We start from the raw sequence: 86,727 nt of genomic DNA, 5'->3' as shown, positions 1-86,727 counted from the left end.
GCCCCCCCGCGGTCAGCGCGATGATCGGTCGGGGGGCGTCTGGCGCTGGATGGACAGGCGCAGCGCTTCGGTCAGGGCCTCCTGCGGAATGCCGGTTTCATGGGACAGGCGCATGACGCCGAAATGGACGCGGGCCAGTTCCTGATAGTAGCGGGCAAAGGTATAGTTGATGGACGCGCCGACCACCGCGCCGAAAACCGGCGCCGCCTGCGCCGCCATCTTCTGCCCAAGCGAGACGGACAGGCGCGGGGCGACCTTGCTGACCATGCTCTGCACCGTCTGGCCGGTCACCGACAAGCGTGCCGCAAGCATGCCCAGGTCGGTCTGATCGTCATCGGCCATCGGACCCGCGGCGGCGAAGATGCGCAGGCATTCCAAGCGCACTTCTTCGCTTTCGGGATCAAGGCCGTGTTCGGCGGCGATGTCCAGCATGGCGCGCAGCAGCAGCGTGACCGTGAACGGCAGTTCGACCAGCGCGCCCGCGAAACCGCCGACCCCGCCCGCCGCACCGCTAACGGTCGAGGCCATGCGGTTGAACCAATCGCCCCGGTCCCGCACCACCTTGCGCGACTGGCTGGCGGCACCAAACGCCCGCGTCAGCGCGGCCCGCGTGACGCTGTCGAGCCGCGACCGCACGAAGCCCGGCAGACGTTCGATCAGCCCTTCGGCGCCGTTACCGATGCGGGACATGATCTGCATGCCCAGACCTCCGGCCTCCAGATAGCGCAACGCCAGACGATCGATCTGGGCGTGCAGCGCCGGATCAGTGATGGGGGGAAGGACGAGAGGTTTCGGTTCTGTCATCAGCGGGCCTTTTCGGAGGGTCGACCTGGGTGCAAGCCGTGGGGTCCGGCGCGGGCGGGTCTGCGGGGGGCCGGGTCTCTCGCTGGACGGGGCCTGCCACGTTAACCCATGCATCCGGCCGAAGTTCCAGCCCAAGCACCCGGTCGGGGTTCGTGGGCGGCGGCATCACCACATCGTCAAGGCGCTGAAAGCCGAAACGGCTGTAATAGGGCGCGTCGCCCACCAGCAGGACCCGGTCGAACCCCATCCGGCGCGCGCGCGTCAGGCTGTCGCGCATCAGTAGCCCGCCCAGACCCTCTCCCTGCGCGGTGGGGTGCACGGCGATGGGCCCCAGCAGCAGCACGGGCCGGTCGTCCACGCGCACCGGCCAGAACCGGATCGCGGCCATCAGCGTGCCGCCCGGATCGCGCAGCACAAGGCACAGTTCGGCCACCCGCGGCACCCCGTCGCGCAGGCGATAGGACGACAGCGCAGTGCGACCCGGCGCAAAGCACAGATCGTACAGGCCCTCGACCTCGGGTTCGTCGGCGGGCGTCTCGGGGCAGATCTCGTACATCGCGCCTCCTTGCTGTCGGGCGGGCGTTTAGCACGGGCGCAAGGCGGGCGAAACATTGCGTCGCGCGAAAAAGCGGGGCAGGTTGGCGCCCGAACCCACAAGGAGGCCGCCCATGTTCTATCGCCCCGAAGCCGGACACGGCCTGCCGCACAATCCCTTCAACGCGATCATCGCCCCCCGCCCGATCGGCTGGATCTCGACCCGCGGGTCGCAGGGCGACAACCTGGCGCCCTACTCCTTCTTCAACGCCGTGGCCTATGTCCCGCCGCAGGTGATGTTCGCCTCTACCGGTGCCAAGGGCGACCGACCCGGCACCAAGGACAGCGTGGCCCAGATCATCGAGACCGGCGTCTTCTGCGTGAACATCGCCACGGGCGATCTGCGCGACGCGGTCAACGCGACCTCGGCCTCCCTTCCCGCCGGGACCAGCGAATTCGCCGCAGCCGGGATCGAGGCCGCCGATTGCACCACCATCGACTGTCCGCGCGTGGCGGGCGCCGCGGCGGCGCTGGAATGCCGCATGACCCAGATCGTGCCGCTGGCCGGTCAGGCGAACTTCGCCGTCTTCGGCGTGGTGACGGGCATCCACATGCGCGACGATTGCGTCGTGGACGGGCGGTTCGATCCGCGTGCCGCGGGGGGCTGGATTGCGCGCCTCGGCTACAAGGACTATGCCGCGGTGACCGATCTTTTCGAAATGGACCGCCCTGCATGAGCCGCACCGTCAAGGACTATGTCCGCTCCATCCATGATTTCCCGCATGAGGGGATCATCTTCCGCGACGTGACCACGCTGTTCGCGGATGCACGCGGATTCCGTATGGCGGTGGACCAGATCCTGCACGCCTATGCCGGGACCCGTATCGACAAGGTCGTGGGGCTGGAGGCGCGCGGCTTCATCCTGGGCGGCGCGGTGGCGCATCAGCTGTCGACCGGCTTCGTGCCGATCCGAAAGAAGGGCAAGCTGCCCGGCACCGTCATCTCCGAGGCCTATCAGCTGGAATATGGCGAGGCGATCATGGAGATCCATGACGACGCGCTGAAGCCCGGCGAAAAGGTCCTGATCGTGGACGACCTGCTGGCCACCGGCGGGACGGCGGCGGCGGCGATCACGCTGTGCCGTCGTCTTGGCGCCGAGGTCATCGGCTGCGCCTTCGTTATCGACCTGCCCGAACTGGGCGGGCGCAAGGTGCTGGAGGGCATGGACATGCCGGTCCACGCACTCTGCGACTTCGAAGGTGCCTAGGCCAGCACCGCGCCGGGGTTCATGATGCCAAGGGGGTCCAGCGCCCCCTTGATCGCCCGCATCGCCGCCAGCCGCGCCGGATCGCCCCACCGCGCCAGATCGGCGGCCTTGAGCCGCCCCACGCCATGTTCGGCCGAGAACGACCCGCCACGCGCCACGACCATTTCGTGCAGCCTGCGCGAAAGGTCGCGGCGGATGGTTTCGTAGTCGTCGCGGGTTCGGCCCGCCGCCGGAAACAGGTTGTAATGCAGGTTGCCGTCGCCCAGATGGCCGAAGCAGTTGACGCGCATGTCCCCCTGCCCCGCCAGCCAGGCCCCGGCATCGTCGATGAAGCGGGCGACCTCGGACAGAGGCAGGCTGATGTCATGGCTGGCGATGGCGCCGATGTGCCGGTTGGCCAGCGGGATATGCTCGCGCAGTGCCCACAGGTCCGCGCCCTGCTGGCCCGATTGCGCGATGACGCCGTCATGGACCAGACCGGCCTCGGTCCCCGCGGTGAACAGCCCCTCCAGCGCCGCGTCGGCCGACAGGCCCGCGGGCAGGCCGACCTCGATCAGAACCAGCCAGTCGGGCCGCGTGTCGAACGGCTGGCGCATGTCAGGAAAGGCCGCGTCCAGGAAATGAAGGCTCTGGCCCGAGATCAGTTCGAAGGCCGTTGCGCCGCCCGCCATGCGGGCCTGCGCCAGTGACAGCAGCGACAGGGCGGTGGCGGGGCTGTCCACCACCAGCATCGCGACCCCGGTCTCTGCAGGCACTGGGGCCAGGATCAGCGACGCGGCGGTGATGATGCCCAACGTCCCCTCGGCCCCGATCAGCAGGTCGCGCAGATTGTATCCGGTATTGTCCTTCCGCAGGCGCTTCAGGTCGTGCATCACCGACCCGTCGGGCAGCACTGCCTCCAGCCCCAGGCACAGCGCGCGGGCGTTGCCGTATCGCAGGACGTTCACGCCCCCCGCATTGGTCGACAGCACGCCACCGATCTGGGCCGAGCCCTGCGAGGCCAGCGACAGCGGGAACTGCCGCCCCACGCCCGCCGCTGCCTGCCGCGCCGCCTGCAGCGTCACGCCCGATTCGGCGATCATCACCCCTTCCTCGGCAAAGGTGTCGCGAATCGCTGTCATCCGCTCCATCGACAGGATCAGGGGCGCGGGGCCGTCCGTCATCACCTGCCCCCCGACCAGCCCGGTGCCCCCACCGCGCGGCACCACCGGGACGCGCGCCGCGGCACAGGCGCGGATGATCGCGGCGCATTCCTGCGTGTCTCGGGGCGCGGCGACCAAGCCCGCCTGCCCGTGATACCGGCCCCGTGGTTCCTCGGTATAGGCGGGGGACGGGTCGCGCAGCACGCCCGCGGGCAGGGCCGCGGCCAGGGTCTTGTCGGCGGGGATCAGCATCAGCGCACCTCGGTCTTTCCGCGCCGGTCGCTGCGCAGGTTGGCGTAGAGCACATGGTTGCGCCAGCGACCGTCGATCTGCAGATAGCTCTGGGCCACGCCCTCGTACTTGAAGCCCGACCGTTCCAGCACGCCCCGCGATGCGGCATTCTCGGGCAGGCAGGCGGCCTCGATCCGGCTCAGGTCCAACGCGGTGAAGGCGTGATGCACCAGCGCCCCGATCGCCTCGCGCATATAGCCATGTCGGGCATGCTCCTGCCCGATCCAGTATCCGATGGTGCCCGACTGCGCGGGGCCGCGGCGGATGTTGTCCAGCGTGATCGCGCCCAGCAACGTGCCGTCGCGATGGACCAGGAACAGCGGATAGGCCGTCCCCGCCCGGGCAGAGCGGGCCGCCCAATAGACGCGGTTGGTAAAGCTCTTGCGTGACAGATGGTCGGGGGACCAGACCGGCTCCCACGGGGTCAGAAAGGCGCGGCTGTCATTGCGCAGCGTCCGCCACGCGCTGAAATCGGAATGCAATGGCAGGCGCAGCGCGATGCGTTCGGTATCCAGCCGAAAGGCACGGCGCCGCGCCAGGATCATGCGGCCAGCCGTTCAGCCAGGGCCTCGCGCGACGGCGCACCGTCCACCGGACCATAAAGCGCCAGCGCCGGGCGGGCATTGGCCAGCAGCGCCTCGGCATGCGCGCGCACGTCCGCGGCGGTGACCGCGGCGATGCGTTCGGCAACCTCGGCCGGGTCCGGGACGCGGCCCCAGATCGCCAGGCTGCGCGCCATGCGTTCGGCCTGGCCCGACGGGCTTTCCAGCCCCATCAACAGTCCCGCCCGCAGCTGCGCCTTGGCGCGGGCGATCTCGGCCTCGGACATGTCGTCGGCCGCACGACGGACCTCGTCGATGGTCAGGGTCGCCAGATCGCCCAGATCCTCGGCGCCGGTACCGGCATAAATGGTCAGCATGCCCGTGTCATCATGGAAACCCGACTGCGCGAAGATCGTATAGCACAGCCCGCGCTCCTCGCGGATCTTCTGGAACAGCCGCGACGACATCCCCCCGCCAAGCGCCGAGGAGAAGATCTGGGCGGCATAGAAATCGGGCGCCAGGTAACCCGGCCCCTCCAGCGCCAGCGCGAAATGCGCCTGCTCCAGCGGCTTGACGGTCCGGCTCTCCAGCCCCTGCCAGCGGGCCTGTTCGCGCGGACCCTGAGGACGCGGCACGATATGGCCCAGCACCTTTTCGGCCAACCGCACGATGCGGTCGTGATCGACCGATCCCGCGGCGGCCACGACCATCTGGCCGGGGCCGTAATTCTCGGTCACGAAACCGGCCAGATCGGCGCGGCCAAAGCTGCTGACGCGTTCAGCGGGGCCCAGGATGGTGCGGCCCATCGGCTGGTCCGGATAGGCGGCCTCCTGAAGCCAGTCGAAGATGATATCGTCGGGCGTGTCCAGCGACTGCCCGATCTCCTGCAGGATCACGCCGCGCTCGACCTCGATCTCGCGTTCGTCGAAGACGGGGTTCAGGACGATATCGCTGATCACGTCGAAGGCCAGATCGACGTCATCCTCCAGCACGCGGACGTAATAGGCCGTCGCATCGCGCGAGGTATAGGCGTTGATATACCCGCCCACATCCTCGATCGCCTCGGCGATCTGCAGCGCGCTGCGGGTCGCGGTGCCCTTGAAGGCCATGTGCTCCAGGAAATGTGCGATGCCGTTCTGGTCGGCGCGTTCATTGCGCCCGCCCGCGCTGACCCAGATGCCCAGGGCCGCCGAATGCAGGCCGGGCATCTGCCGGGTCACGATGCGCAGCCCGTTGGGCAGCGTTGTCAGGCGCGGGGTGGGGTCTTGGCTCACGCGGTCCTCCGTTCAAGGATCAGGGACTTAAGCGCGTCCACGTCGTTTTCAACCCGGGTCAGGCGCTCGGGCAGGTCGAACAGGTCCGCCATATGCGGCGGCAGGCCGGGGCGGACCCCGATGGCGCGTTCCACCGCGTCGGGGAACTTGGCCGGATGCGCGGTGGCCAGCGTGACCATCGGCACGCCAGGCTCCAGATGGCGCTCGGCCACGGCGACGCCCACGGCGCTGTGCGGGCAGAGGATCTCTCCGGCCCGCTCGCGCATGGCGCGAATCGTGTCCAGCGTCTCCTCCTCGGACACGCGGCCCGAGACATATTGCTCGCGCAGGGTCTCCAGCGCGCCCTGGCTGATCGCGAAGCCGCCCTGTTTCAGCTCCTCCATCAGCTGCCGGATCGCGCCCGCGTCCTGGCCGTAGGCCAGATACAGCGCGCGTTCGAAGTTGGAGCTGACCTGGATGTCCATCGACGGGCTGATCGAGGGCTCGACCTCGCCCATGCGGTATTCGCCGCTGGTCAGCGCGCGGTGCAGGATGTCGTTCTGGTTCGTGGCGACGATCAGGCGGCGGATCGGCAGGCCCATCTGGCGCGCGATGGAGCCCGCGAAGATGTCGCCGAAATTGCCTGTCGGCACGCAGAAATCGGTGGGCCGCATGCCAAGCGACGCGGTCGCGGTGAAGTAATAGACGATCTGCGCCACGACGCGGGCCCAGTTGATGCTGTTCACGCCCGCAAGCCCCACCCCGTCGCGGAAGGCATGGTCGTTGAACAGGTCCTTGAGCCGCGCCTGGCAGTCGTCGAAATGCCCGGTCACGGCCAGCGCATGGACGTTGGCGGCGGGGGGCGTGGTCATCTGGCGGCGCTGGACCTCGGATACGCGGCCATGCGGATACATGATGAACACGTCCACGTTGTCGATGCCGCGGAAGGCCTCGATCGCGGCCGATCCGGTGTCGCCGGAGGTGGCGCCCACGATGGTGATCCGCTGGCCCGAACGCGTCAGGGCGATCTGGAACAGCTGCGCGATCAATTGCATCGCGAAATCCTTGAAGGCCAGCGTGGGCCCGTGGAACAGCTCCAGCAGGTGATGGCCGGGGGCCAGCTGGACCAGCGGCGCGCGGGCATCGTGGCTGATGCGCGCATAGGCGCGGTCGATGGCGCCGCGCAGTTCATCATCGCTGAAGCTGTCGCCGGTGAAGGGGCGCACCACGCGGAAGGCGACCTCCTCGTATGACAGGCCGTCCAGCTGCTCCAGCCCCTCGAAGGCCGGGATCGTCTCGGGCAGGTACAGGCCCCCGTCGCGCGCCAGCCCCGACAGCATGGCCTGTTCGAAATTCAGCACCGGGGCCTGGCCCCGCGTCGAGACGTAACGCATCGGAAATCCTTCAGTAGCTGCGCTGCCTGATACGCCAGATCAGCGCCAGTGTCATCACCGCCCAGGTGGCCGCGATCAGGAACCACTGCACCGCATAGGACAGGTGGTTGTTGGGAATCCCCTCGATGGCCACCGGCAGGGGACGGGCGCCCTGATTGTCGCCCTCGACGGCGCTGGCCACGACCAGCACGGGCAACGTGTCCAAGGTCAAGGCCATCGCGTCCACGTCGCGGGCGAACCAGATGTTCTCGTCCATGTTCGGCGCCGGGGTCGAGCTGCTGGCATCCTGCGGCCAGTGCAGGTTTCCCGTCACCTGCAAGCGGACGGGGGGCCGGTCGATGCGACGCGCCTCCTGCGGGACGAAGCCCCGGTCCAGCAGGATCGCGCGCCCGTCATCGGTGACGAAGCGCGACACGATCTGATAGCCGGCGCCCTGTTCGCGGGTGTGGGACAGCACGTCGATCTCGGCCCCGGTGGTGGTGCCGCTGACCGCCACCGGCAGGTATTTCATCGACGGGTCGATCGCGTCCGGCAAGGGCACGGGGTCGGCCTGAATGCCCGCGGTGATGTCTGCCAGCATGTCCTCCTTCCAGGCGCGGCGGTCCAGCTGCCACAGCCCCAGGTAGATCAGGACGGCACAGCCGACGACGCCGAGGATCAGGGGAAACAGATAGCGGCGCATGCGGCGCTCCGGGGGGCAAGGTCAACGAAAAACGCGCGGGACGATCGCCCCGCGCGCCTTGAACGGTCACCGTCGGGGATCAGCTGCCCCAGACATAGATGACGGCGAACAGCACCAGCCAGATCACGTCGACGAAGTGCCAGTACCAGGCGGCGGCCTCGAACCCCAGATGCTGGTCCTTGGTCATCTGGCCCTTCTGGAAGCGCAGCAGGCAGACGGCCAGGAAGATCGTCCCGATGATCACGTGCAGGCCGTGGAAACCCGTCGCGATGTAGAAGGCCGCCGCATAGGCCGTGTCGGCCAGACCGAAGGCCGCGTGGCTGTATTCGTAGGCCTGCAGGCCGGTGAAGACCAGGCCCAGGACCACGGCGATCGCCAGGCCGTTGATGGTGGTGCGGCGGTCACCCTCATGCGCCCAGGCATGGTGCGCCCAAGTCACGGCCACGCCCGACAGAAGCAGGATCAGCGTGTTGATGAACGGCAGGTGCCAGGGGTCGAAGGTCTCGATGCCCTGCGGCGGCCAGACGCCGTCGGTGATGGGGCTGTTCTCGCCCATCGGGTACATCGCGTGCTTGATGAAGTTCCAGAACAGCGACACGAACAGCATCGCCTCGGACATCACGAACAGGATGAAGCCGTATTGCAGGCCGATGCGGACCACCGGGGTGTGGTCGCCCTGCTCGGCCTCGCGCACCATGTCGGCCCACCAGGCGAAGGCCACGTAGAAGGTGCCGACAAGGCCGATCGCGAACATCCAGGGGCCGGTCACCGGCACGCCCATGACGGTCACCTCTCCGGACATCCAGGCCACGGCGCCGAACAGCATGACGAAGACCGCGATCGCGGTCAGGAACGGCCAGACCGAGGCCGGTAGGATGTGATAGTCGTGGTTCTTTGCGTGCGCCATGTCGGATCCCCGTCGGCTCCCTCGTGTATTCGTCTTAGTTGATGGTGTCGGCCGCGCCGCTGTCAAGCGCAGCGCTGCGCGGCTCGGTCCGATGGAAGGTATAGGACAGCGTGATGTCGCGGACATGACCGGCGTCGCGGTCGTCCACCAACTCGGGGTCCACGTAGAAGCTGACCGGCATCTCGACCCGTTCACCCGGCTGCAGCGTCTGCTCGGTGAAGCAGAAGCACTCGACCTTGATGAAGTAATAGCCCGAGACCTCGGGGGCGACGTTGTAGCTGGCCGTTCCGGTCAGCGGCACGTCGGAATTGTTCACGGCCTCGTAGAAGGCCAGTCCGCTTTCGCCGATCTTCAAGTCCATGCGGGCCTGCATCGGGCGGAAGGTCCATTCCAGGTTGGAATCGGTGTTGGCGTCGAACCGGACGCGCACGACCTCGTCCAGGATCTGGTCCGATGCGGTCTCGGACACCTGCGTGGTGCCGCCGAACCCGGTCACCCGGCAGAACCAGTCATAGAAGGGCACGGCGGCCCAGGCCAGCGCGCCCATCGTGACGACGACGCCCAGCAGCATCGCGACGGTGCGGCCCTCGGGGCTCAGACGCTTCATTCGGTCACCTCCTGCACGGGGGCCTGGCCCTGGGCCGGGGCCTGCGGTTCCATCGGGGTCAGCGACACACGCGGCTGGTGATCGAAACCCTCGACCAGGCCGCCCTCCTGGACCTTGACCACCGTCAGGCCAAAGACCAGCGCGACAAAGCCCAGCAGCACGATGCCCAGCCCCACGTTGCGGGACCGGCGGCGGCGGTGGATCTCGTGTTCGGTGCGCAGGGCCATCACCAGCCTCCCATCCAGCTCTGCACCAGCAGGGCCAGGAAATGCAGGAACAGGTAATAGAGCGACAGCTTGAAGACGCGCCGTTCGACCAGATAGCCGTCGGCGATCGCGGCGTCCTCGTCGCGGCGCAGAACCTGCCAGCCGCCGCGGATGAAGGCCGCGTTCAGCACGACCGCGACCGCCATGTAGAGCGGCCCGCCGACCGAGGTCACGCCCAGCCACAGCGCGAAGGGCGCCAGGACCAGCGTATAGGCGAAGATGTGGCGACGCGCGGCGCGGCGACCGTGGGTCACGGTCAGCATCGGGACGCCCGCGTTGTGATAGTCCTCCTTCATGAACAGCGCCAGCGCCCAGAAATGGGGCGGCGTCCAGAAGAAGACCAGAGCGAACATCAGAAGCGATTCGATGCTGATCCCGCCGGTCGCGCAGGCCCATCCGATCATCGGGGGAAAGGCGCCCGCGGCGCCGCCGATGACGATGTTCTGGGGCGTCCAGCGCTTCAGCCAGACCGTATAGACGACGGCATAGAAGAAGATGGTGAAGGCCAGGAACCCGGCCGCGAACCAGTTCGCCACCAGGCCCAGCATCATGACCGAGATGATCGACAGGACCAGCCCCAGGCCCAGGGCCGCGCTGTGCTCGACCCGGCCCGACGGGATGGGGCGGCTTTGCGTGCGGTTCATGATCGCGTCGATGTCGCGGTCGTACCACATGTTCAGCGCGCCCGAGGCGCCGCCGCCCAAAGCGATGAACAGCACCGAACAGAAGGCGATGAAGGGATGCACGTCGACGGGGGCGACGAACAGACCGACAAAGGCGGTGAACACGACCAGCGACATCACACGCGGCTTCAGCAGCGCGACGTAATCGCGGAACTCGCCCTCGGGGGCGGCGTCATATGCGTTGATATCGGTCATCGCGCCTGCAATCTCTGTTCCTTGGCCGTGCCGGCAGGATGCCGCCACGGGCCTGGGTGGGTCCGACCTCAGTCGGCGCGGGCCAGGTCGACCTTGGCCGCGCCGTCCAGGCTGGCGGTCGGTGCGGGTTCGTCGCCCATGGTGCCGCCCTGCTCGGCGACCCAGGCCGCATAGACCTCGGGGCTGACGGCCTTGACGACGATCGGCATGTAGGCGTGGTTGATGCCGCACAGCTCGCTGCACTGGCCGAAATAGGTGCCTTCCTGCTCGACGTTGAACCAGGCCTGGGCGATGCGGCCCGGAACGGCGTCCTGCTTTACGGCAAAGGCCGGGATGGTCCAGGAATGGATCACGTCGCTGGCGGTCACCTGCAGCAGCACGGTCTGGCCGACGGGCACGACCACCGTGGTATCGGTCGCCAGCAGATATTCGTCGGGGGCATAGCCGTTCTCGGCCAGCTCCTCCTCGGGCAGCATCAGCGAATCGAATGCGATGCCGTTGTCGGGATATTCATAGGACCAGTACCACTGGTGGCCGGTGGCCTTGATCACGACATCGGGATTTTCCGGCATCTCCTGGCTGCGGAACAGGATCGGCAGGGAGAAGGCGCCGATGGCCACCAGGATCAGCACCGGGACCAGGGTCCAGCCGATCTCCAGCGGGGTGTTGTGGGTGTATTTCGCGGGCACCGGGTTCGCCTTGGCGTTGAACCGGAAGATCACGAACAGCAGCAGCAGGCAGACGAAGACCGTCACGACCGTGATGATGATCAGCACGAAATGGTCCAGCCATTGCTGATCGCGCGCCAGTTCCGTGGACGCCGGCTGAAAGCCCATGCCCCTTGCGACCGGCTTGCCGATCGTGGGCAGATCGCCCAGCACGTCCTGTGCCATCGCAGTCCCGGCCAACATGCCCGCCGTCGCGAACCCTGTCGCTGCCGCGAATGCACGGCCCATCATCGCTTTTGCCATCATTCCATCCCGTTGCAGTGGCCCGGCCCCAATGACCGCAGGGGCTGCCGGGAGGCTGCCCCTTTTCCTTTCACAGTGACCGTTCTATGACCATATCTCGCCCTTACGGGCAAGACATACCTACAGCATTTCCCCGCCCGAAGGAAACGCGACCCCCTGCCGCGCCCGTCCAAAGGCCCGTCCCCGCCCGCCAACCGCCAGGAGATCCGCCATGACCCGTCCGTCCTTCGACCCGTTCTCGACCGATCTGGACCGGGACGGCGCGCTGCGGATCCTGCGCGATGCCGTGGCCGGCGCCGATGACGGAGAGCTGTTCCTGGAACGCAGCCAGCAGGAATCGCTGGTCTTCGACGATGGCCGGCTGCGCAATTCCAGCTTCATGGCCGGGCGCGGCTTCGGCCTGCGCGCAGTGCTGGGCGAGGTCACGGGCTATGCCCATTCGACCGACATCTCCGAGGCCGCGCTGCGCCGCGCGGCCGAGACCGCGCGCTTGGCCGTGGGCCGCGGCGGCGGAACGGCCGCGATGCGCCCCGCGATGGAGCCGGTGAACCTCTATCCTGCGATCGACCCGGCCGAGGGCATCTCGACCGCCCGCCGCATCGCTCTGCTGCGCGAGATCGACGCCTTTGCCCGTGCGCTGGACCCGCGGGTGGTGCAGGTGACCATCTCCATGGGCAGCAGCCTGCAGGAGATCGCCATCCTGCGCCCCGAGGGCGGACTTGCCACCGACATCCGCCCCATGGCGCGCCTGAACGTCGCGGTGATCGTCGAGAACAACGACCGCCGCGAAAGCGGCAGCGCGGGCGGCGGCGGACGTCACGGGCTGGAACAGCTGATGGCCCCCGACCATTGGCAGGGCCTGGTCCACGAGGCGCTGCGCATCGCCCTGGTCAACCTGCGGTCGGTCCCCGCGCCGGCGGGGGTGATGGACGTCGTGCTGGGGCCGGGCTGGCCCGGCATCCTGCTGCACGAGGCCGTGGGCCACGGGCTGGAGGGTGACTTCAACCGCAAGAAGGCCTCTGCCTTTGCGGGCCTGATGGGCCAGCGCGTCGCGGCCCCCGGCGTGACCGTGGTCGATGACGGCACCATCGCGGGCCGCCGCGGCAGCATCAACATCGACGACGAGGGCACGCCCCCCGCCCGCAACGTGCTGATCGATGACGGCATCCTGACCGGGTACATGCAGGACCGCCAGAACGCGCGGCTGATGGGCGTGGCGCCCACCGGCAACGGCCGGCGCGAAAGCTTCGCGAATGTTCCGATGCCGCGAATGACCAACACCTTCATGCCGGGCGGCGACGCGGACCCCGCGGCGATCCTGGCCGACCTGCGCGACGGCATCTATGCGGTGGGTTTCGGCGGCGGCCAGGTGGACATCACCAACGGCAAGTTCGTCTTCAGCTGCACCGAGGCCTATCGCGTCAGGAACGGTGTCGTCGGCGACCCGATTCGCGGCGCGACGCTGATCGGCGACGGGGCGACCGCGCTGCAGCAGGTGCGCGCCATCGGAAACGACATGGCGCTGGACCCCGGCATCGGCAATTGCGGCAAGCAGGGGCAATGGGTGCCCGTCGGCGTGGGCCAGCCCACGCTGATGATCGGCGGCCTGACGGTCGGCGGCTCGGCCGCCTGAGGGCGCGCGCTAACCGATTGTTAACCACCACGGGGCTATCCTGGGGCTGTCCTGCAGAAGGTGCCCCATGACCATCGGCCTTGCCCCTGCCCGTTTCGGCCTCCCCGTCTCGGCCGTCGACGACGACCTGTCCGTGCTGCGGCTGATCCGGTCGCGCCGCGTGGGCCCCACCACGTTCCACCGCCTGATCGCCGAACATGGCAGCGCCCGCGCCGCGCTGGAGGCGCTGCCCGGGATCGCCGCCCAGTCCGGCATTGCCGACTATGCCGTCTGCCCCGAAGGCGTCGCCGCGGCCGAACTGGCCGCCGGTCGGCGGGCGGGCGCGCGCCTGATCCGCCATGACAGCGCCGATTATCCCGACAGCCTGCGCCAGATCGACGGCGCCCCCGCGATCCTGTGGGTCCGGGGCGATCCGGCCTGGCTGTCGCGCGACGTGATGGCGGTGATCGGGGCGCGCAACGCATCGTCCCTGGGGCTGCGCATGGCGCGCGGCATGGCCGCCGGGCTGGGAGAGGCCGGGTTCACCGTGGCCGCCGGGCTGGCGCGCGGCGTCGATACCGCCGCCCATGCCGCGGCCCTGCCCACCGGGACCATCGCCGTGATGGCCGGGGGCGTCGACGTCATCTATCCGGCCGAAAATGCCGATCTGGCCGCGCGGATCGCCGAATGCGGCGTGCTGGTGTCCGAACAGCCGCCCGGCACGGAACCGGCGGCGCGACATTTCCCGACCCGCAACCGCATCGTGTCAGGCCTGTCACAGGGCGTCGTGGTGATCGAGGCCGCGCAACGGTCCGGCACCCTGATCACCGCCCGGAACGCGCTGGACCAGGGACGAGAGGTCATGGCCGTGCCCGGACATCCGATGGATGCACGGGCGGCGGGCTGCAACGCGCTGATCCGCGACGGGGCGACGCTGGTGCGCAGCGCCGCGGATGTGGCCGACGCGCTGGCGCAGACCCGGCCCCTGCCCGCGCCCGTCGTCATGGCCGCGCCCGACCCCCTGCCGCCGCCAGCGCGTGACCAGGGCGGTCCGATCCAGCTGGAAAGCCGCATCCTGCAGCGCCTGTCCCCCTCTCCGACCGAGGAGAACGACCTGATCCGCGACCTGGGCGTGCCGGCGGCGACGGCCAGTGCGGTGATCCTGTCGCTGGAACTGCAGGGCCGCGTCACGCGACTGGCCGGGGGGCGTCTGGCGCTGTCCTGACCCCCCGTCTTGCGGTCTTGTGCTGTCACCCCCCGTTGACACTGCCCCGCCCGGCACCCATCTTGCCGCCCCATTGCAGTTGTCCGAGGTCATCATGCCCGTCGTCGTCGTCGAATCCCCGGCCAAGGCCAAGACCATCGAGAAATACCTGGGTTCCGACTATCGGGTTCTGGCCAGCTTCGGCCATGTCCGCGACCTGCCGCCCAAGGACGGCAGCGTCGACACCGACCATGATTTCGACATGAAATGGGAGGTCGCGGCCGACAGCCGCAAGCACCTCAAGGCGATCAAGGATGCGCTGAAGGACGACCAGACGCTGATTCTGGCCACCGACCCCGACCGCGAGGGCGAGGCGATCAGCTGGCACCTGCTGGAGGCGCTGGCCCCGGCCCTGAAGAAGGGCAGCGCGGTCAGCCGCGTGACCTTCAACGCCATCACCAAGACCGCCGTGACCGAGGCGATGGCCAAGCCGCGCCAGATCGACCAGCCGCTGGTCGACGCCTATCTGGCGCGCCGCGCGCTGGATTATCTGGTGGGGTTCAAGCTGTCGCCGGTCCTGTGGCGCAAGCTGCCGGGCGCAAAGTCGGCGGGCCGCGTCCAGTCCGTCTGCCTGCGCCTGATCGTCGACCGCGAGATGGAGATCGAGGCCTTCAAGGCGCGCGAGTACTGGTCCGTCCATGCCCGCCTGGCGACCCCGGGCGGCGACGAATACGACGCCACGCTGGTGTCGCTGGCCGGCAAGAAGCTGGACCGGTTCGACCTGGCCGCCGCCGATCAGGCCGCGATGGCGCTGAGCGCGGTGGCAAGCCGCGACCTGAAGGTCGCGTCGGTCGCAGCCAAGCCCGCCAGCCGCAACCCTTGGCCGCCCTTCATGACCTCGACCCTGCAGCAGGAGGCGAGCCGCAAGATGGGCATGGGCGCCAAGGCCTGCATGTCGGCGGCGCAGCGCCTGTACGAGGCCGGGCTGATCACCTACATGCGGACCGACGGCATCGACATGGCCCCCGAGGCCGTGATGGCCGCCCGCGACGCGATCAAGGCCAAGTTCGGCGACAAGTACCTGCCGAAATCGCCGCGCATGTACAAGAACAAGGCCAAGAACGCGCAGGAAGCGCATGAGTGCATCCGGCCGACCGACATGATGCTGTCGCCGGACAAGCTGAAGATCACCGCCGACGATCAGCGCAAGCTGTACGACCTGATCTGGAAGCGGACCATCGCCAGCCAGATGGAGGCCGCCCGGATGGAGCGGACCACGGTCGAGATCGCCAGCCCCGACGACCAGGTCGGCCTGCGCGCCACCGGCCAGGTGATGCTGTTCGACGGCTTCCTGCGCGTCTATGACCAGGGTCGCGACGACGACGACGGAGAGGACAGCGCCCGCCTGCCTGCGATCACGGAGGGCGAGGCCGCGCGTCTGGTCGCCGACGCGTTCGACGACGAACTGGCCAAGGCCCGCGAGAAGGGCGGCGACGCGGTCGCGGCCCCCGCGGGGCTGAAGGCCGGGCCGGGCCTCTTGGTCAGCGACAAGGCCCAGGCCGCAGCGCGCCAGCATTTCACCCAGCCCCCGCCGCGCTATACCGAGGCCACGCTGGTCAAGCGGATGGAGGAGCTGGGCATCGGACGCCCATCGACCTATGCAAGCATCGTCACCACGATCCAGGACCGCGAATATGTCCGCAAGGACAAGAACCGCCTGATCGCCGAGGACAAGGGCCGGTTGGTGACGATCTTCCTGCTGAAGTATTTCCCGCGTTACGTCAGCTATGACTTCACCGCCGATCTGGAGAACGAGCTGGACGAGATCAGCGCTGGCGACCGCCTGTGGCGCGAGGTTCTGAGCCGCTTCTGGAAGGACTTCTCCAAAGCTCTGGAAGGCACGTCCGAGCTGCGCATCACCGAGGTTCTGGAGGCGATCGACGACGCTCTGGCCCCGCATCTCTATCCGCCGCGGGCGGATGGGGGCGATCCGCGCGAATGCCCACTGTGCGGTCAGGGCCGCCTGAACCTCAAGACCGCGCGGTCGGGCGGGGCCTTCATCGGCTGCACCAACTATCCGGAATGCCGCTATACCCGCCCCCTGTCCGCCCCGGACGGAGAGGCGCCCATCGGCGACCGCGTGCTTGGAGAGGATGCGGGCGATCAGATCAGCCTCAAGACTGGGCGGTTCGGCCCCTATGTCCAGCGCGGCGAGGCGACCGAGGAGGCCCCCAAGCCCCCCCGCGCGTCGATCCCGAAGGGATGGGAGGTCGCGACACTGGACGTGGACCAGGCCGTGCAGCTGCTGGCCCTGCCCCGCCCCGTCGGTCCCCACCCCGAGGACGGGGTGCTGATCGAGGCCGGGATCGGCCGCTTTGGCCCCTATGTGAAGCACGGGTCGAAATACGCCAATATCGCCGATGTCGACGAGGTCTTCACCATCGGCATGAACCGCGCGGTCGAGGTGCTGGCCGCCAAGCAGACCCGCGGCCGCGCCGCAGCGGCCGCACCGCTGCGCGAGCTGGGAGAGCATCCGGACGGTGGTCCGATCCAGATCCTGGGCGGCAAGTACGGCCCCTATGTCAAATGGGCCAAGGTCAACGCGACCCTGCCCCGCGATGTCACCCCCGAGGATCTGACCGTCGAACAGGCGCTGGAGCTGATCGCGGCCAAGGCTGCGAAATCGCCGTCCAAGGCCAAGAAACCGGCCGCCAAGAAGGCTGCGCCCAAGGCAGCCGCCAAGAAGCCCGCCGCCAAGAAACCGGCGGCAAAGAAGCCCGCGGCCAAGAAGCCTGCCGCGAAAAAGGCCGCGGCCAAGCCCGAGGCCGAGTAGGACCGGGTGGCGGCGCTAACACGCCGCCCCCGCGATTGACACTTGCGCCAGCGCACGCAACAACTTGGGCCGATAACGGGATCAAGGACGGGAGGACCGATGAAAAAGGTCTATGCCACTGCGGGCGAGGCTCTGGACGGGCTTTTGCATGACGGGATGTTCATCGCGGCAGGGGGGTTCGGCCTGTGCGGCATCCCCGAGCTGCTGATCGACGCCCTGGTCGAATCCAAGGTCAAGGATCTGACCATCGCCAGCAACAATTGCGGCGTGGACGGGTTCGGCCTTGGCAAGCTGCTGGACACGCGTCAGATCAAGAAGATGATCAGCAGCTATGTCGGCGAGAACGCCGAGTTCATGCGCCAGTACCTGTCCGGAGAGCTTGAACTGGAGTTCAACCCGCAGGGCACCCTGGCCGAACGCATGCGTGCGGGCGGCGCCGGCATCCCGGGCTTCTATACCAAGACCGGCGTCGGCACCGTCATCGCCGAGGGCAAGGAGGTCAAGAATTTCGACGGCCAGGACTACATCCTGGAACGCGGGATCGTGGCCGACCTGTCCATCGTCAAGGCCTGGAAGGCCGACGACACCGGCAACCTGGTGTTCCGCAAGACCGCGCGCAACTTCAACCCGCCCGCCGCGATGTGCGGCCGCGTCTGCGTCGCCGAGGTCGAGGAGATCGTCCCGCGCGGCAGCCTGGACCCCGACCTGATCCACCTGCCCGGCATCTATGTCCACCGGATCATCCAGGGGTCGCACGAAAAGCGCATCGAACAGCGCACCACCCGCAAGAAGGAGGCCGTGTGATGACCGAGGCAGCAAAAGGCTGGGACCGCAACCAGATGGCCGCCCGCGCGGCCGAGGAGCTGGAAGACGGCTGGTACGTCAATCTGGGGATCGGCATCCCGACCCTGGTCGCGAACTATGTCGGCGACAAGGACATCACGCTCCAGTCCGAGAACGGAATGCTGGGCATGGGCCCCTTTCCGTTCGAGGGCGACGAGGATCCCGACCTGATCAACGCCGGCAAGCAGACCATCACCGAACTGTCGCGCACCAGCTATTTCGACAGCGCCACCAGCTTTGGCATGATCCGCGGCGGCAAGATCGCCGCGGCGATCCTGGGCGCGATGGAGGTCTCGGAGGAGGGCGATCTGGCCAACTGGATGATCCCCGGCAAGCTGGTCAAGGGCATGGGCGGCGCGATGGACCTGGTCGCGGGCGTGGGCCGCGTGATCGTGGTCATGGACCACACCAACAAGGCAGGCGAGTCCAAGGTGCTGAAATCGTGCACCCTGCCGCTGACCGGCAAGGCCGTGGTCGACCGGATCATCACCAACATGGGCGTCCTGGACGTGGTGCCCGGCGGGCTGCGCATCGTCCAGCTGGCCGACGGCATCACCGAGGACGAGATCCGCGCCGCGACTCAGGCCACGCTGGTCTGACCTATTCGCACCGACCACCGACCGGGGGGCATTCGCCCCCCGTTCTCATGCCCAAGAAAGACGCCATGGACCCCGCCGCGATAGAGACCCTGTTCACCCGCCCCGACGGCAGCTTCCTGTGCGCGCGGTGGGGCCGCCCGGTGGCGCCCGTGGTGTTCGGTCTGGCCGATGACAGCCTGGACATCTTTCGCGGCGCGATCCGTGCGGGCTTTGCGCATGCGCGCCACCCGGTGGTCGACACCGACCCCGAAACCGGCGCGAACCTGATGCTGTTCTTCGTGCGGGACTGGTCCGAACTGGCCGGGGTGCCCGATCTGGACCGGCTGACGGGTCTTCCCGGCCTGCCGGACCGTCTGGCGGGCCAGGGCGCCGACCAGTACCGGCTGTTCCGCTTTGACGAGGCGGGCGGCATCCGCGCCTGCCTGACCTTCGTCAGGATGGGGCGCGCGCTGGCCGACGCGCATCCAGCGGCCCTTGCGGAACGCATCACGATGCAATCCGCGCTGACCTTTTCCACCGAGGTGACGCCATCCGTCGCGCTGGCGGCGCTGATCCGGGTCGCCTATGACCCGGTGCTGCCGGTGGCCGCGACACAGCCGGCCCATGCGCTTCGGCTGTCGGCGCGGATGGCCGCTTAGGGGGTCAGCCCCTCGGGGTCGGGCAGGCCGTGGCTGCGCGCGGTCGCGGTCAGCGTATTGGCCAACAGGCAGGCGATGGTCATCGGCCCTACGCCACCGGGAACCGGGGTGATCGCACCGGCCACCTGCACTGCCGCGGCAAAGTCGACATCGCCCACCAGCCCGTCATCGGTCCGGTTGATGCCCACGTCGATGACGGTGGCGCCCGGCTTGATCCAGTCGCCCTGCACGAAATGCGGCCGCCCGACGGCGGCGACCAGGATGTCGGCCTGACGGCACAGCGCGGCCAGATCGGTCGTGCGCGAATGCGCCACCGTCACGGTCGCGCTGTCGCGCAGCAGCAGCTGCGCCATGGGCTTGCCCACGATATTGCTGCGCCCGATGACCACCGCATTGCGGCCGGCCAGCGACCCCAGATGGTCGCGCAGCAGCATCAGACAGCCAAGCGGCGTGCAAGGCACCATCGCCTTCTGCCCGGTGGCCAAGCGCCCGACGTTCAGGATGTGGAACCCGTCCACGTCCTTCTCGGGCAGGATGGCGTTGATGACCGCCGCCTCGTCCATGCCCTTGGGCAGGGGCAGCTGGACCAGGATGCCGTTCACGGCCGGATCGGCGTTCAGCTTGGCGATCAGCGCCATCAGCGTGGCCCGATCCGTCGACGCCGGCAGCCGGTGTTCGAACGATGTCATGCCGACCTCTCGCGTCATGCGCCCCTTGGACCGGACATAAACCTGGCTGGCCGGATCCTCGCCCACCAGGACGACGGCCAAGCCGGGCACGATGCCCTGCCCTGCAAGATCGGCGACCTGCGTGGCGATCCGGGCGCGCAGGCGGGCGGCAAAGGCCTTGCCGTCAAGGGTCTGGGCGGTCATGGGCGGTCCTTGTTCAGCTGGCGTTCTTCCTGGGCGATGGCGGCCTCGATCAGCTGCCGCCACAGGCGGTCGTACAGCTGGGGGTCCAGGCCGTGACCCTCGGCGTGGCGGCGGACATTCGCCACGACCTCCTCGACGCGGGCGTCGATGCGCGCGGGCATGCCGTTGCCGGCCTTGATCTGCGCGGCGCGGTCGATCAGCGCATGGCGTCGCGCCAGCAACGCCATCAGCTGTTCGTCCAGCTGGTCGATCTGGGCCCGCAGCGCGGGCATGTCGGGAATGTCACAGGTCCGGGTCATGTTGTCCGTCCCATGCACCGTCGCGCGCAAAATCGCAAGGCCCAGCCTAGCCCTGCGGGCTCTGCTGCAGCTGATGTCGCAGGCGGCGCAGCTGTTCGCGCAGTGCCTGGGCGGTCCGGTCATCTAGCCCGGTATTGCCGGTCACGCAGGCGATGACGCGTTCGGACTGGCTTTGCAGGTCGGCGCCCTGCGGGGACAGCGACACGATCACCCGGCGTTCGTCGCGCGAATCCCGCTGTCGGGTGACCAGGTTCGCCGCCTCCAGCCGCTTGATCAGCGGGGTCAGGGTGCTGCTGTCCAGCCCAAGGCTGTCGCCGATGCCGCCGACGGACTGATGATCGTTGGCCCACAACGCCATCATCACCAGAAACTGCGGATAGGTCAGCCCAAGCGGGTCCAGCAACGGCTTGTAGATCCGCCCAAAGGCAAGATTGACGGCATAGACGTCAAAGCACAGCATCTGTTCGAAAGGCGACAGGCTGGACAAGGCGGGATCATCGCTCATGCACATGGTGTAATTGCACAAAGCGCAGTCCGCAACTGTTGCAATTTCGAAGGGTTAATTTATATAGCGTGCTATCTATTATCGAAGAAAGGAAATGCCATGCCGGAAAAGATCCTCTATCGGACCGCCGCGACGGCCACCGGGGGCGGCCGTGACGGCAAAACCGCCTTAAATGACGGCACTTCGGCCATCGACCTGGTCGTTCCGAAGGAATTGGGCGGTCCCGGCGGCGACGGGCTGAACCCGGAAAAGCTGTTCGCGCTCGGCTATGCCGCCTGCTTCATGGGCGCGATGCGCCATTACGCTGCGTCGCAAAAGGTCAAGGTGCCGGATGATGCGGCGGTCAATGTCAGCGTGGGCATCGGCCCCCGCAGCGATCCGGGCTTCGGACTGGACGTCCAGATCGCCGTGTCCCTGCCCGGACTGGACCCCGCCGTGGCGCAGGATTTGATCGAGGGCGGTCACAAGGTCTGTCCCTATTCGCATGCCACGGCCGGCACGCTGACCATCACGCCGACCCTGGTGTGATCCAAGAAGAAACCCCGGTCCATCGGACCGGGGTTTTGTCGTCTCAGGCAGGGGCGGGGTCGCCACCCGGTGCGGGCTTTGTCCGCGGGATGGCCGTGACCGAGGGGATCACGCTGGCCGGGGTGTCGTCGTCATCCCCGCCGATCGCATCACCGCGCAGGATGCGGGCGATTTCCTCTCCGGTCAGGGTCTCGTATTCCAGCAGGCCCTTGGCCATGCGCTCGAACTCGACCTCCTTCTCCAGCAGGATGCGGCGGGCTTCCTGATAGCCCTCCTCGATCAGGTCGCGAACCTCCTGCTCGATCAGTTCCTTGGTCGAGGCCGACACCGAAAAGCCACCGGTGCTGCCGTTGTAGCCCTCATGCGCCTCGGCATAATCAACCGCGCCGACCTTGTCAGACATGCCCCACCGCATCACCATCGCCCGGGCCAGCGCGCTGGCCTGCTGGATGTCGCCAGCGGGGCCGTTCGAGACGCCCTCCTCGCCGTACTTGATGATCTCGGCGGCCTTGCCGGCCATGGTCATCGCGATCTTCTGCTTGGCCTCGTCCTTGTGGAAGTTCAGGCGGTCCATCTCGGGCAAGCTGACGACCATACCCAAGGCGCCACCGCGCGGGATGATCGTGGCCTTGTAGACCGGATCGCACTTTGGCAGCGACAGGCCGACAACAGCGTGGCCGGCTTCGTGATAGGCGGTCTTTTCCTTCTGCTCGGGCGTCAGGACCAGGCTGCGACGCTCGACACCCAGCATCACCTTGTCCTTGGCATTCTCGAAATCAGCCATGCTGACGAACCGACGACCGATCCGCGCCGCACCAAGGGCAGCCTCGTTCACGAGGTTCATCAGGTCCGCGCCCGAAAAGCCGGGCGTACCGCGCGCGATCAGGCGCAGGTCGACATCCGGTCCGACCGGGACCTTGCGCGCATGGACCGACAGGATCCGCTCGCGGCCCTTGATGTCGGGGTTCGGCACGTGGATCGTGCGGTCGAACCGGCCCGGACGCAGCAGCGCGGGGTCCAGGACGTCCTTGCGGTTGGTCGCGGCGATGATGATGATGCCTTCGTTCGCCTCGAAGCCGTCCATCTCGACCAGCAGCTGGTTCAGTGTCTGTTCGCGCTCATCGTTGCCGCCGCCGATGCCCACGCCACGGGCGCGACCCACGGCGTCGATCTCGTCGATGAACAGAATGCAGGGGGCCGATTTCTTGGCCTGCTCGAACATGTCGCGCACGCGGCTGGCACCGACGCCCACGAACATCTCGACGAAGTCCGACCCCGAAATGGTGAAGAACGGCACGCCCGCCTCGCCCGCGATGGCCCGCGCCAGCAGCGTCTTACCGGTGCCCGGAGGGCCCACCAGCAGCGCGCCCTTGGGGATCTTGCCGCCAAGGCGGCTGAACTTCTGCGGGTTGCGCAGGAACTCGACGATCTCCTCAAGCTCCTCCTTGGCTTCGTCGATGCCCGCGACGTCGTCAAAGGTCACGCGACCGTGCTTTTCGGTCAGCAGCTTAGCCTTGGACTTGCCAAAGCCCATCGCGCCGCCCTTGCCGCCGCCCTGCATGCGATTCATGAAGAAGATCCACACCCCGATCAGCAGGATGAACGGCAGCCAGACGCCCAGCATCGACATGAAGCCGCTGCTTTGCTGCTTGACCACGCGCACGTCCACGCCCTGCTGGATCAGCCGGTCGCTGATATCCTCGCCCATCGGGCGCACGGTCGCGTACTGCTCGCCGTTGGTGCCGGTGATGGCCACGTCCTCTCCGTCGATCGTGACGGCGCTGACCTGGTCGTTCTGCACCCGTTCGATGAAGTCGGAATAGCTGATCTGGCGGCTGTTCATGGTGCCCGACCCGTCGCTGAACAGATTGAACAGCGCGAGGATCATCAGGAACAGAACCACCCAGAAGGCGAAGTTGCGAGCATTGCCCAATACGGGTCCTCCGACGGAATGCGGTTTGACTTGAAAATAGGGATTATCGCGACAGGTTCAATGCGCCTTCACCAACCTGCGGAAATCTGCCGCGCCCCGGACCGGAATCAGGGTGATTCCGGGATGGTCGCGCAGCAGCGGCGCGGCGATCAGCCGTCCGTCCTGCCAGATGCCGGGGCTGGCCGCAGCCTCGTCACGCAGCAGGCCCGAATCGCGCCACGGCAGGCGGGCCAGCGGCTCGGTCCCCAATGCCGCGATCGTCTGGCCGGGGGCAAGGCCGCGCACCCGCCAGCGGCGGTCCCAGACCTGGTCGGGCGTTGGGCCGGCGCGCAGCGCGGCCGCGGCCTCACGCGTGACCCGCAGCCCCCCGCCCGTCGGAGAGATCATCGCCCCGTCCAGCGTCACCCGCCCCTGCGCCAGCATCGCCTCCAGCGCATGGACCAGCGTCGCGCGGCGCGGCGGATAGTCGGCGCCCGTTACCCACCGGCATGCGGCGACCAGAATGCGGCGCCGGATCTCTGGCGGCGCGTCGCGCAGGGGGCCGCGCGACAGGATCAGGCTGCCGCGATCGACCTTGGCATCGGCGCTCAGCAGGGCCGCGTAATCGGCCAGCGCGTCGCGCGCGTCGGCGATATGGGCGGCGGATCGGGCCAGACCCGACACCTCCAGGCCCAGGGCCGCGATGGCCTGGCGCGCCCTGATGCGGTCATAGTCGGCATTGTCGTTCGTCGGATCATCGATCCAGGTGATGTCGCGCGCCGTCAGCCAGTCGCGCAGCTCCGCCCGCCCGGTGCCCAGCATCGGCCGCAGCCAGCGCATGTCGAACGCGTCGCGCCATTCCGCCATCGCCGACAGCCCGTCCACGCCGGACCCGCGCGCCAGGCGCATCAGCAGGGTCTCGGCCAGATCGTCGGCCGTGTGGCCAAGCGCCACCGCCGGCAGGTCGTTGCGACGCGCCCAGCCCGACAGCAGCCGCAGCCGCGCATCGCGGGCCTGCGCCATCAGGTTGCCGACCTGCGTGTCGCGCCGCCACAGCAGCACCGCATGCGACAGGCCCAGGGCACGCGCGGCGCGGGCGACCTCGTCGGCCTCGGCCGCGCTGCCCTCGCGCAGGCCGTGATCGACGGTGGCGACCATGACGCGCCGCCCCTGCGCCCATTCGGCGGCCACCTGCATCAGGGCGATGGAATCACCGCCCCCCGACACCGCCAGTCCAAGCGCCGGCAGGTCCCCCGCCAGCCGGTCCAGAACAGACCTGATGCGGGCGCCGGGGTCGCGGATCACGGATATTCGGCCAGATCGGCCGCCGCTTCGGGGTCCATCGACGGATCGAGCAGCGGGTCCAGAACGCCCAGGTCGCTGACGCCGCAGCCAAGGCGGGTCACGTGGCCCTCGGCCTCGACGGCCTGCGGGCTGCCGGGAAAGCGCGCGGGAATCTCTGCCAGGTACAGGCAGGCGGCGGTCGCGTCACCCTGCGCCTCGATCACGCGAGCGATGCCCAGCAGGCTCTCGCCCGCCCGTGCGCCGTCCGGATCGGCGGCGAACCCCTCCAGCCAGGCGGCGGCGGCCTCGCGCGGCTGGCCGGCCAGATCCAGCGCCTGCCCGCGCAGGAACAGCGCCTCGGCGGTCAGCGGACCGCCGGCATGGGTTTCCGCGACATCGGCGAACATCTGCGCCGCGCGGGCGTGATCGCCGGCGTCCATCGCGGCGCGGGCCGCGTCGAAATCGGTCTGCTCGGCCGCGGTCGAGGCCGGCTGCCCCGCCCCGCCATCCGCCGGGGCCGAGGGCGCCAGCTGCGGGCTGAGCCCCGCCTGCGCCTGCGGCACGGTCAGCGCCGACAGATCGCAGCCGGGTTCGGCCTCGCACAGGCGGAATTCCAGGTCGGACAGGCGTCGTTCGCTGTCCCCCGCGATGCGGTTGATGCGATTTTGCAGCTGTTCGGCCTGGTTCGTCAGGCGCATCAGCTGCGCCTCCATCGCGTTCATGCGGTCGATGGCGCTGGCCCCGCCCGCCGCCTGGAACCCGGCGGCGCCCGACGCGACCAGTTCGCCCCGCAATCCCTGCAGCTGACTGCGCAGCTGCGTGACCTGCTGACGCATGTCGGCCAGCGTCGCGGCGTCGGGGGCGGCCTGAACAGGCGCCCCAAGCGTCAGGGCCAGGATCAGCGCGGGGATCAGCCGCATCACATGCCTGCCCCGACAACGCCCCCGGCAGGGGCGGCGCTTGCCACGGGGGCCATCGCCACGGCGGGGGGTGCGGCTTCGGTCACGACGGTGACGGCACGGCGGTTCTGGGCATAGCAGCCCTCGTCCGAACAGGTCGCTGCGGGACGCTCCTTGCCGAAGGACAGCGTACGGATGCGGCCCGGGGCCACGCCCTGCGCGACCAGGTATTCCTGCACCGCACTGGCCCGCCGTGCGCCAAGCGCAAGGTTGTATTCGCGGGTGCCCGTCTCCTCGGCATGGCCCTGGACCACGGCGGTAAAGGCGGTGTGGCGCGTCAGCCAGGCGGCCTGCGCCGCCAGGATGGTCCGCGCCTCGGGGGTCAGGGTCGTCTGGTCGGCGGGGAACAGGACCGTGTCGCCGACCGTGCCGCGGAAATACTGGGCCGTCGCCTCGGCGCCCAGGACGCCGCCGGCCAGATCGCCCTGAAACACCGCGCCCCCACCCGTGCTGGCATAGGGGTCGACCACGGGCGGCGCCACCGTCGGCGCGGGCTGGGCACAGGCCGCCAGCCCCAGAAGGGCGGCCAGCAGGACAGGCTTGGTCGCGGCGTTCATCATCTCATCCTCATGGCAACAGGGGACCCCAGGACGGGTCCGAGGCGGCAAAGTCAAGATTCATCGGTCGCATGTTGCGCCCGGTGATGTCCACCGAATGCAGACGCGGCTGGCCGTTTCCGCCGGGGGTGGCGCGCGTGAACATCACCACCCGACCGTTCGGGGCCCAGGTCGGGCCCTCGTCCAGGAAGCTTTCGGTCAGCATGCGTTCGGACGATCCGTCGGTGCGCATGGTGCCGATGTGAAAGCGTTCGCCGATCTGCTTGGTGAACGCGATCAGGTCCCCCTTGGGCGACCAGGTGGGCGTGCCGTAACGCCCGTCCCCAAAGCTGATGCGCGACGGCTCGGCCCCGTCCAGCCCCATGATGTACAGCTGCGGCGCGCCGGACCGGTCGCTTTCGAACACGATGCGCTGCCCGTCCGGGCTGAACCCCGGAGAGGTGTCGATGGCCGGCGAATTGGTCAGCGCGCGTTGGGCGCCGGTGGCCACGTCCATCAGCCAGATGTCGGTATTGCCGCCCTGTTCGCGAGAATACGCGACCCACCGCCCGTCCGGGCTGAAGGTCGGCGCAAAGGCCATCGTGCTGGCATCGCGGGTCAGCGGCCGGGCGCTGACGGTCGCCACGTCCATCAGCTGGATCTGGGGAAAGCCGCTGTCATAGCTGGTGAACAGCAGCCGCCGCCCGTCGGGCGAGAATTTCGGCGCCAGCACCAGGGACGAGCTGTCGGTCATCCACAGGATGTTCGCGCCGTCGTAATCCATCACGCCGATCCGCTTGATCCGTGCGCTTTTGGGGCCGGTTTCCTGGACGAAGGCCACGCGGCTGTCGAAATAGGGCTTTTCGCCGGTCAGCCGGGAATAGATCTGGTCGGCGATCTTGTGGGCCGCGCGGCGCCAGTCGGCGGCGCGGGCGTCGAACTGCATCCCGTCGCCCTGCGGCTGGCCCGACACGACGTCGAACAGCCGAAAGCCCACGCTGATGTTGTCGCCCATCTGCCGCACCTCGGCCGAGACCAGCGCCTGCGCGTTCACCGCCCGCCAGTCGTCATAGCTGACGGCCTCGGTAAAGCTGGCGGGGCGGGCGACATGCGTCTCGACAGGGATCTCGCTGAACAGGCCGGTGCCGGTCAGGTCGTCCGCCACGACCTGACGGATGCGGGCCGCGATCTCGGCATCGCCGTGAAAGGCCGGAATGGCGATCGACATCGGCTCTATCACGCCGTCGGTGATCTCGATGCGCAGGGGGGTGTCCTGCGCCAACACGGGCCCGGCCGGCAGCAACGCTGCGGCCAGCAGGAAGGCAGGGGCAAGGATCAATCTGCGGAACATGGCGTCATCACTACCTTTTTTCGGCGAACAGCGGAAGGTGGCCCCCGCCGGTCAGTCATTGGAACGCGACGCCGTCGGGGCGGAAGTCCACCACGACATCGCGCCAGCGTCCGTATTTCGATGCGGGCAGATCGAACCCGGCGCGTCCGCACATCAGGATGGCGCGGCGCGCGACCTCGAACCCCTGCTGGGCTGCGGATTCGCTGCCGCCCTGATAGCCGGCGATGCGCATGCTGTTGTGGTCGGGGACCCCGTCCGGCGACAGCGTGAACCCGACAGAGACGGTCATCTGCGACGCCTCGACCGACAGCGCGCCCAGGTTCCAGCAGTCCTGGATCGCAAAGCGCAGCCCGTCGCGTTCCGACAGCGTCAGCGGGTCGCCCAAAGGCAGGCCCTGCGCCGCATCGGGCAGGGGCGTCGCCTGGATCGGGCTGGGGGTCAGCTGCATCATGTCGGCAGGCGGGCCCGAAGGGTCGTTCGCCGGATCCGCCGCGGCCCCGGTCCCCGCCATGGCCCCCGCCAGCGCGGCGGCCAGCGGGTCCAGCCCGGCCGAGGCGCCGCTGCCGCCCTCGATGGTCTGCGACGGGCTGCCGGCCGTGTCGGAGCCCGAGGCGGCGTCCTGCCCCCCTGCCCCGCCCTGCGCATCGCGCAGCGCGTCCTCCAGCGCCTGCCGATCCGCCGCCTCGCGCGCGGCCTGTTCGGCAGCGGCCTGACGCTCGGCCTCGGCTTGGCGCTCTGCCTCGGCGGCGGCTTCGGCGGCGGCACGGCGCTCTTCCTCGGCCGCTGCAGCGGCGCGGCGTTCCGCCTCCGCGGCGGCCTGGCGCTCCGCTTCTTCGCCCTGGCGTGCGGCTTCGGCGCGACGTTCTGCCTCGGCCTCTGCGGCAGCGCGGCGTTCCGCCTCCTCAGCGGCCTGGCGCTCGGCCTCCGCGGCCTGACGTGCGGCTTCGGCGCGGCGCTCCTCCTCGGCCGCGGCCTCTGCGGCGGCACGACGCGCCTCTTCCGCTTCGGCCGCGGCGCGGCGTTCGGCCTCTGCGGCGGCGTCGGCTGCCTGCCGTTCCTCCTCCGCAGCTTGGCGCGCGGCTTCCGCGCGGCGCTCTTCCGCGGCCTCTGCCGCTGCGCGCCGTTCCTGCTCCGCCTCTGCCGCGGCCTGACGTTCGGCTTCCGCGGCAGCGTCCGCCGCGGCCTGGCGCTCACGTTCGGCGGCGGCTTGGCGGTCTGCCTCGGCGGCAGCCTGGCGTTCCGCCTCGGCTGCGGCTTCGGCGGCCGCGTCGGCTGTGGCCTGACGCGCGGCGGCGGCAGCCGCGTCTGCGGCCGCCTGACGCGCAGCCTCGGCCGCAGCCGCCTCTGCCACGCGGCGGTTGAAGGATTCGACCAGGTCGGCCGGCCGGTCCTCGGGGCGGCGCGAGGCGTCAAGCGCTAGCGCCGATCGCGGGGCGACCGGAACGGCTGCGGCGTCGGGCGTCGGCAGCGCCGGGCGGTTAGGCTGGGCTTCCGCCACGGGGGCCGGGGGGGTGTCCGGAACCTGCGGGGCGGTCTCGGCCCCATCGGTCTGGTTCGGGCGCGACGCGGGCAGATCGGTCGCGACCTCGACCGGCGCGGCGGGCGCGAAATCGCTGAGGTCGGGCACGGATTCGGCCGTATCGGGCTGTTCCAGCGCCGCGGCCTGCCCCGATTGCGGGGGGATCGCATCGACGGGCCGCGCCGCACCGTCCTCGGCCGGGTCGACGGGGTCGGGCAAGGTGGCCACCGCGGTCGAATCGGCACCCACCGGCCCCGCCCCGCGGGCGGCGGCGGCCATCGCCTCGAACTCGGCGCCGCTGATGGTCGAGACCTGGGTCGTGCGCACCATCGGGCTGGGCTGCGGACGAAACAGCGCCCCGCCCAGGATCGCCCACAGGATCAGAGAGCCGTGCGCGACCCCCGAGACCCAGTAACCGATGCGCCCTTCGCGTTCGTCCATGGTTCAGCCGTCCATCCGCGGTCCGCCGGTCTCGGTGACCAGCACGATGTCGGTGATCCCCGCGGCGTTCAGCGCGCCCATGATCTGGACCACGCGGGCATAGGGGATGGTTCCGTCGGCACGCAGGAACACCCGGCCCGACTGCCGTTCCGCCAGGATCGTGCGCAGCGTCGTCACGACCTGCTCGTCCGCCACCGGCTGGTCCATGATCGTCAGCGACCCCTCGACCGGGATCGACACCATCAACGGCTCCTCGTCCTCGTTGGGGACGGCGTTGGCGGCGGTTTCGGGCAGGTTCAGCGGAACGCCCGCCGTCATCAGCGGCGCCGCGACCATGAAGATGATCAGCAGCACCAGCATCACGTCCACGAAGGGCGTGACGTTGATCTCGGACATCGGCAGGTTGCGCCGACGGCCCTTGCTGCGGACGCGCTTGACGACCCCGGATGCCATGTCAGGCCTCGTCCATCTGACGCGACAGAAGCGTCGAGAACTCGTCCGAGAATGCCTCCCATCCGCCAGTGATGCGTTCCGCATCGCCCGACAGCTTGTTGTAGAAGACGACGGCCGGGATGGCCGCGACCAGGCCCAGGGCGGTCGCCAGCAGGGCCTCGGCGATGCCCGGCGCCACGACGGCCAGGCTGGTGTCCTGGGTCAGGGCGATACCCTCGAATGCGGACTTGATGCCCCAGACGGTGCCGAACAGGCCGATGAAGGGCGCGGTCGACCCCACGGTCGCCAGGAAGGACAGGCCGCGGAACAGGCGCTGTTCCTCGCGCTGGATGGCCACGTTCATGGCCCGGTCGATGCGCCCGATGCCGCCCGCGATCAGCCGCCCGTCATCGCGGTGGCTGCGGCGCCATTCGGTCATGCCCGCGGAAAAGATCCGTTCGGACGGCCCCTTGGGACGGTCGCCAAGCCGGTCATAAAGATCGTCCAAGGGCTCTCCGGACCAGAAGGCGCGGTCAAAGCGGGCGGCCTCCTTGCGCGCCTGCGCAAAGGTCAGGAACTTCTGCACGATGATCGCCCAGGACCAGAACGAGGCCGCGATCAGCATGATCATGACCACCTGCACCGTCAGCGAGGATCGCCAGAACAAAGCCACGGCCGAAAAGTCGATGGCCTCGGCGGCCTGAATGGGTTCCATGGTCTACTGCCTCATCATCAGGGGCCGCAACTGCCCCCTGGCAGCCCGGCGTTGCGGCCTGTTACCCTGTAATTGCCACGGGTTTCAGCCCCCGCGGCAACACAATGGCGTCAATTTTCATCAACCTGCGTCCGTGTTGCCGCATCCGCGCGGCAGAGGCCACGGGTTCAGCCCTCCGGCAGCGCCCGCGACAGGGCGGCGGGCAGGCGCACGGGGCGTCCCCGCCCGTCCAGGCTGACGATCGTCACCCGCGCCGAAAACAGCACCTCATCGCCGCGCAGCACCTGCTGGTCGACCACGATCCGCGCGGCCGTGGCGTGCGACAGGTCGGTGACCACGGTGAGCAGGTCGTCGAAGCGCGCGGGGCGCAGATAGTCGGCCTCGATATGGCGGACGGCGAAGACATGGCCCGACGTCTCCTTCATGCGCATCTGGTCGATGCCGGTGGCGCGCATCCATTCGGACCGCCCCCGCTCGATGTATTTCAGATAGTTCGCATAATAGACGATCCCGGCCAGGTCGGTGTCTTCGTAATAGACGCGCAATGTCAGGTGATGGCTCATGGGGGCCAAAATACGCGCGATCGGTCCCGTCCGCAATCAGACGTCGAACAGCGTCGCCTGACCGGTGGGGACCGGCATGTCCAGGCCCAGATGGCGCCAGGCCCCCTGGGTCAGCATGCGCCCGCGTGGGGTGCGCGCGACCAGGCCCTGCTGCAGCAGATAGGGCTCGATCACTTCCTCGATGGCGTCGCGGCTCTCGGACAGGGCGGCGGATAGCGTCTCGACCCCCACGGGTCCGCCCGCGTAATGCTGCGCCATCTGCGTCAGGTACCGCCGGTCGGCCCCGTCCAGGCCCAGATCGTCCACCCCCAGCCGGTTCAGCGCGATGTCGGCGATCTCGCGCGTCAGGCGGCCGTTCCCCTCCACCAGCGCGAAATCGACCACGCGGCGCAGCAGCCGGCCCGCGATGCGGGGCGTGCCGCGGGCGCGGCGCGCGATCTCCAGCGTGCCTTCGGGATCGGCGCTGATCCCCATCAGCCGCGCGCCGCGCTGCACGATCAGGTCCAGTTCCGCGATCTCATAGAACTGCAGCCGGGTCGGAATGCCGAACCGGTCGCGCAGCGGCGTGGTCAGCAGGCCAAGCCGCGTGGTCGCCCCCACCAGCGTGAAGGGCTGCAGCTCGATCCGCACGGTGCGTGCGGCCGGGCCCTCGCCGATCACAAGATCCAGCTCGAAATCCTCCATCGCGGGGTACAGGATCTCCTCGACCGCGGGGTTCATGCGGTGGATCTCGTCGATGAACAGGACGTCGCGCGCCTCGAGGTTGGTCAGGATCGCGGCCAAGTCCCCCGCCCGCGCGATGACCGGCCCGGATGTCATGCGGAAATTCACCCCCAGTTCGCGTGACATGATCTGCGCCAGCGTGGTCTTGCCCAGTCCCGGGGGGCCGAAGAACAGCGTGTGGTCCATCGCCTTGCCGCGCATCTTGGCGCTTTCGATGAACACCTTCAGGTTTGCGCGCGCCTCGGCCTGGCCCACGAATTCGGACAGGTTCTGCGGGCGCAGCGCGCGATCCTCGACATCGCTGTCCAGCTTTTCGGGGCGCAGGTCAGGGTCCGGCCCGGTCATCCCCGGCCCCACGGCGTGCGCGGCGCGGCGCCGGTGCGGGGGATGCGGCTTGGTCCGGCGGCGGGGGCCGGGTCACGCGGGGCCGTGCCATCCATCGCCATCAGCCGGGCGATCCGTTCCTCGGTCGGGGGGTGGGTGGTGAAAAGCCGGTCGGCCCGCATCGCATGCAGCGGGTTGATGATGAACATAGCCGCCGCGGCGGGGTTCTTCTCGGCCGGCAGGTTCACGCTGCGCCCCGCCGCCTGCGCGATCCGGCTCAGCGCCGAGGCCAGCGCCCGCGGCTTGCCGCTGATCTGCGCGCCGGTCGCATCCGCCTCGTATTCCCGCGCACGAGAGATCGCCATCTGCACCATCATCGCGGCCATCGGCGCCAGGATCATCGCCAGGATGCCGCCGATCATGCCGCCCCGCCCCTCGCGGTTGCCCGCGAACAGCATTATGTTCCCCATCATCGCGATGGCGCCGGCCATGGTCGCGGTGACGGTCATGGTCAGCGTGTCGCGGTGCCGGATATGGGCCAGCTCATGGGCGATCACGCCCTCGATTTCGTCGGCGGACAGGTGGTTCAGCAGCCCCTGCGTCACCGCCACGGCGGAGTTCTGCGGATTGCGCCCTGTGGCAAAGGCATTGGGCTGCAGGGTCGGCAGCAGGTACAGCTTGGGCATGGGCATCTGCGCGCGCTCGGCCAGCCGCGCGGTCATCGCGTGCAGTTCGGCCCCCTGCTGGGGCGACAACTCGACCGCCCCCTGCTGGCGCAGGACCATCTTGTCGCTGTTCCAGTAGCTGAAGAAGTTCATGCCCCCCGCGATCACCAGCGCCATCACCGCACCGCCCGATCCGCCCAGCATCCAGCCCAAGGCCATGACCAGCGCGGTCAGCGCCGCCATCAGCATGAAGACCTTGACGTTTCCTGCCATGTTCAGACCTCCGGTTCAGTCCTTGGGCGCCAGCAGACGCAGCGCCGCGCGGATCAACGCGGGCATGGCCGCCGCCGGTTCCCGCGCCTGCGCCTCGGCCACGGCGGATGCCGCCTCGGACGGACCATAGCCCAGATTGGTCAGCGCCGACAGCGCATCCGCCATCGCCTGACCCTGATGCGCGCCGGTCGCGGGGGCGGGGGCATCGGCGCGACCGCGCGCGGATGCCGCGGAGGGGCCGGGCTCGACGCCCGGTTCCTCCGCATGACCGCCCGCGGCAACGTCCCCCGCATCAATGGTCAGTGCGCCACCCAGGGCCATGACCGACGGCGCCTTGTCCTTCAATTCCAGCACGATCCGCTGCGCCAGCTTGGGACCGACCCCGTTCGCCTTGCGCACCGACGCCCAGTCCCCCAGCGCGATCGCCCGGCCCAGCCCCTCGGGGCCCAGCGTGCTCAGGATCGCCAGCGACACCTTGGCACCGACCCCCTGGACCGACGTCAGCAGCCGGTGCCACTCCTTGTCCAGCATGGTCGGGAATCCGAACAGCTGCAAAAGATCCTCGCGCACCACCAGCTCGGTATACAGCGCGGCCGCCTGCCCCACCGGCGGCAGCCCCGCCGCCGTCCGTTCGCTGACATGCACGATGTATCCCACGCCCCGCACGTCGATCAGCACGTGATCGCGCGCCCGGTGCAGGATGACCCCCGCGATCCGCCCGATCATGCCGCGCCCCGCTTGGGCGTGGCGACCCGCAGCGACCGTCCCTGCAGATGACGGGCGTGACAGATGGCGATGGCCAGCGCATCCGCCGCGTCCGCGCTGTCGAAGACAGCCCCGGGCAACTGGATGCGCACCATGTGCTGGACCTGCTCCTTGCCCGCGTGACCCACGCCTACGACGGTCTTCTTGACGGCGTTGGGCGCGTATTCCCCGACCGATATCCCGGCCTCGGCTGGCGCCAGCAGGGCCACGCCCCGCGCCTGCCCCAACTTCAGCGTCCCGGTCGCGTCCTTGTTGACGAAGGTCTGCTCGACCGCGGCCTCGTCGGGGGCATGGGTCGCGATGACCGCGCACAGGCCTCGGAACAGGACCGACAGCCGCGCGCCCAGATCCTGCGCGCCGTCCGAATGGATGGTGCCGTTGGCGATGTGACGGATGCGCGATCCATCCACCTCGATCATCCCCCAGCCCATGTTCCGCAAACCGGGATCGATACCCAAGACCTTCATGCTGCCCTCTTTTTTCCGATTGCTAGCACGAAGCGCGAACATCTGGCTAGGGGCATGCCGCGGCGGGCCACGGGTATTCGACCGACAAAGACGCCCGGCTCACTCCTCGACCACGTCCAGCACGCCGGGCACCGCGCGCAGCGCCTGGCGCGCGGGGGTGGTCAGGGGGGCGTCGTTGGCAACCTCGATCTCGATGATCTCGTCGCCCTCGCGGATGCGCAGGCGGATCGGGCCGCGCGACCGGGGCGGCACGATGATGTCGGTGCGGATGCGGGTCAGCACCTCGACCAGGCGCGGGATCGTGTCGGCGCCCTGCATCTCGACCGCAAGGCAGCCTGCGCCCGCGTCGGCCACGGCGTCCTCCAGCGCGGTGACCGAATTGGCCAGCATCTTGACCTGATCGCCCGACGGCTCGACCTTGACCTGCAGCACGACGCTGGCGCCCGGTTCCAGCTTGTCGCGGCTGGCGGTCAGCAGGTCCGAGAACACCGTGACCTCATACAGCCCCGTGGGGTCCGACAGGCTGACGAAGGCATAGGCGGTGCCCTTGGCGGACTTACGCTCCATCCGCGCGGCGACCGTGCCCGCGATCTGGGCGACCAGCGGGCCGTTCAGCGCGTCCTGGCTGATCTCGGCCAAGGTCATCACCTTCTTGCGGCGCAGGGCTGGCAGATAGTCGTCCAGCGGATGCCCGGACAGATAGAATCCGACGGCCTTGTGCTCCTGTCCCAGCTTCTCAGTCGGCAGCCAGATGCCCGACAGGGGAGCACGCGGCGGCGGCAGATCCTCTCCGCCCCCGAACAGCGACGTCTGGCTGGAGGCGGCCTGGCTCTGGACCGCCGCCGACCAGGCGACCAGCCCGTCCAGCGACTTCATCACCCGTGCACGGTTGTCGTCCAGCCCGTCGAAGGCGCCGGCGCGGGCCAGCATCTCCAGCGGGCGCTTGCCCACCCGCTTCATGTCGGTGCGCCGTGCCAGGTCGTGGATGTCGCGGAACGGCTGGTCCGCGCGCGCATCGTGGATCAGGCGCATCGCCTCCAGGCCCACGCCCTTCAGCGCGCCCAGGGCATAGTAGATGCGCCCCGGCCCCACGGTGAAGGTCGGCGCCGAGCGGTTGACGCAGGGCGGCACGATCTCGATCCCCATCCGATCGCATTCGCGTTTGTAGACGGCCAGCTTGTCGGTCAGGTGGATGTCGCAGTTCATCACCGCGGCCATGAACTCGACCGGGTGGTTCGCCTTCAGCCACGCGGTCTGATAGCTGACCACGGCATAGGCGGCCGCGTGCGACTTGTTGAAGCCATAGTTAGCGAACTTTTCCAGCAGGTCGAAGACCTCTCCGGCCTTCTTGTCGGGCACGCCGTTGGCGACCGCGCCCTTGACGAACTTGGGCCGCTCCTTGGCCATTTCGGCCGCGATCTTTTTGCCCATCGCCCGGCGCAGCAGGTCGGCGCCGCCAAGCGAATATCCCGCCATGACCTGCGCGATCTGCATCACCTGTTCCTGATAGACGATGATGCCCTGGGTCTCGGCCAGGATGTCGTCGATGGTCGGGTGGATCGATTCCAGGTCGCGCAGGCCGTTCTTGACCTCGCAATAGGTCGGGATGTTCTCCATCGGGCCGGGACGGTACAGCGCCACCAGCGCCACGACGTCCTCGATGCAGGTGGGTTTCATGCGGCGCAGCGCGTCCATCATGCCGCTGGATTCCACCTGGAACACCGCGACCGTGCGCGCGCTGGCGAACAGGTCATAGCTGGCCTTGTCGTCCAGCGGGATCAGGTTGATCTGGTTTTCCGTCCCCGGCGCGGGGTCGTACAACTGCCGCCCGTCGGCGGCGATGTGCAGCGGACGGCCCTGACCGTTGATCAGGTCGACCGCATTCTGGATCACTGTCAGCGTCTTGAGGCCCAGGAAGTCGAACTTGACCAGGCCGGCCTGCTCCACCCATTTCATGTTGAACTGGGTCGCCGGCATGTCGGATGCCGGATCGCGGTACAGCGGCACCAGCTGGTCCAGCGGCCGGTCCCCGATCACCACCCCCGCCGCGTGGGTGGAGGCGTTGCGATAAAGCCCCTCCAGCTGTTCGGCGTAATCCAGCAGGCGGGCCACCACCTCCTCGCGCGCGGCCTCGCGCAGGCGCGGCTCGTCGGCGCGGGCCTTTGCGATGCTGACGGGTTTCACGCCCTCGACCGGGATCATCTTGGACAGGCGGTCCACCTGGCCGAAGGGCAGCTGCAGGACGCGGCCCACGTCGCGCACCGCAGCCTTGGACAGAAGCGCGCCGAAGGTGATGATCTGGCCCACCTTGTCGGCCCCGTACTTGCCCTGCACGTAACGGATCACCTCCTCGCGGCGGTCCATGCAGAAGTCGATGTCGAAATCCGGCATGCTGACCCGTTCGGGGTTCAGGAACCGCTCGAACAGCAGGTTGTAGCGCAGCGGATCAAGGTCGGTGATGGTCAGCGCATAGGCGACCAGCGACCCGGCCCCCGACCCGCGACCCGGACCGACCGGGATGCCCTGTTCCTTGGCCCAATGGATGAAATCGGCCACGATCAGGAAATAGCCGGGAAAGCCCATCTGTTCGATGATGCCCAGCTCGAAATCCAGCCGCGCGGTGTATTCCTCGACCGTGACCGCATGGGGAATCACCTTCAGGCGCTCGGCCAGACCCGCATGGGCCTGACGGCGCAGCTCGGTCACCTCGTCATCGGCGAACTTGGGCAGGATCGGCGCGTGCTTGGACACCGCAAAGGCGCAGCGGCGGGCGATCTCGACGGTGTTCTCGATCGCCTCGGGCAGGTCGGCGAACAGGACCGCCATCTCTTCGGCGGACTTGAAATAATGCTGGGGCGTCAGGCGGCGACGGGGTTGGGACTGGTCGACATAGGCCTTCTCGGCGATGCAGATCAGCGCGTCATGCGCCTCGTACATGGTGGTCTTGGGAAAATAGACATCGTTTGTCGCCACCAGCGGCAGACCCTTGGCATAGGCCAGATCGACCAGACCGCCCTCGGACGCGGCCTCGGCGGCCATCAGTTGGCCGTTCTCGCCGGGATGGCGCTGCAGTTCGACATAGAGCCGGTCGCCGAAGGACGCCGCCAGCCGATCGGCCAGCGCTTCGGCCTTGGGCATCTGGCCCTGCGCGATCAGCAGCCCCAAGGGGCCCGTTGCGCCCCCGGTCAGGCAGATCAGCCCCTCGGCCTTGGCGCACAGCTCGTCGACCGTCACATGCGGCAGCGCCCCGCCCTCGCGCAGATAGAGGCAGGTGGACAGCGCCATCAGGTTCATCCACCCCGCCTGGTTCTGTGCCAGAAGGACGACCGGCCCGGTGGCCTCGGCCATCAACGTCACCTGACAGCCGATAATGGGCTGGATGCCCTTGTCGCGGGCCTTCACGCTGAATTCCAGCGCGGCGAACATGTTGTTCGTGTCGGTCAGCGCGACTGCCGGCATGCCTGCCTCGAAGGCAAGGCTTGGCAATTTGCCTACAGGAATGGCACCTTCCAGCAACGAATGCTCGGAATGTGTGCGAAGATGGATGAATCGGGGGGATTTTGCGGCCATGATCGGGACAGTATCGCAGCGTGACCAAACAGTGCAATTGCGCGGCTGCCGAATTGCGGTCTAAGCAGGTCAGGAATTTGACCAAGGGGACAGAATTGACCGACATGCCCGTGTTCCGCGCCAGGGGTCTGGGCAAGTCCTATCCCGGCGTCCGCGCCAATGACGACGTGTCGTTCCACGTCATGCCCGGAGAGATTCACGCCCTGCTGGGCGAGAACGGCGCGGGCAAGTCGACGCTGGTCAAGATGATCTATGGGCTGGTGCGCCCCGATGACGGGCAGATGTGGCTGGGCGACGGCGCCCATGCGCCCTCCGATCCGCGGGCGGCGCGGGCGGCGGGCGTGGCGATGGTGTTCCAGCATTTCAGCCTGTTCGACGCGCTGACGGTCGCCGAGAACATCGCCCTGGGGATGGAGAACCCGCCGCCGCGGCGCGAACTGTCGGCGCGCATCACCAAGGTCAGCCATGATTTCGGCCTGCCGCTGAACCCCGCGCGGCGCATCGTCACCCTGTCGGCCGGCGAACGCCAGCGGGTCGAGATCATCCGCTGCCTGCTGCAGAACCCGCGCCTGTTGATCATGGACGAACCGACCAGCGTGCTGACCCCGCAGGAGGCCGAATTGCTGTTCGCGACCCTGCGCAAGCTGGCGGCGCAAGGCACCGCGATCCTGTACATCAGCCACAAGCTGGACGAGATCCGCAGCCATTGCGACCGCGCCACGATCCTGCGGCACGGCAAGGTCGTCGACAGCTGCGATCCCCGCGCCCATTCCGCCCGCGACCTGGCCGCGATGATGGTCGGCGGCCAGATGCGCCAGATCGACCGCAGCGGTCGCCAGCCCGGCGCCGTCCTGCTGGAGGTGCGCGCCCTGTCCCAGCCCGCCCCCAATGCCGAGGGCACCGCGCTGAAGGACATCGCCCTGACCCTGCGGGCCGGAGAGATCCTGGGCATCGGCGGCGTCGCCGGCAACGGCCAGGAGGAGCTGTTGGCCGCCCTGTCGGGCGAGGTCCGCAGCGCGCCCGGCACGGTTACGCTGGAGGGCGCGGACCTGTCAGCAGCCGGCCCCGAACCGCGCCGCGTCAAGGGCCTGCTAAGCGCGCCCGAGGACCGGCTGGGCCATGCCGCCGTCCCCGATTTCAGCCTGACCGAGAACACGCTGCTGACCGCGGGCAGCCGCAAGTCCCTGGTCCGCGGCGGGCTGATCGACCACAAGGCGGCGCGCGACTATGCGCTGGCGGTGATCGACGGGTTCGACGTCCGCACCCCCGGCCCCCATGTCGCGGCCCGCGCCCTGTCCGGCGGCAACCTGCAGAAATTCGTCATCGGCCGAGAGGTCATGCAGAACCCGCGCGTGCTGGTCGTGAACCAGCCCACCTGGGGCGTCGACGCGGGGGCGGCAGCCGCCGTGCGGCAATCGCTGCTGGACCTGGCCCGCCAGGGCGCGGGCGTCATCGTCATCTCTCAGGATCTGGATGAGCTTTTGGAACTGTCCGACCGTTTCTGCGCCCTGAACGAAGGCCGCCTGTCGCCCCCCGTCCCCACCGACGGCCTGACGCTGGACCGCATCGGTCTGATGCTGGGCGGTGCACATGGCATGGAAGAGGCGCATCTATGATCACGCTGATCCCGCGCCAAAGTGCCTCGACCGGCTGGCAGGTCGCGACGCCGGTCATGGCCGTGCTGGCCACGATGATCGCCGGCGGGCTGCTGTTCGCGATGCTGGGGCATGACCCGGTCGCGGCGATCCGCACGATCTTCTGGGACCCGCTGTTCGGCCCTGCCGCCGGCTATTCCCGGCCGCAGCTGCTGATCAAGGCCGCGCCGCTGATCCTGATCGCCTCGGGGCTGGCCATCGGCTTTCGCGCCGGCATCTGGAACATCGGGGCCGAGGGGCAGTACATCATCGGCGGCATCACCGGCGCCGCTGTCGCCTTGGCGCTGTATCCGCTGGAGGCCTGGTGGCTGTTCCCGCTGATGGTCGCGGCCGGACTGGCCGGGGGCTGGGCCTGGGGCATGATCCCCGCGATGCTCAGGAACTGGTTCGGCGCATCGGAAATCCTAGTATCGCTGATGCTGGTCTATGTCGCGCAGCGGATCGCGGCATGGATGGCCTTCGGCCCGATGCGCAACCCGCAGGGCATGGGCTTTCCCGGATCGCGCAACCTGCAGCAATACCCCTCGGCCGCGAACCCCGAGCTGATCGCCGGGACCGGCGCGCATTGGGGCGTCGTGGCCGCCGCCGCCGCGGTCCTGGCCACATGGTTCCTGATGAGCCGCCACATCCGCGGGTTCCACATCCGCGCCGCCGGCACCGCGCCGCGCGCCGCGCGGTTCGCGGGCGTGCGGCCGCAGACGCTGGTCGCGTTCTGCCTGGGCCTGTCGGGCGCGCTGGCCGGTGGCGCGGGCCTGTTCGAGGTCGCGGGCCCCGCGGGCCAGATCACCGACAAGCTGGGCGTCGGATACGGGTTCACCGCGATCATCGTGGCGTTCCTGGGGCGGCTGCACCCGGTGGGCATCCTGCTGGCGGGACTGCTGCTGGCGCTGACCTATATCGGGGGCGAACTGGCTCAGCTGACCATGTCGCTGCCCGCCGCGACCGTGCAGGTGTTCCAGGGGATGCTGCTGTTCTTCCTGTTGGGCTTCGACGTCCTGACCCGCTATCAGATCCGCAGAAGGCGCACCGCATGATCGACCCCCTGTCCGTCTTTCTGCTGCTGATCTCGGCCTCGACCCCGATCCTGTTCGCCGCCCTGGGCGAACTGGTCGTGGAACGCGCGGGCGTCCTGAACCTGGGGGTCGAGGGGATGATGATCACCGGCGCGCTGGCCGGTTTTGCCGCCGCCTATGCCAGCGGCAATCCGTTTCTGGGGTTTCTGGTCGCGGCCGTGGCCGGGGCGGCCATATCACTGCTGTTCGCGGCGCTGACGCAGCTGTTCCTGGCCAACCAGGTCGCATCGGGCCTGGCGCTGACCCTGTTCGGCCTGGGCCTGGCCGCGATGTTCGGCAAGCCGTTCGAGGGGGTCAAGGCACCGCCCATGCCGATCGGGCCGCTGCGCATCAACTGGATCGTGTGGCTGGGGCTGGCGATGGTGCCGGTCGTCTGGTGGTTCCTGAACCGCACCCGGCGCGGCCTGGTCCTGCGCGGCGTCGGAGAGAACCACGAGGCCGCCCACGCCCTGGGCTATGACGTGCGCCTGACCCGTCTGGCGGCCATCGCCTTTGGCGGCGCGATGGCGGGGATCGGCGGGGCATTCATATCGATCGCGACGGTCCTGCAATGGACCGAGGGGATGACCGCCGGGGCGGGCTGGATCGCGCTGGCGATCGTGGTCTTCTCGAACTGGACGGCGGCGGGGGTCCTGGCGGGGGCCTGGCTTTTCGGCGGCGTTACCGTGCTGCAGCTGCGCCTGCAGGCGGCGGGCGTGCAGGTGCCGGTGCAGCTGCTGTCGATGGCGCCCTATCTGGCGACCATCATCGTGCTGGTGGCCATCTCGGCCCGGCAGAAATACTCGCGGCGCGCGGGGGCGGCTGCCCCCGGCTCGCTTGGGACCAACTTCCACGCGCTGCGGTAGAACCGCGGCCATACCAACCAAGAGGGATACCATGAACCGCAGACATCTTCTGGCCACGGCCGCCGCCCTGATGACCGCGATGGCCGCCCCGGCCATGGCCCAGGACGAGCCGCTGAAGGTCGGCTTCATCTATGTGGGCCCCGTGGGTGACGGCGGCTGGACCTATCAGCACGACCTGGCCCGCCAGGCCGTCGAGGCCGAGTTCGGCGACCGCGTCGAGACCACCTTCATCGAGAGCGTGCCGGAAGGCGCCGACGCCGAACGCGCCCTGACCCAGCTGGCCCTGGCCGGGAACGAGCTGATCTTCGCGACCAGCTTCGGCTTCATGGACCCGGTGATGAACGTTGCGGCCAAGTTTCCCGACATCAAGTTCGAACATGCCACCGGCTACAAGACCGCCGAGAACGTCGCGACCTATGACGCGCGCTTCTACGAGGGTCGGGCGGTCATCGGCACCATCGCGGGCCGCATGACGGAATCGAACAAGATCGGCTATATCGGGTCCTTCCCGATCCCCGAGGTGATCCAGGGCATCAACTCCAGCTTCATCCATGCCCGCAAGGTGAACCCGGACGTGGAGATGCGCGTCGTCTGGGCCTACAGCTGGTTCGACCCCGCCAAGGAGGCCGAGGCCGCGTCGGCGCTGTTGGCCGAGGGCGTGGACGTGATCCTGCAGCACACCGATTCGACCGCGCCCCTGGCCCAGGCCCAGCAGGCCGGCGCCATCGGCTTCGGTCAGGCCAGCGACATGGCGGCGTTCAAGCCCAGCCCGCGGGTGGCCTCGATCATCGATGAATGGTCGCCCTATTACATCAAGCGCGTCGGCGCGGTGCTGGACGGCACCTGGGAAAGCGGATCCAGCTGGGCGGGCATCGGTGACGGAGAGGTCGTGATCGGAGAGATCACCGACGCCGTCCCCGCCGAGGTCAAGGCAGAGGCCGAGGCCCTGCGCGACGCCATCGGCGCGGGCGAATACCACCCCTTCACCGGGCCGCTGAACAAGGCCGACGGCACCGTCTGGCTGGCCGAGGGAGAGACCGCCAGCGACGCGGACCTGCAGTCGATGAACTTCTACGTCGAGGGCATCACCGCCCAGATCCCGCAGTAAGCGGCCCTGACCGACACCCTGCGCGCCCCGGTCCGAAAAGGCCGGGGCGTTCGTCGTTCCGGCGACATCCCGCGCAGGCCTGGCCGCGATGATGACATCCGGCCGCGACCCCGGCGATACTGTGCGCAACCGATACCGGAGGCCGCCTGATGCGCCTGCTTGCCCTGACCGCCCTGACCGCCCTGCTGCTGTCCACCGCCCCTGCCCTGGCGCAAGACGCCGACGCGCTGCTGGCACGCTTCCTGCAGGACCGGGGCGAGGATATCGACGCCTGCTTCACCGACATGCCACAGATGCGCGACGACCAGCGCGATGCCGATTTCCGGGGTGCGACGGACGCCCCGGTGCCCCTGCGGCGGCTGGTGGTGGCCTTCGACGCATCCGGGTCGATGGCGGGTGCGCTTGGCAGCGACACCAAGATGGCGGCGGCACGGCAGGCGGTCAATGCCCTGCTGGACGACCTGCCTGATGACGTGACCGCCAGCCTGGTGGCCTTTGGCCATCGGGGCACGAACGATGATGCCGGTCGCGCCGAAAGCTGTGCGGGAGTCGAGACCCTGGTGCCCGCCACCGACGATACCACGGCGCTGAAGGCCGCGGCGCAGGCGCTGGAACCGGCGGGCTGGACGCCCTTGGCGGATGCGCTGGCCGCCGCCGGGGCGCAGCTGGCGCCGTCAGACGCGGTGGGCGAACAGGTCGTCTATGTCGTGTCGGACGGAGAGGAGACCTGCGGCGGCGATCCCGTGGAACAGGCGCGCGCCCTGCATGACGGCGACATCCGCGCCGTCGTCAACATCCTGGGCCTGGACCTGCCCGCCGACGAACGCGCCCAGCTGGAGGCCGTGGCCCAGGCTGGGGGCGGCCTGTTCACCCCCATCACCACGCAAAACGAGCTGGCGCGCGAGATCGAGGAAAGGCGTCGCTGGAACGCCAACAGCTTCGAGATGCTGAGAACCAACAACCAGGCGTCGATGACCCAGCTGCGCAATTCCAACGCCGCCGGAGGTGCGCTGCTGCGGCTGAACAACTGCGTCGGCGGTCGTTCGCTGCGCGAGAGCAACCGGGTGCGTGCCTGGTCACGCGACCAGGATCTGACCCCCGACCAGCAGGCCGCGCTGCGCGCCGCGCTGACGGCCGCGCATGACGCCCATGACGCCCGCGCGGCAAAAATCCGCAGCACGCTTGAGGCCGCGCGCGACAGTGCAAACCAGGCCGTCCAGGATCAACGCGACGCCGATGCGGCCGAGTTCGAGGCGGTGCGTTAACCCATCCGCTCGCTGGCATAGCTGCCGGGCGACGGCGGGAAGACCACCGTCTTGGCCGCGTTCAGGAAGACCCGGCCGTGGATATGGGCATGGACCGCGCGGGCCAGCACCTGCGCCTCGACGTCGCGTCCAAGGGAGACATAGTCGCCGGGGGACTGGGCATGGGTCACGCGGACCGTATCCTGTTCGATGATCGGGCCTTCGTCCAGGTCGGCGGTGACATAATGGCTGGTCGCGCCGATCAGCTTGACGCCCCGCTCATAGGCCTGCTTGTAGGGGTTCGCCCCCTTGAAGCTGGGCAGGAAGGAATGGTGGATGTTGATGATCCGCCCCGACATCTGCTGGCACATCCGGTCCGACAGCACCTGCATATAGCGCGCCAGCACGACCAGTTCGGCCCCGGTCTGGTCGATGATCTCCATCTGGCGGGCCTCGGCCTCGGCCTTGTTCTCGGGCGTGACGCGGATCATGTGGAAGGGGATGTCGTGGTTCACGACGACCTTCTGGTATTCGTGGTGGTTCGACACGACGCCCACGATCTCGATCGGCAGGGCACCGATGCGCCAGCGGTACAGAAGGTCGTTCAGGCAGTGCCCGAACCGGCTGACCATGATCAGCACCTTCTTCTTGACGGCATCGTCGGTGACCTCGACCTCCATGCCGAACCGCGTGGCGATGGGCGCGAACATCGCGCGCAGGCTCTCCAACGTCGCGGCCCCTTCGGAGCGGAAGCTGACCCGCATGAAGAACCGACCCGTCTCGACGTCGTCGAACTGGGCGCTGTCGGTGATGTTGCAGTGCGCATCCGCCAGCGCGCCGGAAATCGCCGCGACGATGCCGCGGGTCGAGGCGCAGGTCACGCGCAGGGTGAAGGTCTTCATATGGGGTCCCCGTTTTGCCGATGGCGCGAACGCCACCGGCATTTCAACGCATTGCCCGCGAAGGGCAATCACGTTTGCGACGGCGGGGGGCCGCCCGCGACATCAGGCGGCCCGGATCAGGCCGCCGGCAGCCGCGCCTCGACCATGCCCGCATACCAGCTGGAGCCCGCCGGGATCGCGTCGTCGTTGAAGTTGTAGGCCGGGTGATGGACCATCGCCGTGTCGCCGTTGCCGACCCAGATATAGGCGCCCGGACGTTCGTTCAGCATATAGCTGAAATCCTCGCCGCCCATCATCGGCTGCATGTCCATGTTCACCCCGCCCGAGATGTCGCGCGCCACGTCGGCGGCCCATTCCGTCGCCTGCGGGTCGTTCATCGTGACCGGATAGCCACGCTGGTAATCGACATCGGCACGTGCGCCCATCGCGGCGGCGATGTTGGTGGCGACGCGCTTGATCCCCTCCTCCAGCTGGTCGCGGACCTCGGGGGCCAGGCTGCGGGCGGTGCCCTTCAGCTGCACGACCTGCGGGATCACGTTATGCGCCGTCGAATCCGTCGACACCACGCAGACCGAGATCACCGCGTTCTTCAGCGGGTCGATGTTGCGCGCCACGACCGACTGCAGCGCCACGACGATCTGGGCGGCGGTCAGGGTGGTGTCGATGCATTCATGGGGCTTTGCGGCATGGCCGCCCTTGCCGGTCACGGTGATGTCGAACTGATCGGCCGCCGCCATCATCGCGCCGGGCCGGATCGAGAACTGGCCCACCGGCATGCCGGGCATGTTGTGCATGCCGTAGAACTCGTCGATCTTCCAGCGGTCGACCAGCCCGTCCAAGACCATCGCCTCGCCCCCGGCACCGCCTTCTTCCGCGGGCTGGAAGATCACGATGGCGGTGCCGTCGAAATTGCGCGTCTCGGCCAGGTACTTGGCCGCACCCAGCAGCATGGCGGTGTGGCCGTCATGGCCGCAGGCATGCATCTTGCCCGGCGTCTTTGACGCGTATTCCACGCCCGTCTGCTCGATGATCGGCAGCGCGTCCATGTCGGCGCGCAGGCCCACGACGCGGCCCTTGCTGTCGGTCCGGCCCTTGATGACGCCGACGACGCCGGTGCGGCCCACACCCTCGGTGACCTCGTCACAGCCGAATTCGCGCAGCAGGTCGGCCACGCGGCCCGCGGTGCGGTGGACGTCGTACAGCAGTTCGGGATGTTCGTGGAAATCGCGGCGCCAGGCGGTGATTTCGGGCAGCAGTTCGGCAAAGCGGTTCTTGACGGGCATGGTTGTCTCCTTCGGGCGCAGGGTGGCGATTTCCTGCACGATCTGCAAGAGGGGCCAGGGGCACCCCGCCACGCCCTGCCCGAAAAATGATCAGCCGTGGGTAACCGGATCGACCAGCACGCGGTGCCCCGGCGCGACCTCTCGGTAGACGGACGGCTTGGCCACATAATCGACCGGGTGCATGGGCGACGGGATGGGCTTGAAGCTCAGATCCTCGCTGATCTTCTTCTGGCGCGGGTCGGCCACGGGCACCGCCGACATCAGCTGGCGGGTATAGCTGTGCTGGGGGTTCTCGAAGACCTGCCGGCGGGTGCCCAGTTCGACGATGCGGCCCAGATACATCACGCCCACATGGTGGCTGACGCGTTCGACGACGGCCATGTCATGGCTGATGAACAGCATCGATATGCCCAGGTCCTGCTGCAGCTCCATCAGCAGGTTCAGCACCTGCGCCTGGACCGACACGTCCAGCGCCGACACGGCCTCGTCCGCGATGATCAGCTTGGGGTTCAGCGCCAGGGCGCGGGCAATGGCGATGCGCTGGCGCTGGCCGCCCGACATCTCGTGCGGATAGCGCCGCATGAAGCTGCGCGGCAGTTCAACCCGGTCGAACAGGGCCGCGATGCGGTCCTGGCGTTCGGACTTGCTGCCGATGCCATAGTTCTCCATCGGTTCTGCGACCTGGTCGTAGAGCTTCATGTGCGGGTCCAGGCTGGCGAACGGGTCCTGAAAGATCATCTGCATGTCGCGGCGCGACTTGCGCAGCGCGTTCGCCGACAGGCCGATGATGTCGGTGCCACCCAGGTCGACCGTGCCCGATTCGGGCTCAACCAGGCGCAGGATCGACCGCCCGCAGGTGGACTTGCCGCAGCCGGATTCCCCCACCAGCGACAGCGTCTCGCCGGCGTTGATGGTAAAGCTGACATCCTCGACCGCGTGCACGCGCGCGACGGTGCGGCGCAGCAGGCCGCCCTTGACCTTGAACCGCGTGGTCAGGTTCTTGACCGTCAGCAGCGGCGTGGGGTTGGCCACGACGATGGGTTCGGGGGCGCCGGTCGATCCGTCGCTCATCAGGCGCAGGCGTTCGGGGGCGGCCTTGCCGGTCATCTCGCCCAGGCGCGGGACGGCGGCCAGCAGCATCTTGGTGTAATCCCGCTGAGGATTCTCGAAGATCTGCTCGACCGGGCCTTCCTCGACCTTCTCGCCGCGATACATGACCACCACGCGGTCGGCCATCTGGGCGACCACGGCCATGTCATGGGTGATGAAAAGGACGGCAATCTGCTTTTCCCGCTTCAGCCGGTCGATCAGCGCCAGGATCTCCGCCTGGATCGTCACGTCCAGCGCTGTCGTGGGCTCGTCGCAGATCAGCAGGCGCGGCTCGCAGGCCATGGCGATGGCGATCACGACGCGCTGGCGCATGCCGCCCGACAGTTCGTGCGGATACTGGTCCAGCCGGCGTTCGGGTTCGGGAATGCGGACCTGGCGCAGGATCTCCAGCGCGCGGGCGCGGGCCTCGGCCTTCTTCAGGCCGCGATGGGTGATCAACCCCTCGACCAGCTGGTCGCCGACGGTGAAGACCGGGTTCAGCGCGGTCATCGGCTCCTGGAAGATCATGCCGATCTGGTTGCCGCGAATGTCGCGCATCGCGGCGCTGTTCTGGCGGGCCAGGTCGACGACCTTGCCGTCATCCTGTTCGAACATCAGCTGGCCGCCCGCGATGGTGCCCCCGCCGAATTCCACCAGCCGCATCAGCGACAGCGAGCTGACCGATTTCCCCGACCCGGATTCGCCCACCACGCAGACGCATTCGCCCGGCTTGATGTTGAAGCTGACATCCTTGACGCCGACCACGACCCCATCGTTGGTTTCGAATTCGACCCGCAGTTTCTCAATGGAAACAAGAGGTTTGTCGTCAAGCATCTGGGGCCCCCGGGAAAGATCAAGCCAGCAGGCTAGCCATTGCCCGGGGAAAGTCAAAGCCCAAACGCATGTGCGATGGGTCTTGCCTTTCGCAGAGGCTTCGTTCGATGATGCGCGCATTCCGCAGGGACGATGACAACACGAACAACCACCCGGACAATCGGGGACGCGACAAGACGATCAGCCCCCGAATGGCTGAAGGTGGCGTGGAACCCCCCGCGGGCCGCAACACCCAACAGGAGAGTGTAATGAAACTGAGAACCGGTCTGATGGGCGCCGCCGCCACGCTGGCGATGGCCCCTGCCGCTTTCGCGGAACGCGGCAGCGACGGCCAGCTGAACATCATCATGTGGCAGGCCCCGACCCTGATGCACCCCTATCTGTCGGGCGGCACCAAAGAGGTCATCGCCGGCAGCCTGGTCCTGGAACCGCTGGCGGGCTACGACACCGAAGGCCAGATCTATGCGCGCCTGGTGACCGAGATCCCGTCGCTGGAGAACGGCGGCATCGCCGAGGACCTGACCTCGGTCACCTGGAAGCTGCGCGACGACGTGAAATGGTCGGACGGCACGCCGCTGACCGCCGATGACGTCGTCTTCACCGCCGAATACTGCATGGACCCCGAGGGCGGCTGCGCGCAGCTGGCCAAGTTCGAGGGCATCACCGCGGTCGAGGCGGTCGATCCGCAGACCGTCAAGGTCACCTTCGATTCGCCGCGCGCCGACCCGTTCTCGGCCTTTGTCGGATCGCAGTCGCCGATCCTGCAGAAGGCCCAGTTCGAGGCCTGCAAGGGCGTGAACGCGCCGACCTGCACCGACCAGAACTTTGGCCCGATCGGCACCGGCCCGTTCCGCGTCACCCAGTTCCTGACCAACGACACGATCAGCCTGGAAGCGAACCCGGAATACCGCGACGCGGCCAAGCCCGCCTTCGCGACCGTGCTGGTCAAGGGTGGCGGCGATGCGGCCGGCGCCGCGCGGTCGGTCATGGAGACGGGCGAGTTCGACTATGCCTGGAACACCCAGCTGGCCCCAGACGTCATCGCCGGCATGGAGGCCGCGGGCCGCGGCAAGGTCTCGGCTGCCTTCGGCACGCTGGTGGAACGCATCCACGTCAACCTGACCGACCCGTCGTCGTCGCTGCCCGAGGGCGAGCGTTCGACCGCGGCGCATCCGCATCCGTTCCTGTCGGACCCGGCGGTGCGCAAGGCGCTGTCCATGGCCATCGACCGCGCCCTGCTGGTCGAGATCGGCTATGGCACGTCGGGCCAGCCGACCTGCAACTATGTCCCCGCCCCCGAGGCCTGGGCGTCCGACAACACCGAATGCCTGACCCAGGACATCGCCGGTGCGAACGCCCTGCTGGACGAGGCAGGCTGGACGATGGGCGGCAACGGCGTGCGTGAGAAGGACGGCGTGCAGCTGAACATGGTCTTCCAGACCTCGGTTAACGCGGTCCGCCAGGACTTCCAGGCGCTGATCAAGCAGTGGTGGTCGGAAATCGGCGTCCAGACCGAACTGAAGACGGTCGACGCGTCGGTGTTCTTCGGCTCGGATGCGGGCTCGCCCGACACGCTGCAGAAGTTCTATGCCGACGTCGAGATGTATGCCGACAACTTCGACGGCAACAACCCGGCGCCCTACCTGTCCAAGTGGACCTGCGACAAGGCGCCCTCGCCCGCCAACCAGTGGCAGGGCGAGAACATCAGCCGCTTCTGCGACCCGGAATACGACCGCATGGTCGACGAGATCGAAGGCATCGTCGATGCCGACGAACGCGCCGCCATGGGCCGGACGATGAACGACATGCTGACCAAGGACAGCAACGCGATCATCCCGCTGGTCTATCGCGGCACGGCCTCGGCGCATTCGAACACGCTTGGCGGCGTGCAGCTGAACGCCTGGGACAGCGAGATCTGGAACGTCGCGGACTGGACCCGCGTCGAACAGTAATGCATCCTGCCGCCCTGGCCCTGCGCCGGGGCGGCGCCCCTCTCTCAGGGGCCCGCGGGCGCGCGGGACCGTGACGGGGGGACACAGATGCCCAGAAACCACCGGATCGAGGCACCATGCTGAGTTTCACCATCCGCCGGCTGCTGCTGGCCATTCCGACATTGCTGTTCATCTCGCTGGTGATCTTCCTGCTGCTGGAAGCCTCGCCCGGCGATCCCTTGGGCGACGTGCCCCTGACCGTGCCCCCGGAGGTCCGCGAACGCATGCGTGCGGCCCTGGGCCTGGGCGAGCCCTGGCCGGTCCGCTACCTGCTGTGGCTGAAGCAGTTCTTCTGGGTAGAGCCGCTGTACTGGACCGACCAGTGGTTCGGCACGAACTTCAGCGACGGCGCCCAGCGCATCATAAGCTTCCAGTCGCGCAGCCCCGTCTTCGACGTGATCGCCCAGCGCGTGCCGCAGACCCTGACCGTGGTCGGCATGTCCTATCTGGTGGGCATCCTGATCGCGATCCCCATCGGGATCATCTCGGCCTACAAGCAGTACAGCTGGTTCGACCAGATCGGCACCTTCGTGTCGATGATCGGGTTCTCGATGCCCACCTTCTTCACCGGCGTCGTGCTGATCATCATTTTCGCGGTGAACCTGCAGTGGTTCCCGTCGGTCTATGACACCACGCTGCAGGTCGACGACTGGGCCAGCTTCAAGCAGCAGGCCCGCCAGATGGTGATGCCCGTGACGGTGCTGGCGCTTTACAACGCGGCGCAGATCAGCCGCTTCATGCGCTCGTCCATGCTGGACAACCTGGGCCAGGACTATGTCCGCACCGCCCGCGCCAAGGGCCTGTCCGAACGTGTCGTCGTGTTGAAGCACGTCTTGCGCAACAGCCTGATCCCGGTCGTGACCGTGATCGCGCTTGGCCTGCCGGCGGTCTTCGGCGGCGCCATCATCACCGAACAGGTGTTCAAGGTGAACGGGCTGGGACAGCTGCTGATCACCTCGATCCACGGCAACGACATCCCGATGGTCCTGACGCTGACCTTCATCTTTGCCATCCTGATCGTCGTCTTCACCCTGATCGCAGACATCCTCTATGGGGTGCTGGACCCGAGGATCCGCTATGACTGACCCCAAATCCCCCGACGACCTGCGCGCCGCCGCAGGCAACGCCGCCGTCCCCGCCGCCGCCAGCCCCCCGGTCGTGCCCCCCCAGGGCGCGGTCGAGACCCGCAGCCAGTGGTCCGACGTCTGGCGCCAGTTCCGCAGCCACCGCGGCGCGATGGTGGCGCTGGTGCTGTTCGTGGCGATCATCCTGTTCGTGTCCGTCGGACCGCTGATCTGGACGATCGACCCGACCTATGTGGACATCCGCGCCCGCAACTCGGGCTTCTCCGCGTCCCATCCCCTGGGCACCGACCAGCTGGGCCGCGACCTGCTGGCGCGCCTGATGGCGGGCGGCCAGGTGTCCATCGCCGTCGGCCTGACCGCAATGATCATCGCGATCTTCCTGGGCAGCCTGATCGGCGTGATGTCGGGCTATTTCCGCCGGCTGGACGCACCGCTGATGCGCCTGACAGAGCTGTTCCTGGCGCTGCCGCTGCTGCCCCTGCTGCTGCTGATGGTGACGCTGTTCCGCGAGCCGCTGTCGCAGACCTTCGGCCCGGCGCTTGGCATCTTCTTCCTGATCGTGACGGCCATCGGCGCGACCAGCTGGATGCAGGCCGCCCGCATCGTGCGCGGCGAGGTGCTGGGCCTGAAGGAACGCGAGTTCATCCTGGCCGCGCGGTCCATCGGCACGCCGTCGCACCGGATGATCACGCGCCACATCCTGCCCAACGTGCTGTCGCCGATCATGGTGGCCGCGACCCTGGGCATTGCCACCGCGATCATCACCGAAAGCGCGCTGTCCTTCTTGGGCTTGGGCTTTCCGCCCGACTTCCCGACCTGGGGACGGCTGCTGTTCGATGCCGTGGACCAGATGGTGCTGTATCCGTGGCGGGTGATTTTCCCCGGCCTGCTGATCTCGCTGACGGTGCTGTGCGTGAACTATATCGGCGACGGGCTGCGCGATGCCATGGACCCCCGCATCCGGGGGCGCTGACGGAAAAGGGGGGCCAAGCGGCCCCCCTTCTTCGTTTCAATAGGCCGCGCTGCCGCTGCCCGCAGGCAGGGCGCCATAGGGCAGCCAGATCGTCTTGGACCGCGTGGCGTGATGCAGGAACGCCTCGCCCTGCGCGTGAACACCGGTCCAGTCGCGGGCGGGCACGGCCCAGACCGGCTTCAGGTTCCCCGCCGCCGCCCGGTCCACCGCCGCCAGACCTGCCGCAGGTCCCGCGTGCCAGAAGCCCGCGACCTCCTCATGGGCGGCCAAGGGCACGGCCAGATCGGCGGTGACCCCGGTCACGATGTTGACCACACCACCCGGCAGGTCGGACGTGTCGAACACCTGATAGAGGTCCGTCACCGCCAGCGGATCGTCCTGCGCGGGGATCGCCACGACCGCGTTGCCCATGGCGATGGCGGGCAGCACCAGCGACAGGAACCCCGCCAGCGGCTGCGCATTCGGGCAGGCAATGCCGATGACGCCCATCGGTTCGGGGATCACGTTGACCAGATGGCCCGGCTTGGCCTGCACGGTCGCGCCGTCGAACTTGTCGGCCCAGGCCGCATAGTGGAAGGCGCGGGCGATGGCGGCATCGACCTCGGCCCGGCTGGTGCGGGCGGCGAATTCCGCGGCCCGCGCCGACAGGTTCTCGGCGATGTAATAAAGGACCTGCGCGCGGGCATGGCCGCCCGCCGCCGCCCATTTCCCCGCCTTGGTCGCGGCCTCGACGGCGTTCCGGATATCCTTGCGGCTGCCCAAGGGGGCCAGCCCGCCTGGCACCGCATACATCGCGCCGCCATCGGGCCGCTTCTGCGCGCCGCCGCAATAGAGCTTGGCCGTGCGGTCGATGCCCTGCTGCGGCGCGGCCCCGTCCGTCACCGCGACGGCGGTCTTGGGCGCGACCTCGCGCGCTGGTTTCACCGCAGGCTCGGCCAGATAGTCGCGCATCCCCGCGGCCCCGCCCTCGCGGCCATAACCGCTTTCGCGATAACCGCCGAAGGGGGCCGCGGCGTCGAACATGTTGGCGCCGTTGATCCAGATCACCCCGGCCTTGATCCGCGCGGCGATGTCGGTGGCGACCGTCGCGCTTTCCGACCAGACCGATCCGGCCAGGCCATAGCGGGTGTTGTTGGCCAGCTCGACCGCCTCATCCGCGGTGCGGAAGGTCGACAGCGTGGCGATGGGGCCGAAAATCTCCTGCTCCATGCCGGGATTGGCGGGGGCGATGTTCTTCAGATAGCCGGGTGCGATGAAGCAGCCCTCCTGCGCCTGCCCGCCGACCAGCTCCGCCCCGGCATCGGTCGCCGCACGGCAGATCGACAGAATGCGGTCCTTTTGTACCGGATCGACGATGGCGCCGATATCGGTGGACTTGTCCAGCGGTGCGCCCACGCGCAGCCGCGCCATGCGGGCCGACAGCAGCGTTTCGAACCGCGCGGCCACGGATTCCGCCACCATGATGCGCGACCCCGCGCAGCAGACCTGGCCCTGGTTGAACCAGATGCTGTCCACCACGCCCTCGACGGCGGCGTCCAGATCGGCGTCTTCCATCACCACGAAAGGGGACTTGCCGCCCAGCTCCAGCGTCAGCTTGCGCCCGGTCCCGGCCAGGGCGGTGGCGATGCCGCGCCCGACCTCGGTCGAGCCGGTGAAAGCGATCTTATCGACCTCGGCCGCGACCAGCGCCGCGCCCGTTGCCCCGTCGCCGGTCACGATGTTCACGACGCCCGCGGGCAGGCGGACCTCCTGGCAGATCTCGGCGAAGGCCAGGGCGGTCAGGGGGGTGTATTCGGCAGGCTTCAGGACGACCGTGTTGCCCGCGGCCAGCGCCGGCGCGACCTTCCAGGCCAGCATCAGCAGCGGAAAGTTCCACGGGATGATTTGCCCGCAGACGCCCAAGGGGGCATGGCCCGGAAACCGCGTGTCGCGCAGTTCCGCCCAGCCCGCATGGTGATAGAAATGCCGCGCGACCAGCGGCACGTCGATGTCGCGCGCCTCGCGGATCGGCTTGCCGTTGTCCAGCGTCTCCAGGACCGACAGGAAGCGCTCGCGCTTTTGCACATGCCGGGCCAGCGCATAGAGGTGCCGCGCCCGTTCGGTGCCGGGCAGCGCGGCCCAGCCCTTCTGCGCGCGGCGCGCGGCCTTGACCGCCGTCGCGACGTCGTCCGCCGTTCCCTGCGTCACGCGGGCCAGAACCTCGCCGGTGGCGGGGTCGCGGGTCTCGAACGTCTCGCCCGGCTTGGTGAAGCTGCCGTTGATGAAATGGCCGAACGTCCCGCGCTGGGCCAGCCAGTCGCGGGCCGCGGACGCATCCTCGGTCGAGGGGCCGTATTCCATCGTCTGCATGATCTCGCTCACTTTGGTCATCGGATCCTCAGGCAATCGCTTGGCGGTGGGCGGCGGCGTAGCGGCCCGTCACATGGTGGCTGATCTGGCGCTCGATATCGCCCAGCAGGCTGGAGGCGCCGATGCGGAACAGGTCCGGGGCCAGCCAGTCGCGGCCCAGCTCCTCGTTCATCAGCACCTGCCAGCTGATCGCGTCCTTGGCGGTGCGCAGGCCCCCCGCGGGCTTGAAGCCCACCTTGATGCCGGTGCGGGCATGGAAATCGCGGATCGTGCGGACCATGACCAGGCTGACCGGCAGGGTCGCGTTCACGCCCTCCTTGCCGGTCGAGGTCTTGATCCAGTCAGACCCGGCCTGCATCGCCACATGGCTGGCCTTGGCGACATTCTCCAGCGACTTCAGATCGCCGGTGGCCAGGATCGCCTTCATCCGCGCGGCCCCGCAGGCCTCGCGCATGGCGCGCAATTCGTCATACAGCGCCGCCCAGTTGCCCTGCAGCACGTGGGCGCGGGTGATGACGATGTCGATCTCATCGGCGCCCTGATCCACGGCATAGCGGATCTCGGCCAGGCGCAGGTCCAGGGGCATCAGGCCTGCGGGAAAACCCGTCGCCACGCTGGCCACCGGAATGCCGCTGTTGCCCAGGGCGCGTTTGGCGGGCGCGACCATCGTCGGATAGACGCAGACCGCGCCGGTGGTCAGGCCGGTCACGCCCACGGCCTCCAGCAGATCGGCGGCGATCGGCTGGCGCGCCTTGGCACACAGACGGGCAACCCGGTCGGGCGTGTCATCGCCCGCCAGCGTGGTCAGGTCGATGCAGCGCACCGCGTTCAAAAGCCACGCGGCCTGGTGATCCTTCTTCAGGCTGCGGCGTGCGGGCAATGTCGCCGCACGGCGTTCGACGGCGGGGGTGTTGATGCGGATGCCCTCGAACCAGTCGGGGTGCAGGTCGGTTCCGGGGTTGGTCATGCCGGTCTCCTTGCGCTGCGCTGACGGAACTGCGCCCACATGCGCCAGACCAGCGTCAGCAATGCCAGCAGCACGCCACAGACGATCAGCGCGGCCCAGTTGGTCGGGCGGTCGTCGGGGCCCGCCACGGTGTTGATGGAAATCGCATTGGGATAGGTCGACATCCACGGCAGACGCCAGCCATAGGCGGTCACGCTGACCCAGATCGGATCACGCGCCGAGGACTGCAGGTTCGTGGCCTCTGCCTGCAGGTTCGCGCTGTCGTACTTGAAATAGGGCGGCCAGACCCAGCCCGTATCCTCGTTGCGATAGACGAAGACGCGCCCGCCGGGCCGCACCGCGTCGATGAAGCGCACGTCGCGCTGGCCCTGGGCGTTCTCGACCGTGCCGGTGCTGTCAGACGCCCAGAAGATCGCGGCCGAGGGCGGGATCTCCGTCAGGCGGTTGTAGGTGTTGCTGATCCGCAGCGTGTTCTGGGACGGCAGGGTGTAATCCAGCAGGCCAAAGACCAGGATGCCGAACAGGACGCCTGCGACGACGCGCACATAATACATGGCAGCTCCTATTGCCAGTTGACCAGGATGACGATGACCACGACGGCCAGCGTGGGCAGCACGAAGACCAGGCCGGCCAGCCGCGCCCGCAGGGTCCGGTTGAACCCGACCATCGCCTTGGCGATGAACGCGCGCCGTGCGGCGGTGTTCCCTGCCTGGTCGGGATGGCGGGCATCCCACCGGTTCTCAAGCCGTTCGACCTGTCCGGACCGGATATGCATGCGCAGCAGCACATAGAACACCACCTGCGCCGCCAGCACGAACAGCCACAGCCGGATCACCGCCACCGCAAAGCCCCCGTCATCATTGGCGACCACGTTAGCACGCCCCGCGCGGCAGGGGCCAGATGTCGCGTCGCGTCACGGCGGCGCAGCGTGCAACCCTTTGAACGCGTGCGGCGTTCGGCGGCCGAAAGGACCCCCATGACCCGCCCGATGTCCGAACAAGCCGTCCTGCGCCTGTCGATCGCCATGACCTTCGTCGTGGCGGCGGTGGGGATCGGTTTCGGCGTGGCGTCGGGGTCGGCGTCGATCATCTTCGACGGCATCTATTCGCTGACGGATGCGGTGATGACGTCGGTCGCGCTGCTGGTGTCGTCGCTGATCACCCAACGCCTGTCGGAACGCCGCCAGGCCCGGCTGGTCCAGCGGTTCACGATGGGCTTCTGGCACCTGGAGCCGATGGTCCTGGGCCTGAACGGCATCCTGCTGTCGGGGGCCGCGGTCTATGCGCTGGTCACCGCGGTGGGCAGCCTGCTGGCCGGGGGGCGCGAACTCGATTTCGGGCGGGCCATCGTCTATGCGGTCGTCGTGGTGATCGTAGCGGTGGGCATGGCGATCCACAACCGTCACGCCAACCTGTCGATCCGGTCCAACTTCGTGGCGCTGGACGTGCAGGGCTGGACCATCTCGGCGGCGCTGACGGGGGCGCTGCTGGCGGCCTTCGTGTTCGGCTGGGCGATCCAGGGGACGGCGCTGGACCACCTGTCGCCCTATGTCGACCCGGCGGTGCTGGCGCTGGTCTGCGTGATCGTGATCCCGCTGCCGGTGCCCACCATCCGCCGGGCGCTGGCAGACATCCTGCTGATCACGCCGCCGGACATGATGGCGCAGGTCGACCGCGTGGCCCGCGACGTGGTGGCCCGGCACGGATTCCTGGACTACCGCGCCTATGTCGCCCGCGTCGGCCGTGGCCGCCAGATAGAGCTGTACTTCATCGTCCCCCAGGGCCAGCCCCCCCGCCCGCTGGAAGAATGGGACGCCATCCGCGACCAGATCGGCGACGCCATCGGCGGCGACATCACGAACCGCTGGCTGACCATCGCTTTTACCACCGACCCCGAATGGGCCGACTGACCAGGAGCATCACCATGACCTCGACCGCGCTGACCGATCCGACCGCCGACCTGCAGGCCGAACTGGACCGCCTGGCCGCCCGCCAGCTGGCCGGGCGCGGCCTGCTGATGCGCGGGGTCGAGGCGGTGGGCCGCCTGACCGAAGGTGCCGCCACCACCGTTCTGGGCCTGTCGCCCGTGTCGCTGGAAAAGGTCATGGAAAGCGCCTTCCGCCAGCTCTACGACCTGTCCGCGCGCGGCGACGGCATCAGCGTCGTGCGCGATGCGCCGCTGGTCGCGAACCGGGCTGCGGCGGTGATGTCGGGGGCCACGGGCGGCTGGTTCGGTCTGGCCGGGATCGTGCCCGACCTGGTCGCCTCGACGACCGTCATCTTCAATTCCATCCAGAAGGTCGCGCGAAAGCACGGGTTCGACACCACCGACCCGCAGGTGCGGCTGGAATGCCTGGCGGTGTTCCAGTACGGCGAACCCGGTCAGGACGGCGATGCCGCCGCGCAATCGTTTCTGGCGAACCGCCTGCTGACCAACGGCCAGACCGTGTCGACGCTGATCACGCGGTTCGCCGGCCAGTTCGCGACCCGCCTGACGACCAAGCTGGGCGCACAGGCGGTGCCGGTGCTGGGCGCCGCCACGGGGGCGGCGATCAACTATGCCTTCCTGGACTATTACGAACGGGTGGCCGACATTCATTTCCGCCTGCTGCGGCTGGCGCAGGACCATCCGGGCACCGATGTGGACGCGGCCTATGCGCAGGCGTTGACCCGCGCCGGACAGCCCCGCCTGACCCGCCGTCAGAAGGGGACGTCGTCGCCCCCGCCCGCCGGCTGAACATAGGCCGCCTTGATGTTCTTGAACCCCGCCTCGAACTGGACGGTCAGCGTGTCCTCGGCGATGCCCATCACCTGACCCTCGCCGAACTTGGCGTGGGTCACGCGGTCGCCCACCGTGAACCGCGACGCGGGCGCCGCGTTGATCGTGACCGGCACGCGATGCACCGGCTGGCCGCGATCCGCCGCCCGCGCCTGCATCCGCTTCCACCCCGGAGAGGCATAGACATCGGCCTTGGCCACCCGTTCGTCCATCCGCGTGCCGCCCGCCATCGCCGCACCATAGCCGCCGCCATACAGGCCCGGCGGGGTCAGCACCTCGACATGCTCCTCGGGCAGCTCGTCGATGAAGCGTGACGGCAGGGCGCTCTGCCACTGGCCGTACAGGCGCCGGTTGCCCGCGAAGGTGATCGTGGCCAGCCGTTCGGCCCGCGTGATGCCGACATATGCCAGCCGCCGCTCCTCCTCCAGGCCCTTGGTGCCCTGCTCGTCCATGGCGCGCTGGTTGGGGAACAGGCCGTCCTCCCATCCGGGCAGAAAGACGACCGGAAACTCCAGCCCCTTGGCGCCGTGCAGGGTCATGATGCTGACCTGTTCGTCGTCGTCGGCATTGTCGCGGTCCATGACCAGCGACACGTGCTCCAGGAACCCCTGCAGGTTCTCGAACTCCTCCAGCGCCTTGACCAGTTCCTTGAGGTTGTCCAGACGCCCCGGCGCGTCGGGCGACTTGTCGTTCTGCCACATCGCGGTATAGCCCGATTCGTCCAGCACCCGCTCGGCCAGCTCCACATGGCCGACACCGTCGCGCACCGCCATATGCGACCGCCCGATCAGGCCTACGAAATCGCGCAGGTTGGCCAGCCCCTTGCCGCCCAGCTGCTTGTCCTCGACCACGATCCGCGCGCCCTCCAGCAGGTTCACGCCGTTCTGGCGCGCCGCATGCTGGACCGTCTGCAGCGCCTTGTCGCCAAGGCCCCGCTTGGGCGTGTTCACGATCCGCTCGAAGGCCAGATCGTCGTCCGGGCTGACGACCAGCCGGAAATAGGCCATCGCGTCGCGGATTTCCTGCCGCTCATAGAACCGCGGGCCGCCGATCACCCGATAGGGCAGGCCGATGGTCATGAACCGGTCCTCGAAGGCCCGCATCTGGTGCGACGCGCGCACAAGGATCGCCATGTCGTTCAGGCTTACGCGGCCCAGGGCCTGTCGATGGCCGCCCTGGAACGCCTCGATCTCCTCGCCGATCCAGCGGGCCTCGGCCTCGCTGTCCCAATGCCCGATCAGGCGCACCGGTTCGCCCGGTTCGGCATCCGTCCACAGCGTCTTGCCCAACCGCCCCTGGTTTGCCGCGATCAGGCCGGACGCGGCCGCCAGGATCTGCGGGGTGGACCGGTAATTCTGCTCCAGCCGGATCACCTCGGCGCCCGGAAAGTCCTTCTCGAAACGCAGGATGTTGCCCACCTCGGCCCCGCGCCAGCCATAGATCGACTGGTCGTCGTCGCCCACGCAGCAGATGTTGCGATGCGCCTGCGCCAACAGCCGCAGCCACATGTACTGCGCGACGTTGGTGTCCTGATACTCGTCCACCAGGATATAGCGGAACCGGTCCTGCCATTGGCGCAGCACGTCTGGATGCGCCTGGAACAGCGTCACGCAATGCATCAGCAGGTCGCCGAAATCGACCGCGTTCAGCGTCAGCAGCCGGTCCTGATAGGCCGCGTACAGCTTGCCGCCATGCCCGTCAAACGCCTCACCCTCGCCCCGGGGCAGGTTGCCGGGCATGATGCAGCGGTTCTTCCACCCGTCGACCAGATGCGCCAGCTGCCGTGCGGGCCAACGCTTCTCGTCGATGTTCTCGGCCGCGATCAGCTGCTTCAGCAGGCGGATCTGGTCGTCCGTGTCCAGAATGGTGAAACTGGGCTTCAGGTGCAGGTTGCCGTGCCCGATCAGCTCGGCATGGCGGCGCAGAATCTTGACGCTGATGCTGTGGAAGGTGCCCAGCCAGGGCATCCCCTCGACCGCATCGCCCAGCAGGCGGCCGATCCGGTCCTTCATCTCGCGCGCGGCCTTGTTGGTGAAGGTCACGGCCAGCAACTGCCCGGGCCGCGCCTTGCCCAGCATCAGCAGATGCGCGATCCGTGTGGTCAGCGCGCGGGTCTTGCCGGTGCCCGCCCCGGCCAGCATCAGGACAGGCCCGTCCAGCGCCTCGACCGCAGCACGCTGTGCGGCGTTCAGCCCGTCCAGATACGGCGCGGGCCGCGCGGCCATCGCGCGCTGCGACAGCGGCACCGCCGCCAGATCATCGGAATCGTCGAAATGCTCCATCCCGCCAACATAGGCATCGCCGCGCGCCAAGGAAAGCCCGACGTTCGCCCTATGTTCTCATCCGTGCCGAAATGGTGCGCCCCATCAGCAGGGGGTCCGGGGGGCGCGCAGCTCCCCCGGCCACCGCGGGACGCAGATCAGGCGCGCAACCCCGCAAAAGTCGCGGGGTCCAGCGATGCTTGGGCAAAGGTCGGCCCGCTGGTCAGCAGGCTGACTGCATCATGCGAATGCAGCGATTCCTGGTGGCTTGCCACGACACGAAAATCGCCCACCCGCGGATCGGCGATCAGCTGGCCGGCAAAGGCCCGCACCGCATCCTCGACAAAGATCGGGTTTGCCGCGTTCAGTTCGGCAAAGGCCTGCTCGTCCTCGCGCTTGACCATGACCTGTGTCTCGGTCGGCACCGCGGCGCGGCACAGCGCGATGACATCCTCGAACCAGATCCGCTCGGGGCCGTCCATCACCAGCGATATCCGCGCGACCGACCGCTGCGAATGCGGGGTGGCCAGCCGCCCGCGCGTCTGTCGGGCATGCTCGGACAGTTCCAGCGAACAGGGACAGGTCGACGAATAGACGTAATCGACATGCATGACCCGCAACCGCGTGCCGGCCACGTCGATCACCTCCAGCGCGATGTCGTAATACTGCCAGCCCGACAGGCCCGACCGCAGGCTGTCCACCCGCACCGGATACGAAAACCGCATCTGGATCCGCGCATTCAGCGCGTCCAGGTCGGTCTTGTAATCGTCCAGCGCCGCCTCCAGCACCGACAGGCTGAACGCATGATCGGCATGGCCATAGAACGACCGCATGATCCGGGACATGTTGATGCCCTTGCGATCGGCCTCCAGACTGACGGTGCCGGTCACGCTGGTCTCCAGCGTGATCTCTCCGCCGTCGCGCACCAGATAGCGGATCGGCAGCCGAAAGTTCGAGATGCCCACATGCTGGATCGCGGTGCGCGCGCCCACGATCAGGCTGGCAGGCCCGTTCTGCAGGTCCGGCAGGCTGTCCTTGTAGGCTGGGTCCACGCGGAACTCCGCGTCATAGCTGCGCGCCAGCGCGGGATAGGCGGGGGTCAGGGGGCGGATCTCGGTCATGGTGCCTCCGGCGTGATCGCCACAGATATAGGGGGCGGCACAACAAATGTCAGCCCGCCCCAGCAGATGCGCCACGCCACGATGACGCAGCCCGGCTCAGCCCTGCAGCGCGTCCATCAGATCGGCGGTCAGGTCGCGCGCGTCCTCCAACCCCACCGACAGGCGCAACAGGCTAGGCGTGATGCCAAGGCGCGCCTTGTCCTCGTCGGTCAGGCGCGAATGGGTGGTGGTGGCCGGATGGGTCACGATGGATTTCGCATCGCCCAGGTTGTTCGAGATCGCGATGATCCGCAGACGATCCAGCGCGGCGAAGGCCGCCTCCTTGCCGCCCGCCAGTTCCATCGCGATCATCGTGCCGCCCGACCCCATCTGCCGCATGGCCAGGTCGTGCTGCGGATGATCGGCCAGGCCCGGATAGATCACGCGGCTCAGCGCCGGATGGCCGTGCAGCGCGGCGGCGATGCCCGCGGCGGCCTCGGCCTGGGCGCGCACGCGCAGGTCCATGGTCTGAAGCCCGTTCAGCATGATCCAGGAATGGAACGGGCTGATCGCCCCGCCGGTATGCTTCAGATAGGGCTCGGCCACCTCGCGCACGAACTGGCGCGTGCCGCAGATCACCCCGGCCAGCGCCCGCCCGCCGCCATCGATATGCTTGGTCGCGGAATAGACGACCACATCGGCCCCCTGCTCGACCGCGCGGGAAAAGACCGGCGTCGCAAACACGTTGTCGACCACCACCGTCGCGCCCGCCGCATGGGCAAGGTCCGCGACGGCGCGGATGTCGATCACCTCCAGCGTGGGGTTCGACACGCTCTCGAAGAACACCGCCCGCGTGCCGGGCGTGATCGCCTCGGCCCATTGGTCCAGATCGGTGCCGTCGACATAGCTGACCTTGACCCCGAACCGCACCAGCAGGTCCAGCACGTACAGGCAGGACCCGAACAGCGCACGCGCCGCGACGACGTGATCGCCCGGCTTGCACATCGCGAACATCGCGCCGTTGACGGCGGCCATGCCGCTGGCGGTGGCAAAGGCGTCCTCGGTCCCCTCCAGCGCGGCGATGCGGTCCTCGAACATGCGGCTGGTGGGGTTGCCGTAGCGGGCATAGATGAACTCGTCCGGGCCGGTGCCCTGGAACCGCGCCTCGGCCGAGGCGGCGTCGGGATAGACGAAGCCCTGGGTCAGGAAGATCGCCTCGGCCATCTCGCCATACTGGCTGCGCCGGGTGCCGTGATGGACGGCCTGGGTCCGGGGATGGGGGGTGCGGGGGGTGAACTTGTCGTCGGACGAAACGCTCATGCGGGCTGCCTTTCCGTGGTCCCCTGCGGCGTAATCCTCACAGGCATCTTTCGCAAGTCCCGCAACCCGGGACGCGCCGAACTGTCGCCTAGCCGACAAATTGCAGGAAATGCAGATAAACGGTTAGTTTACAGGGGGATGCTTGATCTTCCTGTCCAAATGGACAGTTGGAAACCGACGGGTCGCAAGCTATGGTTGAACTACGGTCGGGTGATGTTCACCCAAAACCGGTACGGGGCTTTCGCCCCGCTTTCACCAGTGTCCCGCAGGTGCGGGGTCGTGTCACAAGTTTCCTGAAGACGGTTCCTGCGGTCCAGTGTGTTGCTGTGACCATCACGTGTTTATTCGGACGGCGGGACCCGGACAGTTGGGGGCGGCAGGTCGCGCCGCCCCCAATGGTCCCTCACAGATAGTCGCCGCGCTGCAGGCCGTACTTGGCCATCTTCTCGTTCAGCGTCCGGCGCGGCAGGCACAGTTCGTCCATCACCCCGGAAATGCTGCCCTTGTGGCGGCGCATGGTGTTGTCGATCAGCATCTTCTCGAAGCTTTCGACATATTCCTTCAGCGGCTTGCCCTCGGTGGTGGTGGCCTGCTGGTTGTCCTCGCCATCCGCCATCAGCAGCGATGCGATCGACCCCGACCCGCGGCGGTTCTGCAAGACCGCGCGTTCGGCCACGTTGATCAGCTGCCGGATGTTGCCCGGCCAGGGCGCCTGCAGCAGCTGGGCGGCCTCCTGCGCGCTGACCTGGGGCGGCTCGCAGCCGTATTCCTCGCTGAACTGCTCGGTCATGCGGGTGAACAGCGCCAGGATGTCCTCGCCCCGCGCACGCAGCGGCGGCAGGGTGATCTTCAGCGCCGACAAGCGATAGAACAGGTCGGGACGCAGCGAATCCTCGGCCTTGCGGCCCTCGCCACGGGCGTTGCTGATCGCGATGATGCGCGTCTCGGCAGGTGTGCCCTGCTCGCTGATGAACGCCAGCAGGCGGGCCTGCAGCGCCTCGGACAGGGCCTCGACATCCTCCAGGCACAGCGTGCCGGCGCGGGCCTCCTCGACGGCGGGCAACCCGTCCTCGATGGGCCCGAACAGGCGCGACGCCAAGGCCTCGTCGTTATAGGCCGCGCAGCTGACCGGCACGAACTTCTTGGACGCGCGCGGCCCAACCGCGTGCAGGGCATGCGCCACCAGCGTCTTGCCGGTGCCGGTCTCGCCGTCGATCAGCACATGGCCGTCGGCCTGGCCCAGGTCCAGGATATCCTCGCGCAGGCGCTCCATCACCGGGCTGGCGCCGATCAGCTTGGACATGACCTGCTGACCCTCCGACAGGTCGCGGCGCAGGGCGCGGTTGTCCAGGGTCATGCGCCGCGCCTGCGTGGCCTTCTTGGCCAGCTGCGTCATGCGGTCCGGGTTGAACGGCTTTTCCATGAAATCCATCGCGCCAAGGCGCATCGCCTCGACCGCCATGGGCACGTCGCCATGGCCGGTGATCATGATGACGGGCAGGTTCGAATCCAGGCCCATCAGGCGTTTCAGAAAGGCCATGCCGTCCATGCCGGGCATGCGGATGTCGCTGACGACGATGCCGGGCCAGTCGGACCCGATGACCTTCAGCGCGTCTTCCGCGCTGGCAAAGGTCTCGGTCTCGAAGCCCGACAGGACCAGCCACTGGCTGATCGATTCGCGCATGTCGGGTTCGTCATCCACGATGGCGATCTTCAGCTTGCGGGACATTCTTGTCATCCTCTCGTGTTGCGTCATTCGGCCGCCAGGGCCTGACGGGGCTGTCCGGGGCGGTGCAGCGGCAGCTCGACCCGGAACACCGCTCCGCCGGTGTTTTCGTTGTGTGCGGTCAGGCGACCCCCGAAATCGGCGACGATCGTGGACGAGATCGCCAGCCCCAGCCCGGTCCCCTCACCGGGCTTCTTGGTGGTCCAGAAGGGTTCAAACAGCTTTTCCAGGTCCGAGACACCCGGCCCGTTATCGCGGACGGACACATAGGCGTGAGCCGCGGCCTCGACGGTGATCTCGATCGCGGCGTCGGGGCGGCCCTTGACCGCGTCCACCGCGTTGCGCAGCAGGTTGATCAGCACCTGTTCCAGCCGGATGCGGTCGGCCATGACCATCACCCGTTCGCGCGGCACGATGCGGATGATGCGGATCGGGCTGTGGCGCAGCTGCGGCTCCATCATCGTCAGGGCGCTGCTGACGGCGGCGCGCAGATCGACCGGTTCGACCGCCTCGCCGCCCTTCCGGGCATAGGATTTCAGCTGCCGGGTGATCGCGCCCATCCGGTCGATCAGGTCGTCGATGCGCTGGAAACTGGACAGCGCCTCCTCGGGGCGGCCGCGTTGCAGCAGCAGCCGCGCGCCGGCCAGATAGGTCTTCATCGCGGCCAGCGGCTGGTTCAGCTCGTGGCTGACGCCGGCCGACATCTCTCCCAAGGCGGCCAGCTTGGACGATTGCTGCATGGTCTGCTCGGCCACGCGCAGCTCCTTCTGCACGCGCTCGCGTTCGGCGATCTCGCGCGTCAGGCGCGCGTTCAGCGCCCGCAGGTCGGCCGATTCGCGCATATAGGCCTGGCTCTGGATGCGCGCGCGCCGCGACAGCATCCAGAACGCCCCCGCCAGCAGGATCGCAAAGCCCATGATCTGCAACGCCAGGATCGCGTTGACGCGTTCGCGCACCGACGAATAGGCGGTGAAACTGATCATCCGCCAGCCGCGGAACGGCACCCGCGCCTCGGACTGCATCACTGCGCGGCCCTGGACATAGGCGTCGGCCGGGCTGGAGGTCCAGTCCGCAGTCACCTGGAACGCCCGCCGGATCGCGGAGGGCGCATCGCGCACCGCCTGCGCCTCGGCGACCGTCAGGCCGCGCCAGCGCGGTTCGGTGGACAGGATGATCACGCCCTCGCTGTCGGTGACCGCCACGGCATCGGAAATCCCGGCCCAGGACCGCTCCAGCCGGGTCAGGTCGGCGCCCACGACGATCACGCCCAGGGTCCGCCCCTCGGACACCACGGCGCGGGAATAGGCGAATTCATGGGCGCCCGATGCCAGTTCGGACACGGTGAAGACCGTGTCGCGCGACCGCAGCGCCTCGACATATTGCGGGGCCGCCACGCTGTTCGTGCCGATCTGATAGCGGTCCGTGGCCCCCACGACCCGCCCCGATGCGTCCAGCAGGCGGATCGAGGCCGCGCCGATCTCCTTCTGCGCGGTCATCAGCCGCGCCGAGGTGGTGGAAAAATCGTTGCCGTTCAGCGCCCCGATCAGCGCCGGATCGCGTGCCAGCAGCAAGGGCACGACCGAATTGCGCTGCAGTTCCGACATCAGGTTGCCCGAATATAGCGCCAGACGCAGTTCGGACCGCACGCGCGTGTTCTCGGAGAAGCGGTCGGTCAGCCATGCGTTGGTGACCCAGATCGTGCCCAGCGCCGCCATGCAGATCAGCGCGATCGTCGCACGCAGCCACCACGGGTTGACCGGCTGGCCGACCCTGCCGCGCCGGCGTTCGGCGCTGTCTTCGATATGATCCTCAGTGACCACGCACGGACCCGTCCCACAAGATCGGCTGACGCAATCTATGGCGAAGAACGGTCCGGCTCAAGTCAGGCGTGCGTCAGCGCCGTGGCCAGCCCCGTGAACAGCGCCGCCCCGTCGGTGCCGCCCGTGACCGGATCGGCGGCGCGTTCGGGATGTGGCATCATGCCCAGGACGCGCCGGTTTTCCGACAGCACGCCCGCGATGTCGCCGACCGACCCGTTGATCGCCGGGGCATAGGTGAAGGCGATGCGGTCCTGATCGCGCAGCTGCGCCAGGCCTTCGGTGCCGATCTGATAGTTGCCGTCGTGATGGGCCACCGGAATGCTGATCCGCTGGCCCTTGGCGTAACCGCCGGTGAAGGCGCTGTCCGCGGTGCCCACGGTCAGGACCGACGGCTTGCACAGGAAAGTCAGCCCGGTGTTGCGCATCAGCGCGCCGGGCAGCAGGCCCAGTTCGGTCAGCACCTGAAAGCCGTTGCAGATCCCCAGCACATAGCCGCCCCGCGCCGCATGGGCCCGCAGCGCGTCGGCAATGGGGGAATGCGCGGCGATCGCCCCGCAGCGCAGATAGTCGCCATAAGAGAACCCGCCCGGCACGCCGACCAGGTCGATCCCGTCGGGCAGCTGGCTGTCCTTGTGCCAGACGCGCACCACCTCGGCCCCCGCCTGTTCCAGCGCGACGGCAAGGTCGCGGTCGCAATTCGATCCGGGAAAGGTGACGACGGCGGCTTTCATCGCGGGACTCCTGCTTGGGACGCCCTGCCCTTAGCGCAGGCCGGGTTCCAAAGAAAGGGGGGCCAGCCCCCCATCGCCTTGCGGCGATCCCCCCGGGGGTATTTGGACAATGGAGAAATGCATCCTGCGCCCTCGGAACGCAGAAGGCCGGGCGATTGCCCGGCCCTTCGCGATCAGTTCAGCGCCTTGTTCAGGTACTGGTCGACCTTTTCCAGATAGCCCATCGTGGTCAGCCATTTCTGGTCGGGACCCACCAGCAGCGCCAGGTCCTTGGTCATGTGGCCGTCCTCGACCGCCTGGACGGTCACCTTCTCCAGCGTCTGCGCAAAGGTCAGCAGGGCGGCGTTGTCGTCCAGCTTGGCGCGGTGCTTGAGGCCGCCGGTCCAGGCAAAGATCGACGCGATCGAGTTGGTCGAGGTCGCGTTGCCCTTCTGGTGTTCGCGATAGTGGCGGGTGACGGTGCCATGGGCGGCCTCGGATTCGACGATCTTGCCGTCCGGGGTCATCAGGACCGAGGTCATCAGGCCCAAGCTGCCAAAGCCCTGCGCGACGGTGTCCGACTGCACGTCGCCGTCATAGTTCTTGCACGCCCACACATAGCCGCCCGACCATTTCATCGCGCTTGCGACCATGTCGTCGATCAGGCGGTGTTCGTAATGGATGCCGGCCTTCTTGAACCGGTCCTGGAACTCGGTCTCGTAGACCTCCTGGAACAGGTCCTTGAAGCGGCCGTCATAGGCCTTGAGGATCGTGTTCTTGGTCGACAGATAGACCGGATAGCCGCGCGCCAGGCCATAGTTCAGCGAGGCGCGGGCGAAATCGCGGATCGAATCGTCCAGATTGTACATGGCCATCGCGACCCCGGCGGCGGGGGCGTCATAGACCTCGTGCTCGATCGTCTCACCGTCCTCGCCGACGAACTTGATGGTCAGCTTGCCCTTGCCCGGAAAACGGAAATCGGTGGCCTTGTACTGGTCGCCGAAAGCGTGGCGGCCGACGATGATCGGCTGCGTCCAGCCCGGCACCAGCCGCGGCACGTTCTTGCAGATGATCGGTTCGCGGAAGATCACGCCGCCCAGGATGTTGCGGATCGTGCCATTGGGGCTGCGCCACATCTTCTTCAAGCCGAATTCCTCGACCCGCGCCTCGTCGGGGGTGATGGTCGCGCATTTCACGCCGACCCCGTGGCGCTTGATCGCCTCGGCCGCGTCAATGGTGATCTGGTCGTTGGTGCGGTCTCGCTCCTCGATGCCCAGATCGTAATATTTCAGGTCGATGTCCAGATAGGGCAGGATCAGCTTTTGCTTGATGAAGTCCCAGATGATCCGCGTCATCTCGTCCCCGTCCAGCTCGACGACGGGATTGGCAACCTTGATCTTCGACATGAACTGCCCCTTGTGCGGTGGATACGGTCGCGCCGCTTCTAGCCGCAAAAGGGTCCGATTGAAAGACGGTATGCGATGGTATGCAAGACGCCCGTCCGGTGATCAGCTGCCCGCGAAATGGGCGCGCAGACCGTTGTGCAGCCACTGCCACAGCGGCGCGCAGCCGCGTTCGACCCAAGGGCCCACGCGGCTTTCCACCTGCGCCAGGGTCACGTCGTATTCGACCCAGCCCGCGCCGCCCGACCGCAGGTTCTGGACCGCGGGCTGGCAGCGGTCCAGCGCCTTGGCGAAGACGGCATCGGGGCTGGCCGCCACCTCGAACTCCTGCCACAGGGCCAGCATCTGCTGCCCTTGCGGGTCGGGCAGCAGGCCGAACAGGCGCCGCGCGGCGGCCTCCTCGGCGGCCTGGATCGCCGCCGATCCATGCGCCTGCCCGCCGGCGGAATGCAGGGGCACATCGCCCACGTCGATCTCGACCAGATCGTGGATCAGCAGCATCCGGATGACGCGGCCCGGATCGACGCCCGGCCCCGCCAGACCGCTCAGCACCAGCGCGTACAGCGCCAGATGCCAGCTGTGCTCGGCGCTGTTCTCGCGACGCGATCCGTCCAGCAGGCGGTTTGCGCGCAGGACGCCCTTCAGCGCGTCGGCCTCGGCCAGAAAGGCCAGGCGGCGGGCCAGATCGCCCTGGGCGACCTCCTGCCCGGACAGCAGCGCATGCGCGGCCTGCCACCCCTGCGGCCATTCGCGTTCGAACCGCGCCGCGCGTCCGGCCGACAGGTTGTCGCGCACGATCCGGACATGGTCGGGGATCGGATCGCGCGCCTGCAGTACCTGAAAGATGGGCTGTGCGTGATCCATGCGCTTGGCGGTCACCGCGGCAGCGTCCGCGCGCCCCTCGAAATCGCGCCAGAGGGCGGCCAGCCGCGCCCCGTCCGGCGCCAGGCCAAAGATGCGATCCGCCGCCGCGGCCTCGGCGATGGCCAGGCCTTCCACGTCATGATCCAGGTGGATCGGCTGATCGCCGGTGTCGATCTCGACCAGGTCGTGGATCAGGATCATCGCGATGGCGCGGTCGCTGGCGCCCATCACCATTGCCCACAGGGCGACGTGCCAGCTGTGTTCGGCGCTGTTCTCGGAGCGCGACAGGTCCATCAGGACGCTGGCGCGGTGGACCGACTTCAGCCGGTCCGCCTCGCACAGGAAGGCGAACGCATCGTCCAGCATGGCCGCAGCCCTCAGCGCGACGTCTCGGTCAAGCGCTTCCTGACGTAACCCTGCACCAGGTCGATCATCGGCTTCATGTGGGTCTCGTCGTCGCGGAAGAAATGGTCCGCGCCCTCGATCTCCTCATGAGTGACGGTGATGCCCTTCTGCTCGCGCAGCTTTCCCACCAGAGTGGCGGTGTCCTTGGGCGGGGCGACGCGGTCGGCGGTGCCGTTCACGATCAGGCCCGACGACGGGCACGGCGCCAGGAAGCTGAAATCGTACATGTTCGCGGGCGGCGCCACGCTGATGAAGCCGGTGATCTCGGGGCGGCGCATCAGCAGCTGCATCCCGATCCACGCACCGAAGCTGAATCCCGCGACCCAGCAATGCTTGGAATTGGGGTTCATCGCCTGCAGGTAATCCAGCGCCGAGGCGGCATCGGACAGCTCTCCGATGCCCTGGTCGAATTCGCCCTGGCTGCGGCCCACGCCGCGAAAGTTGAACCGCATCACCGTGAATCCCATGCGGTGGAACGCATAGTGCAGGTTGTAGACGACCCGGTTGTTCATCGTCCCGCCATATTGCGGGTGCGGATGCAGCACGATGGCGATGGGGGCGTCTGGCTTGCCGGGCTGAGGGTGGTAACGGCCTTCGAGACGGCCTTCGGGGCCGGGAAAAATCAGCTCGGGCATGGTTGTCCTTCACAGGTCCTGTCGGGTTTCTTGACGCGTGCGCGCATGGCTTCTAGACGGGATATCTGGGCAGCCGGCACAGGTTTGGCAAGAAACATGCTGGGCCGGGCATAGCGCGCGACGACGGCGCGCGTCAATGCAAAGGCAGGCCCGGCAGGGACCATCGGGGGGAAGACGCGCCATGAAACTGTCCACCAAGGGACGCTACGCGATCATCGCGCTGACCGACCTGGCCATCGCCAAGGGGGGCGACCTGACCTCGCTGGCCGAAATCTCGAAACGCCAGGACATCTCGCTGCCCTACCTGGAACAGCTGTTCGTGCGCCTGCGCCGGGCGGGGCTTGTGGCGTCCGTGCGCGGTCCGGGCGGCGGATACCGCCTGGCCCGCACCCCCGAGACGATCCGCGTGGCCGAGATCCTGGAGGCCGTGGACGAGACCGTCAGCGCCATGCATATCGGCGCGGGCGCGTCGGGCGGCATTTCCGGGTCGCGGGCACAGACCCTGTCGAACCGGCTGTGGGAAAGCCTGTCCGCGCATGTCTATGTTTTCCTGCACAATCACACGCTGGCCGACGTGGCGAAAAACCAGCTGCTGCCCTGCCCCGCGCTGCCCAAGATCCTCAACGTCGTCGACGACTAAGGCCGCGGCAGAATTAATTCGACAAATCCTGCATCCGGTCGGCGGTTTCCCGCGTCCCCCGATCAGAGGCCCGCACAGGGCCCTGTCCAACGGATGAGGAGAATCCCATGAACCACCTGACCCGCACCCGCGCCATGCTGCTCGGCGGCGCCGCTGCCGTCGCCCTGATCGGCGGCGCCGGACTGGCCGCCGCCCAGGAATGCCAGCAGGGCACAGGCGGCGCCGGATCGCTGGCATGCGGCCCGACGGCCGTCGCCGAGGGCCCGCTGTCGGTCGCCATCGGCGACAACGCCTCGACCGATGCGACCGCCGTGGACGGCGTGGCCATCGGCGGAGAGGCGACCGCCACCGGCCCCTCGACCACCGCGGTCGGCGGCGAATCGGTCGCGACCGGTCCCGGCGCCAGCGCCATCGGCTGGCAGGCCCAGGCCACCGCGGAACGCGCGCAGGCTATCGGCCACCTGGCCACCGCCCAAGGCGTCCGGTCCCTGGCCGTGGGCGAGAACGCCGACGCACAGACCGACCTGTCCACCGCCATCGGCAACGAATCCGTCGCCAACGGCGTCGACGCGCTGGCCGTGGGCGACACCGCGGCAGCGAACGGCAACTCGACCACTGCGGTCGGCGGCGAATCGGTCGCGACCGGCCCCGGCGCCAGCGCCATCGGCTGGCAGGCCCAGGCCACCGCCGAACGCGCCCAGGCCTTCGGCCACCTGGCCACCGCACAGGGCGTCCGGTCGATGGCCATCGGCGAGAATGCCGACGCCCAGACCGACCTGTCCACCGCCATCGGCAACGAATCCATTGCCAATGGCGTCGATGCGCTGGCCGTGGGCGACACGGCCGCGGCGAACGGCAACTCGACCACCGCCATCGGTGGCGAATCGGTCGCGACCGGGCCGGGCGCCAGCGCCATCGGCTGGCAGTCCATGGCGACCGCGGAACGCGCCCAGGCCATCGGCCACCTGGCCACCGCGCAGGGTGTCCGCTCGCTGGCCGTGGGCGAGAATGCCGACGCCCAGTCGGATTTCTCGACCGCGATCGGCAACGAATCCATCGCCAACGGCACGGACGCGCTGGCCATCGGCGACACCTCGGTCGCAAACGGCACGTCGACCACCGCGGTCGGCGGTGAATCGGTCGCGAACGGCACCGCCGCCACCGCCTTCGGCTGGCAGGCGCAGGCCACCGCCGAACGCGCCCATGCCTTCGGCCACCTGGCAGCGGCCAGTGGCGTGCGCTCGACCGCCATCGGCGAGGCCGCGATGGCCATGGGATCGGGGTCGATCGCGCTTGGCAACCAGGCGGTCGCCGCGGCCGACAACTCGGTCGCCATCGGTGATGGCGCGACCGCGACCCGCGCGAACGAATTCGTGCTGGGCAACGGTGCCAACACCTATCGCGCGGCGGGCATCGCGTCGGATGCCAGCACGGCGGCGCAGGGCACCCCCATCGGTGTCGTGACCTCGGACGCGCAGGGCAACCTGGCGGTCGACCGGTCGATCGGCGAGAGCATGTCGTCGCTGAACGGCCGCGTGCGCTCTCTGGGCCAGCAGGTCGAGGACAACAAGGAAGGCATCGCGATGGCGATGGCGCTGAACACCCCCTATGTCCCCGAGGACAAGACCTATGCCGTGTCGACCAGCATCGGCAGCTTCGAGGGATCGCAGGCACTGGCAGCGTCGATGGGCTACCGCTTCGATGCGAACACCCAGTTCGACGCGGGTATCACCTATGGCTTCGACCGCAACCAGGTCGGCGGCCGCATCGGCGTGACCTACGCGTGGTAGGCCACGCCGCAACACGGACGGGGACGGCGCATGCGCTGTCCCTGGCCATCGCGCTGGCGCTGGCGCTGGTCGGCGCCAGCGCCCATGCGCAGGACGTCCCCGCCGAACCGCAGCCCGAACCCCGGGCCGAGGCCCCCCTGGTCGAACCCAGCTATGCCACCGCCCTGATCCGCGACGTGCTGGCGGCGGTGAACCACGGCAACTGGACGGGCAACTATACGGTGCTGCGCGACATCGCCGCCCCGGAATTTGCATTGGCCAACGATCCGACGCGCCTGGCGGGCCTGTTCACGCCGCTGCGCGAGGAACGGCTGGACCTGCTGCAGGCGATGGTCGTCGACCCGGTCATCCTGGACAGCGCGCTGTCCGATACCGGGCAGGAGCTGCGCCTGACCGGCTTTGTCCCGCTGCAGCCGCGTCATGTCAGCTTCGATCTGGTCCTGGGGCTGGAGGGGCGGCGTTGGCTGCTGTTGGGCATCTCTGTCGGGGCGTTCGATCCGATCGATCCGTAAGGCATCTGCCGATGTCGCCGCAGTCCGGGCGTCATCTGTCGGTTCGCACCCCACCGGATCACGGCGGACCACCTGCGTGATTGCGGGCGATCAGCTCACTGACCCGCTCCTTCGGCCGGCACAGCACCGCGCCATGCGGCGCGAAGACGACCGGCCGTTCGATCAGGATCGGATGGGCCGCCATCGCCGCGATCAGCGCATCATCGGACAGGCCGGGATCATCCAGCCCCAGTTCCGCGAATGGCGTTCCCTTGCGCCGCAGCAACCCCCGCGCCCCGATGCCCAGACGCGACAGCGCATCCCGCAACGCATCCTCGGACGGCGGTGCGGCGATGTAGTCGCGCACCACGGGTGCGATCCCCGCCTCGCGCAGCACGGCCAGAACCCAGCGCGAGGTGGAGCAGGTCGGCTTGTGCCAGATCACCCAGGCCATCTCAGCGCTCCCCGTCCGGGATGGGCAGGGCGCTGGTGGCCTTGATCTCCTCCATCGACAGCAGGGCCGTGACGTTGTGGATCTTCACCTCGCCGATCAGCGACTGGTAAAATCGGTCATAGGCGCGGGCGTTCCTGACCTGAACCTTGAGGATATAGTCGATGTCGCCCGCCAGACGGTGTGCCTCGACCACCTCGGGCCGCTCGCGCAGCGCGCGCAGAAAGCGCGCGGCCCAGTCGCGGTCATGCTCGCTGGTGCGGATCAGCACGAAGAAGCAGGCCTCCAGCCCCAGCGCCTCGGGATCCAGGATGGCGACCTGACGGCGGATCACGCCTGCCTCTCGCAGCTTGCGGATTCGGTTCCAGACCGGGGTCTTGGAGGCCCCCACCCGATCGGCGATCTGGTCCAGCGACAGGCTGGCATCCTGCTGCAGCAGGGACAGGATCTTGCGGTCCACCTCGTCCAGGCGGACAGGCGTTTGGCCTGCGCCCGCATCGGGGGAAATCGGTTCCGGCATGGCGCGCTCCTTGGTCGATCGTCCTTATTTGCCGCGACCACTGTGCATAATCCAGAACGAAATTCTATATAGAGGTCAGCAAAACCGCGAGGTCCAGTCATGAGCAAATCCTTCCCCCTGTCGGCCGCACGCCCCGGCGTCATCACCGCGAATGACCTTCGCGAAGGCCACAATGTGTGGATGTGCGCCGACGGCTGGACCCGCGATCCGCGCCAGGCGACCGTCTATGACGACGAGGCCATCGCCGACCTGGACCTGCTGCAGGCCGTGGCGCAATCCGAGATCGTCGTCGGTCCCTATCTGGTCGAGGCCAGGCGCGGTCCCGACGGACCCGAGCCCGTCCATTTCCGCGAGGCCTTCCGCCAGCGCGGACCGTCCAATTATTTCCACGGCATCCAGGCCGATCGGCAAGCCGACGCCCAGAAGACGGAAACCGCCCATGTTTGATATCCGCCCCGTCGAGACCGATTATGTCCGCCAGCGCGCGGCCGAGTTCCGTGCCCAGGTCGCCCGCCGTCTGGACGGCAGCCTGACCGAGGACGAGTTCAAGCCGCTGCGCCTGATGAACGGCGTCTATCTGCAGCTGCATGCCTACATGCTGCGCGTGGCCATTCCCTATGGCACGATCAGCCCGGACCAGATGCGCACCCTGGCCCTGCTGGCCGAGAAGTGGGACAAGGGTTACGGCCACTGGACCACCCGCCAGAACATCCAGTTCAACTGGCCCAAGCTGGTGGACATCCCGGACATGCTGGACGCGCTGGCCGATGTCGGCATGCACGCCATCCAGACCAGCGGCAACACCATCCGCAACGTGACCACCGACGCCTTCGCCGGCGCGGCCTTTGACGAGGCTGGCGATCCGCGCCCCTATGCGGAACTGCTGCGCAGCTGGTCGACCGATCATGCCGAATTCCAGTTCCTGCCGCGCAAGTTCAAGATCGCCATTTCCGGCGGCAAGAAGGACCGCGCCGTCATCGCCGCCCATGACATCGGCCTGCGCCTGACCGAGCGGAACGGCAAGACCGGCTTCGAGGTCTGGATCGGCGGCGGTCTGGGCCGCACGCCGCTCCTGGGTCAGGTCGTCCGCGACTTCCTGCCCGAGGAGGACCTGCTGCCTTACGTCGAGGCGATCATCGCGACCTACAACCTGGCCGGCCGCCGCGACAACAAGTACAAGGCCCGCATCAAGATCACCGTGCTGGAGCGCGGCCTGGACGTCATGCGCGCCGAGATCGAGGAAGAGTTCCTGGCCCGCCGGCGCGATTTCCACGGCGCCGACCGCGACGCGCTGGCCGTGTTCAAGGATCGCTTCCGCGCGCCGTCCTTCCGCAACGCGCCCGTCGATGGCTATGAGGCCGAGCGTCAGGCGAACCCGGCCTTCCGCAGCTGGTCTGATACGAACCTGCATCAGCACCGGGTCGAGGGCTATGCCAGCGTCGTCGTGACCTTCAAGGCGCCGGGCCAAACGCCGGGCGACGCCAGCGCCGACCAGATGCGCCTGCTGGCCGATCTGGCCGAACGGTTTGGCCACAACGACCTGCGCGTGATGCACGACCAGAACGTGGCCCTGCCTCATGTGCACAAGTCGGACCTGCCGGCGCTGTACGCCGAGCTGCGCGCCGCGGGCCTTGCCACCGCGAATGCCGGGCTGACCAGCGACATCATCGCCTGCCCCGGCATGGATTACTGCGCGCTGGCCACCGCGCGTTCCATCCCCATCGCCGAGGAGATCGCCGACCATTTCCGCTCCGTCGGGCTGGAGGAGGAGATCGGCAACCTGAACATCCGCATCTCGGGCTGCATCAACGCCTGCGGGCATCACCACCTGGGCCATATCGGCATCCTGGGTCTGGATCGTGCGGGCGTGGAAAACTATCAGATCACGCTTGGCGGCGATGCCTATGACATCCCGGCGATCGGCGAGCGCGCGGGCGCGGGCTTCCCCGCCGAACAGGTCGTCCCGGCCATCGACCGGCTGCTGCGTGCCTATCTGGAGGTCCGCGAGGACGCGTCCGAACGCTTCATCGACGCCTATCGCCGTCTGGGTCAGGCCCCGTTCAAGGCCGCGCTCTATCCCGTGGCCGCCGATGCTTGACGGGAACCTGGACACGCGCGCGGGGCGGCTGAACGACCGCTATCGCCACCATGCCGCCATCGAGGTGCTGCGCCGCGCGGTCACCGACCCCGATCTGGGGCAGGTGGCGCTGGTGTCGTCCTTCGGCGCGGAATCGGTCGTGCTGCTGCACATGGTCAGCCGGGTCGCACCTGGCCTGCCGGTGCTGTTCATCGACACGCAGATGCTATTCCCCGAGACCTTGGCCTATCAGCAGGAGGTCGCGGAGCGGCTTTCGCTGACCAACGTGCAGGTCATCACCGCCAGCGAGGCGGAGATCGCGGCCCATGACCCGGACGGGACGCTGCACAAGGTGAACCCCGACGCCTGCTGCGATTTCCGCAAGACGGTGCCGCTGGAACGCGTGCTGTCGGGCTATGACGCGTGGATCACGGGCCGCAAGCGGTTCCAGAACGGCCAGCGCGCCGCGCTGGAGTTCTTCGAGCCCGAACCCCCGTCGCGCCTGCGCGTGAACCCCTTGGCGCATTGGCGCCCCGAGGACGTGCAGGACTACATGGTCGAGAACCGCCTGCCCCGGCATCCGCTGGTGGCCAAGGGCTATCCCTCGATCGGCTGCGCGCCCTGCACCTCTCCGGTCAAGCCGGGCGAGGACCCCCGTTCCGGGCGCTGGCGCGGCCAGGAGAAATCCGAATGCGGCATCCATTTCATCGGCGGGCGCATGGTCCGCGGAAAGGTCTCGGCATGAGCGAGCAGTTGAACAGCGAACCCGTCTTGGCCCGTGACGACGGGTTTCATCCGGTGACCGACCAGCCCGCCGTGGTGCTGGCCCCCGACACCGCCCCCGCGACCCTGGCCGACCATCTGGATCAGCCGCTGATCGGGATCGCCTTTCCGTCCTTCAGCGACGGGCGCGGTTTCACGCTGGCGCGCCGCTTGCGTGAGTTGGGCTATACCGGTCGCCTGCGCGCGACGGGGCGGCTGATCGCCGATCAATACGCCATGGCGCGCCGGGTGGGCTTCGACGAGGTCGAGGTCGCCGCCGACATCGCCGCCCGGCAGCCGCAGGACCAATGGCTGGCCCGCGCCGACTGGAAGGCCTGGGACCATCGGGCACAGCTGGCCGGCTGACCCTTTCACCTGCGCGCCCCTTCGATTAGACGACAAGGATTGCAACAATGACGCTGGATCTGCCCGTGACCGAGGCCGCCAAGATTACCGTTCCCGATGCCCAGACCGTGACCTCGGTCACGAAATGGACCGACAGCCTGTTTTCGTTCCGGGTGACGCGGCCCGCATCGCTGCGCTTCCGGTCGGGCGAATTTGTGATGATCGGCCTGCCGGGCGACAACGGCAAGCCGCTGCTGCGGGCATATTCCATCGCCTCGCCCAACTGGGACGACGAGCTGGAATTCTATTCCATCATCGTTCCCGACGGGCCGCTGACCTCCAAGCTGCAGCACATCAAGCCGGGCGACCAGATCATCCTGCGTCCGAAACCCGTGGGCACGCTGGTCCTGGACGCGCTGTTGCCCGGAAAGCGGCTGTGGTTCCTGGCCACCGGCACGGGGTTCGCGCCCTTTGCCAGCCTGATGCGCGACCCCGAGACCTATGAGCGGTTCGAGCAGGTCATCATGATGCATACCTGCCGCACCGGTGAGGAGCTGGTCTATGGCGCCGAGCTGGTGAACAATTTGCGCCACGACCCGCTGCTGACCGAGATCTATGGCGACGATTTCGCCCAGCGGCTGAAATACTACCCGACGACGACGCGAGAGCCCTCGCCCTTCATGGGGCGCATCACCGACAACCTGACCTCAGGCAAGGTGCTGTCGGATCTGGGCCTGCCGCCCATCGATCCGGCACAGGATCGCGCGATGATCTGCGGCAGCCTGGCCTTCAACGTCGACGTCAAGGCGGTCCTGGAAGGGTTCGGCCTGAACGAGGGCGCGAATTCCGAGCCGCGCGAATTCGTCGTCGAAAAGGCCTTTGTCGGCGACGGCGTCTGACGTCGTTTCTATCGAACCGCCCATGGGCCGCGCCGTTTCGGCGCGGCCTTTTGCATGGCGCACCGCCGCCCATCACGCGATGGTCACGGCAAGTTTGGGAACCCTTGGCGCAAGTGCCTGTTAGAGCACCAAAGACAGTCATTCGATTTTCCACAAGGAGCGTCTCATGCGCCGGATTATCCATAACACAACCGCCATCGCGGCCTGCCTGTCGCTAATGGCGCCGCATCTTGCGATGGCCCAGACCGCGATGCCGGCCCCTGATCAGGCGGCCCCCCAGAACCTGATCCTGGCGCAGGCCGCGCCCGAAGGTCAGGTCCCGCCCCCGCCCGCAGCCCCCGGCGAGGAGGGACCGCAGGACGGTGCCGACCTGAACCAGGCCCAGAACCCGCCGCCGGCGGAGCCCGCGCCTGCGGAAGAGCCTGCGCCCGAGCCCGCGCCGGTCGAGGAGCCCGCGCCGGAAGCCCCGGCCGAGGCGCCCCCTGCCCCCGAGGAAGCACCGGCCGAAGCCCCGGCAGAGCAGCCTGCTGAGGCCCCTGCCGAGGCGCCTGAAGCAGCTCCCGCGGCAGAGGCGGAGCCTGCCCCCGCCGCGGAACCTGCTCCCGCGCCCGCGGCAGAGGCCGCCCCGGCTGCCGAGCCGGCGCCCGCCGCAGAGCCCGCGCCCCCGGCGGCACCCAAGGCAGCAGCGCCAGAAGCCGAAGCTCAGCCGGCCCCCGCAGCCGAACCTGTACCGCAGCCCGCACCGGATGGCACCCCGCCGCCGCCCGCACCTGACGCGATGCCGGACCAGGCGCCCGAGGCCCGTCCTGCACCCCAGCCCGAGGCCGCACCCGCGCCAAATCCTAACCGCGCCGCCGAGCCCGCCGCAGAGGCCCCGGCCGCCGGCGATGCCGCGCCGCGCGCCAACCCGCAGCGCGAGGCGCCTCCTGCCGCCGACGCTCCGGCGGAGTTGCGTCCGAACGCACGCCCTGCCGCGCAGAACGACCAGCAGCCGGCGGATGCCGCTGAAGAACCCGTCGGAAGCGACCTCGACGCCCTGACCGAGCAGTTGCGCGCGCAGGAGCAGGGCGAGCAGCCCGCAGCCGATCCGGCCGCGACGGCCGATGCACCTGCGGAACCCGCAGCGCCTGCGGCTCAGGGTGGCCTGACCTTGGCGACCGGTGCAACGCAGGTCGAACGCGCTGGCGCCCTGCCGGGTCTGGCCGGAGTGCTGACGCAGGAGGTGCAGGGTGGCCTGGACACCTCGGCGCTGACCTGTCTGGACGGCAGCGCGTTCCCCTGTGCGGATGGCGGTCGTGCGATGACCCCGAACGGTGTTGTCGTCGAGACCAATGAGGCGGGCGAGTTGCGCCTGGCCCCGACCGAGGCGCAGATGTACCGCGTCGGCCAGAACGGAGAGATGATCCGTCGCGCCGCCGAAGAGGACACCGTCGAGACCGAGGCATCGCGCGAAGCCGCTCAGGCGACCGCACCGGTCACCGCGGCGGCGCTGGATGCGGCCGATGGATCGGGCGAGATCACCGAGCAGCAGGTGACCGAGGAAAACGCCCGGTCGTCGTCCGAGGACTTTACCACCAGCCTGCGCGACGCGCTGGCGGGCGCCACCGGTCAGCCTGCACCGCAGGCCGAGGAGGAGGACGACGACAACCGCCTGCGCAACGCGCTGCTGCTGGGTCTGGGCGCCGTGGCGGTCGGGTCCTACCTGAACAACAACCGCCAGGTTGCGCTGTCCGCGCCGGACCGCGTCGTCGTCACCCGCGCCGATGGCAGCCAGGAGGTCATCAAGGACGAGGTCGCCTTGCTGCGCCAGCCCGGCTCGACCGTGCAGACCGAGAACTTCGACGACGGTTCGTCGCGTACCATCGTGACGCGCCAGGACGGCAGCCGCGTTGTGACCATCCGTGACGCGAACCTGCAGGTTCTGCGCCGCACCCTGGTCAGCGCCGATGGCACGACCACGCAGCTGATTGACGACACCGCCGATGTGCAGCCCGTCGATATCGGCGCCCTGCCCGCCCCCGCCCCCGTCCAGACCGGCAATGCGCCCCTGAACGAGGATCAGCTGCGCGAGGCCCTGCTGCGCGAGGCGAATGTCGACCGCCGCTTTACTCTGTCCCAGATCCGCAACATCCCCGAGGTGCGGGCGCTGGTGGCGCCGGTCAACATCGACGCGATCACCTTCGATACCGGCTCTGCCGCGATCCGTTCGGATCAGGCGCAGCAGTTGCAGGGCTTGGGTCGTGCGATCCAGGACCAGATCGCCCAGAACCCGCAGGAGATCTTCATGATCGAGGGTCATACCGACACGGTCGGGTCGGACGCCGCCAACCTGGCGCTGTCGGACCGTCGTGCGGAATCGGTGGCGCTGGCACTGACCGAGTACTTTGACGTGCCGCCGGAGAACCTGGTGACCCAAGGCTATGGCGAGCAGTTCCTGCGCGTCCGTGCCGAGGGCGACATCCGCGACAACCGTCGCGCCTCGGTCCGCCGGATCACCGACCTGCTCGCGCAGTAAGCGCACCCACGAAACGACGAAGGCCCCGGCATCGTGCCGGGGCCTTTTTCACGTCCTGCCCTCAGTCCGCGGCCAGGAAACCGCCGGACTGGCGATGCCACAGCCGGGCGTACAGACCGTCGCGTTCCAGCAGTTCGGCATGGCTGCCCTGTTCGACGATCCGGCCCTGGTCCATGACCACCAGCCGGTCCATCGCGGCGATGGTGGAAAGGCGATGCGCGATGGCGATGACCGTCTTGCCCTGCATCAATGCCTCCAGCCGGGACTGGATCGCGGCCTCGACCTCGCTGTCCAGGGCGCTTGTGGCCTCGTCCAGGATCAGGATCGGCGCGTTCTTCAGCGCGACCCGCGCGATGGCGATGCGCTGGCGCTGGCCGCCCGACAGCTTGACGCCGCGTTCGCCCACATGGGCATCCAGTCCCTGCCGGCCCTGGCTGTCGGACAGGGATGGGACGAACCCGTCCGCCTCGGCCATGCGCAGGGCGTGGTCGATCTGATCCGGGGTCGCGTCCGGGCGGCCATAGGCGATGTTCTCGCGCACCGACCGGTGCAACAGCGAGCTGTCCTGCGTGACCACGCCGATGGCCGCGCGCAGGCTGTCCTGGGTCACCTGCGCGATGTCCTGGCCGTCGATGGTGATGCGCCCCGCGTCGATGTCGTGAAAGCGCAGCAGCAGGTTGATCAGCGTCGATTTTCCCGCGCCCGACCGGCCCACCAAGCCCACCCGTTCACCGGGCCGCAGATGCAGCGTCAGGTCGTCCAGCACCGCCATCGGCTGCGCCCCCGCAGCACCGCCATAGCGGAAGGTGACGTTGTCGAACCGCACCGCCGCCGGACCGGGCAGCAGCGGCTGCGCCCCCCGCGCGTCGCGCACCTCTCGTGGCAGGGACAGGCTGGTGATGCCGTCGCGCACGGTGCCGATATTCTCGAACAGGGCGGCGAATTCCCACATGATCCAGTGCGACATGTTGTTCAGCCGCAGGGCCAGCGGCACCGCGATGGCCACCGCCCCCACCGCGATCAGCCCCTGCGTCCACAGCCACAGCCCCAGCCCGGCCACCGCCGCGACCAGCCAGACGTTCAGCAGGTTCAGCACCATGTCCTGCAGGCTGGACAGGCGCATCTGCGCGTGGACGGTGCCCAGGAACCGGTCCATGCCCTGATGCATCCACGCCTCCTCCCGGTCGGAGTGAGAGAACAGCTTGACCGTCGCGATGTTGGTATAGCTGTCGACGATGCGTCCGGTCATCGCGCTGCGGGCATCGGCCTGTTCCTGTGCCACGCGGCCAAGGCGCGGCACGACATACCACAGCAGCGCACCGTAGGCCGCGGCCCAGACCAGGAAGGGCAAGGCCAGACGCCAGTCCTGGCTGGCGGCCAGCACCATCGCGCCCAGGAAATAGATCAGCACATAGCTGCCCACGTCCATGATCTTCATGGACACCTCGCGCACGGCCAGGGCGGTCTGCATCAGGCGCTGCGCGATGCGGCCCGCGAATTCGTCCTGGAAATAGCCGACCGACTGGCGCAGCAGCCAGCGATGCGCCTGCCAGCGGATGCGCTGCGGGAAATTGCCCATCAGCGACTGGTGCAGGACCAGCGATGTCACCACGTTCAGCGCCGGCATCACCACCAGCAGCACCAGCGCCATCAGCGCGATGCTGCCGCCATGACGGTTCCAGAAGACCTCTCGCGGGGTGTCGGCCAACTGGTCGATCAGCTGCCCCAGCCAGCCGAACAGCGCCACCTCGATCAGCGCGATCAGGCCCGATCCCACGGCCAGCAGCACCAGCCAAGGCAGCGTGCCGCGACTGTAATGCAGCACGAACCGCCACAGACCCGCCGGGGGCATGGTCGGGGTCTGGTCGGGATAGGGGTCGATGCGTCGTTCGAACCAGGCGAACATGGGGATGTCCTCCGCTGCTGAAGGGGCCGAAGTGCTGACCCGGACCGCCCGCAAAGTCAAGCGCGCAGGGGCGATCTTTGCCATCGCGATGGAACGGGGCGGGCCGGGGATCGTTGGTCATCCAGCACCATCAGAAAGGCCGTATCATGACCATGAATTCCCTCAAGGACCTGTATTTGGACCAGCTGCAGGACCTGTATTCCGCCTGCAAGCAGTCCATGCCCGTCGTGACCGAGATGGGTCGCGTCGCCAAGTCGCGCGAACTGGCCGAGGCGCTGATCGCCGGCAACGAAGGCATCGCCCGCGGCATGGAGCATCTGGCGACCCTGTGCAGCCAGCACGGCGTCGACCCCACCGGAGAGCACTGCAAGGGCATGGAAGGTCTGGTGACCGAGGCCCGCAAGCACGCGCTGCAGGCCGACTTCGGTGATGACGACGTCCGCGACGCGGCCATCATCACCCAGTACCAGCGCCTGACTCATTACGCGATCGCGGGCTATGGCTGCGTGCGCAGCTTTGCCAACCGCTTGGATCTGGATGCCGATGGCGGCGTTCTGCAGGAATGCCTGGAGAGCACCCGCGACGGCGACAAGCACATGACCCGCATCGCCGAGGGCGGCGTCAACCAGAAGGCCGCCAACGGTTGATCCACCACGACCGCCCGGAGGACACCCCGGGCGGTCGTCTTTCCTCAGATCGTGCCCGCGGCCATTTCCTTGGCGATATGGTCGGCCTGACGGATCGCCAGCGCGACGATGGTCAGGGTCGGGTTTTCCGCCGCGCCCGTCGTGAACTGGCTGCCATCGGACACGAACAGGTTCGCGATGTCATGCGTCTGTCCCCATTTGTTGACCACGCCGTCCTCCGGCCGCTCTGACATGCGGTTGGTCCCAAGGTTGTGCGTGGACGGATAGGGAGGCGTCGGCAGGGTCCGCGTGGCCCCCATCGCCCGGTACATCGCCTGCCCCCGTTCATAGGCGTGATTGCGCATCGCCACGTCGTTGGGATGGTCGCTGAAGTTCACGTTGGCGACCTTCAGGCCAAACTTGTCGACCGTGTCCGACAGGGTGACGCGGTTCGTCTCCTGCGGCATGTCCTCTCCGACGATCCACAGCCCGGCCATGTATTCGTATTGGTCCAAGGCGGTCGTGAACTCGCGCCCCCACCGGCCGGGGTCCAGGAAGGCCGCCATGAAGGGCAAGCCCAAGGACAGGGTCTCCAGCTCGTATCCGCCGACGAAGCCGCGGGAGGGATCGTGGCGCGCCTCGTCCTGCATGATGCCGGCCATGGTCGTGCCTCGCCACATGCGCACGGGTTTTTCGAAGATGCCATAGACCGACCCGGTCGTGTGGCGCATGTAGTTGCGTCCCACCTGACCGCTGCTGTTGGCCAGACCGTCGGGGAACATCTCGCTGGCGGAATTCAGCAGCAGCCGCGGGCTTTCAAAGCTGTTGCCCGCCACCGCCACGATGCGCGCGGCCTGGAACTGCAGGGCGCCGTCCTTGTCGAAATACTCGACGCCGGTCACGCGGCCCTGGTCGTTGTGCAGGATGCGGGCCACATGGGCGTGGTCGCGGACCTCAAGGTTGCCGGTTGCCTCGCCCTTGGGGATGTCGGTATAGGCGGCCGACCACTTGGCGCCCCATTTGCAGCCCTGGAAACAGAACCCCGTCTGCTGGCAGGCCGGCCGTTCGTCATTGTCGATGCTGTTGATCGCCATGCGCCCGGTCGACACCTCGGTATAGCCGACGGCCTTGGCCCCCGCCTCGAACACCTTGTAGTTATTGCTGCCGGGCAGGCCCGGAAAGTCGCCGGTCCGGGTGACGGCCAGCTTGGCCTCGGCCTTCTCGTACCACGGCGCCATCTCGGCCGCGTCGATGGGCCAGTCCAGCAGGTTCGCCCCCTCGACCGCGCCATAGGTGGTCAGGGCCTTCCATTCATGCTCCTGGAACCGGATCGAGGCGCCCGCCCAATGGGTCGTGGTGCCGCCGACCGCCTTGACAATCCAGGCGGGCAAGCCGCTGAAATCCTTGGCCACGCGCCAGTCGCCGCTGGTCGTGCGCGGGTCGGTCCAGGCCAACTGGCCAAAACTTTCCCATTCGTCGTTGATATAGTCTTCGGGCAGATAGCGCCCGCCCGCCTCCAGCGCCACGACCTTGACGCCCTTCTGCGCCAGTTCGTTGGCCAGCACGCCGCCACCCGCGCCGGTGCCGATGATGACGACCACGCTGTCGTCGGTCAGTTCGAATTTCGCTGCCGTAGCCATGATCCGCCCCCTTACAGCCAGTCGATGTCGTCAAAGCCACGATAGATGTAGCCGCCCTGGGAGAAGCTCTCTCCCTCATAGCCGAAGATCGGCCAGACCTCTTTCTGGTTGTAGAGACCGGTCACCAGCCCGCCCCGGACGGTCTGGAAGAACGCGCTGTCCTCCATCCCGCGCAGGATCGCCACGCGGTCCTGCTCCCACCCGATCGAGACATAGTCGTCATGCCCGGCCGCCTGCGCGGCGGCGTCCAGCGCGGCGATGCCCTCGGCCACCATGGGCTGGTTCTCGGCGGTGTCGTATCCCTTGATCGCGATCGCATAGAAGCGGTCGCCCACGCGGTCATGCGGATAGATGTCGCGGGCCATCTGCAGCAGCGTGGCCATCTCGTGCTCGCTGATCGCGGTCACCTCGACGGCCCAGGCCGCGTCGGGTGCCGCGATGAAGCCTGCGCCGGCCACTGCCAGCGCGCCGACTGCGACGGCCCGCGACAGCAGCGCCCGACGGGTCAGGCCCTTGGTCGTTGGTTCAGACATGGGTTCCTCCTCCCTTGATGTGATCCCGCGCCCCCTCCCAAGGGCACGGCAGGCTGATCAGCTGTAGCGGCCGCCCCGCTGCAGCACTTCGATCTCGTATCCGTCCGGGTCCTTGATGAAGAAGAAGCGGGCAATCACCTCGCCGCCCGGCGCGAAATCGACCAGCTTGCGGGGGGCAAAGCCGATCTCCTCCAACCGGGCGTGGGTCGCATCGACATCGTCGACCGAAAAGGCCACGTGCCCATAGCCGTCGCCCAGGTCATAGGGTTCGGTGCGGCCCTTGTTGACGGTCAGCTCCAGCTCGGTCCCGCTTTCGCCATTGGACAGGTAGATCAGCGTGAATTTCTCGAAATCCAGCCGCTCGGCCACCTTAAGTCCAAAGCAGCTGTCATAGAAATCGACCGAGGCCGCCTCGTCCAGAACGCGGATCATCGAGTGGATGTACTTGGCCATCTGGCCCTCCCTGCACGTGTCTTGCCTGATCGAGGCTAGGGGCTTGGGGACGGGCCGGGTAGTATCGGATTACTACAGCGAAAATATTCGTGTCACTCCGCGGCGATGGCCGGGGCGACGTCGTCCTCACCCAGATAGATCGTGCAGGCGCAGCGCAGCAGCGAGGTGAAGTTTCGCGCCTCTCCGTGCAGCTCCAGCACTTCGGCGTGCAGCTTGGAGATGAAGGCGGGCGTCGTCACGCCTTCGCGGGCGGCGATGCGGTCCAGGATGCACCAGAATGCGCGCTCCAGCCGGATCGATGTCGACTGGCCGTTCAGGCGCAAACGGCGGGTGACGGTCTCGTAGCGGTCCGGGTGCTGCCCGGCAAAGATCTGGCACATCAGCTTGATCTTGTCCTGTTCCTGACCTGCAGTCTCGCGTGCGGCCCCGCGTCGGTCAACGCGACTTTTTGGTCATGTCATCCATATTGGCACCGTCGCCAGACACAAACGACAAGGGCCACCCCGAAGGGTGGCCCTGTCCGCCGCGATATCCCCGAAAGGATCATCCGGCAGCATCAGCGTTCCTTGGCCCGTTCGGGCCCTGGATCACTTGATGATCTTGGAGACGACGCCTGCGCCGACGGTGCGGCCGCCTTCGCGGATGGCGAAGCGCAGCTTCTCTTCCATCGCGATCGGGGCGATCAGCTC

82 protein-coding genes are annotated in these 86,727 nt (G+C 68.2%); 29 read left to right on the top strand and 53 right to left on the bottom strand.

Annotated elements, in window-relative coordinates; all coding sequences use genetic code 11:
- Positions 1–12: 12 nt before the first annotated feature.
- Together LZ686_RS16305 and LZ686_RS16300 are read right to left on the bottom strand one after the other, a co-directional pair.
- Positions 13–804 (bottom strand): EcsC family protein, encoded by a 792-nt coding sequence (locus LZ686_RS16305; RefSeq protein WP_045982861.1) that lies wholly within the window; start codon positions 802–804, stop codon positions 13–15.
- Positions 764–1,360 (bottom strand): GNAT family N-acetyltransferase, encoded by a 597-nt coding sequence (locus LZ686_RS16300; RefSeq protein WP_349548449.1) that lies wholly within the window; start codon positions 1,358–1,360, stop codon positions 764–766. The genes LZ686_RS16305 and LZ686_RS16300 overlap by 41 nt, the downstream gene beginning before the upstream one ends.
- A 112-nt stretch (positions 1,361–1,472) precedes the next feature.
- On the opposite strand from LZ686_RS16300, the gene LZ686_RS16295 reads away from it, so the two are divergent.
- Both LZ686_RS16295 and LZ686_RS16290 read left to right on the top strand, forming a co-directional pair.
- The gene (locus LZ686_RS16295; RefSeq protein ID WP_349548448.1) at positions 1,473–2,075 is read left to right on the top strand and encodes a flavin reductase family protein; all 603 of its coding nucleotides are present in this window, start codon (positions 1,473–1,475) and stop codon (positions 2,073–2,075) included.
- Positions 2,072–2,605 carry an adenine phosphoribosyltransferase gene (locus LZ686_RS16290; protein ID WP_045982859.1) on the top strand — a complete coding sequence of 178 codons (534 nt, stop codon included), beginning with the start codon at positions 2,072–2,074 and terminating at the stop codon, positions 2,603–2,605. Before LZ686_RS16295 ends, LZ686_RS16290 begins: the two co-directional genes overlap by 4 nt.
- On the opposite strand, the gene LZ686_RS16285 is transcribed toward LZ686_RS16290, so the two are convergent.
- The 10 genes from LZ686_RS16285 to coxB form a co-directional block, all read right to left on the bottom strand.
- Positions 2,602–3,999 carry an FAD-binding oxidoreductase gene (locus tag LZ686_RS16285; RefSeq protein WP_349548447.1) on the bottom strand — a complete coding sequence of 466 codons (1,398 nt, stop codon included), beginning with the start codon at positions 3,997–3,999 and terminating at the stop codon, positions 2,602–2,604. The genes LZ686_RS16290 and LZ686_RS16285 overlap by 4 nt on opposite strands.
- Complete coding sequence (locus LZ686_RS16280; protein WP_252926590.1) at positions 3,999–4,580, bottom strand: GNAT family N-acetyltransferase; 582 nt, start codon at positions 4,578–4,580, stop codon at positions 3,999–4,001. The genes LZ686_RS16285 and LZ686_RS16280 overlap by 1 nt, the downstream gene beginning before the upstream one ends.
- Positions 4,580–5,854: a M16 family metallopeptidase gene (locus LZ686_RS16275; RefSeq protein ID WP_084693890.1), complete on the bottom strand. Its 1,275-nt coding sequence runs from the start codon at positions 5,852–5,854 to the stop codon at positions 4,580–4,582. The genes LZ686_RS16280 and LZ686_RS16275 overlap by 1 nt, the downstream gene beginning before the upstream one ends.
- Positions 5,851–7,227 carry a threonine synthase gene (gene thrC / locus LZ686_RS16270; protein WP_349548446.1) on the bottom strand — a complete coding sequence of 459 codons (1,377 nt, stop codon included), beginning with the start codon at positions 7,225–7,227 and terminating at the stop codon, positions 5,851–5,853. The genes LZ686_RS16275 and thrC overlap by 4 nt, the downstream gene beginning before the upstream one ends.
- A gap of 10 nt (positions 7,228–7,237) precedes the next feature.
- Positions 7,238–7,909, bottom strand: coding sequence for an SURF1 family protein (locus tag LZ686_RS16265; protein WP_349548445.1), 672 nt, complete (start codon positions 7,907–7,909; stop codon positions 7,238–7,240).
- Between the two features lie 79 nt (positions 7,910–7,988).
- Positions 7,989–8,816 carry a cytochrome c oxidase subunit 3 gene (locus tag LZ686_RS16260; protein WP_045982855.1) on the bottom strand — a complete coding sequence of 276 codons (828 nt, stop codon included), beginning with the start codon at positions 8,814–8,816 and terminating at the stop codon, positions 7,989–7,991.
- Between the two features lie 34 nt (positions 8,817–8,850).
- On the bottom strand, positions 8,851–9,423 hold the full coding sequence (locus tag LZ686_RS16255) for a cytochrome c oxidase assembly protein (protein ID WP_045982854.1): 573 nt from the start codon (positions 9,421–9,423) through the stop codon (positions 8,851–8,853).
- On the bottom strand, positions 9,420–9,650 hold the full coding sequence (locus LZ686_RS16250) for a cytochrome c oxidase system small membrane protein (RefSeq protein ID WP_046001387.1): 231 nt from the start codon (positions 9,648–9,650) through the stop codon (positions 9,420–9,422). Before LZ686_RS16250 ends, LZ686_RS16255 begins: the two co-directional genes overlap by 4 nt.
- On the bottom strand, positions 9,650–10,567 hold the full coding sequence (cyoE, locus tag LZ686_RS16245) for a heme o synthase (RefSeq protein ID WP_046001386.1): 918 nt from the start codon (positions 10,565–10,567) through the stop codon (positions 9,650–9,652). The genes LZ686_RS16250 and cyoE overlap by 1 nt, the downstream gene beginning before the upstream one ends.
- A gap of 68 nt (positions 10,568–10,635) precedes the next feature.
- The gene (gene coxB / locus LZ686_RS16240) at positions 10,636–11,541 is read right to left on the bottom strand and encodes a cytochrome c oxidase subunit II (protein ID WP_084693889.1); all 906 of its coding nucleotides are present in this window, start codon (positions 11,539–11,541) and stop codon (positions 10,636–10,638) included.
- Positions 11,542–11,749: 208 nt separating this feature from the next.
- Here coxB and tldD point away from each other — a divergent pair, with 208 nt between their 5' ends.
- From tldD to LZ686_RS16210, 6 genes are all read left to right on the top strand, one after another.
- Entirely contained in the window at positions 11,750–13,171 is a 1,422-nt protein-coding gene (gene tldD, locus LZ686_RS16235) for a metalloprotease TldD (RefSeq protein ID WP_148911370.1), read from the top strand.
- Positions 13,172–13,238: 67 nt separating this feature from the next.
- Positions 13,239–14,375, top strand: coding sequence for a DNA-processing protein DprA (dprA, locus tag LZ686_RS16230; protein WP_349548444.1), 1,137 nt, complete (start codon positions 13,239–13,241; stop codon positions 14,373–14,375).
- Between the two features lie 94 nt (positions 14,376–14,469).
- Entirely contained in the window at positions 14,470–17,187 is a 2,718-nt protein-coding gene (gene topA / locus LZ686_RS16225) for a type I DNA topoisomerase (protein WP_349548443.1), read from the top strand.
- 99 nt (positions 17,188–17,286) lie between these two features.
- Positions 17,287–17,991 (top strand): CoA transferase subunit A, encoded by a 705-nt coding sequence (locus LZ686_RS16220; RefSeq protein WP_194886277.1) that lies wholly within the window; start codon positions 17,287–17,289, stop codon positions 17,989–17,991.
- The gene (locus tag LZ686_RS16215; RefSeq protein WP_046001381.1) at positions 17,991–18,629 is read left to right on the top strand and encodes a 3-oxoacid CoA-transferase subunit B; all 639 of its coding nucleotides are present in this window, start codon (positions 17,991–17,993) and stop codon (positions 18,627–18,629) included. The genes LZ686_RS16220 and LZ686_RS16215 overlap by 1 nt, the downstream gene beginning before the upstream one ends.
- A gap of 65 nt (positions 18,630–18,694) precedes the next feature.
- Positions 18,695–19,267: a hypothetical protein gene (locus LZ686_RS16210; protein ID WP_349548442.1), complete on the top strand. Its 573-nt coding sequence runs from the start codon at positions 18,695–18,697 to the stop codon at positions 19,265–19,267.
- Here the strand turns inward: LZ686_RS16210 and folD are convergent.
- From folD to LZ686_RS16195, 3 genes are read right to left on the bottom strand one after another with little or no spacing between them, the layout of a single operon-like run.
- A complete protein-coding gene (gene folD, locus LZ686_RS16205; RefSeq protein WP_349548441.1) occupies positions 19,264–20,139 on the bottom strand; it encodes a bifunctional methylenetetrahydrofolate dehydrogenase/methenyltetrahydrofolate cyclohydrolase FolD in 876 nt (291 codons plus the stop codon). The two genes, LZ686_RS16210 and folD, sit on opposite strands and share 4 nt — an antisense overlap.
- Entirely contained in the window at positions 20,136–20,438 is a 303-nt protein-coding gene (locus LZ686_RS16200) for a chorismate mutase (protein ID WP_045982896.1), read from the bottom strand. The genes folD and LZ686_RS16200 overlap by 4 nt, the downstream gene beginning before the upstream one ends.
- Before the next feature lie 46 nt (positions 20,439–20,484).
- A complete protein-coding gene (locus LZ686_RS16195) occupies positions 20,485–20,943 on the bottom strand; it encodes a MarR family winged helix-turn-helix transcriptional regulator (RefSeq protein ID WP_164871452.1) in 459 nt (152 codons plus the stop codon).
- Positions 20,944–21,042: 99 nt separating this feature from the next.
- Between LZ686_RS16195 and LZ686_RS16190 the strand changes: the two genes are divergently transcribed.
- Entirely contained in the window at positions 21,043–21,471 is a 429-nt protein-coding gene (locus LZ686_RS16190) for an organic hydroperoxide resistance protein (RefSeq protein ID WP_127899102.1), read from the top strand.
- 43 nt (positions 21,472–21,514) lie between these two features.
- On the opposite strand, the gene ftsH is transcribed toward LZ686_RS16190, so the two are convergent.
- The 14 genes from ftsH to dnaE all read right to left on the bottom strand — a co-directional run bounded on the left by ftsH (position 21,515) and on the right by dnaE (position 37,970).
- The gene (gene ftsH, locus LZ686_RS16185; protein ID WP_045982844.1) at positions 21,515–23,404 is read right to left on the bottom strand and encodes an ATP-dependent zinc metalloprotease FtsH; all 1,890 of its coding nucleotides are present in this window, start codon (positions 23,402–23,404) and stop codon (positions 21,515–21,517) included.
- Between the two features lie 57 nt (positions 23,405–23,461).
- Positions 23,462–24,688, bottom strand: coding sequence for a tRNA lysidine(34) synthetase TilS (gene tilS / locus LZ686_RS16180; RefSeq protein WP_349548440.1), 1,227 nt, complete (start codon positions 24,686–24,688; stop codon positions 23,462–23,464).
- Positions 24,685–25,587 (bottom strand): tetratricopeptide repeat protein, encoded by a 903-nt coding sequence (locus tag LZ686_RS16175; RefSeq protein WP_304613899.1) that lies wholly within the window; start codon positions 25,585–25,587, stop codon positions 24,685–24,687. Before LZ686_RS16175 ends, tilS begins: the two co-directional genes overlap by 4 nt.
- A complete protein-coding gene (gene pal, locus LZ686_RS16170; protein ID WP_084697413.1) occupies positions 25,587–26,183 on the bottom strand; it encodes a peptidoglycan-associated lipoprotein Pal in 597 nt (198 codons plus the stop codon). Before pal ends, LZ686_RS16175 begins: the two co-directional genes overlap by 1 nt.
- A 10-nt stretch (positions 26,184–26,193) precedes the next feature.
- Positions 26,194–27,513: a Tol-Pal system beta propeller repeat protein TolB gene (gene tolB / locus LZ686_RS16165; protein ID WP_349548439.1), complete on the bottom strand. Its 1,320-nt coding sequence runs from the start codon at positions 27,511–27,513 to the stop codon at positions 26,194–26,196.
- Between the two features lie 55 nt (positions 27,514–27,568).
- Complete coding sequence (gene tolA / locus LZ686_RS16160; RefSeq protein WP_349548438.1) at positions 27,569–29,473, bottom strand: cell envelope integrity protein TolA; 1,905 nt, start codon at positions 29,471–29,473, stop codon at positions 27,569–27,571.
- Between the two features lie 3 nt (positions 29,474–29,476).
- A complete protein-coding gene (locus tag LZ686_RS16155; protein WP_046001374.1) occupies positions 29,477–29,926 on the bottom strand; it encodes an ExbD/TolR family protein in 450 nt (149 codons plus the stop codon).
- 1 nt (position 29,927) lies between these two features.
- Positions 29,928–30,620 (bottom strand): protein TolQ, encoded by a 693-nt coding sequence (gene tolQ, locus LZ686_RS16150; RefSeq protein WP_045981459.1) that lies wholly within the window; start codon positions 30,618–30,620, stop codon positions 29,928–29,930.
- A gap of 167 nt (positions 30,621–30,787) precedes the next feature.
- A complete protein-coding gene (ybgC, locus tag LZ686_RS16145) occupies positions 30,788–31,183 on the bottom strand; it encodes a tol-pal system-associated acyl-CoA thioesterase (RefSeq protein ID WP_127899105.1) in 396 nt (131 codons plus the stop codon).
- 36 nt (positions 31,184–31,219) lie between these two features.
- A complete protein-coding gene (gene ruvB, locus LZ686_RS16140) occupies positions 31,220–32,251 on the bottom strand; it encodes a Holliday junction branch migration DNA helicase RuvB (protein WP_045981457.1) in 1,032 nt (343 codons plus the stop codon).
- The gene (locus LZ686_RS16135; protein WP_349548437.1) at positions 32,248–33,168 is read right to left on the bottom strand and encodes a M48 family metalloprotease; all 921 of its coding nucleotides are present in this window, start codon (positions 33,166–33,168) and stop codon (positions 32,248–32,250) included. Before LZ686_RS16135 ends, ruvB begins: the two co-directional genes overlap by 4 nt.
- A 15-nt stretch (positions 33,169–33,183) precedes the next feature.
- Positions 33,184–33,894, bottom strand: a complete 711-nt coding sequence (ruvA, locus tag LZ686_RS16130) for a Holliday junction branch migration protein RuvA (protein ID WP_349548436.1) — start codon at positions 33,892–33,894, stop codon at positions 33,184–33,186.
- Positions 33,891–34,400 (bottom strand): crossover junction endodeoxyribonuclease RuvC, encoded by a 510-nt coding sequence (ruvC, locus tag LZ686_RS16125; RefSeq protein ID WP_045981454.1) that lies wholly within the window; start codon positions 34,398–34,400, stop codon positions 33,891–33,893. Before ruvC ends, ruvA begins: the two co-directional genes overlap by 4 nt.
- Before the next feature lie 99 nt (positions 34,401–34,499).
- Positions 34,500–37,970, bottom strand: coding sequence for a DNA polymerase III subunit alpha (dnaE, locus tag LZ686_RS16120; protein WP_349548435.1), 3,471 nt, complete (start codon positions 37,968–37,970; stop codon positions 34,500–34,502).
- 104 nt (positions 37,971–38,074) lie between these two features.
- Here dnaE and LZ686_RS16115 point away from each other — a divergent pair, with 104 nt between their 5' ends.
- The 5 genes from LZ686_RS16115 to LZ686_RS16095 all read left to right on the top strand — a co-directional run bounded on the left by LZ686_RS16115 (position 38,075) and on the right by LZ686_RS16095 (position 43,916).
- Entirely contained in the window at positions 38,075–39,586 is a 1,512-nt protein-coding gene (locus LZ686_RS16115) for an ABC transporter ATP-binding protein (protein ID WP_252926592.1), read from the top strand.
- Complete coding sequence (locus tag LZ686_RS16110) at positions 39,583–40,659, top strand: ABC transporter permease (RefSeq protein WP_045981451.1); 1,077 nt, start codon at positions 39,583–39,585, stop codon at positions 40,657–40,659. The genes LZ686_RS16115 and LZ686_RS16110 overlap by 4 nt, the downstream gene beginning before the upstream one ends.
- Positions 40,656–41,543 (top strand): ABC transporter permease, encoded by an 888-nt coding sequence (locus tag LZ686_RS16105; RefSeq protein WP_045981450.1) that lies wholly within the window; start codon positions 40,656–40,658, stop codon positions 41,541–41,543. Before LZ686_RS16110 ends, LZ686_RS16105 begins: the two co-directional genes overlap by 4 nt.
- A 31-nt stretch (positions 41,544–41,574) precedes the next feature.
- Positions 41,575–42,651 (top strand): BMP family ABC transporter substrate-binding protein, encoded by a 1,077-nt coding sequence (locus tag LZ686_RS16100; RefSeq protein WP_046001367.1) that lies wholly within the window; start codon positions 41,575–41,577, stop codon positions 42,649–42,651.
- 149 nt (positions 42,652–42,800) lie between these two features.
- Positions 42,801–43,916 (top strand): vWA domain-containing protein, encoded by a 1,116-nt coding sequence (locus LZ686_RS16095; RefSeq protein WP_349548434.1) that lies wholly within the window; start codon positions 42,801–42,803, stop codon positions 43,914–43,916.
- Here the strand turns inward: LZ686_RS16095 and purU are convergent.
- The 3 genes from purU to LZ686_RS16080 all read right to left on the bottom strand — a co-directional run bounded on the left by purU (position 43,913) and on the right by LZ686_RS16080 (position 48,003).
- Complete coding sequence (purU, locus tag LZ686_RS16090; RefSeq protein ID WP_349548433.1) at positions 43,913–44,797, bottom strand: formyltetrahydrofolate deformylase; 885 nt, start codon at positions 44,795–44,797, stop codon at positions 43,913–43,915. The genes LZ686_RS16095 and purU overlap by 4 nt on opposite strands.
- A 116-nt stretch (positions 44,798–44,913) precedes the next feature.
- Positions 44,914–46,080 (bottom strand): M20 aminoacylase family protein, encoded by a 1,167-nt coding sequence (locus LZ686_RS16085; protein WP_045981468.1) that lies wholly within the window; start codon positions 46,078–46,080, stop codon positions 44,914–44,916.
- 90 nt (positions 46,081–46,170) lie between these two features.
- Complete coding sequence (locus LZ686_RS16080; RefSeq protein WP_045981446.1) at positions 46,171–48,003, bottom strand: ABC transporter ATP-binding protein; 1,833 nt, start codon at positions 48,001–48,003, stop codon at positions 46,171–46,173.
- A gap of 248 nt (positions 48,004–48,251) precedes the next feature.
- Between LZ686_RS16080 and LZ686_RS16075 the strand changes: the two genes are divergently transcribed.
- The 3 genes from LZ686_RS16075 (at position 48,252) to LZ686_RS16065 (ending at position 52,052) form a co-directional block, all read left to right on the top strand.
- A complete protein-coding gene (locus tag LZ686_RS16075) occupies positions 48,252–49,955 on the top strand; it encodes a peptide ABC transporter substrate-binding protein (RefSeq protein ID WP_046001364.1) in 1,704 nt (567 codons plus the stop codon).
- 116 nt (positions 49,956–50,071) lie between these two features.
- Positions 50,072–51,079 (top strand): ABC transporter permease, encoded by a 1,008-nt coding sequence (locus LZ686_RS16070; protein WP_045981444.1) that lies wholly within the window; start codon positions 50,072–50,074, stop codon positions 51,077–51,079.
- Positions 51,072–52,052: an ABC transporter permease gene (locus tag LZ686_RS16065; protein ID WP_349548432.1), complete on the top strand. Its 981-nt coding sequence runs from the start codon at positions 51,072–51,074 to the stop codon at positions 52,050–52,052. Before LZ686_RS16070 ends, LZ686_RS16065 begins: the two co-directional genes overlap by 8 nt.
- 36 nt (positions 52,053–52,088) lie before the next feature.
- On the opposite strand, the gene LZ686_RS16060 is transcribed toward LZ686_RS16065, so the two are convergent.
- The 4 genes from LZ686_RS16060 to LZ686_RS16045 are packed head-to-tail and all read right to left on the bottom strand — an operon-like array spanning position 52,089 to position 56,239.
- Complete coding sequence (locus tag LZ686_RS16060; protein WP_349548431.1) at positions 52,089–54,422, bottom strand: aldehyde dehydrogenase family protein; 2,334 nt, start codon at positions 54,420–54,422, stop codon at positions 52,089–52,091.
- A 7-nt stretch (positions 54,423–54,429) separates the two neighbouring features.
- A complete protein-coding gene (gene deoC / locus LZ686_RS16055) occupies positions 54,430–55,368 on the bottom strand; it encodes a deoxyribose-phosphate aldolase (RefSeq protein WP_349548430.1) in 939 nt (312 codons plus the stop codon).
- The gene (locus LZ686_RS16050; protein ID WP_046001470.1) at positions 55,365–55,922 is read right to left on the bottom strand and encodes a DUF1523 family protein; all 558 of its coding nucleotides are present in this window, start codon (positions 55,920–55,922) and stop codon (positions 55,365–55,367) included. Before LZ686_RS16050 ends, deoC begins: the two co-directional genes overlap by 4 nt.
- Positions 55,923–55,930: 8 nt before the next feature.
- The gene (locus LZ686_RS16045) at positions 55,931–56,239 is read right to left on the bottom strand and encodes a hypothetical protein (protein ID WP_052714614.1); all 309 of its coding nucleotides are present in this window, start codon (positions 56,237–56,239) and stop codon (positions 55,931–55,933) included.
- A gap of 105 nt (positions 56,240–56,344) precedes the next feature.
- Between LZ686_RS16045 and LZ686_RS16040 the strand changes: the two genes are divergently transcribed.
- Positions 56,345–57,277: a cation diffusion facilitator family transporter gene (locus LZ686_RS16040; protein WP_349548429.1), complete on the top strand. Its 933-nt coding sequence runs from the start codon at positions 56,345–56,347 to the stop codon at positions 57,275–57,277.
- Between the two features lie 14 nt (positions 57,278–57,291).
- The gene (locus LZ686_RS16035; RefSeq protein WP_349548428.1) at positions 57,292–58,104 is read left to right on the top strand and encodes an EcsC family protein; all 813 of its coding nucleotides are present in this window, start codon (positions 57,292–57,294) and stop codon (positions 58,102–58,104) included.
- On the opposite strand, the gene LZ686_RS16030 is transcribed toward LZ686_RS16035, so the two are convergent.
- From LZ686_RS16030 to LZ686_RS15990, 9 genes are all read right to left on the bottom strand, one after another.
- On the bottom strand, positions 58,068–60,428 hold the full coding sequence (locus LZ686_RS16030) for a UvrD-helicase domain-containing protein (RefSeq protein ID WP_349548451.1): 2,361 nt from the start codon (positions 60,426–60,428) through the stop codon (positions 58,068–58,070). The two genes, LZ686_RS16035 and LZ686_RS16030, sit on opposite strands and share 37 nt — an antisense overlap.
- Positions 60,429–60,565: 137 nt before the next feature.
- Complete coding sequence (gene folE2, locus LZ686_RS16025; RefSeq protein WP_349548427.1) at positions 60,566–61,528, bottom strand: GTP cyclohydrolase FolE2; 963 nt, start codon at positions 61,526–61,528, stop codon at positions 60,566–60,568.
- Positions 61,529–61,624: 96 nt separating this feature from the next.
- A complete protein-coding gene (gene metZ / locus LZ686_RS16020; protein ID WP_349548426.1) occupies positions 61,625–62,827 on the bottom strand; it encodes an O-succinylhomoserine sulfhydrylase in 1,203 nt (400 codons plus the stop codon).
- A 403-nt stretch (positions 62,828–63,230) separates the two neighbouring features.
- Positions 63,231–64,556 carry a sigma-54-dependent transcriptional regulator gene (locus LZ686_RS16015; protein ID WP_045981437.1) on the bottom strand — a complete coding sequence of 442 codons (1,326 nt, stop codon included), beginning with the start codon at positions 64,554–64,556 and terminating at the stop codon, positions 63,231–63,233.
- A gap of 23 nt (positions 64,557–64,579) precedes the next feature.
- On the bottom strand, positions 64,580–66,268 hold the full coding sequence (locus LZ686_RS16010) for a sensor histidine kinase (RefSeq protein WP_349548450.1): 1,689 nt from the start codon (positions 66,266–66,268) through the stop codon (positions 64,580–64,582).
- 167 nt (positions 66,269–66,435) lie between these two features.
- Positions 66,436–67,104: a phosphoribosylformylglycinamidine synthase subunit PurQ gene (gene purQ, locus LZ686_RS16005; protein WP_046001358.1), complete on the bottom strand. Its 669-nt coding sequence runs from the start codon at positions 67,102–67,104 to the stop codon at positions 66,436–66,438.
- 173 nt (positions 67,105–67,277) lie between these two features.
- Entirely contained in the window at positions 67,278–68,489 is a 1,212-nt protein-coding gene (locus tag LZ686_RS16000) for an NADP-dependent isocitrate dehydrogenase (protein ID WP_349548425.1), read from the bottom strand.
- A gap of 102 nt (positions 68,490–68,591) precedes the next feature.
- Complete coding sequence (locus LZ686_RS15995; protein WP_349548424.1) at positions 68,592–69,716, bottom strand: HD domain-containing protein; 1,125 nt, start codon at positions 69,714–69,716, stop codon at positions 68,592–68,594.
- 11 nt (positions 69,717–69,727) lie between these two features.
- Positions 69,728–70,390 (bottom strand): alpha/beta hydrolase, encoded by a 663-nt coding sequence (locus LZ686_RS15990; protein ID WP_045981433.1) that lies wholly within the window; start codon positions 70,388–70,390, stop codon positions 69,728–69,730.
- A gap of 181 nt (positions 70,391–70,571) precedes the next feature.
- Between LZ686_RS15990 and iscR the strand changes: the two genes are divergently transcribed.
- From iscR to LZ686_RS15975, 3 genes are all read left to right on the top strand, one after another.
- A complete protein-coding gene (iscR, locus tag LZ686_RS15985) occupies positions 70,572–71,030 on the top strand; it encodes a Fe-S cluster assembly transcriptional regulator IscR (RefSeq protein WP_045981432.1) in 459 nt (152 codons plus the stop codon).
- 107 nt (positions 71,031–71,137) lie between these two features.
- Complete coding sequence (locus tag LZ686_RS15980; RefSeq protein ID WP_349548423.1) at positions 71,138–72,820, top strand: YadA-like family protein; 1,683 nt, start codon at positions 71,138–71,140, stop codon at positions 72,818–72,820.
- The gene (locus LZ686_RS15975) at positions 72,814–73,332 is read left to right on the top strand and encodes a hypothetical protein (protein WP_349548422.1); all 519 of its coding nucleotides are present in this window, start codon (positions 72,814–72,816) and stop codon (positions 73,330–73,332) included. Before LZ686_RS15980 ends, LZ686_RS15975 begins: the two co-directional genes overlap by 7 nt.
- A 58-nt stretch (positions 73,333–73,390) precedes the next feature.
- Here LZ686_RS15975 and arsC read toward each other — a convergent pair whose 3' ends face one another.
- Both arsC and LZ686_RS15965 read right to left on the bottom strand, forming a co-directional pair.
- Positions 73,391–73,765, bottom strand: a complete 375-nt coding sequence (arsC, locus tag LZ686_RS15970) for an arsenate reductase (glutaredoxin) (RefSeq protein WP_349548421.1) — start codon at positions 73,763–73,765, stop codon at positions 73,391–73,393.
- Position 73,766: 1 nt separating this feature from the next.
- Positions 73,767–74,282, bottom strand: a complete 516-nt coding sequence (locus LZ686_RS15965) for an Lrp/AsnC family transcriptional regulator (RefSeq protein ID WP_045981429.1) — start codon at positions 74,280–74,282, stop codon at positions 73,767–73,769.
- A gap of 99 nt (positions 74,283–74,381) precedes the next feature.
- Between LZ686_RS15965 and LZ686_RS15960 the strand changes: the two genes are divergently transcribed.
- The 6 genes from LZ686_RS15960 (at position 74,382) to LZ686_RS15935 (ending at position 80,880) form a co-directional block, all read left to right on the top strand.
- The gene (locus tag LZ686_RS15960) at positions 74,382–74,729 is read left to right on the top strand and encodes a DUF2849 domain-containing protein (protein ID WP_045981428.1); all 348 of its coding nucleotides are present in this window, start codon (positions 74,382–74,384) and stop codon (positions 74,727–74,729) included.
- On the top strand, positions 74,722–76,380 hold the full coding sequence (locus LZ686_RS15955) for a nitrite/sulfite reductase (protein ID WP_349548420.1): 1,659 nt from the start codon (positions 74,722–74,724) through the stop codon (positions 76,378–76,380). The genes LZ686_RS15960 and LZ686_RS15955 overlap by 8 nt, the downstream gene beginning before the upstream one ends.
- Positions 76,373–77,104, top strand: a complete 732-nt coding sequence (locus tag LZ686_RS15950) for a phosphoadenylyl-sulfate reductase (protein WP_045981426.1) — start codon at positions 76,373–76,375, stop codon at positions 77,102–77,104. The genes LZ686_RS15955 and LZ686_RS15950 overlap by 8 nt, the downstream gene beginning before the upstream one ends.
- Positions 77,101–77,487, top strand: a complete 387-nt coding sequence (locus tag LZ686_RS15945) for a DUF934 domain-containing protein (RefSeq protein ID WP_045981425.1) — start codon at positions 77,101–77,103, stop codon at positions 77,485–77,487. Before LZ686_RS15950 ends, LZ686_RS15945 begins: the two co-directional genes overlap by 4 nt.
- A gap of 47 nt (positions 77,488–77,534) precedes the next feature.
- Positions 77,535–78,365, top strand: coding sequence for a ferredoxin--NADP reductase (locus LZ686_RS15940; RefSeq protein WP_045981424.1), 831 nt, complete (start codon positions 77,535–77,537; stop codon positions 78,363–78,365).
- Positions 78,366–78,531: 166 nt separating this feature from the next.
- Positions 78,532–80,880 (top strand): OmpA family protein, encoded by a 2,349-nt coding sequence (locus LZ686_RS15935; protein WP_349548419.1) that lies wholly within the window; start codon positions 78,532–78,534, stop codon positions 80,878–80,880.
- A gap of 61 nt (positions 80,881–80,941) precedes the next feature.
- On the opposite strand, the gene LZ686_RS15930 is transcribed toward LZ686_RS15935, so the two are convergent.
- Complete coding sequence (locus LZ686_RS15930; protein WP_349548418.1) at positions 80,942–82,786, bottom strand: ABC transporter ATP-binding protein; 1,845 nt, start codon at positions 82,784–82,786, stop codon at positions 80,942–80,944.
- 146 nt (positions 82,787–82,932) lie between these two features.
- Between LZ686_RS15930 and LZ686_RS15925 the strand changes: the two genes are divergently transcribed.
- The gene (locus LZ686_RS15925) at positions 82,933–83,433 is read left to right on the top strand and encodes a ferritin-like domain-containing protein (protein ID WP_046001347.1); all 501 of its coding nucleotides are present in this window, start codon (positions 82,933–82,935) and stop codon (positions 83,431–83,433) included.
- Positions 83,434–83,477: 44 nt separating this feature from the next.
- Here the strand turns inward: LZ686_RS15925 and LZ686_RS15920 are convergent, their stop codons facing one another.
- The 5 genes from LZ686_RS15920 to LZ686_RS15900 all read right to left on the bottom strand — a co-directional run.
- Positions 83,478–85,052, bottom strand: coding sequence for a GMC family oxidoreductase (locus LZ686_RS15920; RefSeq protein WP_139599765.1), 1,575 nt, complete (start codon positions 85,050–85,052; stop codon positions 83,478–83,480).
- 11 nt (positions 85,053–85,063) lie between these two features.
- Positions 85,064–85,585: a Twin-arginine translocation pathway signal gene (locus LZ686_RS15915; protein WP_217845438.1), complete on the bottom strand. Its 522-nt coding sequence runs from the start codon at positions 85,583–85,585 to the stop codon at positions 85,064–85,066.
- 57 nt (positions 85,586–85,642) lie between these two features.
- Positions 85,643–86,038, bottom strand: coding sequence for a VOC family protein (locus LZ686_RS15910; protein WP_349548417.1), 396 nt, complete (start codon positions 86,036–86,038; stop codon positions 85,643–85,645).
- Positions 86,039–86,130: 92 nt separating this feature from the next.
- Positions 86,131–86,418: a ribbon-helix-helix domain-containing protein gene (locus LZ686_RS15905; protein WP_046001342.1), complete on the bottom strand. Its 288-nt coding sequence runs from the start codon at positions 86,416–86,418 to the stop codon at positions 86,131–86,133.
- A gap of 207 nt (positions 86,419–86,625) precedes the next feature.
- Positions 86,626–86,727, bottom strand: a 102-nt coding sequence (locus LZ686_RS15900; protein WP_256481230.1) for an EF-Tu C-terminal domain-related protein, incomplete at its 5' end; no start/stop codon positions are given.

Source organism: Paracoccus sp. NFXS7 (assembly GCF_040148865.1).
GTDB classification, from domain to species: Bacteria; Pseudomonadota; Alphaproteobacteria; order Rhodobacterales; family Rhodobacteraceae; genus Paracoccus; species Paracoccus marcusii.
This window is presented reverse-complemented; position numbering and strand designations above follow the sequence as displayed.

Bases quoted from the DNA above. Each gene is read 5' to 3' on its own strand.
- LZ686_RS16305 (WP_045982861.1), bottom strand. From the start codon at position 804: ATGACAGAACCGAAACCTCTCGTCCTTCCCCCCATCACTGATCCGGCG.
- LZ686_RS16300 (WP_349548449.1), bottom strand. From the start codon at position 1,360: ATGTACGAGATCTGCCCCGAGACGCCCGCCGACGAACCCGAGGTCGAG.
- LZ686_RS16295 (WP_349548448.1), top strand. From the start codon at position 1,473: ATGTTCTATCGCCCCGAAGCCGGACACGGCCTGCCGCACAATCCCTTC.
- LZ686_RS16290 (WP_045982859.1), top strand. From the start codon at position 2,072: ATGAGCCGCACCGTCAAGGACTATGTCCGCTCCATCCATGATTTCCCG.
- LZ686_RS16285 (WP_349548447.1), bottom strand. From the start codon at position 3,999: ATGCTGATCCCCGCCGACAAGACCCTGGCCGCGGCCCTGCCCGCGGGC.
- thrC (WP_349548446.1), bottom strand. From the start codon at position 7,227: ATGCGTTACGTCTCGACGCGGGGCCAGGCCCCGGTGCTGAATTTCGAA.
- LZ686_RS16265 (WP_349548445.1), bottom strand. From the start codon at position 7,909: ATGCGCCGCTATCTGTTTCCCCTGATCCTCGGCGTCGTCGGCTGTGCC.
- LZ686_RS16260 (WP_045982855.1), bottom strand. From the start codon at position 8,816: ATGGCGCACGCAAAGAACCACGACTATCACATCCTACCGGCCTCGGTC.
- LZ686_RS16255 (WP_045982854.1), bottom strand. From the start codon at position 9,423: ATGAAGCGTCTGAGCCCCGAGGGCCGCACCGTCGCGATGCTGCTGGGC.
- LZ686_RS16250 (WP_046001387.1), bottom strand. From the start codon at position 9,650: ATGGCCCTGCGCACCGAACACGAGATCCACCGCCGCCGCCGGTCCCGC.
- cyoE (WP_046001386.1), bottom strand. From the start codon at position 10,567: ATGACCGATATCAACGCATATGACGCCGCCCCCGAGGGCGAGTTCCGC.
- coxB (WP_084693889.1), bottom strand. From the start codon at position 11,541: ATGATGGCAAAAGCGATGATGGGCCGTGCATTCGCGGCAGCGACAGGG.
- tldD (WP_148911370.1), top strand. From the start codon at position 11,750: ATGACCCGTCCGTCCTTCGACCCGTTCTCGACCGATCTGGACCGGGAC.
- dprA (WP_349548444.1), top strand. From the start codon at position 13,239: ATGACCATCGGCCTTGCCCCTGCCCGTTTCGGCCTCCCCGTCTCGGCC.
- topA (WP_349548443.1), top strand. From the start codon at position 14,470: ATGCCCGTCGTCGTCGTCGAATCCCCGGCCAAGGCCAAGACCATCGAG.
- LZ686_RS16220 (WP_194886277.1), top strand. From the start codon at position 17,287: ATGAAAAAGGTCTATGCCACTGCGGGCGAGGCTCTGGACGGGCTTTTG.
- LZ686_RS16215 (WP_046001381.1), top strand. From the start codon at position 17,991: ATGACCGAGGCAGCAAAAGGCTGGGACCGCAACCAGATGGCCGCCCGC.
- LZ686_RS16210 (WP_349548442.1), top strand. From the start codon at position 18,695: ATGGACCCCGCCGCGATAGAGACCCTGTTCACCCGCCCCGACGGCAGC.
- folD (WP_349548441.1), bottom strand. From the start codon at position 20,139: ATGACCGCCCAGACCCTTGACGGCAAGGCCTTTGCCGCCCGCCTGCGC.
- LZ686_RS16200 (WP_045982896.1), bottom strand. From the start codon at position 20,438: ATGACCCGGACCTGTGACATTCCCGACATGCCCGCGCTGCGGGCCCAG.
- LZ686_RS16195 (WP_164871452.1), bottom strand. From the start codon at position 20,943: ATGAGCGATGATCCCGCCTTGTCCAGCCTGTCGCCTTTCGAACAGATG.
- LZ686_RS16190 (WP_127899102.1), top strand. From the start codon at position 21,043: ATGCCGGAAAAGATCCTCTATCGGACCGCCGCGACGGCCACCGGGGGC.
- LZ686_RS16175 (WP_304613899.1), bottom strand. From the start codon at position 25,587: ATGCGGCTGATCCCCGCGCTGATCCTGGCCCTGACGCTTGGGGCGCCT.
- pal (WP_084697413.1), bottom strand. From the start codon at position 26,183: ATGAACGCCGCGACCAAGCCTGTCCTGCTGGCCGCCCTTCTGGGGCTG.
- tolB (WP_349548439.1), bottom strand. From the start codon at position 27,513: ATGTTCCGCAGATTGATCCTTGCCCCTGCCTTCCTGCTGGCCGCAGCG.
- tolA (WP_349548438.1), bottom strand. From the start codon at position 29,473: ATGGACGAACGCGAAGGGCGCATCGGTTACTGGGTCTCGGGGGTCGCG.
- LZ686_RS16155 (WP_046001374.1), bottom strand. From the start codon at position 29,926: ATGGCATCCGGGGTCGTCAAGCGCGTCCGCAGCAAGGGCCGTCGGCGC.
- tolQ (WP_045981459.1), bottom strand. From the start codon at position 30,620: ATGGAACCCATTCAGGCCGCCGAGGCCATCGACTTTTCGGCCGTGGCT.
- ybgC (WP_127899105.1), bottom strand. From the start codon at position 31,183: ATGAGCCATCACCTGACATTGCGCGTCTATTACGAAGACACCGACCTG.
- ruvB (WP_045981457.1), bottom strand. From the start codon at position 32,251: ATGACCGGGCCGGACCCTGACCTGCGCCCCGAAAAGCTGGACAGCGAT.
- LZ686_RS16135 (WP_349548437.1), bottom strand. From the start codon at position 33,168: ATGGCAGGAAACGTCAAGGTCTTCATGCTGATGGCGGCGCTGACCGCG.
- ruvA (WP_349548436.1), bottom strand. From the start codon at position 33,894: ATGATCGGGCGGATCGCGGGGGTCATCCTGCACCGGGCGCGCGATCAC.
- ruvC (WP_045981454.1), bottom strand. From the start codon at position 34,400: ATGAAGGTCTTGGGTATCGATCCCGGTTTGCGGAACATGGGCTGGGGG.
- dnaE (WP_349548435.1), bottom strand. From the start codon at position 37,970: ATGGCCGCAAAATCCCCCCGATTCATCCATCTTCGCACACATTCCGAG.
- LZ686_RS16115 (WP_252926592.1), top strand. From the start codon at position 38,075: ATGCCCGTGTTCCGCGCCAGGGGTCTGGGCAAGTCCTATCCCGGCGTC.
- LZ686_RS16110 (WP_045981451.1), top strand. From the start codon at position 39,583: ATGATCACGCTGATCCCGCGCCAAAGTGCCTCGACCGGCTGGCAGGTC.
- LZ686_RS16105 (WP_045981450.1), top strand. From the start codon at position 40,656: ATGATCGACCCCCTGTCCGTCTTTCTGCTGCTGATCTCGGCCTCGACC.
- LZ686_RS16100 (WP_046001367.1), top strand. From the start codon at position 41,575: ATGAACCGCAGACATCTTCTGGCCACGGCCGCCGCCCTGATGACCGCG.
- LZ686_RS16095 (WP_349548434.1), top strand. From the start codon at position 42,801: ATGCGCCTGCTTGCCCTGACCGCCCTGACCGCCCTGCTGCTGTCCACC.
- purU (WP_349548433.1), bottom strand. From the start codon at position 44,797: ATGAAGACCTTCACCCTGCGCGTGACCTGCGCCTCGACCCGCGGCATC.
- LZ686_RS16085 (WP_045981468.1), bottom strand. From the start codon at position 46,080: ATGCCCGTCAAGAACCGCTTTGCCGAACTGCTGCCCGAAATCACCGCC.
- LZ686_RS16080 (WP_045981446.1), bottom strand. From the start codon at position 48,003: ATGCTTGACGACAAACCTCTTGTTTCCATTGAGAAACTGCGGGTCGAA.
- LZ686_RS16075 (WP_046001364.1), top strand. From the start codon at position 48,252: ATGAAACTGAGAACCGGTCTGATGGGCGCCGCCGCCACGCTGGCGATG.
- LZ686_RS16070 (WP_045981444.1), top strand. From the start codon at position 50,072: ATGCTGAGTTTCACCATCCGCCGGCTGCTGCTGGCCATTCCGACATTG.
- LZ686_RS16065 (WP_349548432.1), top strand. From the start codon at position 51,072: ATGACTGACCCCAAATCCCCCGACGACCTGCGCGCCGCCGCAGGCAAC.
- LZ686_RS16060 (WP_349548431.1), bottom strand. From the start codon at position 54,422: ATGACCAAAGTGAGCGAGATCATGCAGACGATGGAATACGGCCCCTCG.
- deoC (WP_349548430.1), bottom strand. From the start codon at position 55,368: ATGACCAACCCCGGAACCGACCTGCACCCCGACTGGTTCGAGGGCATC.
- LZ686_RS16050 (WP_046001470.1), bottom strand. From the start codon at position 55,922: ATGTATTATGTGCGCGTCGTCGCAGGCGTCCTGTTCGGCATCCTGGTC.
- LZ686_RS16040 (WP_349548429.1), top strand. From the start codon at position 56,345: ATGACCCGCCCGATGTCCGAACAAGCCGTCCTGCGCCTGTCGATCGCC.
- LZ686_RS16035 (WP_349548428.1), top strand. From the start codon at position 57,292: ATGACCTCGACCGCGCTGACCGATCCGACCGCCGACCTGCAGGCCGAA.
- LZ686_RS16030 (WP_349548451.1), bottom strand. From the start codon at position 60,428: ATGGAGCATTTCGACGATTCCGATGATCTGGCGGCGGTGCCGCTGTCG.
- folE2 (WP_349548427.1), bottom strand. From the start codon at position 61,528: ATGACCGAGATCCGCCCCCTGACCCCCGCCTATCCCGCGCTGGCGCGC.
- metZ (WP_349548426.1), bottom strand. From the start codon at position 62,827: ATGAGCGTTTCGTCCGACGACAAGTTCACCCCCCGCACCCCCCATCCC.
- LZ686_RS16015 (WP_045981437.1), bottom strand. From the start codon at position 64,556: ATGTCCCGCAAGCTGAAGATCGCCATCGTGGATGACGAACCCGACATG.
- LZ686_RS16010 (WP_349548450.1), bottom strand. From the start codon at position 66,268: ATGGCGGCGCTGGGCACGATCTGGGTCACCAACGCATGGCTGACCGAC.
- purQ (WP_046001358.1), bottom strand. From the start codon at position 67,104: ATGAAAGCCGCCGTCGTCACCTTTCCCGGATCGAATTGCGACCGCGAC.
- LZ686_RS16000 (WP_349548425.1), bottom strand. From the start codon at position 68,489: ATGTCGAAGATCAAGGTTGCCAATCCCGTCGTCGAGCTGGACGGGGAC.
- LZ686_RS15995 (WP_349548424.1), bottom strand. From the start codon at position 69,716: ATGCTGGACGATGCGTTCGCCTTCCTGTGCGAGGCGGACCGGCTGAAG.
- LZ686_RS15990 (WP_045981433.1), bottom strand. From the start codon at position 70,390: ATGCCCGAGCTGATTTTTCCCGGCCCCGAAGGCCGTCTCGAAGGCCGT.
- iscR (WP_045981432.1), top strand. From the start codon at position 70,572: ATGAAACTGTCCACCAAGGGACGCTACGCGATCATCGCGCTGACCGAC.
- LZ686_RS15980 (WP_349548423.1), top strand. From the start codon at position 71,138: ATGAACCACCTGACCCGCACCCGCGCCATGCTGCTCGGCGGCGCCGCT.
- arsC (WP_349548421.1), bottom strand. From the start codon at position 73,765: ATGGCCTGGGTGATCTGGCACAAGCCGACCTGCTCCACCTCGCGCTGG.
- LZ686_RS15965 (WP_045981429.1), bottom strand. From the start codon at position 74,282: ATGCCGGAACCGATTTCCCCCGATGCGGGCGCAGGCCAAACGCCTGTC.
- LZ686_RS15960 (WP_045981428.1), top strand. From the start codon at position 74,382: ATGAGCAAATCCTTCCCCCTGTCGGCCGCACGCCCCGGCGTCATCACC.
- LZ686_RS15955 (WP_349548420.1), top strand. From the start codon at position 74,722: ATGTTTGATATCCGCCCCGTCGAGACCGATTATGTCCGCCAGCGCGCG.
- LZ686_RS15950 (WP_045981426.1), top strand. From the start codon at position 76,373: ATGCTTGACGGGAACCTGGACACGCGCGCGGGGCGGCTGAACGACCGC.
- LZ686_RS15945 (WP_045981425.1), top strand. From the start codon at position 77,101: ATGAGCGAGCAGTTGAACAGCGAACCCGTCTTGGCCCGTGACGACGGG.
- LZ686_RS15940 (WP_045981424.1), top strand. From the start codon at position 77,535: ATGACGCTGGATCTGCCCGTGACCGAGGCCGCCAAGATTACCGTTCCC.
- LZ686_RS15935 (WP_349548419.1), top strand. From the start codon at position 78,532: ATGCGCCGGATTATCCATAACACAACCGCCATCGCGGCCTGCCTGTCG.
- LZ686_RS15930 (WP_349548418.1), bottom strand. From the start codon at position 82,786: ATGTTCGCCTGGTTCGAACGACGCATCGACCCCTATCCCGACCAGACC.
- LZ686_RS15925 (WP_046001347.1), top strand. From the start codon at position 82,933: ATGACCATGAATTCCCTCAAGGACCTGTATTTGGACCAGCTGCAGGAC.
- LZ686_RS15920 (WP_139599765.1), bottom strand. From the start codon at position 85,052: ATGGCTACGGCAGCGAAATTCGAACTGACCGACGACAGCGTGGTCGTC.
- LZ686_RS15915 (WP_217845438.1), bottom strand. From the start codon at position 85,585: ATGTCTGAACCAACGACCAAGGGCCTGACCCGTCGGGCGCTGCTGTCG.
- LZ686_RS15910 (WP_349548417.1), bottom strand. From the start codon at position 86,038: ATGGCCAAGTACATCCACTCGATGATCCGCGTTCTGGACGAGGCGGCC.
- LZ686_RS15905 (WP_046001342.1), bottom strand. From the start codon at position 86,418: ATGTGCCAGATCTTTGCCGGGCAGCACCCGGACCGCTACGAGACCGTC.